91 protein-coding genes (2 of these 91 cut by a window edge) are annotated in these 115,343 nt (G+C 45.3%); 28 read left to right on the top strand and 63 right to left on the bottom strand.

Going from position 1 to position 115,343, the window contains the following annotated elements:
* The 6 genes from GWO68_RS07475 to GWO68_RS07450 form a co-directional block, all read left to right on the top strand.
* Window positions 1-1,380 carry the 3' portion of a TonB-dependent receptor gene (locus GWO68_RS07475; RefSeq protein ID WP_162345802.1) on the top strand. The gene continues 954 nt to the left of window position 1, outside the view, so the window shows 1,380 of its 2,334 coding nt (coding positions 955-2,334); its start codon lies off the left edge, out of view; the stop codon is at window positions 1,378-1,380.
* Between the two features lie 11 nt (window positions 1,381-1,391).
* Window positions 1,392-2,186, top strand: coding sequence for a DUF4249 domain-containing protein (locus GWO68_RS07470; RefSeq protein ID WP_162345801.1), 795 nt, complete (start codon window positions 1,392-1,394; stop codon window positions 2,184-2,186).
* 372 nt (window positions 2,187-2,558) lie between these two features.
* Window positions 2,559-3,377 (top strand): sensor histidine kinase, encoded by an 819-nt coding sequence (locus GWO68_RS07465; protein WP_235941981.1) that lies wholly within the window; start codon window positions 2,559-2,561, stop codon window positions 3,375-3,377.
* Window positions 3,378-3,458: 81 nt separating this feature from the next.
* The gene (locus GWO68_RS07460) at window positions 3,459-4,220 is read left to right on the top strand and encodes a LytR/AlgR family response regulator transcription factor (protein WP_162345799.1); all 762 of its coding nucleotides are present in this window, start codon (window positions 3,459-3,461) and stop codon (window positions 4,218-4,220) included.
* Window positions 4,221-4,492: 272 nt separating this feature from the next.
* On the top strand, window positions 4,493-5,053 hold the full coding sequence (locus GWO68_RS07455) for a hypothetical protein (RefSeq protein ID WP_162345798.1): 561 nt from the start codon (window positions 4,493-4,495) through the stop codon (window positions 5,051-5,053).
* A gap of 9 nt (window positions 5,054-5,062) precedes the next feature.
* On the top strand, window positions 5,063-5,443 hold the full coding sequence (locus GWO68_RS07450; RefSeq protein ID WP_317164498.1) for a DUF4260 domain-containing protein: 381 nt from the start codon (window positions 5,063-5,065) through the stop codon (window positions 5,441-5,443).
* Window positions 5,444-5,586: 143 nt separating this feature from the next.
* Here GWO68_RS07450 and GWO68_RS07445 read toward each other — a convergent pair whose 3' ends face one another.
* The 6 genes from GWO68_RS07445 to GWO68_RS07420 all read right to left on the bottom strand — a co-directional run bounded on the left by GWO68_RS07445 (window position 5,587) and on the right by GWO68_RS07420 (window position 12,557).
* Window positions 5,587-6,744: an acyltransferase family protein gene (locus tag GWO68_RS07445; protein ID WP_162345797.1), complete on the bottom strand. Its 1,158-nt coding sequence runs from the start codon at window positions 6,742-6,744 to the stop codon at window positions 5,587-5,589.
* Between the two features lie 81 nt (window positions 6,745-6,825).
* Window positions 6,826-7,974, bottom strand: coding sequence for a helix-turn-helix domain-containing protein (locus tag GWO68_RS07440; protein ID WP_162345796.1), 1,149 nt, complete (start codon window positions 7,972-7,974; stop codon window positions 6,826-6,828).
* Between the two features lie 447 nt (window positions 7,975-8,421).
* Window positions 8,422-9,429, bottom strand: a complete 1,008-nt coding sequence (locus tag GWO68_RS07435) for an alpha/beta hydrolase family protein (protein WP_162345795.1) — start codon at window positions 9,427-9,429, stop codon at window positions 8,422-8,424.
* 47 nt (window positions 9,430-9,476) lie between these two features.
* Entirely contained in the window at window positions 9,477-10,394 is a 918-nt protein-coding gene (locus GWO68_RS07430) for a class I SAM-dependent methyltransferase (protein WP_162345794.1), read from the bottom strand.
* A 305-nt stretch (window positions 10,395-10,699) separates the two neighbouring features.
* Window positions 10,700-11,422, bottom strand: a complete 723-nt coding sequence (locus tag GWO68_RS07425) for a LytR/AlgR family response regulator transcription factor (protein ID WP_162345793.1) — start codon at window positions 11,420-11,422, stop codon at window positions 10,700-10,702.
* A gap of 97 nt (window positions 11,423-11,519) precedes the next feature.
* On the bottom strand, window positions 11,520-12,557 hold the full coding sequence (locus GWO68_RS07420) for a sensor histidine kinase (RefSeq protein WP_162345792.1): 1,038 nt from the start codon (window positions 12,555-12,557) through the stop codon (window positions 11,520-11,522).
* 342 nt (window positions 12,558-12,899) lie between these two features.
* Between GWO68_RS07420 and GWO68_RS07415 the strand changes: the two genes are divergently transcribed.
* Window positions 12,900-14,342, top strand: coding sequence for an alpha/beta hydrolase family protein (locus tag GWO68_RS07415; protein ID WP_162345791.1), 1,443 nt, complete (start codon window positions 12,900-12,902; stop codon window positions 14,340-14,342).
* Window positions 14,343-14,839: 497 nt separating this feature from the next.
* Here the strand turns inward: GWO68_RS07415 and GWO68_RS07410 are convergent, their stop codons facing one another.
* Both GWO68_RS07410 and GWO68_RS07405 read right to left on the bottom strand, forming a co-directional pair.
* On the bottom strand, window positions 14,840-15,979 hold the full coding sequence (locus tag GWO68_RS07410) for an acyltransferase family protein (protein ID WP_162345790.1): 1,140 nt from the start codon (window positions 15,977-15,979) through the stop codon (window positions 14,840-14,842).
* A gap of 38 nt (window positions 15,980-16,017) precedes the next feature.
* A complete protein-coding gene (locus GWO68_RS07405; protein ID WP_162345789.1) occupies window positions 16,018-17,883 on the bottom strand; it encodes an alpha-amylase family glycosyl hydrolase in 1,866 nt (621 codons plus the stop codon).
* 212 nt (window positions 17,884-18,095) lie between these two features.
* Between GWO68_RS07405 and GWO68_RS07400 the strand changes: the two genes are divergently transcribed.
* Window positions 18,096-19,169, top strand: a complete 1,074-nt coding sequence (locus tag GWO68_RS07400; RefSeq protein ID WP_162345788.1) for a sensor histidine kinase — start codon at window positions 18,096-18,098, stop codon at window positions 19,167-19,169.
* A complete protein-coding gene (locus GWO68_RS07395; protein ID WP_162345787.1) occupies window positions 19,156-19,884 on the top strand; it encodes a LytR/AlgR family response regulator transcription factor in 729 nt (242 codons plus the stop codon). Before GWO68_RS07400 ends, GWO68_RS07395 begins: the two co-directional genes overlap by 14 nt.
* A 541-nt stretch (window positions 19,885-20,425) precedes the next feature.
* Here the strand turns inward: GWO68_RS07395 and GWO68_RS07390 are convergent.
* Window positions 20,426-24,325: a hypothetical protein gene (locus tag GWO68_RS07390; protein ID WP_162345786.1), complete on the bottom strand. Its 3,900-nt coding sequence runs from the start codon at window positions 24,323-24,325 to the stop codon at window positions 20,426-20,428.
* Between the two features lie 140 nt (window positions 24,326-24,465).
* On the opposite strand from GWO68_RS07390, the gene GWO68_RS07385 reads away from it, so the two are divergent.
* On the top strand, window positions 24,466-24,666 hold the full coding sequence (locus tag GWO68_RS07385; RefSeq protein WP_162345785.1) for a hypothetical protein: 201 nt from the start codon (window positions 24,466-24,468) through the stop codon (window positions 24,664-24,666).
* A 118-nt stretch (window positions 24,667-24,784) separates the two neighbouring features.
* On the opposite strand, the gene GWO68_RS07380 is transcribed toward GWO68_RS07385, so the two are convergent.
* Together GWO68_RS07380 and GWO68_RS07375 are read right to left on the bottom strand one after the other, a co-directional pair.
* On the bottom strand, window positions 24,785-25,141 hold the full coding sequence (locus GWO68_RS07380; RefSeq protein WP_162345784.1) for a hypothetical protein: 357 nt from the start codon (window positions 25,139-25,141) through the stop codon (window positions 24,785-24,787).
* 10 nt (window positions 25,142-25,151) lie between these two features.
* Complete coding sequence (locus GWO68_RS07375) at window positions 25,152-25,580, bottom strand: hypothetical protein (RefSeq protein WP_162345783.1); 429 nt, start codon at window positions 25,578-25,580, stop codon at window positions 25,152-25,154.
* A gap of 331 nt (window positions 25,581-25,911) precedes the next feature.
* Here GWO68_RS07375 and GWO68_RS07370 point away from each other — a divergent pair, with 331 nt between their 5' ends.
* Window positions 25,912-26,148 (top strand): hypothetical protein, encoded by a 237-nt coding sequence (locus GWO68_RS07370; RefSeq protein WP_162345782.1) that lies wholly within the window; start codon window positions 25,912-25,914, stop codon window positions 26,146-26,148.
* Window positions 26,149-26,186: 38 nt separating this feature from the next.
* Here the strand turns inward: GWO68_RS07370 and GWO68_RS07365 are convergent, their stop codons facing one another.
* A complete protein-coding gene (locus tag GWO68_RS07365) occupies window positions 26,187-26,453 on the bottom strand; it encodes a hypothetical protein (protein ID WP_235941980.1) in 267 nt (88 codons plus the stop codon).
* Window positions 26,454-26,911: 458 nt separating this feature from the next.
* Here GWO68_RS07365 and GWO68_RS07360 point away from each other — a divergent pair, with 458 nt between their 5' ends.
* The 8 genes from GWO68_RS07360 to GWO68_RS07325 all read left to right on the top strand — a co-directional run bounded on the left by GWO68_RS07360 (window position 26,912) and on the right by GWO68_RS07325 (window position 36,869).
* Window positions 26,912-27,283 carry a hypothetical protein gene (locus tag GWO68_RS07360; RefSeq protein ID WP_162345780.1) on the top strand — a complete coding sequence of 124 codons (372 nt, stop codon included), beginning with the start codon at window positions 26,912-26,914 and terminating at the stop codon, window positions 27,281-27,283.
* A gap of 955 nt (window positions 27,284-28,238) precedes the next feature.
* Window positions 28,239-29,126: a branched-chain amino acid transaminase gene (locus tag GWO68_RS07355; protein WP_162345779.1), complete on the top strand. Its 888-nt coding sequence runs from the start codon at window positions 28,239-28,241 to the stop codon at window positions 29,124-29,126.
* Between the two features lie 67 nt (window positions 29,127-29,193).
* Window positions 29,194-30,873, top strand: a complete 1,680-nt coding sequence (gene ilvD, locus GWO68_RS07350; RefSeq protein ID WP_162345778.1) for a dihydroxy-acid dehydratase — start codon at window positions 29,194-29,196, stop codon at window positions 30,871-30,873.
* Window positions 30,806-32,566 carry a biosynthetic-type acetolactate synthase large subunit gene (ilvB, locus tag GWO68_RS07345; RefSeq protein ID WP_162345777.1) on the top strand — a complete coding sequence of 587 codons (1,761 nt, stop codon included), beginning with the start codon at window positions 30,806-30,808 and terminating at the stop codon, window positions 32,564-32,566. The genes ilvD and ilvB overlap by 68 nt, the downstream gene beginning before the upstream one ends.
* Before the next feature lie 10 nt (window positions 32,567-32,576).
* A complete protein-coding gene (locus GWO68_RS07340; protein ID WP_162345776.1) occupies window positions 32,577-32,819 on the top strand; it encodes an ACT domain-containing protein in 243 nt (80 codons plus the stop codon).
* Window positions 32,820-33,070: 251 nt separating this feature from the next.
* Window positions 33,071-34,114 (top strand): ketol-acid reductoisomerase, encoded by a 1,044-nt coding sequence (gene ilvC, locus GWO68_RS07335; protein WP_162345775.1) that lies wholly within the window; start codon window positions 33,071-33,073, stop codon window positions 34,112-34,114.
* A gap of 63 nt (window positions 34,115-34,177) precedes the next feature.
* Window positions 34,178-35,419 (top strand): threonine ammonia-lyase IlvA, encoded by a 1,242-nt coding sequence (gene ilvA, locus GWO68_RS07330; RefSeq protein WP_162345774.1) that lies wholly within the window; start codon window positions 34,178-34,180, stop codon window positions 35,417-35,419.
* A gap of 541 nt (window positions 35,420-35,960) precedes the next feature.
* On the top strand, window positions 35,961-36,869 hold the full coding sequence (locus GWO68_RS07325; protein ID WP_162345773.1) for a S66 peptidase family protein: 909 nt from the start codon (window positions 35,961-35,963) through the stop codon (window positions 36,867-36,869).
* Between the two features lie 87 nt (window positions 36,870-36,956).
* Here the strand turns inward: GWO68_RS07325 and GWO68_RS07320 are convergent, their stop codons facing one another.
* A complete protein-coding gene (locus GWO68_RS07320) occupies window positions 36,957-37,298 on the bottom strand; it encodes a hypothetical protein (protein WP_162345772.1) in 342 nt (113 codons plus the stop codon).
* A 480-nt stretch (window positions 37,299-37,778) separates the two neighbouring features.
* Here GWO68_RS07320 and GWO68_RS07315 point away from each other — a divergent pair, with 480 nt between their 5' ends.
* The gene (locus GWO68_RS07315) at window positions 37,779-38,081 is read left to right on the top strand and encodes a hypothetical protein (RefSeq protein WP_162345771.1); all 303 of its coding nucleotides are present in this window, start codon (window positions 37,779-37,781) and stop codon (window positions 38,079-38,081) included.
* Between the two features lie 18 nt (window positions 38,082-38,099).
* Here GWO68_RS07315 and GWO68_RS17805 read toward each other — a convergent pair whose 3' ends face one another.
* Window positions 38,100-38,513 (bottom strand): response regulator transcription factor, encoded by a 414-nt coding sequence (locus tag GWO68_RS17805; protein WP_235941979.1) that lies wholly within the window; start codon window positions 38,511-38,513, stop codon window positions 38,100-38,102.
* A 27-nt stretch (window positions 38,514-38,540) separates the two neighbouring features.
* Window positions 38,541-38,774, bottom strand: coding sequence for a response regulator (locus GWO68_RS17800; RefSeq protein ID WP_235941978.1), 234 nt, complete (start codon window positions 38,772-38,774; stop codon window positions 38,541-38,543).
* A gap of 946 nt (window positions 38,775-39,720) precedes the next feature.
* Here GWO68_RS17800 and cphA point away from each other — a divergent pair.
* Entirely contained in the window at window positions 39,721-42,351 is a 2,631-nt protein-coding gene (gene cphA / locus GWO68_RS07305; RefSeq protein WP_162345770.1) for a cyanophycin synthetase, read from the top strand.
* Window positions 42,352-42,921: 570 nt separating this feature from the next.
* Here the strand turns inward: cphA and GWO68_RS07300 are convergent.
* The 13 genes from GWO68_RS07300 to GWO68_RS07240 form a co-directional block, all read right to left on the bottom strand.
* Complete coding sequence (locus GWO68_RS07300; RefSeq protein WP_162345769.1) at window positions 42,922-44,097, bottom strand: OmpA family protein; 1,176 nt, start codon at window positions 44,095-44,097, stop codon at window positions 42,922-42,924.
* Window positions 44,098-44,113: 16 nt separating this feature from the next.
* Window positions 44,114-45,106, bottom strand: a complete 993-nt coding sequence (locus GWO68_RS07295; protein WP_162345768.1) for a PorP/SprF family type IX secretion system membrane protein — start codon at window positions 45,104-45,106, stop codon at window positions 44,114-44,116.
* A gap of 5 nt (window positions 45,107-45,111) precedes the next feature.
* Complete coding sequence (locus GWO68_RS17920) at window positions 45,112-50,013, bottom strand: HYR domain-containing protein (protein WP_162345767.1); 4,902 nt, start codon at window positions 50,011-50,013, stop codon at window positions 45,112-45,114.
* A 788-nt stretch (window positions 50,014-50,801) separates the two neighbouring features.
* Window positions 50,802-51,782, bottom strand: coding sequence for a helix-turn-helix domain-containing protein (locus tag GWO68_RS07285; RefSeq protein WP_162345766.1), 981 nt, complete (start codon window positions 51,780-51,782; stop codon window positions 50,802-50,804).
* Window positions 51,783-52,039: 257 nt separating this feature from the next.
* Entirely contained in the window at window positions 52,040-52,573 is a 534-nt protein-coding gene (locus GWO68_RS07280) for a TetR/AcrR family transcriptional regulator (protein WP_162345765.1), read from the bottom strand.
* A 31-nt stretch (window positions 52,574-52,604) separates the two neighbouring features.
* Window positions 52,605-53,813 carry a 3-oxoadipyl-CoA thiolase gene (gene pcaF / locus GWO68_RS07275; protein ID WP_162345764.1) on the bottom strand — a complete coding sequence of 403 codons (1,209 nt, stop codon included), beginning with the start codon at window positions 53,811-53,813 and terminating at the stop codon, window positions 52,605-52,607.
* A 6-nt stretch (window positions 53,814-53,819) separates the two neighbouring features.
* Window positions 53,820-54,317, bottom strand: a complete 498-nt coding sequence (locus GWO68_RS07270) for an FUSC family protein (protein WP_162345763.1) — start codon at window positions 54,315-54,317, stop codon at window positions 53,820-53,822.
* 83 nt (window positions 54,318-54,400) lie between these two features.
* Window positions 54,401-55,750, bottom strand: coding sequence for a 3-oxoacid CoA-transferase (locus GWO68_RS07265; protein ID WP_162345762.1), 1,350 nt, complete (start codon window positions 55,748-55,750; stop codon window positions 54,401-54,403).
* Between the two features lie 7 nt (window positions 55,751-55,757).
* Window positions 55,758-56,567: a 3-oxoadipate enol-lactonase gene (gene pcaD, locus GWO68_RS07260; RefSeq protein ID WP_162345761.1), complete on the bottom strand. Its 810-nt coding sequence runs from the start codon at window positions 56,565-56,567 to the stop codon at window positions 55,758-55,760.
* Window positions 56,568-56,687: 120 nt separating this feature from the next.
* A complete protein-coding gene (catA, locus tag GWO68_RS07255) occupies window positions 56,688-57,611 on the bottom strand; it encodes a catechol 1,2-dioxygenase (RefSeq protein ID WP_162345760.1) in 924 nt (307 codons plus the stop codon).
* A gap of 48 nt (window positions 57,612-57,659) precedes the next feature.
* Window positions 57,660-57,956 (bottom strand): muconolactone Delta-isomerase, encoded by a 297-nt coding sequence (catC, locus tag GWO68_RS07250; RefSeq protein WP_162345759.1) that lies wholly within the window; start codon window positions 57,954-57,956, stop codon window positions 57,660-57,662.
* 3 nt (window positions 57,957-57,959) lie between these two features.
* Window positions 57,960-59,081, bottom strand: a complete 1,122-nt coding sequence (locus tag GWO68_RS07245) for a muconate/chloromuconate family cycloisomerase (protein WP_162345758.1) — start codon at window positions 59,079-59,081, stop codon at window positions 57,960-57,962.
* A 147-nt stretch (window positions 59,082-59,228) separates the two neighbouring features.
* On the bottom strand, window positions 59,229-60,116 hold the full coding sequence (locus GWO68_RS07240) for an AraC family transcriptional regulator (RefSeq protein ID WP_162345757.1): 888 nt from the start codon (window positions 60,114-60,116) through the stop codon (window positions 59,229-59,231).
* Between the two features lie 183 nt (window positions 60,117-60,299).
* On the opposite strand from GWO68_RS07240, the gene GWO68_RS07235 reads away from it, so the two are divergent.
* Complete coding sequence (locus GWO68_RS07235) at window positions 60,300-61,337, top strand: LLM class flavin-dependent oxidoreductase (RefSeq protein ID WP_162345756.1); 1,038 nt, start codon at window positions 60,300-60,302, stop codon at window positions 61,335-61,337.
* 151 nt (window positions 61,338-61,488) lie between these two features.
* Here GWO68_RS07235 and GWO68_RS07230 read toward each other — a convergent pair whose 3' ends face one another.
* From GWO68_RS07230 to GWO68_RS07185, 10 genes are all read right to left on the bottom strand, one after another.
* Entirely contained in the window at window positions 61,489-62,451 is a 963-nt protein-coding gene (locus GWO68_RS07230) for an adenylate/guanylate cyclase domain-containing protein (protein ID WP_162345755.1), read from the bottom strand.
* Window positions 62,452-62,463: 12 nt separating this feature from the next.
* Entirely contained in the window at window positions 62,464-62,760 is a 297-nt protein-coding gene (locus GWO68_RS07225; RefSeq protein ID WP_162345754.1) for a GNAT family N-acetyltransferase, read from the bottom strand.
* 4 nt (window positions 62,761-62,764) lie between these two features.
* Window positions 62,765-63,400 (bottom strand): alpha/beta hydrolase, encoded by a 636-nt coding sequence (locus GWO68_RS07220; protein WP_162345753.1) that lies wholly within the window; start codon window positions 63,398-63,400, stop codon window positions 62,765-62,767.
* A gap of 36 nt (window positions 63,401-63,436) precedes the next feature.
* Complete coding sequence (locus tag GWO68_RS07215; protein WP_162345752.1) at window positions 63,437-63,796, bottom strand: cupin domain-containing protein; 360 nt, start codon at window positions 63,794-63,796, stop codon at window positions 63,437-63,439.
* 48 nt (window positions 63,797-63,844) lie between these two features.
* Window positions 63,845-64,780, bottom strand: coding sequence for a ring-cleaving dioxygenase (locus GWO68_RS07210; RefSeq protein WP_162345751.1), 936 nt, complete (start codon window positions 64,778-64,780; stop codon window positions 63,845-63,847).
* Between the two features lie 194 nt (window positions 64,781-64,974).
* Entirely contained in the window at window positions 64,975-68,472 is a 3,498-nt protein-coding gene (locus GWO68_RS07205) for an ABC transporter permease/M1 family aminopeptidase (RefSeq protein WP_235941977.1), read from the bottom strand.
* Between the two features lie 95 nt (window positions 68,473-68,567).
* Window positions 68,568-69,467, bottom strand: a complete 900-nt coding sequence (locus GWO68_RS07200; RefSeq protein WP_162345749.1) for an ABC transporter ATP-binding protein — start codon at window positions 69,465-69,467, stop codon at window positions 68,568-68,570.
* Window positions 69,468-69,840: 373 nt separating this feature from the next.
* A complete protein-coding gene (locus GWO68_RS07195) occupies window positions 69,841-72,048 on the bottom strand; it encodes an acylase (protein ID WP_162345748.1) in 2,208 nt (735 codons plus the stop codon).
* Window positions 72,049-72,133: 85 nt separating this feature from the next.
* The gene (gene ggt, locus GWO68_RS07190) at window positions 72,134-73,861 is read right to left on the bottom strand and encodes a gamma-glutamyltransferase (RefSeq protein ID WP_162345747.1); all 1,728 of its coding nucleotides are present in this window, start codon (window positions 73,859-73,861) and stop codon (window positions 72,134-72,136) included.
* A gap of 132 nt (window positions 73,862-73,993) precedes the next feature.
* Complete coding sequence (locus GWO68_RS07185) at window positions 73,994-75,538, bottom strand: DUF3943 domain-containing protein (protein ID WP_162345746.1); 1,545 nt, start codon at window positions 75,536-75,538, stop codon at window positions 73,994-73,996.
* Between the two features lie 238 nt (window positions 75,539-75,776).
* Between GWO68_RS07185 and GWO68_RS07180 the strand changes: the two genes are divergently transcribed.
* The 3 genes from GWO68_RS07180 (at window position 75,777) to GWO68_RS07170 (ending at window position 77,816) form a co-directional block, all read left to right on the top strand.
* Window positions 75,777-76,157 (top strand): DUF1622 domain-containing protein, encoded by a 381-nt coding sequence (locus GWO68_RS07180; protein ID WP_162345745.1) that lies wholly within the window; start codon window positions 75,777-75,779, stop codon window positions 76,155-76,157.
* Between the two features lie 566 nt (window positions 76,158-76,723).
* Window positions 76,724-76,873: a hypothetical protein gene (locus GWO68_RS07175; RefSeq protein ID WP_162345744.1), complete on the top strand. Its 150-nt coding sequence runs from the start codon at window positions 76,724-76,726 to the stop codon at window positions 76,871-76,873.
* Between the two features lie 4 nt (window positions 76,874-76,877).
* Window positions 76,878-77,816 (top strand): DUF808 domain-containing protein, encoded by a 939-nt coding sequence (locus GWO68_RS07170; protein ID WP_162345743.1) that lies wholly within the window; start codon window positions 76,878-76,880, stop codon window positions 77,814-77,816.
* Between the two features lie 141 nt (window positions 77,817-77,957).
* On the opposite strand, the gene GWO68_RS07165 is transcribed toward GWO68_RS07170, so the two are convergent.
* Window positions 77,958-79,073 (bottom strand): hypothetical protein, encoded by a 1,116-nt coding sequence (locus GWO68_RS07165; protein ID WP_162345742.1) that lies wholly within the window; start codon window positions 79,071-79,073, stop codon window positions 77,958-77,960.
* A 237-nt stretch (window positions 79,074-79,310) separates the two neighbouring features.
* The gene (locus tag GWO68_RS07160; protein WP_162345741.1) at window positions 79,311-80,969 is read right to left on the bottom strand and encodes a M1 family metallopeptidase; all 1,659 of its coding nucleotides are present in this window, start codon (window positions 80,967-80,969) and stop codon (window positions 79,311-79,313) included.
* 214 nt (window positions 80,970-81,183) lie between these two features.
* Here GWO68_RS07160 and GWO68_RS07155 point away from each other — a divergent pair, with 214 nt between their 5' ends.
* A complete protein-coding gene (locus GWO68_RS07155) occupies window positions 81,184-83,019 on the top strand; it encodes a M61 family metallopeptidase (RefSeq protein ID WP_162345740.1) in 1,836 nt (611 codons plus the stop codon).
* 7 nt (window positions 83,020-83,026) lie between these two features.
* Here GWO68_RS07155 and GWO68_RS07150 read toward each other — a convergent pair whose 3' ends face one another.
* From GWO68_RS07150 to GWO68_RS07105, 10 genes are all read right to left on the bottom strand, one after another.
* Window positions 83,027-84,247, bottom strand: a complete 1,221-nt coding sequence (locus GWO68_RS07150; RefSeq protein ID WP_162345739.1) for a serine hydrolase domain-containing protein — start codon at window positions 84,245-84,247, stop codon at window positions 83,027-83,029.
* A gap of 206 nt (window positions 84,248-84,453) precedes the next feature.
* Entirely contained in the window at window positions 84,454-85,584 is a 1,131-nt protein-coding gene (locus GWO68_RS07145) for an acyltransferase family protein (protein WP_162345738.1), read from the bottom strand.
* Window positions 85,585-85,732: 148 nt separating this feature from the next.
* Window positions 85,733-87,364: a phospholipid carrier-dependent glycosyltransferase gene (locus GWO68_RS07140; protein ID WP_162345737.1), complete on the bottom strand. Its 1,632-nt coding sequence runs from the start codon at window positions 87,362-87,364 to the stop codon at window positions 85,733-85,735.
* Between the two features lie 9 nt (window positions 87,365-87,373).
* Window positions 87,374-88,024: a lipid-A-disaccharide synthase N-terminal domain-containing protein gene (locus tag GWO68_RS07135; protein WP_202923696.1), complete on the bottom strand. Its 651-nt coding sequence runs from the start codon at window positions 88,022-88,024 to the stop codon at window positions 87,374-87,376.
* Window positions 88,011-88,760, bottom strand: coding sequence for a glycosyltransferase (locus GWO68_RS07130; RefSeq protein ID WP_162345736.1), 750 nt, complete (start codon window positions 88,758-88,760; stop codon window positions 88,011-88,013). The genes GWO68_RS07135 and GWO68_RS07130 overlap by 14 nt, the downstream gene beginning before the upstream one ends.
* A 61-nt stretch (window positions 88,761-88,821) precedes the next feature.
* Window positions 88,822-89,889: an NAD-dependent epimerase/dehydratase family protein gene (locus GWO68_RS07125; protein ID WP_162345735.1), complete on the bottom strand. Its 1,068-nt coding sequence runs from the start codon at window positions 89,887-89,889 to the stop codon at window positions 88,822-88,824.
* A gap of 251 nt (window positions 89,890-90,140) precedes the next feature.
* Complete coding sequence (locus GWO68_RS07120) at window positions 90,141-91,088, bottom strand: NAD-dependent epimerase/dehydratase family protein (protein WP_162345734.1); 948 nt, start codon at window positions 91,086-91,088, stop codon at window positions 90,141-90,143.
* Window positions 91,075-92,409 (bottom strand): DUF4910 domain-containing protein, encoded by a 1,335-nt coding sequence (locus GWO68_RS07115; RefSeq protein ID WP_162345733.1) that lies wholly within the window; start codon window positions 92,407-92,409, stop codon window positions 91,075-91,077. The genes GWO68_RS07120 and GWO68_RS07115 overlap by 14 nt, the downstream gene beginning before the upstream one ends.
* A complete protein-coding gene (locus GWO68_RS07110; protein ID WP_162345732.1) occupies window positions 92,378-93,634 on the bottom strand; it encodes a class I SAM-dependent methyltransferase in 1,257 nt (418 codons plus the stop codon). The genes GWO68_RS07115 and GWO68_RS07110 overlap by 32 nt, the downstream gene beginning before the upstream one ends.
* 631 nt (window positions 93,635-94,265) lie before the next feature.
* Window positions 94,266-95,033 carry an oxygenase MpaB family protein gene (locus GWO68_RS07105; protein WP_162345731.1) on the bottom strand — a complete coding sequence of 256 codons (768 nt, stop codon included), beginning with the start codon at window positions 95,031-95,033 and terminating at the stop codon, window positions 94,266-94,268.
* A 741-nt stretch (window positions 95,034-95,774) separates the two neighbouring features.
* On the opposite strand from GWO68_RS07105, the gene GWO68_RS07100 reads away from it, so the two are divergent.
* Window positions 95,775-96,026, top strand: a complete 252-nt coding sequence (locus GWO68_RS07100) for a hypothetical protein (protein ID WP_162345730.1) — start codon at window positions 95,775-95,777, stop codon at window positions 96,024-96,026.
* 157 nt (window positions 96,027-96,183) lie between these two features.
* Here GWO68_RS07100 and GWO68_RS07095 read toward each other — a convergent pair whose 3' ends face one another.
* A complete protein-coding gene (locus GWO68_RS07095; RefSeq protein WP_162345729.1) occupies window positions 96,184-97,209 on the bottom strand; it encodes an alcohol dehydrogenase catalytic domain-containing protein in 1,026 nt (341 codons plus the stop codon).
* A 144-nt stretch (window positions 97,210-97,353) separates the two neighbouring features.
* Complete coding sequence (locus GWO68_RS07090) at window positions 97,354-98,214, bottom strand: hypothetical protein (protein ID WP_162345728.1); 861 nt, start codon at window positions 98,212-98,214, stop codon at window positions 97,354-97,356.
* A 457-nt stretch (window positions 98,215-98,671) separates the two neighbouring features.
* Here GWO68_RS07090 and GWO68_RS07085 point away from each other — a divergent pair, with 457 nt between their 5' ends.
* Window positions 98,672-99,076, top strand: coding sequence for a hypothetical protein (locus tag GWO68_RS07085; RefSeq protein ID WP_162345727.1), 405 nt, complete (start codon window positions 98,672-98,674; stop codon window positions 99,074-99,076).
* A gap of 43 nt (window positions 99,077-99,119) precedes the next feature.
* Here GWO68_RS07085 and GWO68_RS07080 read toward each other — a convergent pair whose 3' ends face one another.
* From GWO68_RS07080 to GWO68_RS07030, 11 genes are all read right to left on the bottom strand, one after another.
* Window positions 99,120-100,232, bottom strand: coding sequence for a sensor histidine kinase (locus GWO68_RS07080; protein ID WP_162345726.1), 1,113 nt, complete (start codon window positions 100,230-100,232; stop codon window positions 99,120-99,122).
* A gap of 371 nt (window positions 100,233-100,603) precedes the next feature.
* Entirely contained in the window at window positions 100,604-102,007 is a 1,404-nt protein-coding gene (locus GWO68_RS07075; protein ID WP_162345725.1) for an alginate export family protein, read from the bottom strand.
* 37 nt (window positions 102,008-102,044) lie between these two features.
* A complete protein-coding gene (locus GWO68_RS07070; protein WP_162345724.1) occupies window positions 102,045-102,656 on the bottom strand; it encodes an SCO family protein in 612 nt (203 codons plus the stop codon).
* Window positions 102,657-102,701: 45 nt separating this feature from the next.
* Complete coding sequence (locus GWO68_RS07065; RefSeq protein ID WP_235941976.1) at window positions 102,702-103,487, bottom strand: formylglycine-generating enzyme family protein; 786 nt, start codon at window positions 103,485-103,487, stop codon at window positions 102,702-102,704.
* Between the two features lie 15 nt (window positions 103,488-103,502).
* Window positions 103,503-104,975, bottom strand: coding sequence for a copper-containing nitrite reductase (gene nirK, locus GWO68_RS07060; protein WP_162345723.1), 1,473 nt, complete (start codon window positions 104,973-104,975; stop codon window positions 103,503-103,505).
* Window positions 104,976-105,149: 174 nt separating this feature from the next.
* The gene (locus tag GWO68_RS07055) at window positions 105,150-105,452 is read right to left on the bottom strand and encodes a hypothetical protein (RefSeq protein ID WP_162345722.1); all 303 of its coding nucleotides are present in this window, start codon (window positions 105,450-105,452) and stop codon (window positions 105,150-105,152) included.
* A 153-nt stretch (window positions 105,453-105,605) separates the two neighbouring features.
* Window positions 105,606-106,031 carry a response regulator gene (locus tag GWO68_RS07050; protein WP_162345721.1) on the bottom strand — a complete coding sequence of 142 codons (426 nt, stop codon included), beginning with the start codon at window positions 106,029-106,031 and terminating at the stop codon, window positions 105,606-105,608.
* Window positions 106,032-106,082: 51 nt separating this feature from the next.
* On the bottom strand, window positions 106,083-110,177 hold the full coding sequence (locus GWO68_RS07045) for a chemotaxis protein CheB (RefSeq protein WP_162345720.1): 4,095 nt from the start codon (window positions 110,175-110,177) through the stop codon (window positions 106,083-106,085).
* 52 nt (window positions 110,178-110,229) lie between these two features.
* Window positions 110,230-111,783: a GAF domain-containing protein gene (locus GWO68_RS07040; RefSeq protein WP_162345719.1), complete on the bottom strand. Its 1,554-nt coding sequence runs from the start codon at window positions 111,781-111,783 to the stop codon at window positions 110,230-110,232.
* An 863-nt stretch (window positions 111,784-112,646) separates the two neighbouring features.
* On the bottom strand, window positions 112,647-113,279 hold the full coding sequence (locus tag GWO68_RS07035) for a response regulator (protein WP_162345718.1): 633 nt from the start codon (window positions 113,277-113,279) through the stop codon (window positions 112,647-112,649).
* Window positions 113,280-113,305: 26 nt separating this feature from the next.
* A protein-coding gene (locus GWO68_RS07030) for a sensor histidine kinase (protein ID WP_162345717.1) crosses the window boundary here: on the bottom strand, window positions 113,306-115,343 show its 3' portion. Its footprint extends 563 nt past the window's final position; the window shows 2,038 of its 2,601 coding nt (coding positions 564-2,601); its start codon lies off the right edge, out of view; its stop codon occupies window positions 113,306-113,308.

Below are 115,343 nucleotides of genomic sequence, written 5' to 3'. Positions count from 1 at the left end.
GATGTAGCAGCCACCAACGACTTTAAGATGAACTGGGGTAATGCCACTGCCACTGTGCGTTGGAACCACCTGTTTAGTGACAGACTTTTCTCCAACACCACCTTTATCTTCTCCGACTTTGACTATGCTCTTGGCTCAAAAGAAAAAGAATCTGAATTTACCTGGAAGTCACACATCAAAGATTATGGATTAAAGAATGACTACACTCTTTTTCTAAATCCAAGGAACCAGCTGCGGTTTGGCCTGCACCTGACTTACCATAACTTTATGCCTGCTGAAGTTAAGCCGGGCAAATTCTCTTATGTTAACGCGCTTAAACTAAATTCTACGAGTGCGCTGGAGGGAGCGCTATACCTGAGCAATGAGCACCAGATCACGGACCGGTTAACCCTTGATTATGGCTTAAGGTTATCCAGCTTTACGAACATGGGACCGGGCAAAGTGTACCTGTACGATGAAAACTTTGATACGCCGGTAGATACTGTAACCTATAGCCGATTTGAGAAGATAAAAAGCTATGGTGGGTTGGAGCCACGCTTTGCAGCCAAGTATGAACTGAATGATGCAAGCTCTATTAAGGCATCTTACAACCGAACACTGCAATACCTGCACCTGGTGTCAAATTCTACATCCGCAATGCCATTTGATGTATGGATACCAAGCAGCACGTATGTAAAACCACAGAAGGCTGATCAGGTAGCAGCCGGCTACTTCCGCAACTTTCAGGATAACATGTTTGAAGGCTCTGTGGAAGTATACTACAAGTGGATGGACAACCAGATCGACTATAAGGATTACGCAGAGATATTCCTGAACGAGCGCCTGGAGACAGAGTTACTACGGGGCAGCGGCGAAGCCTATGGAGCTGAATTTTACCTGCGCAAGCAGAAGGGGTTACTGACTGGCTGGATAAGCTATACTTTATCTAAAACAGAACGCACAGTACCAGGAATTAATAATAACAAGTCTTACCCGCTGCGCTATGACCGCCGCCACTCCGGAAACCTGGTGCTTAGCTATCAGTTTAGCCCAAGTATAAACCTGGGAACTAACTGGACTTACGCTACAGGTGGGGCTATTACCATGCCGGTCGGCCGTTACGAGTATAATGGCAAAACTTACCCTGTTTACTCTGAGCGTAACGGTTACCGCCTGCCAGATTACCACCGCTTAGACCTTTCCGCTACCTATGAGAAGCCGAGGAATGAGTTTAAGAAATACACCAGTTCCTGGACGCTGAGTATCTACAATGCATATGCACGCAAAAACGCTTTCTCTATCTACTTCCGCGAGAACGAAGATGACAGCAGCAAAACAGAAGCTGTAAAAACGTACCTGTTCGGTATTGTGCCATCTCTTACCTATAACTTCAATTTTTAATCAGACGCAAAATGAAAAAGATACTTTTATACTTGCTGGCTATGCTTATGCTGGCCTTTACCAGCTGCGAAGAAGTGATTGATTACGAACTGGACACAGCTGAGAGCAGATTAGTAGTGGAAGGTTTGTTAACAGATCAGCCGGGCCCGTATAAGGTGCGCTTATCCAATACCAAGGGGTACCTGGATGAAGGACGTACAACAGGCGTTAACGGTGCATTGGTCATTATATCCGACAATCATGGCCATACAGACACACTGAAAGCGGCCGGCGAGGGTCTGTACCAGACAAACACGTTGCAGGGTATCCCTGGCTACACCTATTATTTTAAAGCTGTGGTTAACGGCAAAGAATACACTGCTCAGAGCTATATGCCTGCTGTCTCTCCGCTTGATTCATTAACATTCGAATACAAAGCTGCAGGACATATGGAAGATGAAGGTTATTACCCTATCGTCCATTTCGGAGACCCGGCAGGTAAAGGCAATAACTACCGCTGGAATGTTTATATTAATGGAGTATTAGAGCCCGATGAGTTGGCTGTGCTGAATGATGAGCTTTATGACGGTAATTATGGCCATGCCAATATGCAGTTTGCTGTACAAAAAGGAGACAGATTAAGAGTTGAAGTGTATGGTATCGACAAGCCAGCTTACGACTTCTGGTTTGCTCTTCTAAACCAGCAAAATTCTTCTGGTGGCCCTTTTGAAGGTACACCTGCCAATGCTCCTTCCAACATTAGTAACGGGGCTATAGGCTACTTTGGAGCTTCTGCAGTTTCAATCATAGAAGCAGAAGCACAATAAGCAAATCATCAACTTGCCATCAGATCTAACCCTGCTCCACCTATGAACAGTAGGGTTTGATCTTAAAGCTTTCAAGAAGAGCTTTACCTTTTATTCAGAGTCAACCTGAACAAACATGAATGTATGAAGCTAGCTAGCTTAATCAGAGAGAAAAGTAATAAGGAAACTGTAAAATTAAAACTCGTTTCAGCTGTCTTACTTTCTGTATTGTATACAAGTGCTTTGGCATTTGTTATTTATGGCTCCTTGTTTTACCCGGTAAGCCACCTTGTATTTGATCTAACTTACGCCTTTGTTTATTTCTTGCTTTTATATGAAGGATACCGCTTACTTATAATACAACAGGAAAAGTATCTGTCCTTTTTAAAAGCCTTGTACCTAAAGTATATTGTTGGGCTGCTTGTATTCCAGTTGTTTAGCCTGCTGTTAGTTTTTCTGATAGGTATCGTGCCCTTTGTATTTATACTTCAGATGGAGCCCATAGGTAAGATAGACTTTGAAGTTGAATTACGATTAAACGCAGTCATAAACCTGTTATTCTCGGGAGTTTATTTCTCAGCTCTTACAGGCTTGAATGCACTTAAAAGTTACCATAAAGCAGCTGTTAACGCAGAGATACTTCAAAAAGAAATTGCACAGGCGCAATACGAAGGCTTAAAAAACCAGGTTAATCCCCACTTTCTGTTCAACAGTCTTAATGTATTATCATCGTTGGTGCATGTCGATGCAGATTTATCGGAAAAGTTTATTGATCGGCTTGCAAAAGCTTACCGTTACGTGCTGGAGCAGCGTGATCAGGAGTTAGTACCGCTAAAAACAGAGATTGATTTTATAAACGCTTTCATTTTTCTGCTTAAGATTCGATTTGAAGATAAGCTACAGGTAAATATATCCATTCCTGCAGAAAAGCTGAACCTTTACATCCCACCCCTAACCTTACAACTGCTGATTGAAAACGCTGTTAAACACAATGAGCTATCTAAAAGCAGCCCGCTGGTAGTAGACATAAGAGCGGAAGATGACGATTACCTGGTGGTGCAGAATAATGTACAGTTAAGGAAGCAGGAGTTTGCTTCTACAGGTGTTGGATTAAAAAATATTACAAACCAATATAGTTATTTTACACCAAAAAAAGTAACTTTCCAGCTGTCTGACAGCCTGTATCAGGCGAGGGTTCCGTTACTGACCTAGCCTGCAAAGAGCTGTAAAAATGTAAAGGCTTCTCCTGTTTCAGGGGTTGATACTGTTCTGGTTCTCCTTATTTTTAAGCTCATGAAAGTAGCAATCATTGAAGATGAGTCACTCGCTGCCAAAAGGCTGGAAAGTCTGCTGATTAAATGTGACGACAGCATTACAGTAGAAGCTGTTTTACCGTCTGTAAAAGAGAGTGTAAAGTGGCTAAGCACCCATCCTCAACCTGACCTGCTTTTTATGGACATTCACTTGGACGATGGGCAAAGCTTTGCAATCTTTGATCAGGTGGAGTGTTTTACACCGGTAGTTTTTACTACTGCCTACGACGACTACATGATCAAGGCGTTTAAAGTGAACAGCATCGATTATCTGCTAAAACCAATAAATCCGGAAGAGCTACAGGCCAGTATTGCTAAGTTCAAAAAGCTAAGAACTACTTCAGGTATAAACTCAGGTTTTATTAAGGAACTGCTACATTCTGCGCTGCCCAAAGAACCAGCTTATAAATCTCGCTTTCTAATAACACAGGGCAGTAAAATCAGAACTATAGATATAGCTGATGTTGCTTATTTTTACTCTGAAGAAAAACTGACATTCCTGGTAACAAAGGAAGGACAACGCCTGCCTGTAGATTATACATTAGAAAAGCTATTTAATATTCTCGACCCGAAATACTTCTTTAGAATAAGCCGGCAGTTCATCATTCATCTGGAATCAATCGACACTATACATAAGTATTCCCCTACCCGACTTAAAGTAGAGCTGCGCCCTGCTACTACCAAAGATGCTTTTGTAAGTATAGAAAAGTATACTGCATTCAAAGAATGGCTTGATGCTTAGCCTATGCTATTATTGAACTATAACACATCAGTCTTAATAAGTCGCCTGCTTTTTATAGTTTGTAGTTCACTCTACTTTGCTCTAAAGTCTTCAGTCTCCTATTTCCAAAGCTCATCCTTTTATTTTAAGTGTTCGGGAAAGATAATTTCCCACATCTGATTGGTTGGCAGATATTTGTACTACTTATAGGATTAGCACTAGCCTTAGTCATCTAAAGCTGTTCCTGTACTGGTAAGTTAAGCGCGAATCAATCACGACACACAAAATAAAACATGAAAAAGCTACTCATTACTGCTCTTACACTCCTTCTGTTCACTGCTGCACAAGCTCAGACAGAGAAGCCAACCCAGGCCTGGGAAGTTGAAGTTGATCCAATCGCCTTTTTCCTGAAAGGCTACTCCGCCCATGTAATATACCAGCCCGACAGGGTACGCCTGGATGTTGGCGTTTTTGGTGTACAGCAGCCGGAAAGCTTCCATGGGAACAAAGGGTTTAATTTAATGACGCAAGGCTTCGGTTTGAAAGCAAGCTACCTGCTGCAGGGAACAACTGGATTTTACACTGGCCTTGGAGCAGGCTATACTTTTAATGAAGCAACCCATAAAGAAAGTGGGGTTGAAGAGACAGGCAAAACTATAGGTGTAGGCACACACATTGGTTATCGCTTCTTTTTCCAAAAAGATGAAGATGGAACTCCTAAAGGACTATACATTACGCCTTGGGTAAGCCTGGATTATAACATTCATATAGATAAAATAAAGTTTGAAGGCAATGAATTTAAGCAAGACAAGTTCGGAGTCTTCCCTACTGTACATGTTGGTTACCGATTTTAACTTATGCTAATGATGAAACTACTACTAAAATCAGAAGACCTGGCTAAGCTTGTACTCTCCTATTTGGGTAGCTTATACTTAGGGTATGACTGGTGGCTATACTTTGCACTACTACTTGTTCCAGATATAGGAATGGTCGGATACCTGGTTAGCTCAAGAGTTGGTGCTTTTACCTATAACCTGCTACACCACCAGGGCATTGCCATTGCAGTTGGCATTTCCGGATTCTATCTTGGCCATGAGACGCTACAGTTTGCAGGTCTCTTGCTTTTTGGGCATAGTGCCATGGATAGAGCCTTAGGCTATGGCTTAAAGTTCACGGACAGCTTTAAACACACTCATATAGGATGGATAGGTCCCGAAGCAAAACAGGAGCTACAAAAAGGGTAGCCAAAACTATTAGTAATTATTCGCGCAGGCTGCCAGTCTCAGCATTGAAAGCTTTTGATCAACAAGCTAAGTATGAATTACTGATTAGTACAATAAAAAGGAGCCTAGAGATCATTAGGCTCCTTTTTATTGTACTGGTACTATCACACAGCGGCTACTGTACTAACTGCTGCTTTTCCTTTCCTTTTAACATCTGCTCTAAGGCCAAACAAGAGCCTGCCTAACCAGAACTGCCGGATGAAGTGATATAGGATACTGCAAATCAGGAAAGTACCGCTACTGATCAACAAAAACTGCCATCCTATGCCGATTGGAAGTTGTATAATATAATACCCGATGATAATGATAATGGTCTGATGCAGGATATAATACGGATACACTGCCTGACTGCCATACTTTAAAAACTTGTTAGAGAAAGTCAGGTAAGTGCTGCCAAAGCCATACACTATGAGTAACCACAACCATGTGTTTAAGCTTTGCAGGGCCTGGTATGCAGCGTACCCAAGTATAGTTGCAGGCTCAGTTTCTGGTACCCAATAGAAAGTATAAAGCACCGTGTATAGCGCAACCCCAAAGAACAAGTAGCTCCATTTCGCTTTCTTGATAGCAGCCATGGCCTTTGCATTTGTAGCGATCAGGAACCCGTAGATAAAAACAGGTAAGTAAAAGGCATGATTTGCAAGATCTGTAATAAAATTCTGATAAGAAGGGAAAGCTTTTCTGAGTAGCACTTCACTTACAATGATAGGTAAAGCAAGTAATACTATACCAGAAGAATTTGAGATCAAACGATCAATCCACTTAGGTTGCCCCTTTTTGATCCAGCGCTTAAACAGGGGCAGGCATACTAAGGAGTAAAAAAGTACATATACCAGGTACCACAGGTGGTTCCAGGTAAAGAATTCAAAAAAATAGGCTGATGTATAAAAGTCCCAGAAGCTTTGGGCGTACCCACCCTTCTGAACCTGCTCATAATAAGCTTGCGGCACAACTACTACCAACATACCAAACAGCAATGGTATCAGAATACGAACCAGGCGCTCCTTCACAAACTCACCACTGCTTCGCTTGTGGAGCGAGTACCAAATCACAGCTCCACCTATAAAGAAGATCAGGGGCATCCGCCACTGGTTAACCAGCATCATTGCCCACTCAAAAAACTTGCTGCTTTCGGGGTGCTGTATGTGCCATCCCCAACTGACAAAGATCATACCTGCATGGTATAAGATCAGGAGCATGAAAGCGAGAAGTCTTAACCAATCAAGGTCGTACCGGCGATACATTGTTTGTGTCTGTTCCATAAATTTACCGTTATTTTTTCGGTAAACTTAGGGCAACAAATAGCGGAAGGTAAACCTGATATGAAAGGAAGTAGTCCTTTCTTATAAGGAAGAACGCTGCTGAGCAGGTGTTTTACCCGTTATTTTCTTGAAAGCGTTGTAAAAGGCAGATTTGGAACTATAGCCTACCTCTTCTGCAATCACTTCAATAGGAGTGTTCTGATGCGAAGAACTTTTCAATAACCTGATGGCTTCTTCTACCCTTAACTGCGCAATAAAATCAAAAAAGCTTTTACCCAATCGCTCATTTATTACCTGCGACAAATAATTAGGATGTGTATGTATTCGTGCAGCCAAACCTTGCAGGCTGATGTTTGGGTCAGCATAAAACTTCTCCTTTCCTATAAGCCCGTTCAGCTGGTGCAGGATCTCATCTTTCTGTGCTTCGCTTAAGCCAGACTTGCTATACTTTGGCTCAGGAACCTTTTGCTCGGCTACAATTCCTTTTTCTGACAACAGTTGGGAGCTTTGTAGTAGTATTCCATTCAGAGCGAAGGCAGAAACTGCAAAACTAACAGCAATGATATAATCCCCCAGGTCTGCTCTAAAGCTAAACTTAACAAGAAGGGTAAGGATCAATAAAGCGCTCATCCCCCACACAACAGCCCGCACCAGCTTCTTAGTATACTGATTCAGACTTTTGGTTTCCAGTTTAAGCAACCAAAGGCTGAGTGCCAGATATATACTTATGTGCATCAGGCATAATTCATTAACAAACCGCTTTAAAAAGAGTGGGTCAAGATTTGATGTTTCTTCCAGTTCAGGATTTGCTAAAACCGGCTGGTAGGCCGATAGAAAAGCATCCAGTTTAACAGACTCCGGTTGAAGATAGAATGGAACACAATAAGCCAGGTACAGAACAAAGGGTATAAAGTGCAGGTAATATTTTTTATTGAATGGTTTAGGGTAACAGGCACAAAATACAAAAAAATAGATAAGTGGGCCTAGCACGAAATTGAGCGGCTCGCTGAAATCAACCAAATGAATAGCATATACAATATAGCCGCTATAGCTCAGGAATATTTCGACAGTAATAAGGGTGAGAGAAAGCACCAACAAGCCCAGAAGCTTCAGGAAAAACGGGGCTTTATTTTTAAAGGTGAAAAGGTAGATAAGCAGAACACTTTGGATAATGCCAAACAGCATGACAACAGCAAATAAATCCTGGTGCAGAAACTGCTCTTTGTTCATATTTCATAGTCTGTGATGTACGCATCAAATATAATGTTTTGTGCCTTATTTATAAGGCAGGAAAACTTGAAGTATTTGCTTGTTTGATTTAAATGACATAAGCCTTAGAAGTGTTAATTATTTGATGCATCCTTGAATTAAATAATCAGAGTGGAACTCTGTACTGTAGTTACTTCTCCATGGATTAGCAGTTTTACTTATGAATATTTAGCGCATGGCTGCCTTGCCTAGCAGATACTAAAGGAAAAGAAAGTTCAGAAGCAGTTCAATGGCAAATATGGTGATCAGTGCAAGAAGCATTGGCTTGGGGAAACTCTGTAAAGCATGACTTTCATAATTCTTCACTCAAACACAACAGTACATCATAAACAACATCACATGCTAGCGCACTTCTCACTGTTGAAGCTCCCGTACTCTTTAACACCTAGCTTTTGCTCATGGGCTGCATTAAGACTGTAAAAGAACAGTCCGCACCCAGGCAGCTATTTGCTTCTTGCTCTCTTTTGAATAAGGTAGATGCTTTGTGGGTCCTTTGTGGCAGAAATCAGCAACCTTGAAAGAATGGTTGGCTCCTGCAACTGTCAATACCTTAAAATTAGATGGAGTACCTTGTGGAAAATATTTGTTCAGCGTTTCAATCGCATACTTAGGAGAAACAAGGGCGTCGTTCTCCCCAAACATCAGGAGTATCGGCTTATTGATAAAAGGAAGATACTGGCCCGGGTCAAACTTCCTGATGACTTTCAGCTGCTTCCAGTTTTCCTGGACAGGTAGCAGAGATGCCAGGAAAAAATCGCGCTTTACCATTCTCAGCGCCTTTTCTCTGGCAGCCTGTTCTTTCATCTGCTCCTGACACATCAACACACTTGCATAGTCATTTCTTACCTGTTCCTTTACATCAAAGGTCGGACCGGCAAGTGAAATACCTCCCACAAAGGTGTCAGGATACTTTGCCAGGCATACCTGCGTTATCCAGCCTCCTTGACTATGTCCAGCCACTGCAATCCTACTTTTGTCGATCATTGGGAGTGAAGCTAGATAGTCAGCAGCAGCCTTTGCGTCGGCGGCCCTACCTTCAAAATCTGTGTTGTACCATTTACCTTCAGACTCACCTACCCCTCGCTTATCAAAGTAAAGAAGCGCTATACTATCCAGTGGCAGATGCTGCTCAAAAAGGGAGTCCAAAAGAGAGGCGTAGTTTGCCACAGTGGAACTTCTACTGGAGCCAACGCAGAAAACAATAGCTGGAACTTTAGTTTTAGCTCCCCTGGGGCTTATCAGTATCCCTTTAAGCAAGTTATCTCCGCTTTTAAATGACACTGGAACTTTTTGAAATGTGGTATGACTGGAATCAGGAGCCGCACCAAGGCTTTTGATACAAAGCACCAGGGTACTTACCAGGACGATTATTACACTTCCAGATACTTTTATACAGCTTATACTGCAGAACCTCATACAAATTAGTTTTAATATAATAGTTAAATCATGCGCCTTCCCGTTTCTTAAGAGCCCAATCTTGTTACTTTTATGGCTTTATACTCGGTACCTTCAACAGCAAACCGCTGCAGCAGAAACTCTTCAGGTTTGAGGTAATTCTCTATAAAAGGCAGATCCGGTGCATAATAAAAGGTCCCGCCTATTTTTAGAGCGTGCAGTATTTCTTTATAGCGAATCCCAAAGTTGGCATAATCCCCTCCTACCCGCAAATGGTGATGCAGAAAGTGATTGGAGAAGCCCAGATTACTAATAATTGTTCCCCAGGTTTTGTCGCTTAAGCTGAACTCGAACCAGTCAGCTTTAAAAGTGTGGCTTGAAGGAGATACGCTACGATCTATACCATAAGCTTCCAGCTTTTGATCACGCAGATACCTGACCAGGTGTGCTTGCTGACCGCACCCCAGATCCAGTATTGGCTCCTTCAGGGTAGCAATGTCAATATGTAGCAAGTGAAGCTGTGTAGCGGCAGTATATTCTTCACAAACAACTTCCTGCTCCAGATAGGGCTCCTTATTAGAATAAAGATGTCTGGCAAAGGGGTTAGTCATTCTGAGAAATGACTGCAGAGCAATGAAATGCTTTGTGGCTATTTGTTTATAAGCTTCTTTCTCTTCACTCTCTGGCAAAGCTTTTAGTTTTGAAAGAAGCTTTATATAAAGCTTTTTTAAAGTAGCTTTATCAAGCTCATTAAAATAATAAAACTGGTTGGCCTGGCATAACGACCTAATAGCACCATCAACCAGGTACTTTGTGAGTGAGTTTTCTTCTTCAGAGGTTAGCGTCTTTATTGCCTGATGGTTTTGCCGCAGGTACGCTATAGTTTCGGGTTGAAAACTTAAGACGTTATTACTCAGGTTGCAGAAGATGTTCTTTCTTCTGCTGTACTCGAACTGCCGATCGATCTGTGTCCTTAAATTTTCCAAAACGGGTAACACCAGGTTATAATACTGTCAATCAATCACTTAATAAAACCTTTCCTCAGCTATTGAAGAGGTACAACTAAACATTGCATACTGTACTCTTTAAGCAGTTCTTTTACCATAAGAGTAGCTGTTGCCAAATGATGCAGTAAAACTAAGATACGCAATAGATAATTATGTTATAAGATATTATATATAAATTATATATTTATTAAAATACAGAATATGGCTTAAGTAAGTGCGAAAAATCAACCCAATCAGGCACAAAGTTGGACCCCATAACAAGCACTACCCAACATATTACAAGTCTATTGATTGCCTGCCTTGGCCAAAAACTGCTCGCGGTAAGTAAGACCAATCGGAATGGCTTTGCCTGCAATAGTTACCTGGTGCCGCTCAATTACATCGAGGTGGTTCAGTGACACGATGTAGGATTTGTGCACCCGAACAAACTGGTCTGCAGGCAGCAGGTTCAGCACTTCTTTCATGGTCAGCAGTGAGAGAATCTTTTTGCCCCTGGTGCAGAAAGCCATGTAATTGCCTGCGCCCTCCACGTAAAGTATGTCTTCCAGCTTCAACTTGAAGGTCTGGGTGCCGCTTTTAATGAGCACATTCGATCTGTCCTGGATTGGAGCAGCTCGTTCTGCGGGAGATTGGGCAGTGTTGTCTTTTCTTTTAAGGTTCTGTAGCTCCACTGCCTTGTTCACCGCCTTCAGAAAGCGGGCGTAGTTGATGGGTTTTAGCAGGTAATCCACGGCATCGTAGTTGTAGCTTTCGGCACCGAACTCGGGGTAAGCAGTAGTGAACACTACCATTGGTTTGCGCGGCAAGGCTGCCAGCAACTGCATCCCAGAAAGCTCCGGCATGTTAATGTCCAGAAAAATTAAGTCCACCTCCTGCTCCATCAAAAAAGCTAGCGTCTTTACCGGATTGCTGAACGTGCCAGCCAGCTTCAGAAACGGTGTTCTCCGCACATAATCCGCAGCCAGCTCAAGTGCAAAAGGTTCATCATCTACTACAATACACTTCATGGATGTTAGAGAGTTTGGGAATTAGATAATTAGAAAGTCTCATTGGCAAAATTAAACGTAAACCGAAATAACTAAAGTTGAACAAGATCAACGCACCTCAATCCAGCTTAAGGTTAAGTGATGTACTAAATTTATCATCTTTTCGGGAAATCTGTAATTGGTGTGTGCTGGGGTAAAGCAAGGCTAGTCTTTTTTTTACGTTTTCCAGCCCTACACCGCCGGCTTTTTGCCCCGGCTCTTTGCGTGCCTGTGCGATGCTGTTCTGCACTTCAAAGTATAGCTGCCTGTCGTTCAGTTTAAGCCTGATTAAAATATCGGAAGGCTTGTCGAGCCGAATACCGTGCTTAAAGGCATTCTCCACAAAAGGGATAAGTATGAGCGGTGCGATTTTATACTTGATGTGGTCGCCCTCAACGATGAACTTTACGGTTGTCTGTAGCTCCGGCGACAGGCGCATTTTCTGCAGCTCAATAAAACTACCTATATATTCCAACTCCCGCGACAACTCCACTCTTTGTACGTTGCTTTCATAAAGCATATAGCGCATCAGGTTAGCCAGCTTTTCTACAATGCCTGCCGTACGTTCGTCGCCGTTGCCGGCAGCGCTTGCATAGGCCATGTTCAGCACATTGAACAGGAAATGCGGATTTACCTGGGCCTTCAGAAAGTTTAGCTCCGCCTGCAGCATTTCTTCTTTCAATTGCTGTCGCTGCTTTTCGTTGCGTAGCCAGCTTTTAGTAAAGCCATAGCCAAGCGCCAGTGAGAAAATAATGAAGTTGAACAGCAGGTTTATGAGCAGCTGTCCCCAGAAGCCTTCATCTTCGGTAGAATAATAATTGATGAACAGCAAATAGTCTATACCTGTCTCCAAAGCCGTCAGTCCCACCCACAACGAAAATGAGCTTAACAGGAAAATACCCGCTTTTTTAGTAGCTGAGTAACGCGGTATCAGCACAAGTGAGATGGTGTAAAACAGGCAGATATTGAGCAAGGTGCCAATAGTAACGGGCAGCAGGATCGTTCCGTCGGTGCTCTTGAAGGAGCCTAGCGTGTTTACCCAAAGTATAATTGCCAGGTAACCCGACAGCCAGACAACCGCGTGTATAATGGGTTCTATGTGTTTGCGTTTCAGCATACAGTAAAGTAGAAATGATTTTCTTCTGTTATTGCTTTAATCAGAGTTTATTTACCCCATTCAGGTTCTTCATTAAAAGATGGGAAACAAACCCTGATTCAGACAGGCACCTAAAATTAGTAATCCCGCCTTACCTTCCACACCACGATGGATGAACTGCACGATTTTTTATGTGAACTTGAAAAAGTATGGACGAACGCGGCCTGAAATATAAAATCCAGAATTGGCATAATAAGAGAATGGGTTGGCGGATTTGATTTTCTGTACCGGAGAAGTCGTGGTAGGTTTGGATCATCAAAGCAGGCAGGGTGTCTGATAGTCAATTTAAAACAAAATAAAACGATGAAACTCCTACACAACTCCATTCTCTTCCTGAGTATCTTTCTCCTGAGCCTGTTCCAAACAGCGGCACAGGCCCAGCAAGGCCAGCTTATACAGGGAATCTGGCTTGGAAAGCTGCAGATCAAAAATGATGTGCACATGAACATCGCTTTCGAAATCAGTAACAATGAAAGCCAGCAACTGCAGGCCGTGCTGCACAGCCTCGACCAAAACGTGTACGACATCCCGGTAGATGAAGTGCAGTTCGACGGCAGCCAGCTAATACTTCAGGTAAAGGCGCTGAATGCCACTTACAAAGGCACCCTGTTAAATGCTACTTCAATACAGGGTGGGCTGGCCCAAAACAGCACAGATGCCTTCCCGATGAACATGAAAAAAGTGGGGAAACTTCCGGTAGCAAAGTCACGCAGGCCGCAGGAGCCTACAGAGCCGCTGCCATACTTATCGGAAGAAGTAAGCTACCGCAACGAAACAGCCAACGTAACTCTGTCTGGCACACTCACCATACCTGACACCGCTGGCCTGCACCCTGTAGTGCTGCTCATTTCCGGCTCCGGCCCCAACGACCGCAACCAGACCATATTCGGGCACAAAGTATTCCTGGTGCTGTCTGATATGCTGACACGTGCCGGTTATGCCGTCCTGCGAACCGATGACCGTGGTGTAAACAAATCTACCGGCGATTTTGCCTCGGCAAGTATAGCAGACTTGGCAAGTGATGCCGTGGCTGCTGTTAACTACCTGAAGTCCCGCCCCGAAATCGATAAATCGAGAATTGGTTTGATAGGTCATAGCTTGGGTGCTGAGATAGCCCCTATTGCTGCAAATCGGGCAGCGGATGTGGCTTTTGTGGTGCTCTTGTCGGGGACGGCAGTAGAATCAGTGCATACGGCTTACTACGAGCAGGCCCGTGCGCACTATCAATCTATAGGGGTGAGCCCGACTGGTATTGCTGTGAATGAGAAGGTATTGAAGGCTGTTTTTGAGACCATCCGAAGCGAAAAAGATGATGCCAAAGCCATATCCAAAATAGCTGCCAGGTTTAAAAAGCTGGATTCAGAAGTAGCAAAGCTCAGCCCTGAAGAAAGAAAGCTGCTGGAACTGCCAACTCCGCTCAACCCAAATCAATTTGCAGATTTTCTGACGCCGGCTTATCGCGAAGATCTGTTTTACAATACAGCTTCAGAGATTCAGAAACTAAAGTGCCCTGTGCTAGCCATAAACGGATCCAAAGACCTACAGGTATTATCTGTTAACCTGAAACGCATAGAGAGAGCGCTTCAGGAAGGCGGCAATAAACATTATACAATCAAAGAGTTCGAGAACAAAAACCACCTGTTCCAGACTACCAGCACCGGCCTGATCTCAGAGTATAACAACCTAGAGGAAACCTTTGCCCCTGATGTAGTGGAGTACATGGTAAACTGGATGAACAGCCTTTAAGGCTAATCCTTTACTTCATCCGCTATTCTTTTACGTTTATCTGCAAAAAAGTAAAGACGATATAAAGTTCACGTTTGTATATTACAAACTGATTCCACAAGTATCAAATAGGCAGTATACCATCCGCCGCAAGATAGCAACCGGCAGGGGGAGTTTATTCCTTGCTAACGATAAGCTGCCCCTGCCTCAAACCAAGAGTTGAGGTCTCATCAAAGCATGATTTAATGTTGATCAAGATTCGATACTAAAATGAAATTAACTTAAGTGTAGGCAGTCTAACTTAAACCCCGAAGCTATAGGATCCTAAAAAGTCTCAAGCTACAGATGTAACTCCCCATTAAGTTATCCTACGGACTACTACTATAAAAAGAGTCACTCCACATTAAATGGAGTGGCTTTTTTGGTTCGATAAATTTCCCCTTTGGTTCGTATTTTACAATATCATGCCTGATGATAGTTTAATCTGCAACCAAAAGTATATGCATTGGAATGCAGCACTATCCATTAACTGTACTTTTTTTCCTTTGCAAAAACCTTGTGCTTCTTAAAAACTGTCGAGCCTTAATTTCTATAGAATGGTAAGTATAATGAGCACTAATAATCGTTAAGCCGACAAAGGAAACCCCAAGGCCAAGTTTTACTGGAACGGATAATGAGATGATCTTTAATTCACTTTTCAGATAGGTCAGGGAAAACCAATATACTAAAAACCAGAAGCCATGCATCATGTAAATGGAGTATGAAATATCTCCCAGGTAGCGCAGTGTTTTCCTCTCCAAAACCCTTTTAACCAACCCGTAATTATAAGCAGCACAAAGTAACAGAAGTATAAACAACGGAATCAGGAGTATATCGCTCAGACTAAAATGAAAAGCTATTACAATCAATAGCGCTGTAATTAAAAAGCTGGTGTTTTTTGATAGCCATACTACCCCTACTCGATGCACGAAAACCTGGTAAAGTATAGTTCCAAGCGTGAACTCGGTCAAACACCTTACCCAACCATAATCAAACGTTATATCTAAGTTGCCCCGGATCGAGAACATGCCAATAAGAACTGCACTTGCTACAACCAGGGCTATGCTTTTATAGGTAAGGTTACTCCTGAATACAAACGGAAGTATAAAACAAGCGCAAACATAAACCCACCATTCCGCACCAATAGACCAGGAAACTATATTCCAGGAAAGGTAAACATGTTGATTCATGGCATTGATCAGGAGCAGGTTATCCAGAAGTGCAGGCCAAGCAAGAAATGTCTCCCAGCTGCCGTCTACCACAGCAGGAAATAAAAGCGGTATGATGATGGCGAGTGGGACTAATAACACAAGTATAAAAAGGTGCAGCGGGTAAATTCGCGTAAAACGTGCCCATAAGAAGGTTTTGATCAGCTTTGCTTTGTCTGAAGAACCTGCAAAAGCTGCACCGTACACATGGCTTATGACAAAGCCACTGAGTAAAAAGAAAAAATCAACCCATAGGTATCCTTTTGTTATGATGCCGGTTAGCTCGTGCGGAATTAAAGGTCCAAAATCCCTGTAAAAGAAAATCACTTCCAGGTGAAACAGCATAACCCACAGGGCAGCTATGCCACGCAAAGAAGTTAATGATGTGATGTAGTTTTGTTGCTGATCCATCTGGCTTTGTAAAGTATAAAGTGCTGAAGTTTGTGTACTTATTTTTTTAATTCCAACACCCACATCTGCATTGCCGGGATGATAGCTTTCTCCGATACTTTTAGTTTATCGTTGCTGATGATGTTAGTTGCTTCTGAGAAGGTGCTAGTTCTCTCCGCATATTTCTTAAAATCAAGTTCATGGGCTTTACTATCCGTGTTCATCACGCACATTATAGTTTGATCATCGTCGTAGCGGAAGTATACATAAACACCGTTAACCGGCACATAATGCATCATCTTTCCTGTCTTTATAGCCGAAGAGTTTTTCCTGAAATTGCCCAGCTTTTTTACCAGGTCCTGAACTTCGCGTTCGTCCTTTGTAAGCCCTTTACCCGTAAATGCATTTTTGGAATCGCCTTTCCATCCCCCCGGAAAATCTTTTCTCACCAACCCATCAAAAGGGTTTGTAAATCCTTTCATTAAAACTTCTGACCCATAGTATAATTGCGGAATGCCACGGTAGGTAAGCAGCCACTGGTAGCCAATCTTTTGCTTCTCCACATCTTCGCCTACTACCGAGAAAAATCGTGGCTCATCATGGTTATCCAGTAGCAACACATTTTGCATAGGGTTCTTATTCAGGAAATCATTACTGGCCGTATTGTAAAGCTTATTCACCCCGTTTGTCCAGCTGATAGGTTCTGTTAGTGCTGGTATAATGCCATAGTAAAGACACTGAAAATCCACGGAAGACTGCAGGTTACTTTTATAAGGTAAGTTCAGGTTATTCGCATTAAAATAAGCCTGATTGGCAGTACCGAATACCCTGGTTTCGCCAAACATGGTGATGTTGGGATATTCATCCATAATGGCTTTGTTGCAGCGGTTGGCAAACTCAAGATCACTGTAAGTATAAGTGTCAATCCGGATGCCGTCAATGCCAAACTCCTGTATGTACCAGATCATGTTCTGAATGATAAAATTAGCCATGAACGGGTTGTTCTGGTTAATGTCAGGCATGCCATTATCAAACCAGCCATCACTCATCCTTTTTTTATCGGATGGTGCAGCATATGGGTCAAACAAGGTCTGTTCCCGGTAAGTTGTCTGCGTAAAGCTAGGCCAGCGGTGCATCCAGTCTTTGGCAGGTGGGTCCAGTTCTAAAAAGTGCTGCAAACCTGTATGGTTATATACCGCATCCATGATCAGCTTCATGCCGTTTTTGTGCAGGGCATCACTCAGCTCCTTATACTTGGCAGCTCCACCCAGGCGCGGGTCTATTTTATAATGGTTGGTAATGGCGTAGCCATGTTCTGTTCTGTCGGGGCGATCGTTTTCCAAAACGGGCAGCAGCCACAAAGCCGACACACCCAGGCTTTTGAAGTAATCGATGTGATTGATGATACCCTGAAAATCGCCACCATGTCTGTAGTAAATCGAATCCCTGTTCAAAGACTGGTCGCGCATGCCGGCTACCCGGTCGTTGGAGGGATCGCCGTTGCTGAACCTGTCTGTTATCAATAGGTCGATAAAATCGGATGAAGTAACTCCCTGAGCATACGCAGTACCGTTGCCCTCCCGCTTTTGATCCAGCCGCCACTTTATCTTTTGTGTTTTCCCCTTTCCCTTCAGCTCTATAGTTACAACACCTGGTTTGGCTGTGGGTGCAATGGAAATATCTACTGCTACATACCTGTCATTTTCGAACTGGTGAGTTTTAAGGATGGTAATGCCCGGATGAGAAATGCTTACTTTTTTACTCGCCAGTTCCTCATCTGTACTCCTGATCAGCAACTGAATCTGGTTCATTTTCATGCCTGTCCACCAGTTGGTTGGATATACTTCGGTAGCAGCCTGTGCGCTTACTGAGGATATCCCAAAAACAATTAAAAGAAGCAATAACACTACCTTACCTTTTTTCATATAGGATTGATTTTTAGCACTGAAATTGAGATCAATATAATTTTGATCTTAAAATTTTAAAATTATCCTATACATAAAACAGGTTTCCCGATACAAACAACATGGCAGCCCGTTCAACCAGCTTCTTACTAAAGTAATCTTTGATAAAAAGTGATTTAAATAAGATGAAAGTCATTATTTTGCATAGACATCACTGAACTCACCACCTACCTATGCCCCAGATTAAAACAGAGATTTTCACACCCTCCGGGGCAGGCAAACGCAACTGGTATATACTGTATTGGGCAGGCTACGTATTGCTTTTCAGCCTTGCGCAGGGCTTTGCTGCATGGGACATTTCAACTGCTTTTTACAACGAGTTATTCAGTCTTTTACCAAAGGTAATTTTTGTTCTGCTTGTAGTGGAGTGGCTGATGGAAGCCATGTTCTTTAAAAACAAAATCGGAAGCTTTCTCCTCATTCATACTTGTCTCCTGTTAGTTTTCGCTTTCCTTCAAAGGCTGATTGACAATCATATTATCTTAAGCTATTTCCTGACTTTTTGGGAAAAAGAACCCTTACTAAGTACAGCGCCATACTTGTACAATATTATTAAACTGCAGTTTGTGGTAACAGTGCCTTTTTCCATTAAGCTTTTTTACTATTGGGCCATAGAAAAGAATAAAGCGCAGGCCATTCAGGCAGAAAAAATGGAGGCTGAGTTAAATTCCCTGCGTAACCAGTTTCATCCCCATTTTATGTTCAATGTGCTGAACAGTCTCTATTCCAGAATACTGGCCAAGTCGGATGATGCAGGCGATATGCTACTCCAGATTTCTTCGCTGCTACGCTTTTCGGTGTATGAGGCAAATGACAAAACTATAGCACTTGAAAAAGAGATCCGGTACATCAGCAACTATATTACCCTACAACAGATGCGCTTCGATAACCGGCTTGAACTGAGTTTTACGGTAACAGGTGAAGTTGAAAACAGGATGATAGAGCCTTTTCTGCTACTACCTTTCATAGAAAACAGTTTTAAGCATGGCATGAACGATGAGCGGGAAAGCGGTTGGATCACCATCTATATTACTATAAAAGAGGATTGGCTTACCTTGAAAGTAGAGAACAGTATCCCACAAAAAAAGGCTGATGCCAATGCTCTGGAAGGGCAAAGTGGATTTGGAATTGTGAACGTAAAAAAACGGCTTGCCCTATTATACCCTGAAAATCATTACCTGCATGTCTCAGAACAGGAAGACAGTTATTTTATCTCCTTAAAAATAAAACTATATGCAGACGCATGAAGACATTAACTGCATTATCATAGAAGATGAATCACCGGCAGCAAGCGTACTGCAAATGCACATTGCCCGGTTCCCATTTCTCAAGTTGTTAGGGACTTTCAGCAGCTGTACAAAGGCATTGCCAGTTCTGAATTCGGAAAAGATTGACCTGGTATTTTTAGACATTAATTTACCTGGCGTGCCTGGCATCCAGTTTGCCAGTATAATCAAGACTACCACAGGCATCATCTTCACGACCGCTTATAGCGAATATGCTGTCCAGGGATTTGAGTTAAACGCAGTGGATTATCTCCTGAAACCTATCTCATTTGAACGATTTTCCAAAGCTATAAACCGCTACCTGACCCTTTACCAGCACAATAGCTTTGTTTTACCAACAATAGATAAAGTTGATGCAAGACCATTCGTTTTCGTCAAATGCGACCGCAAAATGGTAAAGATCTTCCTGGATGATATTTTATACCTGGAAGCGCAACGGAACTGTTTATTGATCTATACAGAAAATGAAGTATACCGTTCTTACCAGGCCATTTCAGAAATGGAAGAAAAATTACCTGATACTTTATTTATTCGGGTACACCGATCATTCATCATCGCTTTAGATAAAGTAAAGGCCTATAACAACAGTTATGTAGTAATTCAGGATAAGCAAATCCCTATTGGGAGAATGTATAGCGATGTTATTAATAGTACTCTTAAGGCAAATGTAAAATAAGTTGATGTCTCCCTTATGCTCAATAAACCTTTGCTGTGATGGAGAAGTTATTGATCTACGAATCCAGATAACTCTCCAAAGCCATTAAATCCCTCTGGAAATGGTTCGATAATTCCATCCTTTGGTCTACCAAACAAAAAAGTCGCTCTACGTAAAATAGAGCGACTTTTTTGTTTCCAGAGTACCAAAAAAGGATTTTCAGCGGTATTACTCGCATTTTTTCCTCCTATTTTAAGTCCTGACCGATTAGCACTTTCTTTATAGTCTGTTTGTACAATGTTATTAACTGTAGATCTTGTATTCTTATCCTCTTCTTTAGAAATAAAAGCCTACGGCAAACCAAACTGACATGGCCATAATAAAACGTTGTCTAGCATTTATACTAACCAATTAGATTTCAAGAATGTAGGCTTCAATATTCAGGAGCATTTAATAGGTAGTTTTACACTCCTGAATATGTTTTTCTAACAATTGCTTGAAATCCGAGTTCTTACCAAATTACTATACATACAAAAATACCATCTTTTATCTACGCCAAATTCTATAAGTCAACAAACCTGGAAACTATGCGCTGCACCAGTTTAGTCATCAGACTGGAAGTAACCCCATCGCGCATAGACTGGCTGACGTGGTATGTTACAGACCGTTTTTGGTCACGTCCCTCGTTAACTTTTCCTTCCCGAAATATCCCCCATTTGGACGGATTATTTGACTTAATGATTAACATGTTTACAAGCTTGGAACCTGCTTTTAAAAGTAAGCCGGAGTTATTCGGGTCATGTTTATTAAGGAGCTGTACCTTCAGGTTAGTATAGGGGAAATGCACATGGCCTGTGGCCTCCTTCCCGGTTGCTTCTATCTTAAAAGAAACATTTTGCACCTGCCCTCTATTTATCCGAATAAATACCATGTTCTCTAACAAAGGGTTTACTGCCGTAAAACCCATAGGCTCCAGTGTACCTTCATAAGTATAGCGGTCATCCGGGTGGTCCAACTGAAAACGGAAATGGGCCTGCAAGGTACTGACACCCATAAACAGTGCCGAAGCATTTACAGTTAACATGTTATTCTGCCGGATTATGGCCGTATCGTTTGTGACGTTAAAAGCCTGCATCCGAATATTATCCAACAGAAAAACCGCAGGCTTGATACCATCCATGGCGATAATAGGGTGTTTCAAGTTGTTCTTTTCTACCAGAATTGTATCCAGTTTAATGTAAAACCCTGCCCCACGCAGCGCGCTTTGCAGGGTCGGTGGCCTTAGTTCCGGGTCAATTCCAAGCCTGTTGTCGCGGTAGATCTCTACATCCGGGTTACGGATCAACATTTTATGTGCCACAATCTCCTGATTGTTGAATAGCCTCCGCAGACTAATGTCCTGCACCTCAATACCAGGTACCGTCAAATCAATACGGTCACTGGCATAGCGGAACAGGCTTGCATATTGTTCTTTGCTATAAAGCGGCCGCAGGCGAAGACTATCTACTGATAGCGATCGGTTTTGCATGGAAGCCCTCATCTCTTTTACCTCTAATGCATACAGGCTGTCGCGTGTGTAAAAGGTATATCCCTTTACTAGCATATTGATGTCTTCCACCTCAAAAATTTCCAGCAGGTCGTTTGCTTCCAGTGATACCAGCTCGAGTTGATCTATTCCCAGGGCAACGTGCTCCAGGGTCTGGCTTATGCGGATGGTATCTTCCAGTATATGGAAATCAAATGTGCCATCTGCAACCTCCAGGCGCTCCACCCTGAAAGTTGTTTCCATATCTGGCAGTTGTTGATTAGCAGCGTCGCTTGAGGCTGTTGTATCATGCCTGTCTGTTACTTTAACGACTACCGGAGTCACGTTATGGTCTTGTAAAATATTTACCTTAGGGCCTGTAAGCAGCAGCTTATGCATGTGATACTGCCCTGTAGCGTAGGCATGGATCAGATTAAAACCGGTAATACGGGACCTCTCTGCTGAAATATCGATCAGGTTACGGCTGGCCAGTTCCGGGCTTTCAGCTTTTAAGCGTTCGTTTACTCCCCTATCGGCACTAACCGTAAACGTATGGGCAATAACCTCCTGTAGCCTGCTGCTATAGTATACGCTGTCCAGCCGGATGGTATAAAGGCTATCAGTAGACCAGTAAGTATAATCCTCTGCAAGTAAGGTCATCTCTTCCATCGGGAGCATATTGGCCAGGTTAGCCATACTAGCAGCCGTCAGATTTAAACCGGATACAGTGACAGTGGCGTGCTCAAGCAAATGGGTGCGCATAACTGGTTCCTGCTTCTCGCTGAATGCAAAGGAGCCATCTTCTAGCCTTATATTCTTCACTGAAATAATATTCAAAAGATCAAAAAGTCCCTGCCTTAACTCCTGTTGCCCAGACTTTGATGCTGCCACCTTACGGTCCAGCAGGATAGCCGCATCCGGTTGCCTGAGCAAAACCTGTTCTGCGTGCAGGTGCCCAGTATTAAGAGCCTTAACCAGATCCAAACCTGTTACCCGAAGTGTATTTGCAGAAAGGTCGAAGCGTGTTCGGCTATCTTTACTATATGGCATTTGCCTTTCATTTTCCTTGCTGTTGGAGTTCACTTTTACTGAGTTGGCCAAGAATTCTTTCTGACGGGCAGCGTAGCGCAATCCGGTCAGGGCAAAACTGTAAGAGTTATCGGGCATCCGGTAGCGATAACTTTTGGCCGTTACCACCAGATCCTGCACCGGCAGTTCTCTATTCGGATGATAAATGAAGGCAGAATCTATTACCAGGCCAGTGCCTGTCAGTGAGGTATGATCGAGCTGATGCAATAACTGAATATTCCTGGTCTTACTATGCTGTGTGAGGGAGGCATCTGTTATACTTATCTTTCCTACTTCCAGCCTTGTTATCAAACCGGAAACTTGCTGGTATAACTCCTGTAATCCTGGCCATACTTCCTGCTTAGACACCAACAGGTCAGTGCGTATATCAATTTCAGGTTGCGCTGCAGTTATACTTCCTGCCTTCAGTTCGGATGTACGGAGAGCCTGCAACAGGTCCAGTTCATTTAAATGCAGGGCCAGAAATTTGATGTCGTAAAATGTGTGTTTCGCCTTGCCGAGATTTTTCAGCCTATCATTTTTTTCCCAGTCTCCTTTCAAATGCAAGTTAGCTACCTGTAGGGTCTTGTCGCGGGTAGACAGGTTCATGTTCCCTATCTTGAGGGCATAAGGATTAGTGAGGGGGCTATAAGTATAGTTTTCTGTGGCTAGGGTTATCGCTGCGGCAAAGGCTTTTTCTTTCGGCGTGAAAAGGGTGGCAGAATCGAGCTGTAGCGCCTGCAAGTAAATGTTTGCCTTATCGATGCTATGTATAGTATGGATGCCACTGTTTTTCTGGCGATAGCTGAAGCTGCTGTTGGTCAGGCGTAGTTCCTTTACGCCAATTTCCTTCAGGAAAGGTGACAGGTCGGTGTAAAGTTCGGCCAGCGTTGGAAATGAAGCGGAATCGGGTACGGTAAGGTCTTCGAGAATACGTATGGAGGTGCGCTCCAGCAGTAATCTTTCCAAGTGCATTTGTTTGGTTTTCCAGGCCATTGCCACATCCAGGCCACGGATGTTCAGCAAGGGTATTTTGAGTTGGTAAACGAAATGATGGCCCCGGTCTTTAGGTAGTCCTGCATTTACCCGGATGTCTGGTTGCACCTCTACCTCCAGGGCTTTCAACGCCTGTTGCCTGGAGGAGAAGAAAAACCGCCCAACACGTATGGCATACACACTATCCGGGGAATGATAAGTATAGTTCTGAATCTTGAGATCAACTGCATCTGACTGCAGCATTTCGGGAATATCCTGTCCTGCCCGTAAGTTTAGCCGAAAGTCCTGCGCCTGTAGCGAAAGGTGTGCTATTTTATGTTGCGGCCAGCTTCGCTGCCCCAGTGCCAGCAAACTATAGCTTCCACCCTGTATGTCGAGTTGCCGGATGCGAACAACTTCCAAAGAGCCAGCCTTGCTATACTTTTCATTTTTCTTTACAGACTTATTTAGTAGCTGCGTGATCTCAGGGTGTGCTACAACAACAGTATTTATACTTAACTGATTGTTACAGATCAGGTCAGCAAGGTGGATGTGTTCAATTTTTATACTTGGGGTTTGGATGTCGAAAAGGCTCCGGCTGGCTTGTTCCTTTTCCTTTAGCTGCCTCACAACAGCTGTATCCGGGTAAAAGTGAATCCCATGCAGTGTGATGCTTCTGGAACGCAGTAAAAGCTCCAGTTCATTGAAATCGATCTGGTAAAGCCCTTCCGTCTGGCGGATAACCTGCTTTTTAATGTAACGCTCTACTAGTGGCTCTGCCAGGAAATAAAGTGCTACCAACGCAAACATCAATAACCCAATTATACTTACAAGCACAATACCTGCAGTTTTTAAGGCTTTCGGGCCTAAGCCTGTTATAACTGGCTTCGACATTTGATGTTTGCTTTAAAGGATAAAAGATAAGGGCATGTCTTGATGCCGATAATTTATTTTACGCCTTGTATAAATTTGAGATATTACTGAACTATCAGCTTTGAATTTATCGTATAGACTATAGAGTTAATTCAGTTATCATGGACGAAAACAGGCTAAAAAAATTAGAACATAAGCTCAATATAGCTGCTCAACAATACTGGCAGGAATATATTACAGAGAATGGGGAACAGGAAAATGCTGTGGTATGGATGAAAAATGATATTACCGGAGAAATGCTGTGCCTCACCAAAGGGGACTATACCAACCAACTTTCAAGCTTTATTAATAAGCTCCGGTAAATACTAATAAAGCACCATTTATAAGACCACCCTTTTATCGGTCTTTCAGACCTTTACTCGAAATGAGGGAGTTATAACCACCCCCCCTGTAACGCTACCATACAACAAGTTAACATAATTACAGCGTAGCTTTCTCTATGGCTATGCGATGAGCCTCAACCACTAAATATAAGTCAGGTCCGTCCAGGTGCGTAGCCTTTATCTTGGTGCCATAAACCGATACAGGTACAAAAGCTCTGATTTTGGCTTCTTGCGCTGCAAGCTCCTTTAGGAGTGCCTGCGCTTCTGCAGTATTTCTATCTGCATCTTCTTTGTTTTCAGCAAATACTTTTAGTGCATTAAAATCTACTTGCTGCTCCTCGGCCTGGGCAGATTCTATCGCCTGTGCTCTTCTTCGGACAATGTAGGTTTCCATTATCTTTTCTCTAAGTTCTACAATCCGGTTAAGGCAATAGTAAAATTGTTCTTGTGTCATAGCTTATTTCTTAATCTAAGTTGTAAAAGACAGGACTATAATTAGTCAACAAATCTTCCATGGTTATAAGCTGAACCCCTTGTATCAGCGCTAGTATAGAATTATCCAAGCAAATAGTTTTCACAGCTGCATCTAACATAAGGTATTGCTCCTCTTCAATACCATACGCTTCCAGAAATACCGTATAAAACCGGTGTTCCTCCTGTAGGCTATGCAGCTGAATGTCTCCTCCCTGAACTATTCCATCTGTGACCAGTTTAATACCTGTGCCATTTGTAAAGGTGATATGGTAAATATCGTTTGCTACCTGCCGCTTTGTAATGCGCAGTAAGTTCTGGTTGCGTTCAAAAGCAAATAATTCAAATGCTGCCGGCTCTCTTCCTAGAAGTTCCATTAAATAATCCCGGTAGTCGCCACTGGTTACAATTCTTATTTTCATAATTGATACAATAAGAGCGGGATGGATAGAGAGCAGATTAACGTTTTGAATAACGTAACCAGGCCATCGGGCCGTGATGAGAATGTATAATCTCACAACACTCTATTTACAGATAAAAGTTTATATATCAATAAGTTTCAATTATATTATTCTTAAATTAACATTTAAGCCGTCCGGTTATCAGAAGTTAATCGCTAGAACCATATTATAACAATTTAAAGATAATGTTAACCCTAAGAACTTATTACCTGATGCAGGTGTCGTATAAGTATAGGGTATGAACCGCTGCACAACTAAACAGCTTCAATTATTAACCTAAACGAGGAAAGGGATGGAAGCAGCAGTGTTTAATAATTTGAATATTAGAATAGAAAAAAGAGAAGCATTAGCTTTTTATCATCAGCTTAGGTCCTACATCCAGGTAGAAGACAAAAAAAGCTTCAGTTCCCTTATGGACTTAAACTCTAGTTTGATGAAAGATGAGACATTGATGGCCTCTGTTATCAGTATCATGCAAGGCAAACATCCACTTGCGCTGACGCAGTTCATATGTACCTTGAAGCCGTAAATTGCTATCGAAGCAACCTCTCAAGAAGTAGTTGGTAACTAAGCGTGGCTTGCACTCCTGTTCTGCTGTAAATTATGCTTTTGCTGGTAAACAATAGGGTCATGTTCTATAGCTCCTTCCGGCAGCCACTGCCACCAATAGCCTGAATCTTTTTGGATGATGTTCCTGTAAAGTGCGGGCAATTTCCGAAGTTCCCCTTCAAAGTATTTCCTGAAACCTATATCCTCACCCAGATTATTGCGCACCTGCTTAAAGAAACGCAGGTGGCCATAACCTTCCGGCGAGACAGCCCGCATAAAGTTCATCCATTTTGCTGAACGTACTGACGAAGCTATGAAACGGCGGTAGATCACTTTATTAGAGAAAGTATAAGCTGTCAGTTTAATGATTTGTTATCTGAAACAATCACAAGATTATATTTTATCCAAACAGACGTTTTCCCGGACAAAAGCCATGCTTTAAAATAGAGCATGTACAGGTAGTGGTTGATTAGTTATTAACCTATAGTTATTGTAGTAGTTCTTATAACACCCTAACGTAGTACAAGATCTGTACATCTAATCGCAATTTTTGGGTCAGGAGTGATTTCAAATTTCATAAGAGTAGAAAATTAGCGCAGACGGCTCCGGAAATTATGTACATCAAGCATGTCCCGTAGCACTATTTAAAATATAAACCACTTATATTCAAATACTTCCGGTTAATACTTTGCTAAGCACGTATATATAAACAGGATAATAGAATATACCTTTTCCTAAAAAATATGACTTACAAATTCATTTTACTTCCACTGATAACAGGACTCTTTCTGTTTGCAGCAACACCATCCTTTGCCCAAAATGCCCCTACAAAAGAGGAACAAAAACAAGCACAGGAATTTGATAAAGAAAAAGCAATACGAGACGAACTACGCCTACAAGCAACTAAAGACTTAAAAGCTCAAACAAAAGCAGATGCAAAGCGTGCAGAAGCGAAAGCAAATGAAGCCAAACGCATAGATAAGGAAGCTTCTTATGCGGCTAAACAAGCCAAACGCGCTGCAAGAATGGAAGCTAAAGCCCAACATAACCGCATAGAAGCAGATAAGCAGGCAAATAAAGCAGCTAAGGCAGCAACTAAATCTAACAAAAACTAATCCTCCCACAATGGAAAATAAATATCCCGAAGGGTCAACTGTCTTTGCCAGAACAGATCCTTCACATAATTTGACTGTAAGACGTTATGCCAAACGTATCTATTATTGTACTGATCCGGCAAATCCTCAGGGAAGGGACAGAGTATACTATGAGCGGGAACTAAACCAAGCTGATGCTTCGAAAAGTTAAGTTACAGATTTCCGAAAAAGCTTGCTAAATCACTGTGGAAATGGTTCGATAATTCCATCCTTTGGTCTACACGATAACCCATCAAAGCCCGCTTATTTCAGCAAATAAGCGGGCTTTTTGTGTGCAGAGTAACAGAAAAGTAACATTTTTTTACGTAACCATTCTCTCCTGTAAAACCTGTCTTCAGCATTGTCACCTTTAGACAATAGTAAGAATACCTTCTTCTTGTTGATTATAGTAAGCTATTACACCAAGTACTATTTTAGGTGGCAAGTTGACGTGATAAGCCATAAACAGTTGTAAGGCCAGTATGCTTTTAATTTTATTTTTATTTGCATCTTAAGAAATAATACTTATACCTTTGTGCCATCATGAAAAACACAGCTGCACAAATTATTATTCGCTCTATTATTATCGCGGTGATTATTTCACCAGTGATGGGCGGATATATGTGCATATAATTGGAAGTATAAAACTGAAGATAGCATAGAGGCCGCCCCACTAGGGCGGCCTTTTTTATTTAACCCAACTATAGCAACAACCATAAGCAACCATACCCCGATGAACAGCTTGCACAGCACCATGATCATTATCAGCATTATTATTATCGTGATTATTCCGATCGCGCGGGGGATGTATTGCTGAAACTAAACTATAGAAAACAGCTGAGCGCCATCCCCAACAAGGATGGCGCTTTTGTTTTCAGCCCATTCCAAATCTAAATCCGAAACTCACATTTCCATCATCATTTTAAACGTAAGCACCATGTATTACAACAACAACACAGTAGTTTACCTGAACCGAAAAATGGTAAAGGCCATAGAAGCCAACGGTGACCTTTACAGCCAGACACTGCAATATGGGTACGGTGTTTTTGAGGGTATCCGCTCTTACGCTACCGCAAACGGAACCAGCATATTTAAAGCAAAAGAGCACTACGAACGCCTGAAGAAATCCTGTGACCTGATCCACATCCCGCTTGATTATTCGGTGGAAGAACTGGTGGATGCCTCGTACCAGGTGCTGGCCCAGAACAACCTGCAGGATGCCTACCTGCGCCCGGTGGTATACCTGGAACCCAACATGAGCCTGAGCAAACCGACCGGCGTTAACCTGCTGATCACGGCCTGGGAATGGGGCGCTTACCTGGGTGATAAAATGCTGAACCTGTGTACTTCACCCTACCAGCGCCCTAACCCCAAATCGGTGCATGTGGAAGCTAAAGTAACCGGCCACTACATCAATTCTATACTGGCCACAGTGCATGCCAAAGAAAACGGCTACGACGAAGCGCTGCTGTTGGATGCGGCTGGCTTTGTAGCCGAAGGCCCCGGGGCCAACCTGTTCATGGAAAAAGATGGCAAACTGTTTACGCCTGCCCTGGGCAACATCCTGCCCGGCATCACCCGCGCCACCGTACTGGAAATGTGCGCAGAACTTGGCCTGAGCTGCGAAGAAAAACAGTTTACCCCAGAAGAATTGAAAACAGCCGACAGCGCCTTTTACTGCGGAACGGCAGCCGAGATCATAGGCATCGCGCAGTTAGACAACTATAGATTTCCGCTGGATTGGTCGGAATCGCTTGGTAAAAAACTACAGGAACGCTACTCCAAACTGGTACGGGAACCACAGCCTGAATCTGTAGCAAGATAACAGTAATTATTCTAAAGCGGAGATTAAAAGAACTCTCGTTCTAAGCGATCCAAACAAAAATACCACCATGAACCACTTAAACAAATACAGCGCGACACTTACCCAGGACGATACCCTGCCGGCAGCACAAGCCATGTTGCACGGGGTGGGCCTTACCAAAAGCGACTTCAAAAAACCGCAGGTAGGCATCGCCAGCATGGGTTACGACGGCAACACCTGCAACATGCACCTCAACGGACTGGCCGCTCTGGTAAAAAACGGAGTGAACGCTCAGCAACAGGTAGGGCTAATCTTTAACACCATCGGCATCAGCGATGGCATTACCAACGGAACCGATGGGATGCGCTACTCCCTTGTAAGCCGCGAAGTGATAGCCGACTCGATAGAAGCAGTTTGTGCTGCCCATTACTACGATGGCCTGGTAGCTGTAGCCGGCTGTGACAAAAACATGCCCGGTGCCGTGATGGCCATGGCACGCTTAAACCGCCCTTCCCTGATGATCTATGGTGGTACGATAGCGCCTGGCAACTATAAAGGCAAAGAGCTAAATATTGTTTCGGCATTCGAGGCGCTGGGAGAGAAGCTTTCAGGTAAAATAACCAGGGAAGATTACTGCGGTGTGATCGAAAATGCCTGTCCCGGGCCCGGTGCTTGCGGCGGAATGTACACAGCCAATACCATGGCGGCGGCTATCGAAGCGCTGGGCTTGAGTTTGCCTTACTCCTCTTCCCTACCTGCCCTGAGCGAAGGCAAAAAAGACGAATGCCTGAACGCTGGAAAAGCCATGCTGCACCTGCTCGAACTGAACCTAAGACCGTCCGACATCATCACCCGGAGATCGCTGGAAAATGCCCTGACGGTGGTGGTAGCGCTGGGCGGAAGCACCAACGCTGTGCTGCACTTGCTGGCCATTGCCGCCACCGCCGGAGTGGAACTAACTCAAACCGATGTGCAGCATATCAGTGACAGAACCCCGGTACTGGCTGACTTAAAACCAAGCGGAAAATACCTGATGGAGCATTTGTGCCAGGTAGGTGGTGTGCCAGCTGTAATTAAGTACTTGTTACAGCAAGGCTCTTTGCACGGCGATTGCCTGACGGTGACAGGTAAAACAATAGAACAAAATTTACAGGATGTTTTGGATTTGGATTTTGAAAAACAAAATGTGGTGAGGCCTCTTACCCGCGCTCTTAAAGACACAGGTCACCTGCAGGTATTGTATGGAAACCTGAGTCCGAAAGGTTGTGTGGCCAAGATAAGCGGCAAAGAAGGTTTATACTTTAAAGGAACAGCCCAGGTATTCGACAGCGAAGCCGACCTGATGCACAGCCTTTCCAGCAAAGAGATCATGCCCGGCAGTGTAGTTGTGATCCGATATGTAGGTCCGAAAGGCGGCCCCGGCATGCCCGAAATGCTCAAACCCACATCTGCCATTATGGGCGCCGGCCTGGGCGATAAAGTAGCCCTGATTACCGACGGAAGGTTCAGCGGCGGCACCCATGGTTTTGTGGTGGGGCACATTTCACCTGAAGCCTTTGATGGCGGGCCGCTGGCGTTGGTACAAAATGGTGATACCATCGAGCTCGACATCCTGAACCGGAAAATTAACCTGCTGGTAGATGACCAATCCCTCGAAAACAGAAAACAGAACTGGAATCAGCCACCTTTAAAAGTTAAAAATGGAATCTTATACAAATACGCCAGACAAGTTGGCTGTGCCTCAGAAGGCTGCCTCACCGACCGCTAAAAGTACCTGTACCGGCGCCGAAGCTGTGATGCGCAGCCTGGTAGCCGAGGGCGTAGAAACCATCTTTGGTTATCCGGGCGGGGCGATCATGCCGATCTATGATGCACTTTACGATTTCAACCATAAGGTAAACCACATCCTGGTACGCCACGAGCAGGGAGCTACCCACGCCGCCGAAGGATATGCAAGGGCAAGCGGAAAAGTCGGGGTGGTATTTGCGACCTCCGGCCCCGGCGCTACAAACCTTATAACCGGCTTGGCCGATGCCTTGATGGACAGTGTGCCGATGGTATGTGTGGTAGGCCAGGTAAGTTCGGGGCTGTTAGGAACAGATGCTTTTCAGGAAGCCAACATTATGAGTGTTTGTGCGGCAGTAACCAAATGGAATTACCAGGTAACCGATGCCGATGAAGTGGCCGACGCGATGGCAAAAGCCTTTTATGTAGCCCGAAGCGGCAAACCCGGTCCGGTAGTGATAGAGGTTACTAAAGACGCCCAGTTTGCAGAGCTTAAAAAGCCATTTCGTTATACGCCTGTAACGCAATTGCCCTACTATAGAACTGATTCGGGCTTTACCAGGAAGAACCTGCAGGATGCCGCTACCTTGCTGAACGAAGCGCAGCGCCCGCTGATACTGGCCGGAAACGGAGTAGGCATTGCTGGTGCGGAGACAGCTTTGCTCCAGTTGGCAGAGAAAACAGAAACACCTGTCGCCTGCACTCTGCACGGCTTGTCGTGTATTTCAACCAGCCACACACTTTATGTGGGTATGCTGGGTATGCACGGCAACTATGCGCCCAATCTGCTCACCAACCAGGCCGATGTGCTGCTGGCCGTAGGCATGCGCTTCGACGACCGCGTAACCGGAAACCTGAACTTTTATGCGAAGCAGGCCAAGGTCATCCACATCGAAATAGACCCTTCTGAGTTAAACAAGATTGTTAAAGCGGATGTGCCATTACTTGGTGATGCCTTAGCTATACTTGAGGAACTCACCCCCTTGCTTAACACCAACTCACATCCAATGTGGCTAAATGAGTTTGCGAAACTGGATGCCCAGGAAGAAGAAAAAGTACGCCGGAATGCGCTGTACCCGAACAAAGAAAAACTAACGATGCCAGAGGTGATCCAGGTACTGGGTGAGCAGACGAGCGGCGAAGCAATGGTGATCGCCGATGTTGGCCAGCACCAGATGATGGCAGCGCGCTACTACCCTTTCCGGAAACGCAAAAGTTACTTCACCTCCGGAGGTTTGGGCACCATGGGCTTTGCCCTGCCTGCTGCTTTGGGGGCAAAAACAGGAGCTCCGGACCGCGAGATTGTGGCAGTGATCGGAGACGGCTGTTTCCAGATGACGATACAGGAACTGGCAACTATAGCCCAGTACAAAGTACCTGTGAAAGTGATGGTGCTGAACAACAATTTTTTGGGGATGGTGCGCCAATGGCAGAACATGTTCTTTGATGGTCGCTACTCTTTCGTGAAAATGGAAAACCCGGACTTCACCGAGATTAGCAAAGCATTTGGGATACAGGCGCTACGGGTGGAGAAACGCGAAGACCTGCCCGGAGCCGTGCAGCAAATGCTACAAAGCGAAGGGCCTTTCCTGTTAAATGTGCTAGTGGAGAACGAGGAAAATGTATTTCCGATGATGCCTACCGGCGCGGCAGTAGATGGCATGTTACTCGAATAAATATGAACCTATGCAGACCTTAAAAATTTACACCGAAAACAAGATAGGCGTGCTGGAAAAAGTAACCACGGTATTTACCCGCAACAGGGTAAACATCATGACTTTAAATTTACGTGCAAATGCCCTTCAGGAACTAAGCCTGATCTCTGTGTCAGCAGACATAAGCCAGGAACTGGCGCAAAAAGTTATCCCGCAACTAAAACGGATTATTGAAGTGGCAGATGCGAAGCTGAAGGAAGGTAGCAAACTATAGATCAAGGCATGATAGATCATGGCGCGAGCGTCCACGCTCAAGAATTGCTATAGTTATGGCTTGTTGCCCTCGCTCTCTTATGGCGAGTGTGAGCTACTTACGGACTCAGAGCGCATTAATCGGTGAATGTGAAATACAAGCGGGACACTATAGAGTAACTCACACTCACTAGAGGCAAACGAGGGCGATTTAGAAGCCCACAACGAAAACTTATTTCAATCAATAAATTAACATCAAACACAACTCAAAAAATGGCACAAATAAACTTTGGCGGAGTACTCGAAAACGTAGTTACCCGCGATGAATTCCCGCTTTCGAAAGCGCAGAAGGTATTACAACACGAAACTATAGCTGTACTGGGGTATGGGGTACAGGGCCCCGGTCAGGCATTGAACCTGCGCGATAACGGAATTAATGTGATCGTGGGCCAGCGCAAAGATTCGGCATCGTGGCACAAAGCTCTGAAAGACGGATGGTTAGAAGGAGAAACACTTTTTGAACTGGAAGAAGCCTGCCAGCGCGGAACGATACTGCTGAACCTGCTATCGGATGCTGGGCAAATTGCTGCGTGGCCGGTTGTCTCGAAACACCTGACCGAAGGCAAAGCGCTGTACTTCTCCCACGGATTTGGGGTTACATTTCATGAAAAAACCGGGATCGTTCCGCCTGCTCATGTGGATGTTTTTCTGGTGGCGCCCAAAGGCTCCGGCACTTCGCTTCGCTCGCTTTTCCTGCAGGGCCAGGGACTCAATTCGAGCTATGCCGTGTACCAGAACGCCAGCGGCAGAGCCGAAGAGCGGGCATTGGCACTGGGTATAGCTATCGGGAGCGGGTACCTGTTCGAGACGGAATTTAAAAAAGAAGTATACAGCGACTTAACAGGCGAGCGTGGCGTGTTGATGGGTGCCATAGCCGGCCTATTTGAAGCACAATACAATGTGCTGCGCAAAAATGGACATAGCCCCAGCGAAGCGTTCAACGAAACGGTGGAAGAACTGACCCAAAGCCTGATGCCATTGGTAGCGGAAAATGGGATGGACTGGATGTATGCCAATTGCTCGACTACCGCCCAGCGTGGCGCTTTGGATTGGAAAGGCCGCTTCCAGGAGGCTACCGAACCCTTGTTTACCGAACTATACGACAGCGTCGCCGCCGGAAAAGAAGCCGAGATCGTGATCAGCGCCAACAGCCAGCCAGATTACCGCGAGAAACTGGAAGTTGAACTTGCCGACCTGCGCAACAGCGAACTATGGCAAACGGGAGTTCAGGTGCGCCAGCTCAGACCTAAAAAGTAAAAACCATTGCCAGGCGCTTTATCCGGGATGGAGTGCCTGGCATCCTTTAGTATCGAACGTAACATGCAGCTACAAACAATTTACGAGGCCAGGGAAACACTGAAAGGCGTAGCCCTGCACACGCCCCTCACCAGAAACAACAACCTGAGCGAGGAATTTTCGGCGCAGGTTTACCTGAAAAGAGAAGACCTGCAGCCTGTACGCTCTTACAAACTGCGGGGCGCTTACAACAAAATAGCATCGCTTTCTGACGCAGACCGGAACCGGGGCGTGGTATGTGCCAGTGCCGGGAATCATGCGCAGGGCGTAGCCTACGCCTGCCGGAAATTGAATATCCCGGCCGTTATTTTTATGCCCCAGACTACCCCATCTCAGAAGGTGAAACAGGTAAGATTGTTTGGGAAAGACAAGGTGGAAGTGGTGCTGATAGGTGACACGTTTGATGATGCTTCGGGTATGGCCCGCCAGTATTGCGAAGAAAACCAGATGACCTTTATCCACCCTTTTGATGACGAACTGGTTATTGCCGGCCAGGGCACAGTTGCCCTCGAAATACTGGCTGATGCCAAAGCGCCCATCGATTATTTGTTTGTCCCGATTGGCGGCGGCGGTTTGGCGGCGGGTATATGCACGGTGTTTGGCGAATTGAGCCCGGAAACCAGGATAATTGGTGTGGAGCCCCAGGGTGCGCTTTCGATGCAGACTTCCATCCAAAATGGTGAGAACACTACTTTGCAGGAGATTGATAAGTTTGTAGATGGTGCTGCGGTGAAACGTGTGGGTGATCTTCCTTTTGAGATCTGTAAAAGCAGGCTGCATGAGGTAGTACCGGTGCCCGAGGGTTTGGTATGCAGCACCATGTTACGTTTGTATAACGAAGAAGCGATGGTAGTGGAACCCGCCGGAGCCCTTACGATTGCAGCCCTGGAAGTTTACGCCCCAGCATTAAAAGGCAAAAATGTGGTGTGCGTGGTTAGCGGCAGCAACAACGACATTACCCGGATGGAAGAAATAAAAGAGCGCAGCTTATTGTACGAGGGTCTGAAGCATTACTTTGTGGTGAACTTCCCCCAGCGGGCCGGAGCCTTACGCGAATTTCTGGATAACACCCTGACTCCGACAGACGACATCACTTACTTCCAGTATGTAAAAAAACACAGCCGCGAGACAGGCGCCGTTGTAATTGCCATTGAGGTAAAAGAGAAAGAGCACTTTGAGCTCGTGGAGAAAAAAATGCTGCGTAATGGCTACACCTTCGTTTACCTGAATAACAAGCAAAGCCTGTTTAGCCTGTTAGCGCTATAGTTGCAAATCTTAAATCTTTACAGGTAACGCAGGCAGTTAAAATTCAAAAAAGAAGAGTTCTGCATAACTGGTATACCAATAATTTAAATCGAAATTAGTCCTTCCCAAAAGGGTAAATCCCTGTTGGAACAGTTCTATAGTTTGATGCTTTGGTTTAGATGACTACCAATTAAAACCTGCTTATTTATTGAAAATAAGCAGGTTTTGTTACTAAAGCAACAGAGAAGTAAAAAGAAAATCTTCAAGCACATCAGGGTGTTATCTTATACTATCCAGGCTTGTCACTTGACCACTTTCTCTCACCGCTTCTTTTGTCCGCCCCGGTAATTGTTAAATATTAAAAGATTGAAGTTATCTGTATGTAATTTTTTAGAGCATGTTAACTTCTCAATGTCAGGACTAGAAGCTACAAGAGAATAACTGATATAGAATCATTTTATACACTGAAGTAATGGGATAAATAAAATATCTTGATCTGGTAGGGTTTTCTGGTAAAACACATAATCCAGGCAATTCGTTAATTCCCGAAAGCATAAAGCGTATGGTACTTCCTCCTTTTCTGCAGGCTGGCGATAAAGTTGGTATAGTTAGCACCAGCAACTATACTGTGCAAGCATATATTGATGAGTTTGTCCGGATACTGAAAGATTGGGACTTGAAACCAGTTTTAGGTAAATCGATCGGGCCACGTAAAGGAAGCTTTGCAGGCTCTGATGCGCTACGAAAAAATGACCTGCAGCAAATGCTGGACAATGATGAGATAAAAGCTGTTTTCGAAACGATGGGCGGCTACGGCATCATGAAAGTGCTGGAAAAAGTAAACTTCAATAAATTTAAGTATGCACCTAAATGGATAGTTGGTTACAGCGACACCACGTTTCTGCACACGCACCTGCAAGGCATACTTAGCACGGCTTCTATTCAGGGAACTATGGCTGCTGACCTGGAAGATGGGTATAAAAAAGCGTCGTGGGAAAGCCTGCGCAAAGCATTATTTGGTGAGAAGTTAAGCTACACGGTAAAACCACATCCCTTAAACCGGGTGGGTATAGCCGAAGCCGTTTTAGTTGGCGGAACTATAAGTGTTATCTGCAATGCTAAGGGGACCATGTCTGATGTAAAAACGAACGGCAACATACTGTTTCTGGAAGAAGTAGGTGAGCACCAGTACCGGCTCGACAGTTACCTTACTTCGCTTAAGCTGGCGGGCAAGTTCGAATACCTGAGAGGGCTTATAGTTGGCCAGCTGACTGACATTAAAGAAGATGATCCACCGTTAGGAAAAACTTCCGAACAGATATTTATGGATGTTTTGAAAGACTATGACTTCCCGATCTGTTTTGGCTTTCCGGCCGGGCATGGTAACGTGAACAAAGCACTCATATTCGGGGCTACTGTACAACTAACAGTTACTACAAAAGCTACAACTATAGAATTTAAAACGCAGTAAGCCAGAGCTATAGTTAACTGCTGGCATTCCGATAGCAAAATAAATAGAGTAACTATAGCAGGTAACGGCTAATCAAACTATAGGAAGTTAAGCTACCAACAGGTTCTGCAGTTCAATATTCAGATCAGGTTGCTGTACCCCAAGCTCGGTGTAAAGCTGCCTGGCTTTCAGGTGCAAAGAGAACTTATCGAAGACGTTTTTAAAGATCATAAAATCAGCACCATCTATAATGCCCATACTGCTGATCTGCCAGAGCGCTTTTGCAAGCAGTTCGCAGGTAACTGTAACAGTATGACATACAAGACCGTGCATCAGAAACTGGCATAGCAAAGTCCCGTTAACCTCTTTAAAAATAAGGGTGTTGCTTTCATTTAGTCCAAGCGAAAGTTCTTGCAGTTCTTCTACAAGCCGGGTCTGTGCAGTATTCATTTTTAATTTATTTTCCGGTGTCCTGTAATGACGCCTAAAGTTTACAAGTTGCTCCAGAAATTTCAACTATAGATCGGGGGCCGAAGTAACTAAACTTGTAGCTAAACTATAGTTTCACTTAGGCCCATATCCTGTAACCAATCAACCTGAAATCCCTGGCTGTCCGTTTAAAGTAATAAAACAGTTCAGTTATACGCTGGACCATGCAGCAGGCACACAGAAGTAACAATAAATACCAACTTAAAGCAGCATAATAAGGGTTTTACACCGCCCTGTACGTAATTACTTGCAGCCAACACTACAAACCTGATGCAATACTATACCTGGTTAGAATAAACAAAACTGCGCGCAAAAGTTAAGCACTTATACCACTCCGTTTCAATAATACTACTGATGTAAGACTACCTTCTTAGTTGTATTTTTAAGATAAGCTTACAGAAATATTGCTGCAGGCCAGACTTACTTAAATACAGAAGGCTAATGGTTGAGAAGGTACATGCACTGCTTCAGGAATTTGAAGAGAAACAGACCGAAGGTACAATTGAATCGTTTGTTACCAAGGTTACTGCTACCGGATTACTGGTTGAGGCATTACCTGCAGATACAGGAATATCGAATGCTATTGACCTTTCAGAAGGCCTGCGTCAGACGCTGCAGATTTTCTTTTCTGACATTGCCGGCATCGCTTTTAACACCTACGATTATACTACGCTTAAGAGTTTGCTGAATGCCCATGGTACCCTGGAGCGCATGGCGCAGAAAGCAGATGACCTTAAAAGTTAAACAGAAAAGGTAAACTTGTTACTCTGCGGCCTCTATGTTTATGATCTTATGGCTGATGGCATACTTTATAAGATTGGCTGTATTTTTGGCACCAGTCTTTTCCAGTATATTCTGGCGGTGGGTTTCTATCGTTCGCTTGCTGGTAAAAAGCTTATCTGCAATTTCAGCATTTGTAAAGCCCTCCGCAATTAAAGTCAATACCTCAATTTCGCGCTTCGACAGCCCGGTCTGTTCTACCTTTTCATTTCTCGCCGCCACTGACGACATAGTGTTAGAAAGCATATTTAAGGAAAGCTCGCTACAGATATAGTTGGTACCATTCGCCACTAATTTTATAGCCGAGCGGAGCTCATCTTTGCCAGTTGTTTTTAAAAGGTAACCCGATGCACCATTGTTCATAATCTTTTGCACATAAGGCAGCGCATTCAGCATAGATAATGCAATAACTTTAATTTCCGGTTACTCCTTTACTACACGTTCGGTGGCTTCAAAACCATCCATACCGGGCATGTTAATATCCATCAGCACTACATCGGTGGGTATTTGGGCAAGTATCTCCAGCAACTCCACTCCGTTGCCGGCCTCTCCTACTACTTCTATTTCATCGTCTTCGCTCATCAACATTCTAAGTCCCTGCCGCAATATCATATGATCTTCGGTTATAATAACTCTAACGGGCTTTTGTTCTGACATGTGCGTACTATAGTTTATGGATAACAGAATAATTTGACAGGTATTTTTGGTTGCAAAGCTTATTCAAAAGCCTGGCAATTTATAAGTATTCAGAAGGCTGTTCTTCCAGTTTCTCAAAAAAATGCTTTCTGACTTTAAATGCGTTTTATTTCCTGTGCAGTAAGATCAAATGTAGGCAAAAAGTAGCAGGTCAGCATATAGTTAACCACCTCCTGAAAGTATACGCAAACTATAGAAGGATTACCTTTTCAGTCTACAAACTCTTTTACAAACTATAGCCCAAAAAACGAGAGAAACCAGCCTCAGCACCTATTAGGCCATGGTTTCTCTCTGTTTTCAAGGGTGATCCTACAGCACGTTTCCGGGTTATAGGTTCTTTGAAAGTTTATAGACTAATTTACGACTTACCCTCGTGCTCCGGCTACCTTGCTTCATCTAATTACAGGCTTTATACTCACAAATACAGGTTTATGCCATTGCGTAAGTATTTGTCGCGTTTTTAGGCTGTGCATATACTTTTCTTAACTGTACAGGCCTAGTTCAACTATAAGCCAAGCCTCCGACTTGTTGCATTTAGCTTAACCATAGTATTTCCGTTCAGGCTATCAACAACGCCTGTTGCATGGCTTTTTGTTTAATACCGGATCACGTCAGAAGCAATTAATGGTTCTTCTATTAACAACAGAAAGTCAAAATTCTTAAAACGAGTCCTGTATAAACTCAGCTTACTGTTCAGTGTAGCCTCTATTTATTTCAGTATTTATACTTAGTATATATTACTAGCTACTAAATCTGGAAGCATTATTACGTATTTACCATTTTTTGGCTTGATGCCTGTTGCCGGTGTCCGTATAGTTAAGTAGACCATTTTGCATGTTCCTGCCACAAGATTTACCCTACTATAACTAACAACAGCTGTATATAAAGAGTCAATTTTAAAATCTTTATGAAGATCCTCGAACTGAAAATAATGCGTGGGCCAAACTACTGGTCTATAAAGCATCCTAAAATAATTGTGTTAAAACTGGATATGGAAGAGCTGCAGCACCTGCAGACCAATGAAATTCCTAACCTGTCACAAAAAATACAGAAGTTATTTGCGGGCATGTACAAGCACCGCTCCTCAGCAGGCACCGAAGGTGGCTTTATCAGGTTACTGGAGGAAGGAACAGTATTAGGCAAAGTTGTACAACACATTGCCTTGGAACTACAAACGATGGCCGGCATGAACTGTGGGTATGGCAGACGTTATGCCAACGGTCAGCCAGGTGTAGAAACTATAGTTTTCTCTTACCAGGAGGAACGTGCCGGAACCTATGCCGCTGAAGCTGCAGTACGCATAACGGAAGCGTTAGCCAGAAACGAAAAAGTAAGTATTATTCAGGATGTAGCCAAACTGCACCAGATACGCGAAGATGAATACTTTGGCCCGACTACAGAAGCTATTGTGCAGGAAGCTATAAACCGGAACATCCCCTACATCCAGAACAGGCAAACAAGCCATATACACCTGGGTTACGGTATTTATCAGAAGCGTATACAGGCAGCCATGAGCAATAATACCTCCTTTTTTGCGGTAGAAAATGCAGGTGATAAGAACATGACCAAGGATATTCTAGAAGAAGCCGGCATACCAGTACCACAAGGCAGAACTGTTTATAGTTTACGGGAGCTGGAAGAAGCGATCGACGCCCTGGATTATCCTATCGTTACCAAACCACTGGATGGCAATCAGGGCAAGGGTGCCAGCATTAACATACAAAACTGGAAGGATGCTGCCAAAGGCTTTGCCGAAGCACAACGCTACTCACAGGCTGTAATGGTAGAGCAGTTTATACAGGGCTTTGATTACAGGCTGCTCGTTATAAACGGAAAATTTGTGGCCGCTGCCAAACGTACCCCGGCCATGGTTGTTGGTGATGGCGTTTCAACTATAAGGCAATTAATAAACCAGGTAAATAAAGACCCACGCCGCGGTGTAGGCCACGAAAAAGAACTCACTCACATTAAGGTAGATCGTGTAACGCGCAGTATTTTAAGAGAGAAGGAAATTACCCTGCAAACTATACTTGGTTTCGGGGAAGAACTGCACTTAAAGAAAACGGCAAACCTAAGTACCGGTGGCACCGCTACCGATGTTACAGATATAGTTGACTCCTATAATGTATTAATGGCCGAGCGCATTGCCGGTATTATTGGCTTGGATATCTGCGGCATCGATATCATGACATCCGATATTGCCATACCCTTGCCTGATACAAGAGGAGCTGTAATTGAAGTAAACGCAGCACCTGGTCTGCGCATGCACATCTCCCCTACCGAAGGTTTGCCACGCAACGTAGCTGAGCCGATCATCGATATGCTCTTCCCGCATGGTTGCCCGTCCCGCATCCCGATCATAGCCGTAACCGGTACCAATGGCAAAACCACTACTTCCCGCCTTATATCGCACATCCTTAACTTTAAAGGGCATAAAGTTGGCTTTACCACAACCGACGGTATTTACATACAGGGCAAAAAAATTATAAAAGGCGACACAACCGGCGCCTATAGCAGTGAGTTTGTGTTAAAAGACCCAACTGTAAACTATGCGGTGTTGGAGGTTGCCCGTGGCGGTATGTTGCGCTCGGGCCTGGCCTTCAGGCAGTGCGATATCGGGATTGTGACCAATGTATCTGAAGACCATTTAGGACTTGGCGATATACATACCGTAGAAGACATGGCCAAGGTAAAAGCGGTGGTTCCTAAAACGGTATGCTCAGAAGGCTACGCTATTTTAAATGCAGATGATGACCTTGTGTTTGACATGGCGACCGGGCTGCGTTGCAAAGTCGCTTTCTTTAGTTTAAACGAAAACAATCCACGCATTACAGAACACATATCTAAAGGCGGGCTGGCAGCTGTTTTTGAGGATGGCTACATCTCTATATTCAAGAACACCTATAAAATAAGGGTAGACCGCGTAGCCGATATACCGATTACTTTTGGAGGTAAAGCCCGCTTTAACATTTACAATGTGCTGGCAGCTACCTTAGCAGCTTATATTTCGCACATGGAAATAAGCGAGATCAAAACGGCGCTGCGCACTTTTATTCCTTCGCACGAAACCACTCCTGGCCGCATGAACCTGTTTAAACTGCCGAAAGTAGAAGTGCTGATTGACTATGCCCACAATATGGCCAGCATGGAGGCCATCGGCGATTTTATTAAAAACACAAATGCACACCCCAAAATAGGCATTATTGCAGGAGTTGGCGACAGGCGCGACGAAGACATGCGGCAGGTTGGGAGAATTGCAGCCGAAATTTTCGATGAGATCATCATCAGGCAGGACAAAGACCTGCGTGGCCGCACAGGCGAAGAAATAAACAACCTGCTAAAAGAAGGCATCTTTACAGTAAAACCCGAACTGGAACCTATAGAAATAAAACAGGAGTCGAGCGCACTGGCCTACGCTATCGAGTATGCCCCGCAAAACGCCTTTATCGCCCTCTTCTCCGAAGATATAGGTGAAGCCGTGAAAATGGTGGAGAATTTCAGGGTAATACAGCACCGGGAGCAAAACGCAGAAAAATAAAGTAAACTATGGCATAACCCGAAAAGGACTGATTACTGCGAAAGCTATAGTTAGACATTGGTATATCAAACCAGTACCAGCTAAAAACTGTGAACTATAGTTGCAGGACAGTCCGGTTTACGATAAGTAACGCTATATCATTTCTTTACAGGGAATAAGGCTCCCTCGGGCAAGTTATGGAAATCGCCTGCATTGGCTACCGGCAGCTCCTTGGAAAATGGTTGTAAAAAAGAATGCAAATTATTACTGCAGCTTTCACCCGGTAATGAAAGAAAAACTAACTATAGACTAAGCGGCTAGCCATACTAGCTAAGCATTTTATATAGGGTTAAGCTTGCGTAAATCAATGGATATGATGCCTAAGTTTGTTTCCGGAAAAGTGTATTTACGATGGGGGCGACTTTACAAAAGGGTATGAAAGCCGGCCCAACAGCAAACGGAACCAGGATGCATTGTTGAACAGGCATGGGCAAGTTAGAAATGCGATAGGTTAAGTAAAACTGCCTTTACTACAAATACAAAAAGGCCCTACCAATGGCAGGGCCTTTTCAGAAAAAATTAGATTTGTATTTACTGCATCAGGTATAGTTCGGCTTTACGATTTGCCTGTCCTTTTTCGCTGCGCACTTCGTTTTCAACTTCCAAAGTAAAGTTCTTGGCAGGGAAATACTTTTCGATGTACTGCTGAATTAACCTAGCTCGGCGACGGCTTACGTTCTCTTTTACTTCTGCAGTTCCATACCCATCAGAATATCCTTTTATGACAAAGGCAGTACCTTCAGGCTGCTGGTTTAAGAACCTGGCCAGCGCCGAAACATTCTCCAGGTTCATGTATATACTGTTAAAAGCAAAAGGCAATGTTAGCCCTGGTGTTGCTGCTTTTGTTTTAACAACCGGAGCCGGCAGTGCTTCCTCTACTACTTCTTCAGCAACTATAGTTTCCTCTGCTACAGGCGCAGGCTTCTCTAACAGGTAAGCCGTATGAAAAGGTTTATTGTCGGTAGAGGCTGAGAGCCACATCTGGCGCTCGTTCACTTTTTTGTAGTAGGCATTGTATGTACCAGTTGCATTTACAACCGGCTCCAACTTTGCGGGTGTGCCTGCCTGGCCGTTCGCCGTAAATCCTGCGCTATAGTTGTACGCCTCCGACTCCTCCATTCTTGAAAAGTACAAGGTATCATTGGCCATGTAAGGAGCAAACTCTGCCTGGCGGGTATTTACTGATTTTCCTAAGTTCTTAGGTTTTGTCCAGCGATTGTTTTCCCATTGGCTTACATACAGGTCTTCGTAGCCGCGGCTCTTACCCAGCTCCGCCGATATTACCATGGTATTTTTGTCCTCTGTCAGGAAAAGGCCCAGGTTCTGCGAATGGTTCTTCAGTTTCGGGAGGCTGCGTTCACCTGTTTTATCAAAAGCTCCTTCTTTATAACTATAAAACGAGATTACTTCCTGGTTGCGACCATTTTTCTGGTACACATAGTACTCCCCTGTTGCTACACTGCGGCCTACCAGTGCATTTATAGTTCCTGTGTTTAGCACCAGTTCCTTTTTAGCACTTGTTGCATCGCCGCGCTTTTCCGTATACAGGTATTGGCCGTCGGTTTCTTTGCGGGCATAAAGCAGTACGTCATTTTCCAGCAAAATAAAATCGGCCAGGTCGGTGCCGGTTTCTTTTAAGGGTGTTTGGGCGTGTGCTATAGTTCCGGTTGCCAGTAAAAAGGCGATGGTATAGATTATCTTTTTCATTGTCTTTATTAACAGGTTACCAGATCGTTACTTTTTTGCCATACTTCGGATACTTTACCGGTACCAGGTTATAGGTTACCATGATCTCGTTTGTGGTTTTATCCATGTATTTGGCATCAGCAGTAGGCAATTCGTATACATAGCCCAGGCGCAGCTGGCTTAACCGCACGCCTCCCTGGAAAGAGTAAGCCAGGTCTTTGCGGTAACCGGCACCTACCCACAGCATGTTCTGGTACACAGCCTTCAGCTGGCCTTCCATGCTTTCTTCCAGTTTGTCATCATAGCGGTACAAACCATTGGCAACTATACCAACCTGCTCGGTAAGGGCTGTGCGGTAACCGGCCTGCACCACGTGCTGCTGCGGAAAGCTATTGTTCAGGTAATCGTCTCCGGTGGTCATTTTACCTTTCAGGATGTCCTGCATGGCGTAACCCAGGTAAAAGTTCTCAGCTGTCAGCATCAGGCCCATGTTCAGATCAAACTTGCCTATTTTAGCTGTCTGCCCGTTAAAATTCTCAAACTCCGGATCGCCTTCCTGGTCGGTGGTAAGTTTGCTGGCATCCAGCTGCTGCGAACTATACGTAGCGGCAGCTCCCCAACGTAAACTCAGTTTTTCGGAAAGGCGCACGCGTGTACCGTAGCTCAGGTGCAGTTGTGTTTCTGTAAAAGGTCCGAAGCGGTCGTTTAGCACGGCCAGGCCAAAAGCGTGTTTGGCTTCCAGCTGGCGGTTATAGTTGTCGGCTTCGCTGGTTTTCAGTAACCCGTCTTTCTTCCAGGATGCCAGGTCAGCCATATCCAGCTCTGCTGATGCAAAAATAGTTTTGGGTGCATCTTCAAAACCGGTCCACTGGTTGCGGTAATAGGTCTTTACCATCGAGCCTTCGTAACCGGTAAGGGCCGGGTTAAAATACTGCTGAAACAGCGAGAAGTTGGCCACATGTTTTCTGTTCTGGGCATTGGCGCCCAGAACAGAAGCCACAAGGGCTATGGTTATATATATCTTTTTCATTTTAATTACTTTTTAAGAATGGTAACAACACCTTTTTTCACCAGGTTGATGTCTTTTACCTGCACGATGTAGAAGAAAGCGCCCTTCAGGATCTGTCCGTTTGTGCTGCGTCCGTCCCAGGCCATTTCAGGATTAGTGGTATGGAACAGGCGTACACCAGAGCGGTCAAAAACTTCTACCTCCACGTTGTTGTAGAAGCGCAGTTCCGGTATCGTCCAGGTATCGTTGATGCCGTCACCGTTCGGAGAGAATGCATTCACGATCTTCAGCTTGTCTACCGGCGTAGCGTAAGCCGACTTGGTCAGGGTAAAGGACTTCTCGATAGTGTTCTGGTAAGGGTCTGTGCTACGAACACGGATCGTGTAACTGATCTGGCCGGACAAGCCGTTGTTAGACGTCAGGTATACTTTGTCGCCGATGATCTGGAACAGGTTATTATCTGTATCGCCAGTGCCTGCTACCAGTGCATAAGTAAACTCTGTGTCATCCGGGTCAGTAGTGGTAAGTGTACCGATCACGTCGTTTGGCTGCGCATTAGGTGCAAACGTGGTAGCACTGAATGCCAGCGCGGTAGGCACTTTGTTTGGCTCCACTACCACGGTAATAGCTGCTTTAAGGCCAGTTGTGTTCGTGATGCCATCGGTAAGTACAAGTGTACCAGTTAAGCTATAGTTACCAGCAACCAGTCCGTTATAGTTACCCTGCGCCCAGTTTACACCATGTGTTGCCGTGCTACCATCAGAGTAAGTAACCGCTACATTGGCAGGCAATTGCAACGAAGCATAGGCCGTTCTGATTGGCACATTTATAGTTGCCGAAGGAGTTACGGTTACTATATCGCGGCGCACAGTTACAGTCTGGGTAGCTGTGGTTTTGTTGCCGTATTTGTCCAAAACTGTCCAGATAACTATAGTTGTACCCGTCGGGAACAGGAAGCCAGCAGGTACGTCGTTGTACACATCAGCTACCGAGCAGTTATCAGCTGTAAACGGAGTTCCCAGGTTTACATTAGAAGCAGTTGTTTTACCAGCATCTACATCCAGTACGATATCACCAGGTGCAGTTATAGTTGGTTTGATGTGGTCAACTATAGTTACGGTTGCAGCAGCCATGGCTGTGTTACCAGCTTTATCAGTAACAATCAGGTTTACCGTATTATCACCTACATTACTGCAGTCAAACGCTGTTTTGCTAAGTTCGTAAGAAACAATTTCACAGTTGTCTGTTGAGCCATTCTCAACATCCGAAGCAACTATAGTTGCCTTACCTGTTTCATCCAGTTCTACTGTGATGTTTTTGGTGTTGGCTACCGGAGCTACTTTGTCTTCTACGGTTACTATAGCAGTACCTGAAGCAACGTTTCCGTTCACGTCTTCTACGGTTAGCGTTACCGTAGTCGTACCACCGCACGCAAACTCAGTCTGGTTCAGTTTCATGTTGCCAATGCTGCAATTATCTGCAGAACCATTGTCGATCATGGCAGGAGTTATAATTGCTTTACCTTCTGCATTCAACTGTACGGTGATGTTACGCGTAGCTACCACCGGCGCCAGGTCATCCACAATAGTTACAGTTGCATTTGCAGCAGCAGAGTTTCCGCTACGATCTGTTACAGTAAGTATTACTGTCTTCTCGCCGATGTCAGAGCAATCGAAATTCGTCTTATCAATACCTAACGTTACATCTCCGCAAACATCCGATGAGCCGTTGTTTACATCAGCAGCAACTATAGTTGCCTTGCCGGTGGCATCCAGTTTTACAGTAATGTTTTTGGTAATCGCTATCGGAGCAATCTTGTCTTCTACAGTAACTATAGCCGTTTTGGTAGCAACGTTTCCGTTGTTGTCGGTTACGGTCAGGGTTACGGTATTGGCACCAATGTTAGCGCAATCGAAAGCAGTTTTGCTCAGGCTCACAGATCTAATTCCGCAGGCATCCGTGCTGCCATTGTTTATCTCATCTGCCGTGATGGTAGCATTGCCAGTTGCATCTAACTGAACGGTGATGTTCTGGGTGATAACTACCGGAGCTACTCTGTCTTCTACAGTAACTATAGCTGTAGCATCATGTACGTTGTCGCTGATATCTGTAACCGTTAAAGTAACTGTGTTCTCGCCAACATTGCTGCAATCGAAAGTAGATTTAGAAAGGCCTATAGTTTTGATTCCGCAATTATCAGTTGAACCGTCATTTACATCGGCAGCAACTATAGTGGCGTTACCAGTTGCATCCAGCTGAACCGTGATGTTCTTCGCTTTTGCCAGCGGGGCAACTTTGTCTTCTACAGTTACGGTAGCTGTTGTTGTGCTTTCGTTTCCAACTGCATCTGTTACAGTTAAAGTAACTGTGTTCGTACCAAGATTTGTGCAGTCAAATGTAGTTTTAGAAAGCACTAATGTTACGGCTCCGCATAGGTCTGATGAACCGTTATCTACCATAGTCGGAGCTATAGTTGCCGCACCGTTTGCGTCCAGTTGAACGGTGATATTCTTCGCTTTTGCAAGCGGGGCAGTTACATCTTTAACCGTTACGATAGCTGTTTTGCTTTCTGTGTTACCGGCAGCATCTGTAACCATTAGGGTTACGGTATTATTACCAACGTTCGCGCATGTAAAGCTGGTCTTATCTAAACTATAGCCGTTGGCAGCAATGGCACAGTTATCAGATGAACCATTATTTACATCAGCAGCCGCGATGGTTGCATTACCAGACGCATCCAGGTTAACGGTTATGTTTTTGGTAACAACTGTTGGTTTGGTAATGTCTTTCACGATCACCTTCTGCTGCTGCGTAGCTTTGTTGCCAGCCGCATCGGCATAAGTCCAAGTGATGGTATAAGTACCCTGTGCACTATAAGTTAGCGCATCTGTAGTTGTACCTGTAACATTGCCCGATACATTGTCGGTGGCAGTTGGAGCTGTAGCTGTAGCAGCGCATTCACCGGTTACATCTGGCAGGGTAGCTATAGTTGGTACCGGTGCTTCCTTATCTTCAACTGTAACTATTTGCGTTGCAGTTGCCGTGTTCCCAACTTTGTCTGTTGCGGTCCAGGTTACAGTGGTGTTACCTACCGGGAACGTAGCCGGTGCATTGTTGGTAATAGTGCCAAGTTCGCAGTTATCAGCTGTTACCGGGTTGCCTAACGCTACACCCGATGCCGTGTTTTTACCTGCATCAGTGTTTACTGTTACTGTAGCTGGTGCCGTTATAGTTGGGTTGGTTTTATCAGCTATGATTACATTTTGTGTAGCTGTAGTAATGTTACCATTGCCGTCATCAAACTTCCAGGTAATTACGTGTGTGCCTTGGGTGTTGTACGTTAACGGGTCGGTAGTTGTACCAATAATTGTACCCGCACAATTATCAGTAGCGGTTGGTGCAACTGCCGTAGCTGAGCACTGACCTGTAACGTCTGGAAGCGTTGCAATCTCGTAGTGAATAGTCATGGTACCGCCGTGAAAGTAAGCTACCCAACCCGGCCAAGTGTCAAAATCCATGCGCATATAGTTATTTCCACCATATACATACTGTGGTAATGCCCCCTTGTACTCTATCGTGAAGTTTTGGCTGTTACCAAAAAACTGGCTAGATCCAATGTGCGTCTCCGAAACTATCATTCTGGCCCATGCACCTGTTCCACCCCATCCTTGGTCGTTACCTGAATAAGCAAGTGTTACTCCTGTAACAACTGCACCTGCCGGAAGCGGATCAGTGAAATTATATGTATACATATTCCAGTTAGCTGACTGCCCGGCTGGAACATTAATCACTTTTGTGCCTGTAATTTTAGGAGCTACTGTATCATTTACTTTAATCTCTTTGGTAGCAGTGGTTACTGCACCAAGCGCATCTGTTACCGTTACAGTATAAGTACCGGCAGTTAGGTTACTGGCAACAGCACCTGTACCGCCAGATGGAGACCAACTATAGGTATAAGGAGCAGTGCCACCTGAAACTGTAGCGGTAAGTTCGCCAGTGGCGTCGCCAGCACATGAGATGGATTTGGTTTCTGTAATAGATGCAGAATATAAATTCGTTATAACAACCTTACCATTTCCTGGGTTTGCTCCAACAGAATTAACTTGCTCTGTACCAGAATTATAAGAACCACCTCCGCCGCCGCCAAAGTAATAACATTGTCCTCCCGCGCCTCCTCCAGAGTATCCTCCGCCCCCACCAGCAATGTGTAAGTAGTTACAAGAATTAGGAGAAATACGGCCTGCTCCTCCTCCTCCACCAAATCCTCCATGACCACCATAATTTCCGGCTAATGTACCTGATGGATCTAATTTAACAGAATTCCATCCTTTACCACCAGATGCAGTTAAAGTTGTACCGTCATTTCCGTTTATCCCTCCAGGAGAATCATTGCTAACATCATGGCTTCTACTACCTGTTCCATTGTTAGTAATCACTGCATCTTTACCCAGATAATGGGGCGCGCCATTATTCTGTAGGCTTGATCCACCGCCACCACCAGCTACAATTAGTGGCTGTGCTTCGTTATCGACCCAAACAAAACTACCACCACCACCACCACCAGCTCCATTGTATTGATTACCACTGGTAGCCTTTTGCCCCATTTGGCCAACAACTATTCTTAATACTTGTCCGGGAGTTACTATAAAGTTACCTTTCATATAAGCGCCTTTCCCGCCAGCACCGCTTAATGCAATATTATCACCACCTTGAGCGCCCTTTGCTTCAATTGAGATGTGATTCACACCAGCTGGCACTGTCCACTCAACTATACTCCCAGTATAGTCAAAAGTAAACGTCTGCTGTGCCTGCGCATTGAGCATAGAACACAAGAAAGCAAGGACCAGGAATAGCCCTTTTGGTTTTGCAAATCCACGGGATTGGAGATAACCCCACCAGACAGATAGCTGCATGTAAAATTGTTTCATATAAAAAGATTGGTTGTTGATTACTTATTAGAAGGAAGATATAGTAGTTTGCTCCTTTTTAAGGCGACATAAACTACTGTTGCAAATGGGTTATGCCTTACTGCAAAGGATAGCAGTTTCTTAAATGACAGCTGTAATATGGTAACAGCTTTCGCACAGACCCACTCTGCAGAGAGGGCAGCAAATCGTTTCATAAAGAGGGTGTAAAGGTTTGGCTATAAATTGAAATCTGGTATTGAACTCAAAAAGCTTCAACTATAAGCAGAAGCAGGCTTAATTTCATTGTTTTCGGTAGTTATAATGGAAGCTGATAAGCGGGAAGTGCTATAGTTCTAACACTTTAAAAAGTCAAGAATCCTGATACTAATAAGATATATTTCAACCTGTTAGCTTAACAAATACCAACCTATAGTTCGGCTTCAGCAAAAGCTATATACTTTAATTATACCTTGGTATTAGCGCATCAAAATCATTGTGCAAGTTACAGGTTAAGATAGCGTCAATCCAATACAGAATTGTACTGATTTGTCTCGGATTAAAAACGGACACAAATATTTCTTGAAGAAATGTAACTCTTTATACAGCAGAAAATAGTGAGGACCAGATGTTTAAATGCAATAAATAAACATAAAATTACAGATTGATATTGCTGTTGTATTGCTGTAAGGATTGTGTATATAGTTTGAGATCTACCTGATTACAGACTCTATAGTTCTGTTTTTAGCTAACCTACCTTTTAAAGTAAGTTATTACAACAGACTTACAAAAGCCGACGCGCAAGGGTCTTCTTAAACTATAGCTTTTGACGCAGCAAGAAATTCTTTAGGACTGATTCCTTCTGTTTTCTTAAATGCCTTGTAAAAGCCGCTTCTCGAGGCGAAGCCAGCTTGTAGAGCCAATGCTTCTATTGTATAGTTCTGCAGAATACCGACTTTCTCTAATTGCGATTTCAGGTGAGCTATGCGGTAGTTATTTACAAAGTCGTTGAAGCTGGTTTGAGCAAATGTGTTTAGCGCTTGCGATAGTTTATAAGCAGGAATATCCAATCGTATGGCAAGGTCATTCACTTTCAAAGTTTTCTCTTTAAAACACTCCGATGCCTCTATAAACTGTGTTACCCGTTGCAGCAAAGTTTCTGCTTCCTGAGTTGGCCTGCTGACCTGTTCCTGCTTTTTTATCCGTAAAAGTGTTTCAGGTTTCATATCCAGGAAAGAGGCGATACAGTCCAGCGGAAGGCGATCGATGTAGCCTGGCTTTGATTTCACAAAATACAGGTAGCGTTCGGTAGCATCACCTACTCGTACTACGTGCGTTCGTTCCTGGGCATCGCGGTAATAGTTTTCATACACTTGCCGGATAACATAATTGAGATCGAAAAACCGCTGATACCAGCCTTGCAAAATATCGGTGTGCACGCCTAAAACCAACGTTGGCTCTATGGCAACTATAGCTTCGCGGGAGGGTTGTTCGCCATAAAGCCCCGACAAGGAACTCACAAATTCATTTTCTACGGAAATATAAGTGGTTATCTTTTTTTGCTTGTGCATAGAGTAAGCCATCAGCGCACCTTCCCGTATAAAATACATGTAATTGCACCTGTCTCCCTGGTAAAGCAGGTGCTGGCCTATATTTAGTTGCACTGCAATGGCATGTTTATAAAACTCATCCTGCAACTCCCCGCTTATAGTATGATGCATCGATAACAGGCCAAGTATATAAGCAATATCATCCGGATTTACTGGTATGTGTTGTATCGGTTTGCGGGGCATCAGTTGAGCTAGGTTAGAACAGTAGTGAACTATAAAACCAACTATGGCTTACATCTATCTTTTGTAAATATAAGTCATATTTCAGGTTAGTCAACCAACTATAGTATAGTTAGTTAATTTATTATGCTGTACTGCACTTTTCTGTATCAACCATAAAAGTAAGAAGCATCATTAAAATTAATTCTTACCAAAGGCGAAATGATGTTTAGAGCGTTTCTGGTTAGGTATATTTTTCGTAACAGAACAGCTACCTATAGTTACAGGTTATACTTTTGCTTTAATAGCTGCACAAAGGCTTTTTCTTTTGCCTCGCCCGGCTGGTGTGCGGCAAAATATTTCCAGATACCGTCAATGTGAACTAGCAACAATTCTGCTTCCAGATCGGGGTTGCTATAGTTCAGGTCTTTAAAACATGTGGTGAGCCGGAGCAGGCAGGGCGCCATAAAATTTTCGTGGTACCGTGATGCGATGGGGTTTAGCGCTATAATTTTGTACTGCATGCGCCAGAAGTCCGGGTTGGAGTGTATGAGCTGTATCGGCAGTTCGATCATTTTGCTGATATAACCACTCGATGACAGTCCCTTCAGGTAATGGTTGGTTTCGAGCGCAGCGGTTTGGTAAGCTTTCTTAACAATCGTTTCGAGTAGCTGGTCTTTTGTGCCGTAATGTTTAAAGATAAGTGCCTCGGAAGTATTGGCTTCCATTGCTATAGATTTGGTGGAAGTTGCCCGAACCCCATTCTCCGTAAACAACGTTAAAGCAGCATCTAATATCGCTTCCTTTCTGTTCATGCCACTCACTCACAATACCTGAAAACTATAATTAAACTCTCTCCAGGATGACAGCATACCCCTGCCCTACGCCTACGCACATGGTAGCCAGCGCATAACGCTTCTGTTGCCTTTTAAGCGAAAGCGCAGCCGCATATACTATGCGCGTACCCGACATGCCCAGCGGGTGGCCCAGTGCAATGGCGCCCCCATTCACGTTCACACGGGGGTCGTCGTCTGCCAAACCTAAAGCACGGGTACAGGCAAGGCTTTGGGCAGCAAAAGCTTCGTTCAGTTCAATAATGTCCATATCTTCCAGTTGCAAGCCAGCTTTTTCCAATGCTTTTTTTGTAGCCGGCACAGGGCCAATTCCCATAATGCGGGGCTCCACACCAACCACTGCCGAACTAACAATTTGGGCCATCGGTGTAAGGTTATACTTTTGCACCGCATCTTCCGAAACCACATAGGTAGCTGCCGCCCCATCATTCAAACCCGAAGAATTTCCGGCCGTTACAGTTCCATCAGTTTTAAAAGCAGGCTTTAGTTTGGCAAGGGTTTCTATAGTTGTGTTGGGCCTTACAAATTCATCTTTAGTTACTATAACCGGCTCCCCTTTTCGTTGCGGTATCGTTACAGGCATGATCTCTTCAGCTAAGGTGCCGTTTTGCTGTGCTTTTGCAGCTTTCATTTGAGAATGGTAAGAGAACTTATCCTGGTCTTCGCGAGATATCTGGTACATCTCGGCAAGGTTCTCGGCAGTCATGCCCATCGGATCAACGCCGTACATTTCCTTCATTTTAGGGTTTACAAAGCGCCAGCCAAAAGTAGAATCGTACATCTGCGAGTCGTTGCCGAAAGCTTTGCTTGGTTTTGAAATTACCAGTGGTCCGCGCGTCATATGCTCTACGCCCCCGGCAATAAACACATCACCATCACCTGCCTTTATTGCCCGGGCCGCATTAATTATAGCCGACATACCCGAAGAGCATAAGCGGTTTACGGTTTCGCCGGGTACAGTTACCGGCAGGCCGGCAAGCAGCAACGCCATACGTGCCACGTTCCGGTTGTCTTCGCCGGCCTGGTTGTGGCAACCAAGTATCACGTCATCTACTGCTTCTTTTGGGATGTTTGGGTTACGCTTCACCAACTCCTGAATGACTATTGCCGCCAGGTCGTCTGTGCGCACCAGCGACAGCACCCCGCCCAGGTTGCCGATCGGGGTTCTGATTCCATCTATGATATAGGCTTGTTTGCTCATGGTTTATTACGGGTTTGTTTTCTTGATTAGTTTAGCAGATAAAAAGGAGGTAGCCATGGAAATACCAAGCCCGATAAGGCAACCCAGCGTTACCGATAAAAAGCGCTCTACCGCTACCCAATAGGTCATGGTTTCCTGCTCATGGATCACAACTATTATAAGCGCCACCACAGCTGTACGGGCCACATTCATCAGGTTAAATAAATGGCATACAAAAATGGCGAAGACTATACCTAACACCATCATTACTAGTTCGGGCACTGGCAACACAAAACAAAAAAGGCCAACACTGGAGCCGATCAGGTTAGATTTTACACGCTCAACGGTAAGCTTAGGCGAATCCTTTAATTCCGGAGACAGCACAAGTAGGATCGAAAGTATTGTCCAGTATAGTTCATACTGCGGAAAAGCCTGGTATAGTGTATAGCCAACCAGGAAACCTATGGTACACCGTACAATGTACAGGATCATGTCAGCATCTATACTATACTTTCTGGCTGCCATTTGTTGGGTTATGTGTTATAGTTCGCCTAGCTATAGTTTCTTATCAATTCCTCTCCGTTTCATTTACAGCGCTCGTTTTAGTTTTATACCGAAAGTGCTTCTTTAAATTTTGCGGATGTCTTTGACCGAACTTCTTCTAAAGTTGCGCCCGGCATCAGTTCAGTTAGGGTTAGCTGGCCATCAATAAACTTAAATACAGCCAGGTCCGTGATGATCATGTCTACCGCTTTGAGGGCAGTTAAGGGTAAGTTACAGACCGGTACGATTTTAGGTGAGCCATCTTTGTTTGTATGGGTCATGGTGATGATGAGGGTTTTAGCGCCCGAAGCCAGGTCCATGGCACCACCCACGCCCAGCAAGGGCTGGCCAGGCACAGCCCAGTTGGCCAGGTTAGCTTTTTCGTCAACTTCCAGTCCGCCCATTACGGCAATGTCCACATGTCGTCCGCGTATCATGGCAAACGAATCAGCACTATCAAAATAGCTCGCACCGGGCAGGGCTGTAACCGGAATTTTGCCGGCATTAACCGGGTAATCCATTGCGCCACCACCGTCGGTCGGCACCGGACCAACGCCCAGCATGCCGTTCTCGGTGTGCATTACAATACCACCTTCAGGCGTGATCAGGTCGGCCACCAAGGTCGGTATACCAATGCCCAGGTTAACCACATCGCCTTTCTTCAGTTCCTTTAAAGCTCGCTTAGCCATGTTCATGCGTCTTTCGCTTACTTTCCGGGAAGAGTCCACAGAGGCGGAGGAACCTAAGTCCTCCGGCGTTAGGGTGGCCTGCACCAAGTAGTTTACATAAGAACCCGGCGTATGCACATGCTCCGGAGCAATCTCACCAACAGGCACAATTTCCTCTACCTCTGCTATCACAATATCTGCAGCGGTGGCCATGGCGCGGTTAAAGTTTTGCTCTGTCATGCGGTAGGTCAGGTTGCCGGCGGTATCAGCTTTCCAGGCACGCACAAACGCTACGTTACCCCGTATGCCTTCCACAAAAACCTGCTCTACTCCCCTGATCACTTTCGTTTCGCGACCTTTTGCCAGTTCTGTTCCGGCTGATGTGGGCGTAAAGAAACCACCAATACCAGCGCCGCCTGCGCGTATGGCTTCGGCCAGGGTGCCTTGTGGCAACAGTTCGTATTCTACCTTGCCCTCCTGAGCCGCTTTTACCGCTTCCGGGTTACTGGTAAAAAATGAACCGATCATCTTTTTGATCTGCCCGTTGCGCAGCAACTTGCCGCCGCCAATGCCTGCTTCGCCAACGTTGTTCCCGATAAAAGTCAGGTTTTTTGTGTTGGTCTCCGCAAGGGCATGCATCAGGTGCACGGGGTTGCCCGTCATCCCGAAACCACCCTGAAGCAATATATCGCCATCCTTTACCAAAGCAACCGCTTCTTCCAGGCTTATTTGTGGTACCGCTTTCATGTCTATATCAATTGTAAATTTTCAAATAAAAGTCACCCTCGTTTTTAGTAGCGTACAGTACATTTTTGGCAAACTCAGCAGGCAATTCTACACTGGATAGGTGGTTGGCTTGTAATTGCACGTGCCGGGTTCGGGGTATGCGGGCAGCCATAAATTCGCCGTCAGCTGGTGTGGTTACTTCGTCGAGGGTGCCGCTGATGATAAGGGTAGGTACGCGCAGGTTTGGAAGTTCCTCCCTGAAGTCTGCATCGCGCACGGCAGCGCAATTAGCAATGTATCCTTGCAACGATGTCTGCTCGAATTTCTCCAGCACGGCATCAACTATAGCTTTATGCGTCTCCCTGAATTCAGGGGTAAACCAGCGCTGTGCCGTTCCATCTAAAATACTTTGCAAGCCATGTTCTTTTACCTGATCTATACGTGCGTTCCAGCCGTTTTCTGTTCCGATCCTGGCTGCAGTGTTGGCGATAATGATCTTTTTAAAGCGCTCCGGGTAATGAATGCCCAGCCATTGCCCGATCAGTCCGCCCATAGACAAGCCGCAGAAGTAAACTTTGCCTAACTTTAAATGGTCCAGCAGGGCAATTACATCCTGGCCCAGCTCAGCTATAGTTACCTTGTCAGAGTGTATAGAACTTTGCCCGTGCCCACGTGTATCATAGCGCAACACATTCAGGTGCGGGCTTATATATTCCACTACTTTATCCCACATGCTCTGGTCAGTGCCCAGCGAATTTGAGAACACAATGGTATCGTCATGCCCCTCCTCCTGAAAGGTATAAAAGCACTCGTTATCAGCTATTTTTATAGTTGGCATAGGTTATTTTAATTCTACTTTAGAACTATACTTTTTACGGGCGCACTGCCGGTGTTCTTTAGTTTTGCAGGTAAGTAAAGGAGATGAATCTGTAAACTATAAATTCATCTCCCTTTAGCCTTAAGCCTGTGCTACCCCATGTGTGCGATGAATATCTGCTGAAAAGACCCCTTCCTTCTCTTTGTGTATCTCAAAATCAAAATCTATAGAAGCAAACGGCTCGTCTATGTTGAATTTCTCTTTGGCTTCGGCAGCAGTGTAGCGGGTAATGTGCGGCACCAGTTCTTCGCGGGAGGCAAAGGCAAAATCATCCCAGATAAGCGGGTCGCCTTCAATGTTGATCTGCGTGGTGAGTTTGCGGTAACCATTAGCCGTTACAAAAAAGTGAATATGGGCCGGACGGCTGCCGTGGCGGCCAATAGCTTTCAGTAGCTGGTCGGTAGCGCCACCCGGAGGACAACTATAGCCAACCGGTAAAATACTCTTGAACCTGTACCTGCCATTTTCATCGGTTATGATGGCCCGGCGGAGGTTAAATGGCGGCTGAGACGAATCGAAAATTGAATACATACCTTTGAGGTTGCAATGCCATACTTCCACTTTCGCGTTTGGTACCGGTTTTCCATCTTCGTCGCGCACCTGCCCCTGCATGTACAGTCGTTCACCACCTACTTCCGGTTCTGTTTCTAGCTCGGCGTAACCAAACGATTCCGGTGCACCCGGTACGTAAAGCGGCCCTTCTATCGTTCTTGGCGTTCCGCCTGTTATACCAGCTTTGGCTTCTGCTTCGTCCATGCGCAGGTCCAGGAAATGCTCCAGCCCTATGCCGGCTACTACCAGTCCCCATTCGTTGTTTTTACCGGTTAAGGTAAGCCAGTCTACAGCTTTCCATATCTCTTCCGGCTGAATGTCCAGGTCCTCGATGGCATAGAACAGATCGCGGGTAAGGCGGTTCACAATTTCTTTGATGCGCTCAGAGCCATGGCCCTGCACCTCAGTGGATTTAATTCGTTCGATAACGGCGTCTATCTGACTTCTTTCCATGGTCGTAAAGTTTGAGAGTTATAGTTTAGATTGTTTTAAGGTGCTTGGTTAGTGAGCTTCTTCTTCGTTTTTGATGGAAGAATAATGCTGGCAAAGTGCGGTAACTTCTACCTGCATAAAAGGGTAAAGCGGGAGCGACATAAGGATGTCGTGCAGTTCGCCGGCGCTGGCTACGTTAAATATGCTAATGTTGGCATACTTACCGGCAATGCGCCAGATGTGCGTCCATTTGCCCTGCCGCTGCAGGTCCTGCGAGAGTGCTTTTTCCTTTGCTTTCAGGTCATCCACATAGGTCTTATCCAGATCTAGGGGGATGTTCACGGTCATGTGTACATGAAATATCATAGCTTATTTTCTTTTATACTTTTCTACCTGCTGCATATCCAGCTCAATACCTAAGCCCGGCCCCTGCGGAATTTCCATCACGCCGTTGCTATAGTTTAGCCTGGTTTTCACGATATCGTCGGTGAGCAATAGCGGCCCGAAGAGCTCGGTGCCCCAATCCAACTTCGGTAGGGTGCTGAAAACATGTGCCGAAGCTACAGAACCAACAGTGCCTTCCAGCATGGTGCCACCATACAGACTAATGCCCGCTGCCTGTGCTATCGCTGCCTGCTTCTGGATGTTGATCAGCCCGCCTGCTTTGGCTATTTTTAAAGCAAACACACTGCCCGCCGCCAGTTTTGCAAGCTTAAAGGCGTCCGACACAGTTCCGGCAGCTTCATCAGCCATAATGGGCACTGTAAAGTATTGGGTCAGCCGGGCGAGGCCGTCGAAATTGGTTTTAAGGATAGGTTGTTCTATCAGGTCGATGCCGGCTTCCTGTAAGCGGGCAATGCCTTGTTTGGCTATACTTTCGGCCCAGGCCTGGTTCACATCAACAGTTACCATTACATCCGGACCAACCGCTTTTTTAATGGCAGCCACATGGGCTACATCGGTTTTCCAGTCGTTACGGCCTATTTTGAGTTTAAAAGCTTTGTGCCTGCCACTTTGCAGTAGGGTCTGTGCTTCCTGAATATCTTTCTCCGTGTCGCCGCTTGCCAGGGTCCAGAGCACAGGTAGGGTTTTGGTTACAGCGCCACCCAGTAAGGTAGCTACCGAAACACCCAGTCGTTTACCCTGTGCATCTAAAAGTGCTGTTTCGATGGCAGACTTTACAAAGTTGTTGCCCTTGATATGATAGTCCAGCAGAGCCATTATAGCGTTTATGCTCAGTGCAGATTTGCCTTGTAACAAGGGGGCAATGTAGGTATCGATGGTCAGCTTCATTCCTTCCGGCGATTCCTCTCCGTAGCTCAATCCACCTATAGTTGTTGCTTCACCAATTCCTTCAATGCCATCGCTGCAAAACAACTGCACAATTACCATCGTCTGGTTACGCATCACAGCCATCGACAAATGGTGCGGGCGTATCGTAGGCAGGTCTACAATAACAGCCTCAATCCGTTCTATCTTTATGTCTTCCATGTAATTAGCTGTACGAGTATACATCCAAAGTGAGCGTTCACTTACTTAGGAAAGTAACCACTCACTTAGTATTACAAATGTATTCGTACACAAGCCCCGGAAGTAGGACTATTGCGCTATTACCAAGACAAATCGAACATAAAAGATTTAAGTGCTCTTTACACCTATCTTTTTGCGGAATTCCTGTGGGGTTTGGCCGGTTCTTTTCTTAAAAAGGCGGGCGAAGTAAGCGGGGTCGTCAAAGCCGAGTTTGTAGGATACAGTTGCAATGTTGCTCTCCACATCCGATAGTGCTAACTGGGCTTTGGTAATAAAATAATCGATCAGGATATCTTTTGGCGATTTGCCAGCTATGCTTCTGCAAATGCGGCTAAGGTGTCCGGTGGAAATGAACAGGTCGCGGGCATATTCTTCCACACTTCTTTTATAAGATTCCTGTGCCCTGATGAGTTGCTGAAACCTGCGGAAATATACCTTACTGATGTTGGAAGACTCGTGAAAAGCATTTCTGCCGCCCAGCGACATGCGGTATAGTTGCACTAATAACTGGCCAACCAAATATTGCAGCATCAGAAGCCTGCCCGGAAACTGGCCGTTGTACTCATCCACACATTGTTGCATGGTTTTATATACTTCTGTGGTAACAGAATCTTCGGCATTGACGGCAACTATATGAACTTCTTCCATCCCAAAAATAACGTCGGCTTCGCGCTGCAGCATGTGTTCCAGTACCGTGTCTGCCAGGTTAATGATCCAACCGGTAACCTGTGTCAGATGTTTAAAGCCATGTTCCAGGTTGTTTGGCACAACTATAAAGGCCGGGCTTTCTATAGTTACTTTCGCTGTGCCATAATAAAATTCCGTCTGGCCGCTTTGTACCACAAAAATCTGCAGGAAATTATTGTGTGCATGTAGTTTTACCTGCCCCTGATGCTGCATGCCAATCTCCCCGAACGGATACACATGGATCAGCCCTTTCGCAAATTCGATGGTGTTGGTACCGTAAAGTCCTTTATAAAACCGTTTTTCCTGCATGTCTTAAAATGCAATATTTTACTGCAACATCCAAGCTTATACGTTGTTTGCAAGGTGTTTTTAAATGCGTAGCTTGGTTAACGGAAACAAAATAGTAGTGGCTAAAGCTGAGACGTAACCTACAAATTATGCCTGGCCCACCTAACTTACGTAAGTTATACTTTGCCTGAATTAAGACTGACTATGGAAATCGGAATTACCACCTTTGTTGAGAATACCCCGGACCCTGCCACCGGCAAACTGCTTAGCGCTTACGAACGGATGCAAAACCTGATGGAGGAAATAGCATTGGCAGACCAGGTAGGGTTGGATGTTTTTGCTATCGGAGAACACCACCGTCCTGATTTTATAGTTTCTTCGCCGGCTGTTGTATTGGCAGCTGCGGCTGTAAAAACTAATACTATAAAGCTGTCGAGTGCTGTTACGGTCTTAAGTTCCGATGACCCGGTTCGTGTTTTCCAGGATTTTGCCCATGTTGATCTTTTGTCGAAGGGCAGAGCGGAGATAATTGCCGGCCGAGGTTCTTTTATAGAGTCTTTCCCGCTTTTCGGCAACGATCTGAAAGACTATGACACCCTATTTTCTGAGAAACTGGAACTACTGCTGGCCCTGAATAAAAGTGAAAAAATAACCTGGGAAGGCAAACACCGGCCAGCTATAGATAACCGGGGCGTATACCCAAGACCTTACCAGCCGGAAATACCTATTTGGGTAGCCGTGGGTGGTACGCCGCAATCGGTGGTGCGTGCTGCAACGCTCGGGTTGCCTATGGCCCTGGCAATAATTGGCGGCGAGCCGGAGCGCTTTGTACCGTTCACTAACTTATACAAAGAAACTTACAAAAATGCCGGTCACGATCCTGCCAAACTACAGCTGGCTATCAATTCGCATGGGTTTGTGGCCGACGATGCCGAAAAAGCTGCAGCTATTTATTATGAGCCGTATGCGTATATGATGAGCAAACTTGGCCGCGAAAGAGGCTGGTCGCCGATGAACAAAGCACACTATGAAACGATGCGCGCACCTACAGGTTCTTTACTGGTTGGCGATCCGCAACAGGTAATTGATAAGATATTGTATGAACACGAGTTGTTCGGGAATACGCGTTTTCTGCTGCACATGAGCGTAGGCACACTGCCACATGCCAGCGTTATGCGCGCCATTGAGTTACTCGGAACTATAGTTGCACCTGCCGTTAAAAAGGCTGTTACAAAAGCATAATAGTTACAGCTCTTCTGTTCTCAGGCTGAGTTAGTTGCAACTATAGTTTTAATTGTGCATAAAACTCAAAACATATTGTATATACCAGCTGATCAACCTTTAATTGGCTTTCCAGATCAATTTTGAAAGTACGCTTTTAAGGCATCCTTAACTAGGATAAGCGGGTGTCAGGTAAAGGTTTTTCAGCGTTATTTTCGTACGGTTTCCCGATCAGCATTACTTCGTAGGCATTGCTAACGCCTTTCAGGTTAAGATAGCTGCAACTCACCGCATAGGGAGGGTTCCGGAGCAAGCGGTAAGCTATAGCTGAGATCACAAAGCTGTTATTTAGCTCTTTGGTGCATGCCTGCAGCCTAGCTGCTATGTTCACCGGAAAGCCCATCACGGTCAGGTTATTGCTAAGACCTATGCCCACATTCCCCACAATCACTTTCCCGACGTGCACGCCTATGCCCACTTCAAACGTATGGTTAAAGTAGGGCCGCATGTACGTATTGTTAAAAATCCTAAGGTCTGCCAGTATTTTCAGACCGGTAAGTACGGCCGCCTCAGTTGCCTTTTTAATGCTGCTGTTCAGCCCGTAAACGGCATATAATCCATCGCCGGCAGTGTCTATAATTTCACCACCGTACTGCGTGATCGCATTTTGGAAAAGAGCAAATATCCGGCGCATGATGTGGATGACATCGAACGGAAGATTTGATTCTATAAAGGGCGTAAAACTACGGATATCAATAAAAAAAAGAGCCAGTTTGCGCCGCTCCCCCATCACGGTTTTGGTGCTTTCTTCGTTGCTGTCGATAAAAATATAACGGTCCGTTTCGTCGCGTATCAGCCGTCGTACCTCCACTCCTTCGCCCTGCACAAAAGACTGACACGCCAGCCGCACGTTATCCGGAAACTTCTTTACATTTTTGATAGCGCGCTCGTAACTGGTAGGTGGGGTTAACTGCTCCTGCCCTTGCAGCACCAATACCCGGCAGGTAGTGCACTCTCCTTTGCCTCCACAGGCGTGGTAGTGAGGTATGCCGGCAGCCAGCGATGCCTGCAGTATCGTTTGCTTCTCGTCTATCGGTACTACTTTTTCACCATTAAAATGTACATGGTAGGGCATTGACTGTTGTAGTTATAGTTTGTTAACCGCTTTGTCTTTTACGAGGTGCTGATACTCCGGGTGTTTTTTCAGGTACGAGCGCATGTAAGGGCAAAGCGGAACTAACTGCAGCTTATTTTCTTCGATGTATTCAAGTACATATTTCGTCATAGCTGCCGCTATGCCACAGCCTTCCAGTTCTTTGGGCACTTCAGTATGCAGGATCGTTATTTCGCCGGGCTTACGTTTATAATCTATAAAAGCAGTATAGCCTTCTATAGTTGTCTCAAACCGGTGCTTTTCCGCATTATCTTCTACGCTTAAATCCATAGCTTTATCCGTTTTCAGGTGATGCTATCAGTTGGCTGGCCAGGTCCAGTTCTTCCTGCAGTATGGTATGCGGCCGGCCCGGGTAGATCTTTTTGGTAATTATAGCACCCAGTTTTTCCATCACGTTTACGGTCTCTTCCACCCTGCTTACGGGTACGTGTGGGTCAGGGTCTCCGGTGGTGATCAGGACAGGCGTACCGGCAAAGTCGCCTTTATACCTGGTCGGATCAACTTTCTCCCCGATCAGGCCGCCTGTAAAGATCAGAATACCGCCATACTTCCGGGCATGGCGGGAAGTATACTCTGAAGTAAGGCAAGCCCCCTGCGAGAAGCCACCAAAGTATAGATCTTCACTTTTAACGCCCTGCCCTAGTATACTTTTCACCAGTTCGTCCAGTTGCTCCAGCGCTGAGTCGAGGGCTGGTTGGTTCTGTGCTTCCGGGGCCATGAAACTATAGGGGTACCAGCTGTTATTTGTAGCCTGTGGAGCGTAAAGGGTGAAGTCCTGCACGGGCAGGTAGTTTGCCAGGTCCAGTATACTTTGGGCAGTAGCACCGCGCCCATGGATCAGTATCAGCGCCTTTCCTGTTTCCGACAAGGGCTTACCCTTCGTTATCACATCTTTTTTATGTGTATACATGATACATTTCAGTTTATAAAGTATGGGTGCTTCCGCCTACTTCAGGGTTACGAAAACGGAGCTGCGAACTGCCGGCTCCAGGTTGCGTGTTTTGTGTCCTTTGCCGGTAGTATCTTCCAGTAGCAAAACCTCCCCTGTTTCAAAGCGCCGTTTTTCACCCAGCGACGTTTCTATTTCAATGCCGCCATCCAGGAGAAATAAGTATTGCCTTGCCGGTGCATTATGAAAATCGTAATCATACGTTGATACCACCTTTCGGAAGATAATATCTACCACAGCTTCCGGGTCCGACAAGAAACCGATCTCGCCTTCTGAATTCAGGGGCCTTGAGAAATCCTCAAATCGGCTGTCACCATTTTCATCGGCATACACCCTTGTAATTGCAAAAGCATCCATACTATACTTTTTAACTTTTATAAAATGGCTGTGGCTCTAAACTATAGTTTAGTCAAGCTTTGGTAAAGATGCTGCAATCTCGGCTCTGCGTGCCTCGTACTGCGGCGGTAACAGCAAACCTGTTCCCAGTTTATCCCACGGCTCGTCGATGCCAAAACCAGGGTTGTCGGTCGCTATTTCGAACAATACACCACCTGGCTCACGGAAGTATAGCGAGTAAAAATAGTTCCGGTCTATCTTGTTGGTGATGTTGTAACCAAGCCCCGCAATCTTGTCATGGAAATGCATCAGCTCATCTTCGTTCTTTACCCGGAAGGCAATGTGGTGGTTGGTACCGGCTCCGCCAATGCCACGCGCTTCGTTTGGCAATTCTACCAGGTCTATGATGTTCGCTGTTTCGACGGCATCGGTGATGTAACGGTAACGGTTGCCGCTTTGCTCCTTCAAACTATAGCCAAAAATATCGGTCAATATTTTCGCTGTCTTTTCTTTGTTCTGTAGTGTGAGCGTAACGCCATGGAAGCCTTTTGTAGCCACTTCAGCTTTCACTTCATCGGTTTCCCAGGGTTTGCGGTTATCGCCTTTTTTCGGAATCACCAGTTCCAGCTTCAGGCCGTCGGGGTCCAGAAAGGTCAGGTATTTTTCTCCAAATTTTTCGGATGGTTTGTTATAGATCACATTGTACTTTTCGAAACGGTCGATCCAAAAATCAAAGCTGCCATCGGGCACAGAGTAGGCAATGTTGGTGGCCATACCGGTACCAGCGCTTCCACGTCGGGCACCTTCATAGGGGAAAAAGGTAAGTATAGTTCCCGCGCTACCTTTCTCATCCCCGAAATAGAAATGGTAGGTTCCAGGGTCATCGAAGTTTACCGTCTTTTTAAGAAAACGAAGCCCCAATACTTTGGTATAAAAATCTAAATTCTGTTTGGCCATACCTGCAATTGCCGTAATGTGGTGCAGGCCTAAAATTCTGTTTTCCATAGTTCTGTCATTAAATCAGCAAGTGCATCTTATCTACTGACTTGTAGTAGCTTACGCATAAAAACACAAGTGGTGCTTTAAAATTTATTTCGGAAACCACTTGCAGCTATAATTGTAAAATGCGGTCACAACTATAGCTGCACAACTATTAAAGTAAACCTGCTGCTGAAGACTATAGCTGGGAGCTATGCTTCTTACTCACCCAGTTGCAGTATATTATCATCCAGTCTCAGGTCTAGCATCAGATGGTTAGGGTCTATTCCGGCGCTTGCAGGTTTTTGTGGTACAGTTACTTTTATAGTTTGCTCCCCAGACCGGATGCGGTGCATTTTAAGATAAAGGGGTTGGTTTAAAGCTTTGCCCTCTTCATAAATACCCACTTCCAGCCAGTCATGCATCGGCACATCCTTTTCCTGACCCGTACTGTCAACTACAACCTTATGCGCCTGCACAGTAAGGGTTACCAACCAGTTGCCGGTCTTTGTTTGTTCTGCTGCAAATTGTTTTGTTTTAAGGCGCCAGTAGGTGTTCTCTTTAAACAGGTCGTGTAACAGGTACTGTAAGGAGTCCGGGGTAACGTTTTGTAGTTGCCGGTAAAGGTCGAGGGTAGTTGGCAATGGTAACTGTCCAGATACACGCTTTTGAAGAAACCCCCGAAGCGCATTATTTACTTTTTCTTTCCCGATGTACTTACCCAAGGCGTGCATGGCGAGTCCCGCTTTCCGGTAGTATAAAAATTCTTCATTGGCCTGCAGCAGAGATGGTGTTGCCAGGGAGCGCGGCATTTCGTAGGAGGAATGCAGATAGTTTACATATTGCTGCAAATGCCCATCGCCATAGTTCTTCTCCAGCACCTGCATCCCCGAATATACTGCCAGCCCTTCGATCAGCACGCCTGCTCCTTCTACACGGGCTGGAGTTAAACGGGCCAATCCCCACCACTGATGTGCCACTTCGTGCGCCATAATATAGTAGGGCAGGTCAAAACCATCCGGACTGTCATCGGGGTTCATCAGGGCATACTTTTCTCCGTAATATATAATGCCTGCATCAGCCGTTGCGCGCCCCCCGGATCCAGCACGCTCTACTACCGTGAAATGCTTAAAAGGGTAAGAACCAAATTGCTCAGTAAAATACCCTAGTGAAGCTTTTACACTCCGGAGTATCCGGTCTACATTTCGGTCATGGCCCGGGTGGTAGTAGATCCTGATTGCAACATCCTTCCACTTGCTTTGCCGCACAGCATACTTCCCGGATAAAATGGCGTACTCTCCCCCGATGGGCACATCTGTTTTGTAATGAAAGTAGTGGCGACCGTCTTTTGTCCAGGATTTCTGTAAAGCTCCCGGTGCCACAGCAACTTCATCTTTTACGGTACCAATTACCGCTTCAAAGGTACTCTGGTCTCTGCTGAAGGGCTTTTTTCGCGCCTGGGCATCATAAAGTGAAGGCAGTTCGGGCCGTGCGGGCAGTTTATATTTTTCACGAATGACGGCATCACTGATTTCGCGGTACTGTTGGTAGCCTATAGTTGGGAGCAGGTCATAATTTGTAAAGTAAGTACCATTTTTGATTATAAATTCGCCCGCGTTGCTATTCCGGAAACCCTGCTGTTTATAGTTTACCACAAAGTTTAACTGTAATGAATCTCCGGGCTGCAGGGCTTGCTTTAGCGCATAAATGTAATAGCTGAGTTCATCGTCTATCAACACACCGGCAACAGGCTGATCGAACTTAACCTGGGCAGGAACTATACCCGGAACGCCCCCCAAATGGATGGAATCTATAGCTACGGTATCGTTATTCACTAAAGTATACTTGGCCCGAATAGTTGCCCGTTGCTGGTCAGGGTATAACTCGATGTTTAGTTTTGTTGCCGTGAGCTGGGGCTGCGGCGTATTTCTATAGTTGCTATAGTGTTTTTCATATTCCGCCTTTCGTGCATTTATAGCAGTGCTTGTCAGGTACTCGTTCAGCACATGAGTATTGTAAAAGATGAAGCCGCCCAGGGTAAGTATAAGCCCCACACTAACTATAGCTGCCCATATTGTAGCATGCCTAAAACGGTGTTGGGCTATCTTCAGACGGTTTTTAAAACCTTGTTCACTACCACGTACCCAAAGCAAACGCGCCGCAACAGCCAGCAGCAATGCCCAGGCTGCCCAGTATACTTTAAACCATAGCCACGGCCCCAAAGTGTACCCGAACCCACGCATATCGGTGTACTGCCACCCCGGGTCTGCCCCAAAAATTAGCATGTTATGTTCTACCCCAAATGTGCCAGGAAAAGCCATAAAACTTAAAACCAACAACATGACCAGGTAACCGATGTATTTCTGATTTACGACTATATGTACTGTAAAAGCAAGCAGGGCAAAAAGCAGGTAGTTTATAAGCTGAAGACCGAAGAGAACCTGTAAGTAAAGGCCTATCTCCAGTTTACCATAACCCGATACCAGTTGCATCCCGATCCCTGTTACCAACAGCAGCAGCAGCCAGACAAAAACAAGCAGTGCTAACCCCAGAAACTTCCCTGCAAAGAGCACCCATTCAGGCACCGGCGTGGCATCCATCAAATCACCCAGGTTTGCATTCCGTTCACGCCAGATAAGCTCGCCACTGAAGTAAAGTATAAGGAGCGGAATAACCACCCAAGGTGTATTGACCTGGCTTACAGGTGCAACCAGGTACTCTAACACAAGCGGCGTGGTTGGCAACAGCGGAATATCAAATTGCGCCAGTATTTTATCACTGAATACCACGGAAACCAGGCTAATACCAGTAAGCAATGTGAGCCCGACAGGGTTAGCAGCAATTTTTCGGAATGATGCCCATGCAATCGTGATCGTTTGGTGTACATAAGTAGCAAAACGAAAATGTAATTGTACCTGCGGAACAGAAAGGGTATTGGCGCTAACTATAGATTTTGAATCTGCAGAGCTGTTTGCCTGTTGCAGCTTAGAGCGACGCTTAAAACGATTCCACCAGCTGCTTGTAACAGGATGAGCAAAACTGAAGCGGTAATAAGTAGTGCACAACACCCCGATAGCAACGCCCAGCCACAACACACGATTCCACAAAAATGTACCTTCCAGCATTACCAGGCGTGTATTCTTCTCAGCTGGCGTCCATGTTTGCAGTTCGTTTCCTATAATACCGGTAATACCAACAGGGTCCAGCAACTTTACCAGATCCCAGTTACCGAAGAGCTTTGCCACTGCCACTGCCATAATTTGTGCAACCAGCGCTAACAGCAGGCTGGCCACATAGCTGGTCATCACCTGGCGGCTAAGAGCTGCAAAAGAGAACTGTAATGCTGTGGCTACAAAAGCAGCGGGCAAAGCAATCAGAAAGTAGACATTTAAATATGCCAATGGCCTGAATGGTAATAATTCCTCCGGAGCTAAACCAGGCAGGTAAAAAGATAGCAGCACCCCAACCGGTAAGGCAAGTACAAGCAGGGCATTTACGGCAAAGGCAGCCAGAAACCGACCACCCAGGTATTGTAGTCTCGTGACCGGAGCCGTATAGGTCAGGGGATGAATCTGCAACTGTACGTCCCGGGCCGCTGCTTCTCCGGCTATGGCAGCAGCCATCACTAACCAGATAAGGCCACCAATAACTGTAATTGCGGTAATGTGGAAAGTATTGTTCGGATAAACACCATCTCCGGTGGTGACAACCAGGTTCATAAGAAGTGTGAACCCCAGCAAAACAGCCAGATACAACCAGATTGAAAGGTGCTTTACCTGGCAGCTGAGCTCAAACCGAAAAATTGTCCAGAGCTTCATCGTGCTAGCTCGGATTTATAGTTTCCGATGTGCCCGGCCATAGTCGTAAAGTAAACGTCTTCCAGGTCAGGGGCTACCAGTTCAAAACCATTGCCGGGGTTTTCTTCGGAGTAAATATGGATAACTGTTCGCCCACTCAGCAATTTGGTAGAGATAATGTTATACTCCTGCACCAGCCCGGGTAACTCATCTTTCCGGATAACGCGTCGCCAGATCATCCCATGTAGTTGTTCAACCGCTTTTAAGGGTTCTGCTTCCTGTAATATTTGCCCTTTGTTGATGATTGCCATACGGGTACAAAGTTCGCTTACATCTTCCACGATATGCGTCGATAAGATAACTACACTGTTCTCGCCCAACGCGCTTAACAGGTTAAGAAAGCGCACGCGTTCAGCCGGGTCCAGCCCCGCCGTTGGCTCATCCACGATCAATAGTTTCGGGTTGCCCAGCAGCGCCACAGCTACCCCAAACCGCTGTTTCATTCCACCGGAAAAGCTCCCCAATTTCTGCCTGCGCTTCTCCCAAAGGTTGGTCTGTTTCAATAAGGCTTCCACTACTTCTTTCCTGGCGGCCCGTGTTGTAATACCTTTAAGCACGGCAAAGTAATCCAGCAGGTCTTCGGCTTTCGCATTTGGATAAAGGCCAAACTCCTGTGGCAGGTAGCCCAGCGTCTGTCGTACTTCCTGTTGTTGGGTCAACACATTAATTTCATCCAGGTAAATACTTCCTGTATCCGGTTGCTGCAGGGTTGCAAGTGTGCGCATTAAAGTAGACTTGCCCGCCCCGTTCGGCCCCAGCAGGCCATACATACCATTCGGAATGGTGAGTGTTACATTTTTCAGAGCCTCTACTCCATTCGGGTAGGTTTTAGAAACGTTGGTAATCTGTAGTGTCATAGGTTTATTTTGTAACTATAGTTCTGATTTATGCTACCAGCCAAAAAAGCACCTTAGCCGAGCAAGCCATGGAAGCAGGTCAATCTGTATATAACTGCAAGCAACGCACTTACCAGCAGCAGAATAAAAGCCAGAAAGCCAACACTAATATATTACATGGTACTATGTTTTGCAAGCTACTGTAAAAATTATACGACACTTCTTATTTTTTGATCTGAATTCTTAGCTAATTATCTCTTGTAAAGATGTTTAATCTCTAAAACTATAACTTACACAAACAGCAAAGGCTCCCCGCATCAGGGAGCCTTTGTAGGTCAGTTTTAGAGTGGCAATGCCGTAGAACCGACAGCTGCGCCTTTACAGCTTGATTTTGTTATTTACTTCCTTCGCCGGGGTGGTAGGTTGCCTGGGCTCGTTTTTCTACATCTTCGCGGTAGTAGGCTACGTCTTTAAACTTCACATCGGCATACCGTTGGGCCTGGTCGTCGAAATGTGGGGAATTGGGGTCTCCGCTCTGGCCACCTGCCAGTAACGTTTTAGCTTTTACTTTATCGCCAAACTCTACCACGGCTACAAAGCTGTTACCCGATGTTCCGTAAAGCCGTTTTGTATTGTAAGACGTTGCACCGAACGAGGCCAGCGCCCCCCAGTTGCCGGAAGCCATCCCGATCGGTAAGCTTGGCAGGTTATCGTTAAAAGGCTGTTTTATAGCACCATTAATGCGCTGAAACCGGTTAATCTCGCCCCAGGGCGTATTCCACTTTCCAAAGTCGTTTTCCAGTTGGGCTATCGTTTGGCTAAAGATCTCCAGGCGCTCTTTTTCAGGGGCCACGTTGGTATAATATTCAAACCGTTGTATCAGGTTCAGGTCTTTGGGTGCACTGCCGTTCTTTGTTAAATTAGTGGCGTAAAAATGGGCCAGTGACATCGCCACCGATTCTTTGGAAACCGCATAATCCCAGTTACGCATCACTTCTATAGCAGCTTTTAACTTTGGGTCCGATGGTTTTTGCTTGTCATAGGCTTTTACAAGGCCTGGTATCAGCAATTCAAAGCCAGGAAGGTACGGATCGTAGGCAAGTTCAATTAACTTATCCAGCGTTAAATTTTCGGCTTTTTTAAGCAAACGTACCGCATGTATCCCCCTGAAATTTTCGGGAGCAGGTGCCATGTAGGCCGGGTAATCTTCTTTTTTAGGGCTATACTCGCCGGCACTGGTAAACGGGGTTGAGTTGCAGTTCTGGATCCAGCCATTTGGGGGGTTAATCACGCGTATTGTTTCTTCCAGTGGGTGCAGGCCGTTCCAGTCTGTTTTCGGGTTACTGCCATCCACCGGTTTGGAGTAATCAAAAGAGGTATCGCGTTTGGGGTAAAAGTTACCGTGGTAATAGGCAATGTTTCCGTCGGCATCAGCGTAAACGGTAGCATTAGAAGAATTGGTACGCATCTTCATCATCTCATTAAACTCCTTCAGGTTGGTTTGTTTGGTCCGGATGTAAGATTGCGTCAGGGCCTCTACTGGTTTCCACATGAGGGCTGTTGCCACCCATTTATCGCCGTTCTGGTGTGTGATGGGGCCGTGGTGCGTGCGGTATGTGGTAAAAGTTTTCTGCTTTACTTCTCCCCCATCTTTGTAAGCCAGTGTTATTTCAGAAGATATAACCGGCCGCAGTTCGGAACCATATTTATAGTATAGTTTGCCGTTTTCTTCCACTATAGTTTCTTCAAATTCATCGATCACATCGGCGTAGGCAGAAGTATGCATCCACCCCAGCTTATCGTTAAAACCTTGGTACACAAAAAACTGCCCCCAGGTAACGGCGCCATAGGCATTCAACCCTTCCTCGCTAACGGCATGCACTTCGCCCCTGAAAAAGAAAGAAGTATGCGGATTGATGAGCAGCATGGCATTGCCGGATGCGGTATGTTTCCCGGAAATCGTAAACCCGTTAGAGCCCTTTGGTTCTTCGAGGATAGCAGGGTGCACCAGGCCTGTTCCATAGTTGTTATAGCCTAATGATTTCCTGTTTTCGTAAAAGGCCTTTATCCTTTCAGTTGAAACACTTTCGATATCGCCACCAATAGAGCCTTCGGTAAAGTACATGGGCATCCAGGGTTCGAAACGGGTTAGGAGCTTAGGTTTTACCTCGGGGTGCGTGTGCAGGTAATAATTAATACCATCGGCATAGGCGTTGCAAAGCGCTTTCAGCCATTCGGGACTTTTGTTATAGTTCTGGATGGCTTCCTCTTTGGTCATGTATAGTTTTGCGCGAAGGTCGCTGTACAGCATTTCCTTTCCTTCTACTTCAGCCAGCCTGCCTATGGCCCACAGGTAGTTACGCTCTACCCGGTTAAAATCATCTTCGCATTGAGCATACAAAAGCCCGAAAACAGCATCCGCATCTGATTTGCCGTACACATGGGGCACCCCAAAATCATCCCGGATGATGGTAACACGCGCTGCCTGCTCCTCCCACTTCTTAACCTCGGTAGTTGAAACAGCCTGCTCGTTTGCAGCACACGAAAACAGGAACGCAATAAACAGGAAAACCGGCAATGTACGCTTTCTGAAGTAGTTCATAGGGTAATTAATGTAGGTGATTACAGGCCTTAAGTTACTTAGTTTTGATGTATTAACTATAGTTATAGTTGTACAGGACTATCGTTTAAAAACCGGCTGCCGCATCGTCGCCGCGCGGGTCTGCGCCTGCCTCCAGTTTGCCATTTGGTAATACCAGTATGGCATCGATGCGGCCGTAAGGTCCGCGTTGTTCGGGTTTATAACCTTTGCCAGTAAGTATAGCACGCACTTCTGCCGAAATAGCATCGGGTTCGTGTTGTATTACATCGGGTAGCCACTGGTGATGGAAACGCGGAGCGGCCACCGCCTGCTGCATGGTCATGTCGTGCTCCAGCACATGCACTATAGCCTGAAAAACTGAGGTAATGATAGTAGAACCGCCTGGCGTGCCCACTACCATAAACAGCTTGCCATCTTTTTCGAGTATAGTTGGCGTCATAGAACTTAACATGCGTTTACCCGGCGCTATGGCATTGGCTTTGCCACCTACTAAGCCATACATATTCGGTTCGCCCGACTTCACGCTAAAATCATCCATTTCGTTATTCAACAGAAAGCCTGCTCCCTCAACCACCACTTTAGAGCCATAGGCACCATTCAGGGTAGTTGTTGTGGAAACAGCGTTGCCTGCCGGGTCTACGATGCTGAAATGGGTGGTTTGCTCTGACTCGTAGCCTGGTAACTGCCCCGCATTTATTTCGGAAGACGGCGTTGCTTTGTCGGGCTGCATGGTGCTCATCCGTTCATTCAGGTAGTGTTCATCCAGTAACTGGGTTTGAGGCACTTTTACAAAGCTCGGGTCGCCCAGGTATTTAGCGCGGTCGGCATACACACGGCGCTCGGCTTCGGTTATTACCTGAATTTCTTTGGCGCTCTGCCAGCCATAGGTACGCAAATCGTAAGGCTCTACCATTTTAAGCAACTGCAGCAAGGCTATTCCTCCGCTGGATGGTGGCGGCATCGAAATTACTTTATAGCCTTTATAGTTTCCTTCTATCGGTTTTCGCCACACGGCACTATAGTTTGCCAAGTCCTGCTTCGAGATGATACCTCCGCCCCGCTGCATTTCTTTAACCAGCAGGTCAGCGGTTTGGCCGGCATAAAAACCTTCACGGCCTTTATCGCGGATACGCTCCAGGGTACGGGCCAGGTCTTCGTGTTTAAGGGTATCCCCTTTTTGCCAGGTTTGCTTTTGTACCAGGTACGGGATGTGTTTATTATTTTTCAGGAAAGCCTCTTTGGAGCTGTTAAGGCCTGCGGCTTCTTTCTGGGTTAGCACCACTCCGTTGCGGGCCAAGTCTATGGCAGGCTGTACTACTTCTGCCCAGGGCAAAACACCCAATTTCTGATGCAGTTTTACCATGCCATCTACTGTGCCCGGAACGCCCGCGGCCAGGTGACCGTCTGTACTTAAGCCAGCAATTACATTGGCGTTGTTGTCCTGGTACATGGTTTCGGTAGCAGCGCCGGGTGCGGTTTCGCGGTAATCTAAGGTGCCTGTTTCGCCGGAGGCAGTTCTGTAAACCGTAAAGCCACCCCCGCCAATGTTACCCGCTACAGGCAAACAAACAGCAAGCGCAAACTGGGTAGCCACGGTCGCGTCGTAAGCATTGCCGCCCTTTTTCATAATTCCCATACCAATGCGCGAGGCATCGAGATGCGCCGAAACCACCATGGCTTTATCCGCTATGTAGCCCCGGTCGGCAATACTGCTTTGGGTAACACGCTGGTTGGTACAGTTAAAAAGTACAGCCGCAACTATAAGTAATAGCGAATGCCGGAGTAAGACTGTTTTATGAACGAGAAAGTGCATCTGGTGAGAAGTTATTTTAACGTTACAGGTTACACAAAAACAGCCGCATCTGCAAAAGTTTAGCTTACTTTAGCCAAGGTATGGTTTTAACTATAGTTTAAGCAGCGAAGCTATAGTTAAGTAATACAGCTGCTAATTGTACCTGCCTCTGCGCTCCGGGGCTTCCCAGAAAAACTGCAGAAATACTTTCTGTTCGGTAACAACAGAGTGCTGATCGGGGAATGCATCCAGTTTCCGGTTTGTGGTGTAGCCAAAGTGCTCGTACCCGATGCTTGTGTTTTTAAATACCCGGAAAGTAACCCTGGGCCTGAAGATACCGATGGAATTAGTGCCCTCCAATCCATCAAAGGTATTCAGCCAGAAGTGATAATACACCAGCGCCAGGGTAGCATAATCGCTGAGGGCAAGCGTACTTTCTATTTTACCCTGCAGGCCGGTGGCATAAATATAATCACGCAATCCCAGCGAATCGGGAGCTGAACGGGTGCTGTTACCGGCCAACGGAATAACGCCCAGGTGCGCATTGGTATAGATGTTTGTTCTTTTACCGACCTCGTATTTAGAGAAAATACCACCGCCGAAGCCAAGCGCACCCAGCTCAAAATTGCGTGTATTCCAGAAATCGTAATACTGAAAAGCCCCTGTGAGTAATGCCAGTTTACCTACGTTAAGGTTATGGCCTGCCAGTATGCCATAGCCTGTTACGTTATTTATACTGCTGCCAATGGTATCTGCTTTGCCAATGCTAAACTCGGTGCGGAGCCTGAAAAAATCAAAGGGCTGACGTTTTTTCTCTTCAAACGGTCTTCCATAGTCTAGCTGCAAACTGAGCATGCCATTGTTGCCGCCATCCCCGAACACTTCATTTTCATGTGCATTAAAACGGTGCACACCGGCAAACAGCGTTAAGTTTACGGGCTCTTCCTCGTATAGCTGTTCGGTGGTTACAGCAAATGTTCTTCCCTGTAGCAGCCTGTTAAACCCACGAACCGGGTTTATGACACCCGCTGCAATTTCGCGCAGGGCACGCTCCTTGCCAGTTGTGCGGTCGTCTAACACTTTTGTGCTGATGCGGTACAAAATCTCACCAAGGGCAGCCCCGTTTAACGGCGTATAGATCATGTCGTTATAAGAAGGAAGTGTATTCTCCCCGAAATATTCCCAGGTAAGGCTACCACCCACCGCAAAGGGCAGCGACTGCCAGTAACTATAGCCCTGGGTGCGGGCAGCATTAAAGTATAGCGTGCCCTGGTACGGGTGCCCTATAAAGTTAATGCCAAAGAAGTCTGTATCCCATTCCGGCCTGGTAGTGAGGTTGCGTTTCCAGGTATCGGTGGTTACATAGCCGTACTCAGCTTTCGCCACATAGCGGTTAAAACCCATAAACAGCACATTAAGCGCCGCTACTTCTGCCACAGGTTTCCAGAGGGGTGCGCGCTGGCTTTGGTCCGGATTGGCTTTCAGCGAAAACGAACTATAGTTTTTGGCTGTTTCCGGGAGTGCGCTTATCTGGTTTTGGCTGGCTGGCAGCTTATGGAAATAAGACACTACCTGTTTTTTACTGCTGAGGTCCGGGTTAAATGTGTCGGGTGTAAATGAGATGCTGTCTGGTAGAGTGCCGGCATGTACGGCAGGTAAGGTAAGCATCAAAAAGATAAACGTATAAAGCAATTTCATAAGGGTCGTGTTGATAGCAGGCAATTTTTGCGTATCGTTTGCTTGCCATTTTAGTGTAAAGTAACGGGTTAAGAACCACGGCTCTCATACGCAAACAGCGCTTATAGGTGACACCTATCAACGTACAAACCTGTAAGGCAACCTATTTACTGCTGATGCGGCAATTTGCTGTGCGGTAACTCCCGGCCCCTGCCTGCCGTTTTAGGGTAACAGAACAGGAACCTACAGCAGTGCAGGAATGGAAAACATAAGAATATACATTGAGCCGGTCGCACGATTTATGGAAGCTACCGGAGTAGCCATTATTGCCTTGGGTATTGCTGGTGCGCTTTTCCGTTTTTTGGTAACCGTATTCCAGGCTAAAAATCAGAAAACATACCGGCAGTTGCGGCACGACCTGGGCAAGGTTATTTTGCTGGGGCTGGAGGTGTTAGTGGCTGCCGATATTATAGCAACTGTTGTTACTGAGCCTACCCTGGAAAAAGTGCTGACCCTTGGCTTGATCGTGCTAATCCGGACGCTGCTGAGTTTGTCGTTACAGGTAGAACTGGAGGGCAGGTTTCCGTGGCAAGCCCAAAAAGTTACCCCACAAACTGATCCTACAACAGCCTCCTCCTGATATTGCCTGAACTATGGCTTTGGATAATTAACAAAATCATTTGGGGCTTCAACCAACCTCTATTCACGCTGAGGAGCAGGTGCGTTTCATGCTAGAAAATAGAGTTATAAATTTTTTGTCATCCTGTAAAGAAACTTGGTAAAAGGTTAGGTTAAGCCTATGCTATTGACCCGCAAGATCCTTACAGGATAACAAGAAAGAGGATGAATAGCCTCCTCAGAGGATGGGTATTTGCACCCATTATTTCTTTTGCCATGTCGCATGCGTCTTCGCTCGTGACAAACTATAGTTTGAGCAGAATTATACTCTATATCTAAGCGGTCAGATTCCGTAGGTAATGCAGACGCGCGGGACGTGAGCGAGGGCAACCTATTGGCAAAAACCTGAAATGAACCCATCACGCTTTCAGACAAGGATATCTGAAACAGCAAATGCAACCGCATAGCAACTATGGCTTCGAGAGAATTTCTGCAACTATAGCCTGGCAATAAAAGCTACCTGAACTGTAAACTAAATTGGGCTGCTATTGCAAAACGGCTTCTTTGGCTTAACTTTAGGCTATTATCATGCAAAATAAGGTTACTTGCAGTTTTGGTTTAGCGGGTAAAACCCAGGCATATTTTGCCCTGAACTATAAAATTCCGGAACTGTGCTGGAAAGTAACCGTTCAGTATCAGCATAAATCCGACAGAACTAAATTCTTTAACTTAAAATAACATAATGGCGACAGGACTACTCGCTCTTTTAGATGATGTGGCTGCTCTGGTGAAAGTCAGTGCGGCAAGCTTAGATGACGTACCTACCCAGGTGGCAAAAACGTCTACTAAAGTTTCGGGTATTGTGATTGATGACACGGCTGTAACGCCAAAGTATGTAGTGGGCCTTGACCCTAAACGCGAACTCTCCATCATATACCAGATCGCCAAAAAATCGCTTATCAATAAAATTGTTTTTTTAGGCCCTGCCGTATTGGTTATCGGCTATTTTTTCCCGTGGGTCATCGATCCGCTGTTAATGTTGGGTGGCGCATTTTTATGTTTTGAAGGATACGAGAAAGTGCATTCCATGTTTAGTAAGCATGATGAAGCCCATAGCAAAGCAGAATCAGAAATACCACAGATAACGCCGGAAGAACTGGAAAAGGAGCGTGTAACCAGCGCCGTTCGCACAGACTTTATACTCTCAGCCGAAATAATTGCGATTACCTACTACACCGTAGAAGATAAGCCCCTGCTGAACCAGATTATTGTGATGCTGGCGGTAGCAATTTTTATTACCATTGCCGTGTATGGCTTTGTTGGGCTAATTGTAAAGGCTGATGATATTGGGCTGCACATGGCAAAGGAAAAATTCAGCGCTCCCACCCGTAAATTCGGCCGGGGCCTTGTAAAGTTCATGCCTACTTTTTTAACTATACTTGGCTATGTTGGTACGGCTGCCATGTTGTGGGTGGGTGCCGAAATTATAGCGCACCGAATTCCATTTTTAGGCCACCCACTGGAAGCTTTGGAACATTCGCTTGCCAGCGTGCCGGCACTGGCCTGGCTGGCTAAAGTTATAGTTTCAGCTATAGGCGGTTTAATTCTCGGTTTTTTTATTGAAAAGGTAGTAGTATTAGGCCGAAAACTCTTTAAAGGTGTGCGTAAAAACAACGCGTAAAACAGCCACAAAACTTGTATAAACCCCGCTTGATTGTACAATTAAGCGGGGTTTTATTTTACAGCCTCAACCTAAAATACAGGCTGGGTTATTTTTTATCTAAACCTATAGTTAGTAGCAATTTACAGCCAGTTTAGCAAACTATAGTTTATACTTTATAATAGCCGAAAGTACAGGCTGCCTGATGAGCTGCATGGTTTTGGCGTTCATCAGTTCCAGTTTGCCGGCTTTGCGCAGATGCTCTATGGCAGTAAGGTAATTTTCCTTGCTGTAGTTGGTGTTAACGGCGTCGAGTTCATACACCGATTCGATGGACTTATACTTATATAAGCCGGCATTTTCCAACAGGCGTTCCTGTAGCTTTTCAATCGTAAATTCGAGGTCATGCTCAAATAATAGCAACTGGGGCTTCGGAAAAGAATTGGCACTAAATTCAGCTACACCATCTGCCTGGCAGGTGCTATAGTTCAGTAAGGTTTCTTTAAAAATCCGGTACGCCTGGCTGTCCCTTGACGAGAATAAAAGGTAACAACTTGGCAGCTCTGTTTGCGGTGGGTTTACTTTAAACAAGGATGTAAAATGGCCGTGGGCCTGCAACACCGCTGAAAACTGGCTCAGCATAAAATCCTGCTGGCGGGCTTTGTCTTTTTCCTTTCTGCAATACGCCCTGATCTTCTCTAACCTGTCGCCAAAAAGGTCTAGTAACGGCTGGCTGGTTTTTTTTCCTGAAAGTGCTTTGGCTACGTTTTCGGGGAGGAGCTGCATGTACAGGTCGGTGCCACAGGTGGTAACTGCCTGCTGCAAAAACTGCTGTGTAAACTTATTCTGGAAAGGGTCTAAAATTGCCAAAGACTTGCCCGATGCAACTATATTTTCTGCCATCAAAGCTTTCGCTTCAGCGTTGTGCAAGAGGCAAGGCGGATGTACAAAATCCGGATAGTACGGCTGTGCTTCCAATTGTTCTTTCAGCGCTTCCTGGTGAGCGCTGTAGGCAGTGTAACTATAGTTGTGCAGTTTCTGGTTAAGGAGCGGCCTTTTAATAATGCTTTTGTGCAGTGGAATAGCATCATCTACCAACACGCCCGGATCGGTAACAGCCAGCAGGTCAATAAATACAAACTCCTGTTCGCCACACTCCCTGGCCCTGCGCAAAATTGTTTCACCCCAGGCATCAAAGTATCTGCCAAACACCTCCTTTTTTACTTCTGTAAAGCTGCGCCTTTCTTTAAAAAAATTGTTAGTAACCGGTACAGACATACTTTAAAAAGGAGTGGCTCCCTGTCAGCCACCAATTAACTTCCGTTTTATACTCTTACTTAGCTATAGTTTGTGTTAGCTGCCCGTTAAAGTCTAGCCAGACACAAACGCTAAATTAAATAGTATAAGCACAGGTTTAACTAACTAAATTAGCTTTTATTTATTAACAACAGCTTTGCACTATATTTAGTGCTACTATTATCTATCGTAACAACTTATAAATCAGCTAACTATAGATTACCTGGCTGCTACTTCCGCCGAAGACTCGATATAAAAGTTAGGATCTGTTTTAACGGTTGCATTCTTTTTAATGCCTTTCAGTTCTTTCCAGGTGGTGGTTGGTTCCAGCCATGTTGCTTTGCCATTTACATACACTTTTACAGGCATATTAAAATCCGGCACCGTGTTGCTCCATCTATACTTCAGCTTTTTGCCCTCCACCTGGTACTCCAGTTTCGGGATGCGGACATCGCGCAGATACTGATCAAAAATCGGGGAAAGGTCGCGGCCAATATGCTGGCTCAGGTAATCCTCAATTTGTTGTGTGGTTACGGTCTGGTGATAAAAATCTTTATTGAGACCGCGAAGTATGCTGCGCCATTTTTCATCGTTATTCACGATCTGGCGCAGGGTGTGCAGCATGTTGGCACCTTTCGGGTACATGTCGCCGGAGCCGCTTTCGTTTACATTATACACCCCGATGATCGGTTTATCGTTGCGGATATTCTTGCGCGTACCAATTACGTAGGCGTTTGCGGCCTCAGTGCCATAGTGGTAATCCAGGAATAGGCTCTCGGAGTAGTTTGTGAAGCTTTCGTGCACCCACATATCTGCAATGTCTTTGTAGGTAATGTTGTTGGCAAACCACTCGTGCCCAGATTCGTGAATGATGATGAAATCGAATTTGAGCCCCCAGCCGGTTCCGCTCAGGTCTGTGCCCCGGTAACCATTTTTGTAGCCATTACCATACGTTACAGCGCTCTGGTGCTCCATGCCCAAATACGGAACTTCTACCAGTTTGTAGCCATCTTCATAAAACGGATACGGGCCAAACCAATGCTCAAAAGCCTGCAACATGCGGGGCACATCCTTAAACTGGGCCTTGGCTTTATCTAGGTTATCGCGCAGCACATAATAGTCGCAATCCAGCTGCCCTTTCTCGCCTTTATACTTTTCCGAAAAATGCACGTAATCCCCAACACTCAGGTTCACACCGTAGTTGTTGATCGGGTTGGCCACAAACCAGTGGTAGGTCTTTGTTTTATCCGGATGTTGCTCTACCCGGCGCAGCCTGCCATTCGATACATCCATCAGGTTTTCGGGTACGCGCACACTTATCTGCATGCTGTCGGGCTCGTCGTACATATGATCTTTGCAGGGCCACCACATGCTGGCGCCATCGCCCTGGTTCGAGTTGGCTATAAACGGGTTACCATTGGCATCTTTTTTCCAGGTGATGCCTCCACTCCAGGGTGGGTTTGTGCTTACAGTTGGTTTGCCGCTATAGTACACTTCCAGTTTATGTGTAGTTCCGGTTTGCTGGGCATCAGGCAGTTGTACAAAGTATACATTTCCGTCTCTTTTGTAGGTAAGGTTTTTCCCGTTCTGCACCATTTTATCTACCTGCATGGGTTGCTGCAGATCTATCTGCATTACCTGCGCCGGTTTCAGTACTTTGTAGTGGATGGCATTCATGCCCTTCAGCGTACTGTCCGTGGGGTTTACCTGCACCGATAAATGGTAATAGGTCAGGTCCCACCAGGCTCGCTCCGGGGTTATTGAGCCGCGCAAGGTGTCCTGTCTGGTAAAAGTCTTGGTTTGTGCCAGCACCTGCGGCGTACTAGCAAACCAAAGCAGTACAGCCATTACCGGAAAAATTGCATGTATTCGGTTCATAGTTAACGGATTAGTAGATAGGTATAAAACTGCAGCAAATTTTAAAACTATAGATAAAAGGCAAAACCTGTTCATCGCTAAGTAATTTTAATCATTTACAGGAGCAATTCAAAGTGTAGCTATACTTTACGCTGCTTTATAAAGTAAATCAGGTTTAATTTTACTACCTTACTCTGCCGCTACGTTTAGTATCAACACTATAAATCAGCATAAAATGTATAAAACTATAGTTACTCCCCTGCTCCAAAAACATGGCTACACTTTTGTGCTATGCCTGCTGTTTTGCCTTGCAACTACAGCTACGGCTTTGGCGCAGAACGGAAAAAGTAACATGCACTACACGGTTTCGATGGATGATCCGGCTTCACAAACGTTCCAGGTACAGCTGCACTACAAAAAAGCAAAAGCCGATTCGGTAGATTTTAAAATGCCTGCCTGGACGCCGGGTTATTACCAACTGCTTAATTATGCCGACAACGTGGATAATTTTAGTGCCAGCGGCAAAGATGGCAAAACGCTGAAATGGAAAAAAGTAAATGCCAATACCTGGCGGGTTTATAAAAACAGAAAATCTGAAATTGCCTTACGCTACGATGTAAAAGCCCCTACCCCGTTTGTAGCTAAAAATTACCTCGATACAACGCGTGCCTACATTTCGCCGGCGGGTATGTTTATGCATGTTGCCGGCATACTAAACCAACCCGTTACCGTAACTATAGCGCCCTACAAAAACTGGAAAGATGTAGCCACCGGACTTGACATTGTACCGGGCAAACCTTACCAGTTTTTTGCTTCAGACTTCGACCAACTATACGACAGCCCTATACTTGTAAGTAACCTGGAGCGCCTGCCCGAATTTACCGTAAACGGCCTGCCGCACCAGTTTATCGGGTACCAGCTGGGCGACTTTGACAGGCAACAGTTTATGGCCGACATAAAAAAGATAGTGGAAAGCGCCAGCAGCCTTATCGGGGATATTCCTTACAGACATTACACCTTTATTGCCATTGGACCCGGCCGAGGCGGCATCGAACACCTGAACTCAACCACCATCAGTTTTGAAGGATCGGAATATAACAACCCCCAGGGCCGCAAGCGCCTGTTAAGTTTTATCGCCCACGAATACTACCACCACTACAACGCTAAACGCATCCGCCCCATAGAGCTGGGACCTTTTGATTACGACAAGGAGAACCGGACAAACATGCTATGGGTAGCAGAAGGCGCCACCTCTTACTATGAAAACTTAGTGCTTAGACAAGCCGGACTGATAACCCCGGAAGATGTGCTGGATGCCCTGCGCAAACACATGATGGCTTACGAGAACAAATCCGGGAGGCTGTTTCAGTCGGCTACGCAGGCAAGCTACAACACCTGGTCTGACGGGCCTTTTGGCAGCACTACCGATGAATTTAATAAAACCATCTCGGTATACGACAAAGGGCCGGTGCTCAACATGTTGCTTGATTTTAAGATACGCCACGAATCCGGAAACCAGAAATCGCTGGACGATGTGATGCGCTACCTGTACCAGGAATACTACCAGAAAAAAGGACGTGGCTACACCGAAGCAGAATATTGGGAAGCAAGCGAAAAAATGGCAGGCACACCGTTAACAGAACTAAAAGAATATACCGCCACTACCAAGCCTATAAACTACCCGAAATACTTTGCTTACGCAGGCCTGGCTATAGACACCACCGCAACAGAACAGCCGGGCGCCTACCTGGGCATTACAACCAGAATGCAGGACGATACTTTAGTGGTAGCTGACATAGACTGGAAATCTCCGGCCTGGAATGCGGGACTGAGAAAAAGCGACAAATTGCTGAAAATTAACGGCTCTAAGGCTGATGCAGAGACTTATAAAAAACTGATGAACATGGCAAAACCTGGCGATCTGGTAAACTTACAGGTAGCTGGTAAAGGCCCGGAACTAGAACTAAAAGCCACTATAGGCAAACAGAAACTTAAAAACTTTGAGACTAAACCACTCGCTAACCCAACAGCCCTGCAACAGCAAATCCTGAAATCATGGTTAAGGGAGTAACTATAGTTTAATTTTTGTGGGCCAGCGTTGCCGTATTTTGCTTAGCCGGGTACAGGAAACGACGCAGTTCTTCCAGGTAATTTAAGCTGCCATTGGGCACGTTGCTCAGGATGATGAGGGCGCTATGGTCTTTAGGATTACGGAGCAGATAAGACGTGTAGCCGTGCCATAAACCCGCATGGTATACCACGGTATCGCCGCTATCCTCGAGCTGCTTTATGCGCCAGCCAAAACCATAGTCTTCTTTCTTCTTTGCTTCTGGCCGGGATCCGGTAAATGCTTCCTGCAGGGTTTCTTTTTTAACCAGCTTCTGGGTGTAAAGCGCCTGCTCCCATTTATACAGATCATCTACCGTAGAGTAAACGCCTTTGTCGCCCAGCACGGTGTCCAGGTAATCGGGGTATCGTTCGCGACGGCCACCGGTGTGCCCGGTTGCTACTTTGCCAGCTATAGTTGCCAAATCCTTACTGTAAGTAAAGGTATGGTCCATTTTCAGGGGTTTAAAAATATACTTCTGCACAAAAACGGCAAATGGCATTCCGGAGGCTTTTGTAACAATAGAGGCCAGCAGCGCATAGCCGGTATTGCTGTAATCGAAGTGTGTGTTGGGCTGGTAATATACTTTTGGCTGGTGCTTGGCCATCATATCTACCACATCGGTATTGGAAATGGGTTTGTTACGGTCGGGCCATAGTTCATCGCTGAAATAGGTATAGTTGGCCAGCCCGGAGCGGTGATTGAGCAGTTGGCGTATGGTGATGCCTTTGTACGGAAAAGTTGGTAAATATTGCTGTACGCTGTCGTCATAGTTCAGCCTGCCCTGCTCTTTCAGCATCATTACAGCCATAGCCGTAAACTGCTTTGAAACCGAAGCCAGCTGAAAAGAGGTTTCGGTGCTAAGCGTATCTTTCGGGCGAAAATCAGCATAGCCAAACGCGCCTTTGTACATCACCTGGTCGTATTTGGTAACCAGCACGGTGCCGTTAAACCCTTTCTTTTTATGCAGGTAATGAAAAATAGAATCGAGCTGGTGGTTGAGCTTTTTGGCACTTGCGGCGGTAAACGAAGCCGGCACTTCAATGGTCTCCCGGGTTTCGTCTTCGTGCTGCGCAGTAAGCTGTTCGTGCAGCTTTTCCTCTTCCGAACCCTGGCACGAAACAAGTAGCAAACCAAAAACAAGTGCTGTAACCCAGCGAAACAATGAAAACTGTACTCTAAGAATGGTCATAAGAAACGACGCTAAAAACAGCTCTGAATATAAGCTATCTTCAGGAAATATTAAAAAAGTTTAACTACCAGCCTGCTGCTATTTTGCTATTCTGAACGAACAACCCTGCACAATATTTTGCGGCGCTGTCAGCCTTTGGTGAGACCAACTATAGCGGAAACCTATAAAATGAATTGCGGCTGTTAAGTTCCATCACTCCACCACTTTCAGGCAATAACTGCTTTCTTTTGCTGCTTTAGTACATACGGAAAGCAGCTCTTATACTTGTTCAATTTGCGCTCGAAAAAGAACCAGGAAGCAGCACTAAGCCCTAGCAAAACCAAACTATAGACAACAAGCAACGCACCCGAACCCAGCGATTTACCAACTACTATGTTATTGTTCTGAAAATGTTTGGTGATAAAATAGGGTACAAAATTATGCAGCAAGTATAGCCCATAACTGATCTGACCGATAAAGACCATTGGTTTGGAAGCCAGCAATTTACCTCCTAAACCATCAAACCCATAGGCAGCACCCATAGTCATGCTCAGAAATAAACAGATCAGGGCAAATTCGCGGAGAATAACTATAGCAGCGTTAAAGGTTAACACCTGCGGGTAAAACTGGCATAAGGTAAAGAACGTGAGCCCAACTATACCGGCCACTTTAACCGTAACAGCCAGCTTTTTACGCCAGCCGGCATCCTGTTTAAACCGCTCGCTTTTCCCGAGTTTAGCCAGCAACGCACCGGCCCCTAAGTAATGAAACGAACTTATAGGCAATACTCCCAGACGTGCCCCACCTATATCAAAATAAGCGCAGGTAAGTTTAAAAACGGGGGCAAGCAGTATAAACCCAACTATAGTTGCAGTTAAGTAGCGCCTGGGCGTGAAAAGGATAACAAAAGGCCAGAACAGGTAAAATTGCTCTTCCACGGCAAGCGACCACAGATGTGAGGCCTCTCCTATCCAGAACCCTTCCCGGAAAATAGCAAAATTGGTAAGATAGCCCAGGTGCCACCCCAGGTAGTGCAGCACATTGTAAGAACCCAGCAGTGCAGCCACCCCTATAACCAGGTAATATAGCGGGAAGATTCGAAGGAAACGACGGGCATAAAAACTTTTAACGATCTGTGCTTTACTGGCTCCTAAATGTTCCGCTTTTGTGCGGGCATCCAGCAATATGCCCGTTATCAGGTAGCCACTCAGTACAAAAAACAGCTGCACTCCCAGGCCACCCAGCCCGGTCTCTTTCACCTCAGGCGTCCAATGGAAAAGGATAACTATAGCTACGGCAATGGCTCTGAGGCCATCTAACTGAACCATGTACCCCGGTTCTGTATGCTTCAAATTCATAAAAAGGCTTTCCTTAAACTGCTCCCGCCACAATGCTTTCAGAAAGCAGGCTGTAAAATTACAAAAAGGAACAGAATAAGATTCAGGATAAACTATAGCTTAGCTGTAAACTATAGGAAACAGAAGTGTAAAACTGCCTGTAGGGTACTTAATAATGCAACACCCATTTGCCTATTTTTTGCTTATAGCTGCAGTTCTGGGTAAGCCATTTTCTATTTGGGGGTAGCTCTCCTTTAACTATAAGCACAATATTTTGCTGCAGCAGGTTAACCAGGGCAATAGAGTCTTGTGCGCGGGCGGGGTTTAGCAGGTTTTGCCGCCAGTTTTCGTTGGTCTCGAACTGGGTCTCGCGGTTCAGGTGGCGGTTCTTGTCCTGTATGGTTACAAAATTACGGTTCAATTCAAAAGCCAGCGAAGGCAGCAACTGATCGTAAACTATAACACGGCGTTGCGCCAGTTCCGGCTTTTGCAGGGCTGCAGCCACCTGCGAAGTGCTGTTGACCTGTTCTTGGTTATTGCCTAACAGGTGCGTAGAAAAAGGAAGCAACAATACTGTAAATACCAAAGCGCCTGCCAATAGTTTTGATAAATCATTCGAATCACTACGCCAGATAAAGTATAAACCTGCCAGCATCAGCCCCGGAAAAATATAGCACCAAATGGGTACCTGTATCTCAGCTAGTATAAGCGGGGCGACTATAAATGCCAAAGCCAGTATGCCATAATAAACAAGCGCAGCTGTTACGCTTCTGCGCAGCTTATTTTCTAATAACTCCTGCAGCAGCCAGGCTGTTAACAGGGCCAACCCGGCAAACAACGGCAGAATATACAGGATCAGTTTTGAGCCCGAGAGCGAAAAAAAGACAAGCGGCACCAGCAGCCAGAGTATAAAAAGGCGCTTATCCTTTGCAGGTAGAGCTCTGATTTTTTTTAAATTGAGCAGCAACATAGCCGACCAGGGCAGGCTAAGTAAAGGGGCAAGCACGAGGTAAAACCACCAGGGCTTTGAGCGACTGAACGCTTCCGGATTTGCATACCGCTCTACGGTATGTTTCATTAAAAAGTAATCTACAAACTGCGGGTTTTGCAGCATTAAATATACGTACCACGACGCGCTCAGCCCCAGAAACACCATAAACCCAACTATATAATGCATGGTGTGGTGCTTGGTTGCCGCCGACCTATAGTTAGCCATCGCCAGTACCACCAGCACCGGAAAAATAAGCCCCACGGGTCCTTTGGTAAGAAATGCCACCGCCAGCAAACTATAGAACAAGTATAGCCATGCCGCTTTACTTTTATATTTATACTTCACCCATGCCCAGATCGCCAACAGCTCGAAGGTTGTTAGAAAGGAATCGGTGGTGAGGTTGCGGGCTGAGATAAGTACGGCTGGCATGGTGACATACACTACCAGCGCAACTATAGCTATTCCTTTATCTCTGAAAAGAAGCCACCCCAGTTGGTATACCAGCAAGGCCTGCAGCAAAAAAGACAATTGCAGAAAAAACCTGACGCCAAACCCGTTAACTCCTAAAAGCGCCATACCAGCAGCAGAAATAACATAGGTTACCGGCGGCTTATGGTAGTGGCCTATACCCAGCAGTTGCGGATGCAGCCAGTCGCGGGAGGCAAGCATTTCCCTACTGATCTCGGCGTAACGCGCTTCGCTTGTTTCCAGCACGCCCCAGCCACCCAGGTTATAAAGCAGGGCAGCCAATAAAATCAGTAAGATAAACCAGTAACTGCGGCCCCGGAATAGCCCATGTTGTAACGGCATATAATTGTGTCAGCTCGTAACCGTTTGCGATGTTTTTTGATTGCGCAGCCCGATGTACAGGTTACGGCTATAAGCTACCACACCAAAAATCTGCCCTATAAACAAAACCGGATCAAGACGGAACACAGCGTAGGACATGATCATCAGGCTACCGATCAAGCTTATCACCCAGAAACCATTTGGCAAAATAGACTCCTGCGCTTTTTCGGAGTAATACCACTGGTACACGAACCGTAAGGTAAAAATCACCTGCCCTGCTCCTCCCCATATCACCAGCGAATCGGCGATGTGGCTATGCTTCCAGATATACTGCAAACTATAGACATCTCCGAAAATTAGCCAAAGCAGGGCGGCCATCGGAAAAAGTATAGAAGGCCACCTTACCCAGCCAGGCAACTCCTGCCACACGTTCTTGAACCTCAGATTGCGCATGTAAATAAAATAAGAGATCACCTGCCCACCAATGATAACCAGGTCGTTGCGCAGTACGCCGTACACCATCAGTAAAAAAGAGGCCAGCAAACTAAAGGTCCAGAAAGAGGTAGGCGAAAGAACTTCCCCGGCTTTTTCAGAGCGAATCCATTGCACCAGTATCCTGGAGGAAAAAAGCAGTTGCGCCAGTAAGCCTAAGCCATATACCCCTATCTCAGACCTGCTCATGCTTTATAAGCGGTTGGTGAATTTCCTGTTCGGCTATCCTATAGTTAATGTAGCGATTCCGCATCCACCGGAAAGCAAACGTGTCGTTTAACGGACCCCACAAGCGGTTTAAAAGGTGGTACTTGGCTGTGCCTGCGTAGCGCTCAAAATGCTGCACCGGCAGTTGCTTTACCTTACCGCCCTGCAATTGTATCAGCGCCGGCAGGAACCGGTGCATGCCATCAAAAAAAGGGACCCGTTTGGCGTAGGTTGCATCCATAATTTTTAGCGGGCAGCAGGTGTCCTGTATGTTATCGTTTATCATCAGGCGCCGGAAGTTATTCGCAATTTTAGACGACATTTTTTTTATGACCGTGTCCTTGCGTTTTGCCCTGATGCCGTTCACCATCTGGTACGCTGGCAGGTACTCGAAATAGAGCAGAAAATCTAGCGGAGAAGTCTGCAGGTCTGAATCGATGTAGCCAATGTAGGTGCTTTCCGCTTTATCAATTCCGGCTTTGATGGCAGTGCTTAAGCCATAGTTGCGGTCAAAAGAAAGGTAGCTATAGTTGGGGTTGCGGTTACATATTTCCCGTATCTGTTGCAGGCTGCCGTCTGTTGAGCCGTCGTTTATAAACAAAACCTGCGTAGGCATGGGGGCCTGCTCCAGAAACGCATCCATCGATTCGCAGAAACGCGGCAGGCATTCTGTCTCGTTATAAACAGGCACAAGTATGGTTAAGGTTTCGGGCTTCATACAGGTCAGGTGCTTATCGTTAACTTTTGATTATCAGATAAATCTATCGGTTGCAGGCGCCTTACAAGTGCTCCAGGGTATTCTCTTTTGCAGGCACGTACTGTTGTTTGTACCAATCCACAAAGCGGGTCAGGCCTTGTTCCAGGGTGGTGGTTGGCTTATAGTTTATAGTTTGCATCAGGTCGTCTACATCGGCATAAGTGCAATACACATCGCCGGGCTGCATCGGCTTCAGGTCTAAAATGGCTTTTTTGCCCAGCAGGCGCTCCAGTATGGCTATCAGTTCCAGTAAATGTTCGGGTTTGTTGTTACCAATGTTGTAAATTTTAAAAGGTACAACAGGGTTAGGTTCAGCAGTAGTGGCCGGAGAAAGCGGCATCAGTTTTAGGATGCTGTTTACCACGTCATCCACATACGTAAAGTCGCGGTACATGTCGCCGTTGTTAAAAACACTGATCGGGTTGCCTTCCAGTATCGCTTTCGTGAAACTATAGTAGGCCATATCGGGCCTGCCCCAGGGGCCATACACCGTAAAAAACCTGAGCCCGGTAGTTGGTATGTTGTAAAGGTGCGCGTAACTATAGGCCAGCACTTCGTTGGCTTTTTTGGTAGCGGCATATAACGATACAGGCTGGTCGGTGCGCTGATCAGGATGAAAAGGTTTCTCGGCAGAATTACCATAAACCGAGCTGGAGGAGGCAAACAGCAGGTGTTTTACCGGAAAATGGCGGCAGCACTCCAGCAGGTTTACAAAGCCTACAATGTTGCTGTCTATATAAGACCGGGGGCACTCCAAACTATACCTCACGCCGGCCTGCGCTGCCAGGTTAATCACCACATCAAACCGTTGCTCTTCAAACAGCGTTTTCATTCCCTGCTCATCGGTCAGGTCGAGCTGCACAAAGGCATTGTTCGGGAAATACTTGCTTCGGATAACCTTGTTATAGCTGATCTCTTCTCTTTCAAAGCCCTGCGCGGCCAGCCGGCTATACTTTAATTCAGGGTCATAAAAAGCGTTTATTGAATCGAGGCCTACAACGGCATAACCTGCCTGCTGTAGTTTAGCGAACAGATGATGCCCGATAAACCCGGCACTCCCGGTTACCAATATGGTAGGCGCTCTCTCCATTCGCTCAATAAAGATTAGATACCAGTGCTGCCATCTTTCTGTAGTAGCTATTTACTTTCCCTAAAACCACCTGTTGGTGTTATACTATAGCTAAGCTTATAGCTTAGTATTTTACAGCATTCAAATTAATATGTTTCAATTTTATAATTATAAATAGCATCTCAAACACAAACCTGTGTTGGCTATAGTAAAGCTATAGTTGCTGTATGGGTGCTTCCATAAGAAGTGTGGCTAAAATGGTAGCGTTAAGGCTATTCAGATAAAATAGAATGCGCTAAGTTTTTGCTTGCTAGTTGCTGATACCAGTTAGCCGTTTTTATCAAGCCTTCTTTTAAACGCACCTGTGCCTGCCACTGCAAAAGCTCACGGGCTGGCGCTACATCAGCTACTCGCACGTACACTTCCTTCCGGTCAGGCAGGCTGCCAAATTGTGGGGTTAGCGGGGAGTGCAGGATAGCCTTCAGGAGCAGCGCGATGTCTTTTACAGAAGCAGTTTCGCCGGAGGCAAGGTCTATAGTTTTACCTTCTATATCTGGGGCAGTTGCTGCCGCCAGTAAACCGCTTACCAGGTCATCGATATAGATCCAGTCGGTAGTAAAGCTGCCAGTGGTAAGTTGGGGAGACTTGCCTTGCAGATAAGTTGCTATAGTTGCAGGAATTACCTTGTTGGCAGGTTGCCCTGGGCCATAGCCCATAAATAGCCGGAGTATAACTACAGGCGTCTGGTAAAGATGATGAAACATGCGCGCATACCCCGAACTCATCCATTTGGCAGCACTATACGGCGAAGAAGGTATTGCATCGGCATCGCCAACAGGTTCGTTCAGGGAGCCGGTAAGTAGCAGCCGGCAGTTTTTCTTTACTGTAACGGCCTCCAGCAGAAATAAGGTGCTTTGCAGCAAACTGGTAAATGTCGGCTGCACCCATTCTATTTCCTGTGAAGCGCTGACTGCACCAGCCAAGTGATAGATAACATCTGGACGCGTAGCATCCAACAATTGCTCTACTTCTGTTTTTGTCTCTAACTTACTTTGCCACCAGGTTATAGCTTCTTCCGGTGTATGTTCGCTGCGAGACACAGCATGAACTATAGCGCCCTGGCTAAGCAGCTGCCGGCACAGGTGTTTTCCGATAAAGCCGGTGGCGCCGGTTACCAACACCCTAACCCCCGAAAGCGACATTTTACTATTCAGCAGCATTATATACAGCAGGTATCAGCAAGCCATGTGAAATAAGCACGCCGGCTACTACTTTTATAATTTTAAATGGGATGCCAGATCGTTTAGCGATAGCCAGTAAACTATAGCGCCCATCCGATAAGTTCAGGATCCAGAACATAGCCATCTCCCTCGATTTTTTATCTGATTTACCGACCAGGGAATCGTATAAGCCGCGCCTACCCAGTTGGGGTTCGCACTTGGGGTTGGTATTCAGGTAAGTCGCATCGTTTTCCAGCACATCCAGTACCTCCTCCAGAAATATAAGCGATTCCTCTAACTGAGCAGGCTTCACAAAAGCAAGGTCATCGGCAGAGGTGTGGTATTCCGGGAACTGGCCATGCTGCGAGCGCATCAGGCAACCCACCGGCATGTTAAAGGCAGGCGAGCAATACTGGCGCTCATCGTACCCATACGGGAAAAAGTCGATCACCTGGTATTTTTTGCCGCTTTCGGCCAGCAAATGCTCCACCACGGTATCAATTTTATAGTTGCCTTCGCGCGAGCGTTTATAGGTAAAGCCAGCCTCATCTCCGAGCAAGGTAAGCACCAGGCCATGTTTTATAGCCGGTATCTTTTCCTCGTTCTGGCTAAGCCAGGTAATAGAGCCAATGGTGCCGGGCACAAACAAAAAACGGTAAGTAAACTTGTTATGCTGTTGCTGCAGGGCCTTTGCCAAATACGTAGCCACCACTATTCCCGATAAGTTATCGTTACACAACGACGGATGGCACACATGGCAGGATAGCAACACTTCATCGGTGCTTTCGCCGGGTATTACGTATTCGCCGTAGGTAAGCGAGCCGTCTTCTAAACTGGCATCTATACAAACTTCATACATGCCGTCTTCCAGGGCAAGGTATTGCTCGTGCGTCAGGCAAAAACCCCAATCTGGTTTATAGTACGATGTTTTGTAAGGAATAAGCCCCGGCTGGTCCGGTAAGGTATGCAGGTGTTTCTTCAGTTCCGCCAGTGGCAAATAGGTTTCTACCGGGGTGCTATAGTTTACAACATGCAGATTGTGTTCAGCAAAATCGACAACCTTCTCTCCTCGTTCATTTTTAATGTAGGCATCCCGTATGTTCCACTCTTTTGGCACCACCCAGTCGAAGGCGGGTGTACCCGTAGGCACTTCCTTTATTTCCAACGGAATATGCTGCTGCAGTATACGTAATGTCTGCCGAACGCCATCGCCGGTAATGCTCCTGCAGATCGGGTATAGTTCCTGAACCAAGTCATGCATCTGCGCTCCCTTGCTCTCAGAAACAGGCTTACACTGTGGCGCTTTCAGGTTTATAGTCATGTATCTGGGTAGTTGGTATACAGGTTACAAATCGGCAGCCCCAGGCGCTCACATACGACAGCTGTGCCATAACTTCTTCTTTCAGGTTCCAGGGCAGTATCAGGATGTAGTCGGGCTGGTATTCCCAGATCTTGCTTTCGTCGTAAACCGGTATGTGGCTGCCTGGCAGGTATTTACCTTGCTTGGATGGTGCTGCATCCAGTACAAAATGTATCAGGTCGTTGCCTTTTATGCCAGCATAGTTCAGCATGGTATTGCCTTTAGCTGCCGCCCCATACCCGATCACTTTTTTACCCAGTAGTTTCTGTTCTATCAAAAAGTTAAGCAGGCCATACTTTATCGTATCAACACGTTCCTGGAAGTTTCGGTAAAAATCCGGGGTGGTTAAGCCGGCAGCTTCTTCTTTATCTAACAGGGCCTGTACGTTATCCGAAATGGGTTTAGACTTGTCTTTTTTGTGCTTGGCAAATATGCGCAGCGAGCCGCCGTGTGTTGGCAGTTCCTGCACGTCAAACATCTCCAGGGCGTGGGCTTCAAATATTTTTTTTACGGTTGTAAACGAGAGATAAGAAAAGTGCTCGTGATAGATGGTATCAAACTGGCACTCCTCCACTAACCGGAGCAAATGCGGAAACTCTAAGGTAATAACACCATACCTGCGCAACGCTACTTTCAGGCCTTCCACAAAATCGTCAATATCCGGTACGTGGGCCAGCACGTTATTGCCTATCAACAGGTTGCCCTTCTTTTTTTGCCTGCTTAGTTTCCGGGCAAACTCAGACCCAAAGTATTCTGTAATGGTAGGTATACCTTTTAATATGGCTGCGTTGGCTGTATTTTTAGTTGGCTCTATACCTAACACTGGCACATGGTGCGCTTTAAAGTGCTGCAACAGATAGCCGTCGTTAGAGGCTATTTCTATCACATAGGAGTTTTCGTCAAACCCGAACCGGTCAATCATTTCCTCTACATACCGCCTGGCATGATCTACCCAGCTTTTAGAGTAAGACGAAAAATATACATAGTCGCTGTTAAAGATTTCTTCCGCTTTTTTATATTCATCTACCTGCACCAGGTAACAGTTGGTGCATGCATAAATGGTAAGCGGAAAGTAGGGTTCTGGTTCGTTCAGCTGCTCCGAGGTAAGGAAAGAGTTGGATGGCGGCGAGCTTACCAGGTCCACAAATTTGTTGTGGAGCGGGTGTTTGCAGAAGCGGCAGTTCATAGCAGTTGGGTTTAAGGTGAGACGTAAGATTCAAACTCCGGTTCGCGCATAGCACACAACTTTCAGCCTATTGGCCTTGCTAAAATACCTCTACCCATTTTTAGCATGCCAGCAAATGCCTGCTTTACCAGTTAAATTATACCTGAGGGCCGCGTTGCTTTACCCTATTGTGCATTTTTCTGCGCTTCCAGTTTTTTACGAAGAGCATCATATATAGTCTAATTAAATTTAAATTTTTTGAATAATATTTTTTATTAATCGAAGTAGGCATTGAAATAGCACTATATCTGCGTTTAAAGTATATTCTGGGTATAATTGGGGGCTTAAAGTGCGCTATAATTTTAGTTTTTGTTGAGGAAGATTATGTGATGCTGCCAGCCAACCTATAGTTCGGATGCTTTTACCAGATCATAAAATGAACCTTAAAGCAAATACTCTCAGGATTTTAGGTTAGAACCTGTTTAGTGTTTCACAGAAAATCGTTTTTGCTGCCCTTGCTGCGTGTTTTCACCAGCAAGCACCAATGGGTTAAAGTATAGTTGTCGGTGAAAACACCAACAACGGCAGGTTTATGCATTACAATTGAAAACACTAAACAGCTTCTTACTAAAATCAGGCAGTGCTAAATTATTTAGGAATTCGGAACAGCATCTAAGGCACTTATTTCGGATTTGTAGGCCGGAGGCATTAGGAGCGCTTTAAAAAGTTTATCTGCGTGCACGTACCGGCTGAGTTTATATAACCCTAGCATTGGCCATAACCACGACCTGCCACGGAAACCTAAAAGGTGACGCACCTGTGCTGGCACTACAAGGGTTTGGGCTTCGCGTAAGATAGCGTACCGGATAAGGCCCAGGTGTTTTTTGTATTGGCTGAACAGGTCGTGAGTATAGTTACTTTTCTGCAGGTTTTCCTGTAAATGTTTATCACGGTCAGGTAGCCATAGTTCGTAAGTGGTCGGCAGGTCTTTTACGCCCATGCGGTGGCCCACCCTGTAAAAAACGTTGAACACTTCTCTCTTTTCTGCACTGGTCAGCTTTCTTTCCAACACTTCGTAAGCGCGAATAGAGTAATCTATCAGCATGTAAAGTACATCACGGTACGCCCAGTCAGGAATGCTATAGCCCCGCTTTGCTTCAACTGTAGCATGTATGGCAGCCATGGCATCTATAGCCCGGTGTGCTGCACCCTTTTCAGAGAAAACAATTTTGCGGGCGTAGGTTACGGTCGTAAACAGACGCCCCAGCGGGTCAGACGGAAGCCTGCCGGTATAGTATAGCCAGTCTACGGCTTTGTTTAAAGCAAACTCGGCGGCGGCACCTGCAAAAATAAAAAGTATCGTATCGCTTTTGCCCCAGATCTGCCTTACAACCGAACCCTTATCTACAAAATAATCCATACCTCCATAACGTGCAAAAGCAGGCAATTGTGCCTTTAACTTTCGCAGTGGTGTGGCTAATAATTTAACCTTATTACTTGCAAAACCTACCTAAAAGCTATGGACCTGGCTGATGCCTGAAAAATAATTTATGTTTAAAAACCCTGATTCTAGACGTTAAGCGCACTTTTTTAAATAAGACTTAAATTATTTTCACAACAGCAGTAACCTTACGTGGAGAGTGGCCGTAAATACACATGGCTAAAAGTTGAAAAGTTTTTTATAAACTTATCATAACAAAAAAGGCTCCCAGACGGGGAGCCTTTTTTGTTTTATATACTTTGTGGTTCTACATACCCTCCTCTCAAACTCATTAGCTATTAACTAAATTAAGTTCCGGCTGTCATTGCAAATTATGTCCAGAGTGTTGCTTACATGTTACAATAGTTACTGCTCATTTCCCTTGTTATAATGAACTATAGTTGCAAATATCTTCACAGCTCAAATACTCAATTTATAAATTGTTGAGTTTAGACGATAGCTTAGCCTTTGCTGTTAACATTACTCTAGTTTTATAGTGGGAGACCTTTGTAACCCGGTAACTTAAGTGGGCAGGTGCCTACGTTGTACTATAAAAAAGGTTAAGCACTGAAACAATAAAAATTCAGGAAGTGAGGTTAATACATCAAACTACATAATACAATTCCTTCATACAATGTATTTTGTATTCAGTTTATTCTTTTAGCCTAACCCTTTACTGCCATGATCATTGAATTTTTACTTACCTCCATCGCAGCTTTTGGTACATTAACTATAATAGCTTACCTAAAACAGTTTGAAGACGGGATTGCAGAACTGCATCAACAACATAACCTGTTGTATTGCCCGGCCTGCCATTTTACCCACCAATCCGAGACTGAATGCAGAAACCCAGAAAGTAAGTTAACCAAACTAAAGAAATACTACACCCGAAAAAGAAGAGCCACTTTCGGGTATACCAAGCGATCGAAATAGACTTTAACCTATAGTTACCCCGGAAATGCTTTTAATCTAACAGAAACTATATCAGCTAAAACCATCTGCTATAGTTTTATTATATCCAGATCAATACGAAGCAGCTTATAACTATAGTTATATTTTATCAAACCATACCTTGTTAAACTATTGCAAGCTAATCCAGGGTTACCACAACTTTACCAACGGTTTTGCCCTGCTGAAAAAGGTGTATAGCTTCGTGCATCTGCGAAAAAGGAAAGGTGTGGCCAATGTGTTGCGGCTTCAGGTCCAGTGCCTGTAGTTCGTGTAACAACCCAAGCATTCTGTCTGTTTGTTCGTAGAGGTAAATCAGGTTAAAGCCCATCAGCGATTTATTTTCGGTGGGCAAACGCAAGGGGTCTATTTTGGGCCGCCACAGGTATTTCCAGATCAGGCTCAGGTAGTTTGGTTTTGCAGTATGGCTGGTAAAACTGGCATTTCCATATACTACCATCCTCCCCATCGGTGCCAGCGCCTTCCAGCCCTGGGCTAATACCTTACCTCCTATGCATTCCAGTATCAGGTTAAGGGGCTTGTTACCGAGGGTAGCTTTCAGTTGATCATAAAAAGCATTGTCCCTGACTATAACTGCATCATATTTTTCATCCTTCAGCAGGAAATCAACTTTACTTATGCTGCCAACAGTGCCAATGGTATAGGCCCCAAGTTTTTTACAGATCCGGTTTGCCAGTATGCCTACGCCGCCGGCAGCGCTGTGTATCAACACCGACATACCTGGTTGCAGGTTACCCAGGGTGGTGAGCGCATAATAAGCTGTTAAGCCTTGCACCAGAAAGCCCGCTCCTTCTTCGTAAGTCCAGCTATCCGAAAGCGCAATAACATACCTATGGTTTAAGTTGATGTGCGATACGTAGCCGCCAAACTTTGTAACGACCATTACACGCGTGCCTGGTTTAATATCGGTTACAGCTTCGCCAACCACTATCACTTCTCCCGAAAATTCAAGGCCCGGAATAAAAGAACCTGACGGTGTAGCACTATATAACCCCTGCATGGCAAAAATATCGGCAAAATTAAGCCCAATGGCTTTTACCTTCACACAAACCTCGTCGGCTGCGGGCTTATCCATGCTTTCGGTCTTAAGTGTCAGATCGCTGATAGAGCCGGCTTTGGGCATGCGGTATACCTGGCGTTGGGGCATAAGTTATAGTTTAGCGTTAAAGGTGCAATTTAAATTATATTGCACGTAAATAAGCAGTACACCTTACGGCAAAGGTGCATCAACATCAAAGCCACGCTATAGTTACCTAGCGTGGCTTTAGAATTTTTTATCCTGATGTATGCACTAATGCATCTTGTAGAAGTTCAGGTTCACTTCGTCTTTATAGGCTTTCTCACTTAGGGTGTAGTACCCTTTTGCATCCACCGAGAAAGTAACTGCTTCGCCTTGGGGCTCCAGGTTATAAGGCAAAATGCTATAGTTGCCGCGCAGCGTTTTATCTATACTTTGGTTAGGTGTTCGTGAATAGTAAAAAAGGCTGTTATATGTTTTTATGATTATGCCTTTGCCATTTGCTGCCAGCGCCGCGCTAACCACACCTTTGTATGGCAGGTTGCCTACCAGTTCAGCGGTAAGTATACCCGCACGGGTGTATGGGTAATTGAGCTTGTAAATTCGGGAGGAATTGTCTCGTTTCGTGATGATAAAGATGGCTTTGCTTTGCGGGTCGACCAGGAATGCTTCGGCATCGTGAGCACCATCCGGGTATTTAAAATCTATCTTTTCGTAACTATAAACGGTATCTGTAGTAGCACTTGGCTCCGGAAATTTATAGATGGTATTATGCTCGTGCCTGCCTTCATTATCCCCTATGTCGGCTATGTACAGATCGTTATCAGCCAGCACCATATCTTCCCAATCGCGGTTGGCAGCACCTTTAAGGAAAACCGTTTTCACTGTAGCGCCGTTGTGTTGCAGCAGGTATAGTTGCGCCGGATTACCGCCATCTTCATGCACCCACAAATTGCCCGGGTTTCTTTTACTATCGGCAATCCCCGAAACTTCTGTCAGCTGCCGGGTAACAGATTCAACTATCGGTACTTGCACAAAATCAGGAATTACTTCCGGAGCCGGGGCTTCGTTACTTTTGCAACTAACTAACCCGACAACTAAACAAATTGCTGCAAACTTCGCTAACCTTACCAAAGCACTTCTGTTAAACTATAGAAATTATTACAAATATCCACTACACACACCAACCACTAGCAGGAGTAAAATTAACAGAAATTTACTATTCCCGTATACAGCTGCCACAACTCTTTTTCTGCGACAAAATACTGGCTACAAAAGTTCTAAAAAACAAAAAACAGAGCTTAAACTATAGTTCATGTGCTTACAGCAACAATACTGGCACACCAAATACCAAAGCACAAACTATAGATTTCAGAATGAATGATTTCATTCGTTAGAAGAGTGACAACAATTTTTATATTAACATACACAAAGCAAAACCCTCATACATCGGCTCAAATTACTATTTAAACTATAGGTAACGATAGATACACGAGGTAAACAGTTTGAAAAACCAGGGTATAAATTTCCAGCTACTATAGTTGCAATTATAGTAAAATGCGTATCTTATCAATTGTAATTTACCTTTGTTATGATACTACACGAAGATGGTTTTCTGAAGCTGGAATATGATGCCAATACAGATGTGCTCAGTGTTCCGTGCCCCGATATTCAGGAGTTTGAACTACTTCATATACATAAGGCCTTGTCGATAGTGGTAGATGTGCTGACCAGTTATGACATTAAAAGATTTTTGTTTGATTCGAGCAAGAGCCGCATAGACGTGAATGGCGCAGCTTTTAACCAGTTGCTACACCAGTTAACGTTGGGACTGGTAAATTCCAGGCTTCAGAAGCTGGCGCGGGTGGTATCGGCGGATGCAGAACGGGAACAAAGTATAGCGCAGTTTCTGATACAGGCAAAAGGCCAGTTACCTTACGAGGTGCAAAACTTTAGTAACAAAGCTGTTGCCCTTCACTGGCTTACCAGTAAATAAGCCATCTAGCTTCAGAAAATCAACGCCTACATACAAAGTTAGATCAGTCCTTAAAATACACTCTGAACTCCGTTCCCTCCCCTTCATCGGAATTTATTTCAATGGAGCCACCGGCATTATCTATGATGCGTTTGGTGATGTACAGCCCGATGCCGCTGCCATCGACATGCGAATGAAAGCGTTTGAACATTGTGTATAGTTGCGCCTGGTTTTGTTTGCTTATGCCCAGTCCATTATCTTTTACCTTCAACACCATGCCCTGTTCACTGCGCATGGTTCGCACCGATATTTTGCATGCGTGTGTATTAGACCTGTATTTTATGGCGTTACTTACCAGGTTGTAAAGTATGCTCCGGAAGTTTGCGCGCGAGAAGTTAAGCTCGGTTACTTCAAATTTGGTGTCTATCCGGCAGGGTATCTGAAATTTATCGAACAGGTAGGTCATATCAGCCAGCACACTGTCAAAAACCTCCTGCACGTTTATCAGCTCGCTGTTTTTGTTATCGTCTAAGCTGCGCTGCAGGCGGTTTATAGTTGTTAAGTCTTCTACAGTATCTTTAAACCGGTGCACCGATGCCTGAATATGGTCAAAAAGCTTTATAGCGTCCTCTTCCCGTAGAATGCATTTATTTTCAAATCCTTCACGCAAATAGTTTACCAGTGCCTCAATGTTAAGGATCGGAGCTTTCAGGTCGTGCGAGGCAATGTAAATGAAATGATCCAGGTCTTTGTTTACTTTAGACAGCTCTTCGTTTTTCTTCGTCAAAGTATCTTCATGTATTTTCCTGTCAGTAAGGTCTTTGGTAACCTTTGTAAACCCAACCAGCTCATTATTGTTGTTATAAATGGCGTTTAACGATACATTGGCCCAAAAGGCAGAGCCGTCCTTTTTTCTTCTCCACCATTCATCTTCGTGTTTCCCGTTTAGTTTTGTAAGCTCCAGCTCTTCTTCAGGTTTACCTCTTGCTTGGTCTTCTTCACAAAATAACATGCCATAGTATTTCCCCACAGCTTCTTCCTCGGTATAGCCTTTAATTCGTTCGGCGCCCAGGTTCCAGGTGGTTATCACGCCCTTTGTATCCATGGCAAAAATGGCGTATTCTTTTACCTGGCTTATAAAATGATTCGACAATACGTGATAATAATTTGGATCCATAAACCAGGTAAAAACTTAAAAAAACGAAATCTGGCTGAGCAGTTTTACATACTATAGTACTTTTGGTTACAGTTAGATGCCAAATAACCTATAGTTTTATACTTATAGATAATGCCGTAACCTGGTTTGGTTGGTTTGAGGAACGATAGGTTTTGCTAATTTTTTAGCGGATAGCAGGCATCCGTTGGTAGGAAAACTGCTAGAACATGAACTTTACTTGCGGCCAGAAAAGGAGTAAGTCAAACGCATCAAAGTATAGTTCTTTACAGCAACCCTTTACACATTCTTACCCAACTAATAGCATGGGCTTTAACACAGAAAAAGCCGCCCACATACGTGAAGCGGCTCTTTGTTAAAACGATAGTTGCTTACTATCTAGCCAGAAAATCGGGTGTAAAATTCAGCATCAGGTAAGCCCACTGGCCTCGCTCCTGCTTGGTGGTGGCCGGCGCTTTCAGCAGGTTCAGGTTATCGGTGGCAAACAACGTAGCGTAGCCAGCTTCAATAGCCACGTTCTTAAAAATGCTATAGTTAGCTACCACATCTAGCTCGGTGCCAAGTCGGCGGGTGGTGGCTGCTTTGCCGGTTGGGCTCAGCTCACTGTCTGCTATTTTGTTGGCCGCATAAAACTCGTGCAGATCCAGGGTAAACTGTAGCTTATCGCTGGCTTTATACCTGTTCCGGATAAAATAATCTACCAACCCCGGAGAGCGACCAGCGTTGCCATCAACCCCAAATGGGTCTGCTACATAAAAATAATCCATGTATCCCCAGAACTTATGCGGTGTGCCATACAGCGGGTCGAAGCGGTGGTTAACCGTGCCCTGCTTAGTTGTGTTGTTGCCGGAAAGAAAATCGAAACCCGGGTTAATTGTTAGCTTGTTGTAACTGTAGGCGGCATCTGCTGTCAGGTTGTAGGCATCCAGTGTATTTCCGAACCTGTCGTTGTTGCCCTGGTAGTAAGCTGCGGCATTCAGTTTAAGAGCGTCGGTTATAGTTGCAAACAAAGCACCACCAACAGTTATGCGGCTGTTTACGCCTTCTGCCGGCGTGGTAACCCCTGCTATAGTTTGCGTTTTCTGGAAATCGTCTTTAAACAACAGCGCATTTACTTTACCAAACTTGGTGGTCCTGGCCAGGTACAGGTACTGCATTGATTTGTACATCATACCAATGCCGTTTGTGCCCGGCACTACAGGTGCAGGTGGCGTGCCATTATATACATTGCCGTTTTTACCGGGCGTATCTTTTCCGTGGTTCTGGTTAAAGGCAAAACCCGCATCGGCAGCCCAGCCTTTGTTACTGAATTTTAACACGATCGCATCGTGCCTGCGTGCCTGCTGCAGCCAGTCCAGGTTGCCAAGTAGCCGCGCGTCATCATATACTATTTCCTGGCGTCCCGCTTTTACCGAGAGGTTATCCACGTTTATAGTTGTTGAGTCGCTCAGGATCATCTCGCCCCAGGCCTGGTGCATAAAAAGCTTGCTCCCCTCCAGGTTGCTTATAGTTGACTGATCGGCACCCCAAACGCGCACATCCTGCACCGATACCAAAAACCGGTAACGGCTTGTGTTATAGCCCAGGTTCAGGCGGGTGCGCTGGTTAGTAAACACACTTGCTTTGGCATCCTCGGCCGGTAAGCTTCCCTGTCCGTCACGCAGTTCGGTGCGGGTGCGTAGCTGGCCTGTTACCGATAGCTGTGCGCTGGCCGTGTGCTGCAGAAGTATAAAACTGGCTCCTGACAGGAAAAGGGTGGTTAGTAGATTTCTTTTCATAAGGTTGGCATTTGGAATTATACTTCGGGGCAGCAGTTTATAGTTGTTTCAGCAGCCCTTCTATACTTTTCACGGTTTCGTCGGGATCTTTGCCCAGGCCTTCCTGCTGGTGCATAATCTCACCGGCCGGGTTAAGCACTGTTATGATATTGGAGTGTGCTATTTCGCCGTTACCACTGTTTTTATACTTCATGCTAAGCAGCACGGCAAGTTCCTGTATGTTGCCTTCATCGCTTGTAAGCAGGGTCCAGCGGCCGGCATCCAGTTTGTTTTCTTCGGCAAAAGCCTTTAGTTTTTCCGGGGTGTCACGCTCCGGGTCCATCGTTACCAGCACAATCCCTACTTCGTCGTTTTTATACTTTTCAATAGAGGCCTCTATGCGTTTCAGGTCGGCTACAATACGCGGGCAGGCATAGGTGCAACTGGTATATACCATAGCTACCAACTGTACTTTACCCTGTAGTTGCGGCAATTTCACCGGTTCGTTTTCCTGGTTCATCCACTCCGACTCCAGGTTGTACAACGACATTTCTGAAAGCGCTGCCTGTTCAGTTGGGGCATCTGTATCGTGTGCATCTGTCGTTTCGATCTGGTTACAGCTGCCCAGGCCCAGGCAAAGTATAAAGCTGCAGTATAGTAAACCTTTCATGGCAGATAATTTATAGTTGGGTAAGGAGAATGTATCAGTTTGTTTTTAAATGCTTTTGGCGCAACGGAACCCAAGGTTAGCCACCGTATAGTTTGATTTAAGGCTGGAACGGAAAGCGTAGCGCATAAAAGCGACATAGTTCTTCACATCTTTGGCACCGTTAGAGCCAGACCCGCAGAATAATTGCCTGTCCATGGTTACATCAGCTCTCGATTCACCAACCACCATAGCCGAATTAAAATTCTGAGTCCATTCCCACACCAACCCGATCATGCCATATACACCATAGTAGTTCCGGAAACTTTTTTGCACCGGCGGCAGGTAAGTAGGGTTTGGCTGGCTGTACCATTCTATACTTCGCTGGTAAAATTTGGCGTCGTTGGCGGCATTAGCTTTGGTTTCGCTGGCAAGTGCGGCAAATTCCCACTCTTCTACTTTGGCCAGTCGTTTACCCTGGCAGTCGCAATAAGCCTTGGCAGCAAACCACGATACATTTACCACCGGGCTGTTGTTAATTTTGGTAGCATTGGCACCTAAACTCAGGTCTGAGGCCCAACCACGCAGGTAATTCTCGTCGGCAAATATTTTCTTTACCGCTGATTTTCGCCACTTCGGGTATTTGCTAACAAAGGCCAGGTATTCAGAGTTGGTAACCGGGTATACATCCAGCAGAAAGCTTTGCACCTTTACCGGGGTTGAGTCGCTTCCGTAAAGGGGCACAAAAGTACCACCCTTTACATGTACCATGTTTTTGGGGAGTGACTTTTGTGCCTGCACCTTACAGCAGACTCCGATCAACAGCATCAATAGCAACAATCTCTGGAGTATCATCTTGGGTATAGTATATTAGTGCTTGTAAGAAGCTTTTGCTTTTTTAACCTGTGCCGGTGTTACTTCGCCACCTTTGTTGCCCCAGTTGTTCACCACGTAGGTCAGCACGTTGGCAATTTCTTCGTCAGATAACTTCAGCTTAGGCATAGTACTGTTGTATAGTTCGCCGTTTACTTTTATCTGACCTTCCAGGCCGTGCGCTACTATACCAATGGCTCGGTTAAGGTCAGCATTCAGGTAATCAGATTTGGCAAGTGGCGGGAAAGCACCTTTTATACCTTGTCCTTCGGCCTGGTGGCAGGCCTGGCAATTCTGGGCGAACAGGGTTTTACCAAGTTCCATGCGGCTGTTTTTGTTTAAGGCAACGGCGGCAGCAGGGGCTTTAGACTGAGGCATTTCCTGTACAGTAGAGCCTTCCGGCTGGTAAATCTTATCTACTATCTGGCCAGAGTACATGCGTTTGTTCTCGTCGCCTTCTACTTTAAGCATACCCAGCGCACCTTTGTTAAACGCTCTGAAGATAGAGTGATCAACCAACACATAGTTGCCAGGTACATCTGCTTTAAATTCGGTTATAGCTGAGCCACCGGCTGGTACAAGTGTCGTCTGCACGTTATTCTGTGTTTTGGTACCGCCTTCGGTGTACACGTTATCAAAAATTTCGCCGATGACGTGGAAAGAAGAAATAAGGTTTGGACCACCGTTACCAACAAACAGACGTACTTTTTCGCCTACTTTGGCTGTAAGGGCATTGTCACCGGTAAGGGCGCCTACAGAACCGTTAAACACCACATAAGATGGGTTCTCATCCAGTGCTTTTTCCATGTCGAAAGGCTGTAGACCAGGTGTTCCGAACTCGCCTTTGGTATAGAAGTCGCCCTGCATAACGTAGTATTCTTTGTCTACTTTAGGCAGTCCTTCTTCAGGCTCAACCAATATAAGGCCGTACATACCGTTGGCAATGTGCATACCTACCGGTGCTGTAGCGCAGTGGTACACATACAAACCAGGGTTAAGCGCCTTAAAGTTGAAAACCGTTTCGTGGCCCGGAGCTGTAAATGTAGAAGCTGCGCCACCGCCCGGTCCGGTTACGGCGTGCAGGTCAATGTTGTGGGGGTTTTTGCTGTCCGGGTGGTTCATCAGGTGAAACTCCACCTCGTCGTTCTGACGGATACGGATAAATTTACCTGGCACTGAACCACCAAATGTCCAGAAAGTATAGTCAACGCCGTCGGCCAGTTTTTTCACTACTTCTTTCACTTCCAGCTTTACTACCACTTTGGCAGCATGCTTTCTGGTAATAGGCGCAGGCACCAGCGGGGCGTCTGTTAACTCAGCCATTATAGTTGGCATCTTATCAGGAGCAACCTCTGTGGTCTGGGCTGCTTCGGCCTGAGTGGTTTGTGTGCTGCAAGAGCTTAATATGCCTGCGCTATAAATGCCCAGCGCCAGCAGTTGTACCGTTTTACTGATTGTAGAGGTTCTCATGATAAAATCATTTAGTGGATTTCTGCAACAAAGTAACTGCACAAAATCCGCAGCGGTTATGACGCCGGTCATAAAGCAAAATGATTTACATCACTAAAATCCTATACGTAACTATGGAAGTACAAACTTACTGGCAGTTAACCCCTAGCTATAGCTGGTTTAAAGATCGACAAGTTATTCAAATGCAATTTCGGCTTCGTAGGGGCTGTTTGCCGGTTCTGTAACCAAATGCACCGCTATATGGTCGTAAAACACAAACTTCTCGTTCAGGTCAACTATAGTTTCGCCTTCAGTACCAGGTAGGGTAAGGTGTTTGCTGTAGATAGGTACATCCTTTTCGTCGGTTACGGTAAGGGTTAAAGTGCCGCTGGCTGGCCACTTTGTTACAACTATAGTTTTTAAAAATAAGCTTCTGGTAGCCTCGTTGCCGTGCAGCAGCAGCATTGTGTTATAGTTGTTTAATGTAATTGTTTTCATAGCTATAGTTTATGTATAGGTTGGTTTACGGTAAGGCAGCTTAAATGTAAAGCTGGAGCGTAAACTTAAGTGGGGCAGGCATAGTTTTACAATGGCCAACTATAGCCATAAAAAAGCCTCCCGTTGCGGAGAGGCATTTTGTGAAATCAGTACCTATAGCGTAACGTCAAAGTGCCTGTCTATCAGTTTCTCCAAACTCTCTTTTGTGAGGGGCTTGCTGATAAATTCGGTTACTCCCAGATTTTTCACCTTCGCTATATCGCGCGCATCCAAAGAGGTTGTCAGTACCGCAACTACTACCGCATCTTTATCAAAACCTTCCACAGACTGCAATGCATCCAAAAACATAAAACCATCCATCACCGGCATATTAATGTCCAGCAGTACAAGCTGTGGCACTTTGTTAACTCCTGTACTGGTTGCTTCCTGGCATCGTTCGTTTAACAGCTCAATGGCTTCCCTCCCGTTCATGGCAATCAAGAGCTCATCAGTCAGGCCAGCCCTGGTAATAATCAGTTTGCTGATATAGTTTGTGGTCTCATCATCATCAACCAAAAGTATAGATGCAATCTTTTTCATTCGTTTAATTACAATAGGTCATTCTCAGCAATGGATCAGGGACGAGTAGCCCTATGCTTTAAAGTATAGCTCAAAAGTTGTTCCTTTGCCTTCCTCACTTTTTACATTTATAAATCCGTTGGCGTTATCTACCAGTCGCTTAACAATATAAAGCCCCATACCTGTACCATCTACATGCGAATGGAAACGTTTAAACAGGGTAAATAACTTTTTGATGTTAGCTTTACTGATTCCGAGGCCATTGTCAGAAACTGTTAAGAGCACATAGCCGTCAACACGTCGGGTATTCAGCACCACTTTCGGATGTCTTTTCTTTGCCTTATACTTTATTGCATTGCTTAGCAGGTTGTATAACACGCTGTGCAGGTTTTTCTTAGAGAACTGGATCAGCGGCGCTTTCGTAAAATCGACTTCAATTTCAGCCTTCTCACTATTCAGCAGTTCGCGCATATTGTCGCGCACTTCGTCAAAAACTTCCTTCACATCCACCTGCTCCACCTCACCGTCTACATCGCGCTGCACCTTGGCTATATCTGTCAGGTCTTTGATCACATTCTTAAACCTGCTGATCGCGCCTTTCATCATGTCAAATACAGGTTCCATTGGTTCGCCCGGTATTGGTCCTGCGCTTGCTATCTGGTCTTCCAGTAAGAGCATCAGCCCTTCTATGTTACCAATCGGCGATTTCAGGTCGTGCGAGGCGGTGTATACAAACGTATCCAGGTCTTCGATAACACGCAGTAAATGTTCGTTGGTCTGCTGCAGTTTTTGCTGCGTAGCTTTCAGGTCTGTAAGATCAATAAAAGAGCCCAGCACGCGGTATGGCATCTGGTACTCGTTGTGCATAATATAAGCCCTATTGGCTACATACGCATAGGTACCATCTTTCTTCTGCAGCCTGTACTCATCAGACCATTGGTCTTTACCTGTGTTAATGGCGTTATTTATACCTTTCTCTACAGCTTCACGGTCGTCGGGGTGTACCAGTTTTAGCCATCCTTCCATGCCTTGCCCCATGTCCTCCTCCTTGTAGCCAAGCAGGGTAAGCAGGTTATCGCTCCACCATATCTCGTTGTTAATCAGGTTCCAGTCCCAGACAACATCATTCGTAGCCATCGATACCATCCTGAAACGCTCTTCGCTGGCAGCCAGGGCACGGGTTCTGTCGCTTACTCTTTTCTCCAGTTCGTTATTCAGCCTAATCAGGTTTTCTTCTGCTATTTTCAGCTCTTCATAAGCCATCAGCACCTTATCTTCGCTGTTTTTCTTCTCGGTGATGTCGGCCATAGTAAGTGTTATGCCATCACCCATTTTAACAGCGGCAATTTCGTACCAAGCCTTTACTTCTTTAATCTCCAGCTGTTGCTCAATATGGATGGCCTTGCCTTCTTCCACTACCTTTACAAACTTCCGGAACAAGCCGTTTTTCTTAAGGTATGGTAGTTGTTGCAGCACACTGGTATTCAGCAGGTCGCTTTGCGAATAGCCGAGCATGGTCTCTGTCTTTTTATTTAGCAGCGTCCAGTTAAAATCAATAATTTCCTGCTTGCTATTACGTTCAGCCTTGAAGGCCATAATGCTGTTAAGCGAACTGTTAAGTACCCCTTGTACTACATTGCTCAGTGTTTTAAGGGTAGTGACATCAACAAAACTAAGCACTACACCATCTTTATTGCCATCATGTTTCAGGTATGGTATAATGCGCATCAGGTAATATTTGCCATCCTTAGTTTCTACTTCCTGCTCAACCTCAACCGATGTGTTGTTTACCTGCTGAATGTCATCTATCAGGTGCGTATATTTAAGATTATGCGACAAATGATGGATTGGCCGGCCAAGGTCGCTATCTATAATGTTTATCAGTCCGTCTATAGATGGTGTAAACTTGCGGATTACCAGGAAATGGTCTACAAACAGCTGCCCCACATTGGAGCTCCTGATATAGTTGTCCAGGTCTTCGTTCAGTTCCTGTAGTTCTTTTATTTTAAGCTGATGCTCTGAGTTAACCGTGTGCAGTTCTTCGTTAAGCGATTGCATCTCTTCGTTGGAGCTTTGCAGCTCCTCGTTTGATGACATCAGCTCTTCGTTGGTAGACTGCAGTTCTTCGTTAGCTGTGCTCAGGTCCTGTACCGTTAAGTTCAAACTTTCGCGGGCGTCCTTCAGCTCCGACTCAAGGTTAGTAAGCTGCTGGTAATAATCAGAGTCAGACACAAAGCTCAGATCCGAAACTTTAGGCAACGGCATCACCTCACCCATTTCCTGAAGCAATATCAGAATAACTCTGGGCTGGTCTTTGTCCATACTTATGGGCCTGATGGAAACATGCACCATCTGTTCCTTTTTGCCCATTTTAACGGCCACCTGCCGGGCCACTACTTTCCGGTCCTGCTTCAGGGCTTTGCGTATGCCTACACTCAGGGTAACGGCCAGTTCCTCGGGCACCATCTTTATCAGGTTAAAGTGCAGGCGCTTGTCCGGAAACTTGAGAAAACGGTTGATATCGCCAATGCCGTGCAGCAGCTGATAATGTTCATCTACATAAAGGCCGGTAACCTTAAAGTCTTCAGCCACAGCATCCATAAAGCCATCGTTATACTGCACCGTAGGCGAGCTTTTGTATTTAGATCCCTGGCTGTGGTGGCCTATGTTATAGTTATAGTCTGTAATGCCGTAACTTTGTTTTATACCTCTGCTTTCTTTTATTTTCCTGAATATCTTCCATTTACGGTTCTCCTCATTAAAGAAAGACTTCATTTCTCCAATATGCTCGCTTGGTCCTAAAAACAGGTAACCGCCCAGGTTTAACGCATACGTGAACAGCGATAACACTTTATTCTGAAGCTCAGCGTTCAGGTAAATAAGCATGTTACGGCACGTAATCAGATCAATCCTGCTGTAAGGCGGATCTTTCTGAAGGTCGTGCTGCGCGAAAATAACCAGTTTACGGATATCTTCATTGATGATATACCTGTTGGCTTTGCGGTAGAAAAAGCGCTCCAGACGCTCTGCCGAAACATTTTTAGAGATGCTGAGCGGATAACTTCCTTTTGAGGCTTGTGTAATGGCCTGCTGGTCAATGTCGGTGGCAAACAGCTTAATGTTCGGTTCGCGGCCGGCTTTCTCAAATGCTTCACTGAAAAGTATAGCAAGCGAATAAACTTCTTCGCCGGTGCTGCAGGCAGCCACCCATACTTTTACTGCTTCTTCTGGCTTTTTCTCGGCTATAATGTTAGGGATGATGTCGCTTTCAAGTATAGCAAATGCTTCAGGGTCCCGGAAAAAAGAGGTTACGTTGATAAAGAATTCCTGGCAAAGTTTTTTGATCTCGGCAGGGTTCTCGTGCAGGTAATCCAGGTACGCTTTCATGTTTTTCACTTTCAGGTGATCCATGCGTTTGCGTATCCGGCGGTTTATAGTTGCCTCTTTATAGTTTGTGAAGTCTGTTTGGGTATGTGTGCATACAAGGTCCAGTATCTCTTTAAATATAGCCTCGTCTTCTCCTTCTAAATCCTGTTCTATTAAGCTCTTTACCAGTGGTATTTTGCGAGTGTATTCTATTATCTCCTCTGGCATTTGTTCCGGGGGCAGCACATAATCTACAATGCCTGCATCAATGGCACTGCGGGGCATACCGTCGAACTTTGCAGTTGCCGGGTCCTGCACTACCACAATTCCGCCTGCCTTTTTAATCGCCTTAGCACCTTTAGTACCATCGGTACCCGTACCAGATAATACTACACCAATTGCCAGTTTGCCCCTGTTCTTGGCCATAGACTCAAAAAAGAGATCGATTGCAAAGTTTGGCTCACGGCTCCGTGTTTTATCTGTAAGGCGCAGGCGCCCGTGTTCTATAGTTAGCTGTTTACCACTTGGCAACACATACACACAGTTAGGTCGGGTAAACATGTTATCCTCGGCCTCCTGCACCTGCATGCTTGTATGCTTGCTCAGCAGCTCTGCCATCAGGCTTTTATGGTCCGGCGAAAGGTGCTGTATAATTACAAACGAAAAGCTGGAGTTATTCGGAAAATGATCAAACAACTGATGGATAGCCTCCAAGCCACCCGCAGATGCACCTATACCAACCAGGTAATGGTCGGCTGTTTTGGTATCTTTTATTTTATGGGATGCTTTCGTTTTATCCATTCTCAATTCTGATCAATCCTTTTTGCTGTCTCTGCCTGTTCTGCCTGTTGGGTTAATAACGTTCCTTTATCAGCTTCTCCAGTATTGCATTTCGCAGGGTATCGGAAGCGGCCAGTTCTTCCGGTAGCCATGTAGCCGATGTATTCTTTACTGTTTCCTTATAAATCTCAAACGAATTTCGCGGATGATACGACTTTCCGTCCGCCTCCATCTGTATGGCATTGTTAGGGTTGCCACCCCAGTTCACGGTCTGTATCAGTTCTGGCCTGAAACCAAGTATAAAATCGCCTTGCTCTGCATTAATTGGTAACGCTATCAGGCCGCTGGCCACGTCTTTATAATCTTTGCTGTGGGGGTAATCTACCGGAAGCGAAGATGTGGCAAAAACACCGCTTGTTTTAGTGCGGCGAAGCCAGGAAAGCAGATCTTTCACTTCCTGCTTATCCGGGGTTGTTCCGATGGTCCAGGTATTGCCTTCGTAAGCTACCACTGCCCCAGAAAGCGATAACAGGTCAACTATAGTTGTGTTGCCTTCCAGTATACCTTCCGCAAAATTGGCAGATGTATATAGTTGCTCCATCAGCTTCACATGGATGCTTCTCAGGTGTACCCGCAGGCTCATATCCTCTACGCGCTGTTTCACTTCTATCTGTGCCGACAGTATACCGGCTAACAACTCCATAGCAGAGCGTAACTCATACCCGGGATATTTGGCTGTTTTATGATGACAGGAAATAAGCCCCCATAGTTTATCTTCGATAATAATTGGCAACGACATAGATGCCGTAATTTTCATGTTAGCCAGGTACTCCAGGTGCACGTTGGCTACGCTGCGCAGGTTGCTTTCCGAAAGGTCAGTAAAGCGTTGTGTAACCGGGTTAATTACAGGTACAAGTTTTACGGGAGTATACTCGCGTGTTGGAATAAGGCGGTACGGATTACGGAAATACAGATCACGCGCTTGCCTCGGAACATCTGATGCCGGAAAACGCAGGCCCATGTAATCGTCCATATCGTCTTCTTCGGCCTGGCCAATTACAATACCGTTCCACTGCGGATCGAACTGATACACCATTACCTTATCAAAGCCGGTAAGCTTTTTAAATTCTTCGGTAAAACGCTGCGCCAGTTCTTCTATAGTTTCAGCCTGCTTCAGTAAGGTAGTTACGTACTTTATCTGCTGGTATAAGCCTATAAAATATTCTGCGGGCGCATTTACACTTTCTTCCATTTCCACCAGAATGTAGTCTTCCTGCGGAAGTATAACTGATGTAAAAACCTTCTGTTCGCCGTGCGTGCTGAAACTTAATGTAAAAGGTATTTTATCCTGTGAGGCTTGCGTTTTGATTTTGGCGAGGATCTCCCCCTTTTTATCTTCAGAAAGGAAATCTGATAGGGTTTTACCTAAAATCTCGTCGGGGGCGATTGGTAAAAACGAGGAGATATTCTCGCTTACCTGTAATACGCGCAGGTCTTTTTTATCTAGTACAAGCAATACTCCATGTGGCTGTACCAGGTTTACCAAATGCAACGGTATACTGCCGCACATTTCTGAATCGTAATTTGTATTGAGGGTTACCTGATAGGGTGCTGCCGAATTTGTCATAGTTCGTATTAAGCGTGATCGCCTGTTAAAGCGTAGTAAAAATGGTACTGACCAATGTTTTCAAACTATAAGAAAACCAGTTGCTCAGAAAAGTGTTTCGGACTTTTTACGCATGCTTTCTGGCATCTGCATCAGCCCCGACTTAAATATATTAATAAAACAGAAAATAATCAGTTGGTTTCAAGCCAATTTATAGCTTCCTCTCTTAAACTGAACTTGTAAAATTGCACATCATCTGCCAGTATCTTTTGCAACTGCACTCCAATTCTGTCTCCAAAACTGTCCTGTTTTGCAATATGCACAAATCTCTGAAGGCCGTGCCTGATCATTTTTTGCACCCATATACGAGTAAACCATTCAATGGTATCGAACCAGACCGACTGAATATATGTACAGTCATTGACCAGGGTAATACACGGATGCTGAATGCACCACTGATCTATCCAATTGGTGACCGCCTCTACCTGGTTTTTTGTTGAATAGCCATACCACTCTAAAACGATTGCCTGGTTGTTAACCAGGTGCAACATTTTACAGTAGACTTTGCCAAATTCATTTTTAAACTCGTGCACCGTAACAGGCACTTTAGCTGGCAGCTTTATTTGATCTTGTGGTAAGGTCAGCGTTTTGTGGATTTGAAATTTCTTAACAGCAATATACTGTCAGGTAACCTTATTGGCAGCTTTCATAATTCTTAATTTAAATAGAAAAGGAAAGAATTAACCCGGTTTAACGGGTTTAAGAAAGCAACCAGATACAAAGATACTTTTTAACAAGCCAGATAAAGGAAACTAGTGTTGCTAAAGCTATGTAGGCAATCAAACTATAGTTGTGTCGTATTTTTTATGACACAACTATAGTTGTCAGGCCAGCTCGTTTTCTAAGCAATACCGGATCAGGTCAGTGTTAGACGTAAACTTCATTTTTTCGAAAATACGGGCACGATACGTGTTTACTGTGCTTAAGGTAATGCTTAGGTTTTCGGCAATTGTTTTAAGCGAAGCGCCTTCTGCTATTTTACAGAGTATCTGAAATTCGCGATCAGACAATACTTCATGGGCAATTTCGGGCTTACCATTGTTTACCACTGTTTCAGCAAGCAGTTCAGCCAGCGAGTCAGAAATATACTTACCGCCATTCCATATTTTCTGGATAGCAGTTACCAGTTCCTCACCCGCACTGTCTTTGGATAGGTACCCCGCTGCTCCCGCTTTCAGAGAACGCAGGGCATATGTTTTTTCAGGGTACATGCTCAGTATAAGAACCGGTATAGTTGTGTATAGCCGCTTCATATCCAGCAACACATCCAGGCCGCTTCTAACAGGCATGTTAATGTCAAGCACTACAAAATTTGCCTGGCTTTTTTTCAGTTTATTTAATACCTCGGCTCCATTCTCGGCTTCGGCAACTACAGTTATTTCTGCTTCATCTTTCAGAACTTTCTTCAGTCCTTCCCTGATCAGCACGTAGTCATCTGCGATCAACAATTTAATCATTCTCTTTACTGTTCTGTTTTCTACATTTATAAGTTGGAAAGTGGTGTAATGGGCACTTTTAGTACAATTCTGGCACCTTTCTTTGCCATCGTGTCAAAAGTCAGGCTGGCTCCTATCCGGTCGGCTCTTTCCTGCATGCCAAGAAGCCCAAACGTTCTTAATTGCGTTAAGTTGCCGGCCTCTATCCCTTTTCCGTTATCGGTTACTATAAACCGGAAATGGTTCCGTGATTTATCTATTGTTATAGTTGCTTCATCTGCCCATGAGTGGCGTGCAATATTTGTTAAGGACTCCTGTATGATCCGGTATACCTCAATAGCTGCCTCCTGCCCTAACGGGATATACTTAAGTGACGTGTTTAGTTGCAGGGATATGGCAGTGCGTTTCTGAAACTCCTGTGCCTGCGATTCTATCTCGGAGAGCAAACCAAAATTATCGAGCACAGTAGGGCGCAGGGTAGCTACAATTTCGCGCACTGCTGTTATCGAAGTGTTTATAGTTTTCATCATGGATTGCAGTTCCGCATAAAACAGCTCTTTTTCCATTTTCCCGGCGGCCAGTTTTTTCATTATCAGGGTCAGGTCTATTTTTAGCGCCGTAAATGCCTGCCCCAGTTCGTCGTGCAATTCGCGGGCAATGTATTTTCGCTCGTCTTCGCGCATTACCTGCAAGTGCCTGGTCAGGGCCTGCAATTTTGTGTGCGACTCCGACAGTGATTGTTCGGCCTTTTTATTTTCTGTGATCTGTTTTTGCAGCAGTTTATTTGAATTCTGCAGTTCTGATGTTCGCTGCTCAACCCTGATTTCCAATTCATAGTTATACTTGCCCAGCGCATCGTTTGCTAACTTCAGTTCCTGGTTGGTAACGGCCAGCATGGCAGCTATCGCTTTTGATTTTTGCTCACTGTCTTTCAGGGCCTGACGTACCTGCACATCATCGGTAATGTCAGTTATCAGGGTATAAAATCCATGCACCACGCCATGTTGTATATCGGGCACATAACAGCAATGGATATGTTTTACAAAGTCCTGGCGGTATGGCATCCGTGCTTCAAAAACAACTGCTTTTCCAGCAAGCCCTTCCTTTACATATTCTTTTATATTCTGATACGGAATCTCTCCGATCACATCTTTAAGCTTCTTCCCGATCAGATCCTCGGACTTGTGCGGGAACCACTTTTCATAAGCTTTATTGGCAAAACGATACCTTTCTTCTCGGTCTAAGTAACCAATAAGTACCGGAAGTGAGTTGGTTACTAACCGCAATTGCTTTACGCTTGCTTCTTCAGACTTGCGGGCTTTAACCTGTTCGGTAACTTCCAGCGCAAAAACTACCACTCCGTCAACCTGTTCCTGCTCGTTGTAGCGGGGCTGTTGTATAAACCGGAAATACCTATCCTCCATCTCGCTGACTTCAGCACGTACAAAAGGTATCAGCAATTCTTTCTCTTCGTGGGTAGTGCCTGTTTCATAAACCTCCCGAAAGGTCTGGTATACTTTATTATCCTTTATTTCGGGAAGAGCATCTAAAATAGGTTTACCTAAAAGCTGGCGTCCCGGAAAAAGTGAAGCATAAGTAGGGTTTACAAACTCATACACCAGGTCTGGGCCATTGAGTATGCAGATGGCAGCTGGTGCCTGCATAAACAGGCTGTTCAACCGGTTACTCTGTCGTTCGGCTTCACGTTGTGCCAGCTTAAGTTCCATGGTTCGCTGTTCAACCCGGCCTTCTAACTCACGACTTAGTTTCTGTAACGATGCAGCACTTTTCTCAACTTGCTGTCGGGCTTTTACAAACTCAGTTACATCTAACGAAAAGATCAGAATACCACTTACCTTCCCCTGGGCATCAAAAAGAGCCTGGTAAATAAAATTCCAGTACATATCTACTGCAGGCTGGCCATGATGGCGAACCATGGGCACCATTGCCTCCTTTCCTTCGTAAGTCTCTGCTGAGTTATAAACGTGCTGGATGATATCATATACAGGCTGATCTTTTAACTCTGGCAATGCTTCAATCAGGGGCCTTCCTAACATTTCGCGCTCTGGAAAAAGCTGCTTGTAT

The organism is Pontibacter fetidus, from assembly GCF_010119545.1.
Lineage (GTDB): Bacteria > Bacteroidota > Bacteroidia > Cytophagales > Hymenobacteraceae > Pontibacter > Pontibacter fetidus.
This window is presented reverse-complemented; position numbering and strand designations above follow the sequence as displayed.

Coding starts and splice junctions, on each gene's coding strand:
- ilvA (WP_162345774.1), top strand. CDS start 34,178: ATGCAGCTACAAACAATTTACGAGGCCAGGGAAACACTGAAAGGCGTA.
- GWO68_RS07435 (WP_162345795.1), bottom strand. CDS start 9,429: ATGAGGTTCTGCAGTATAAGCTGTATAAAAGTATCTGGAAGTGTAATA.
- GWO68_RS07230 (WP_162345755.1), bottom strand. CDS start 62,451: ATGCCCTACCATGTACATTTTAATGGTGAAAAAGTAGTACCGATAGAC.
- catA (WP_162345760.1), bottom strand. CDS start 57,611: ATGGAAAGAAGTCAGATAGACGCCGTTATCGAACGAATTAAATCCACT.
- GWO68_RS07045 (WP_162345720.1), bottom strand. CDS start 110,177: ATGGATAAAACGAAAGCATCCCATAAAATAAAAGATACCAAAACAGCC.
- GWO68_RS07400 (WP_162345788.1), top strand. CDS start 18,096: ATGCCCCAGATTAAAACAGAGATTTTCACACCCTCCGGGGCAGGCAAA.
- GWO68_RS17800 (WP_235941978.1), bottom strand. CDS start 38,774: ATGTCAGAACAAAAGCCCGTTAGAGTTATTATAACCGAAGATCATATG.
- GWO68_RS07035 (WP_162345718.1), bottom strand. CDS start 113,279: ATGATTAAATTGTTGATCGCAGATGACTACGTGCTGATCAGGGAAGGA.
- GWO68_RS07220 (WP_162345753.1), bottom strand. CDS start 63,400: ATGTATACACATAAAAAAGATGTGATAACGAAGGGTAAGCCCTTGTCG.
- GWO68_RS07470 (WP_162345801.1), top strand. CDS start 1,392: ATGAAAAAGATACTTTTATACTTGCTGGCTATGCTTATGCTGGCCTTT.
- GWO68_RS07080 (WP_162345726.1), bottom strand. CDS start 100,232: ATGGATCCAAATTATTATCACGTATTGTCGAATCATTTTATAAGCCAG.
- GWO68_RS07240 (WP_162345757.1), bottom strand. CDS start 60,116: ATGCAGGAAAAACGGTTTTATAAAGGACTTTACGGTACCAACACCATC.
- GWO68_RS07170 (WP_162345743.1), top strand. CDS start 76,878: ATGGCGACAGGACTACTCGCTCTTTTAGATGATGTGGCTGCTCTGGTG.
- GWO68_RS07425 (WP_162345793.1), bottom strand. CDS start 11,422: ATGAAGTGTATTGTAGTAGATGATGAACCTTTTGCACTTGAGCTGGCT.
- GWO68_RS07210 (WP_162345751.1), bottom strand. CDS start 64,780: ATGGAAAACAGAATTTTAGGCCTGCACCACATTACGGCAATTGCAGGT.
- GWO68_RS07150 (WP_162345739.1), bottom strand. CDS start 84,247: ATGACCATTCTTAGAGTACAGTTTTCATTGTTTCGCTGGGTTACAGCA.
- GWO68_RS07325 (WP_162345773.1), top strand. CDS start 35,961: ATGGTACTTCCTCCTTTTCTGCAGGCTGGCGATAAAGTTGGTATAGTT.
- GWO68_RS07075 (WP_162345725.1), bottom strand. CDS start 102,007: ATGAAAAGAAATCTACTAACCACCCTTTTCCTGTCAGGAGCCAGTTTT.
- ilvC (WP_162345775.1), top strand. CDS start 33,071: ATGGCACAAATAAACTTTGGCGGAGTACTCGAAAACGTAGTTACCCGC.
- GWO68_RS07390 (WP_162345786.1), bottom strand. CDS start 24,325: ATGTCGAAGCCAGTTATAACAGGCTTAGGCCCGAAAGCCTTAAAAACT.
- GWO68_RS07295 (WP_162345768.1), bottom strand. CDS start 45,106: ATGAAAAAGATATATATAACCATAGCCCTTGTGGCTTCTGTTCTGGGC.
- GWO68_RS07450 (WP_317164498.1), top strand. CDS start 5,063: ATGATGAAACTACTACTAAAATCAGAAGACCTGGCTAAGCTTGTACTC.
- GWO68_RS07380 (WP_162345784.1), bottom strand. CDS start 25,141: ATGACACAAGAACAATTTTACTATTGCCTTAACCGGATTGTAGAACTT.
- GWO68_RS07395 (WP_162345787.1), top strand. CDS start 19,156: ATGCAGACGCATGAAGACATTAACTGCATTATCATAGAAGATGAATCA.
- ggt (WP_162345747.1), bottom strand. CDS start 73,861: ATGCACTTTCTCGTTCATAAAACAGTCTTACTCCGGCATTCGCTATTA.
- GWO68_RS07185 (WP_162345746.1), bottom strand. CDS start 75,538: ATGAAATTGCTTTATACGTTTATCTTTTTGATGCTTACCTTACCTGCC.
- GWO68_RS07115 (WP_162345733.1), bottom strand. CDS start 92,409: ATGACTATAAACCTGAAAGCGCCACAGTGTAAGCCTGTTTCTGAGAGC.
- GWO68_RS07235 (WP_162345756.1), top strand. CDS start 60,300: ATGGAAATCGGAATTACCACCTTTGTTGAGAATACCCCGGACCCTGCC.
- GWO68_RS07225 (WP_162345754.1), bottom strand. CDS start 62,760: ATGGATTTAAGCGTAGAAGATAATGCGGAAAAGCACCGGTTTGAGACA.
- GWO68_RS07065 (WP_235941976.1), bottom strand. CDS start 103,487: ATGATACTCCAGAGATTGTTGCTATTGATGCTGTTGATCGGAGTCTGC.
- GWO68_RS07415 (WP_162345791.1), top strand. CDS start 12,900: ATGAAACTCCTACACAACTCCATTCTCTTCCTGAGTATCTTTCTCCTG.
- GWO68_RS07420 (WP_162345792.1), bottom strand. CDS start 12,557: ATGCTGAAACGCAAACACATAGAACCCATTATACACGCGGTTGTCTGG.
- GWO68_RS07340 (WP_162345776.1), top strand. CDS start 32,577: ATGCAGACCTTAAAAATTTACACCGAAAACAAGATAGGCGTGCTGGAA.
- GWO68_RS07460 (WP_162345799.1), top strand. CDS start 3,459: ATGAAAGTAGCAATCATTGAAGATGAGTCACTCGCTGCCAAAAGGCTG.
- GWO68_RS07365 (WP_235941980.1), bottom strand. CDS start 26,453: ATGAACTTTATGCGGGCTGTCTCGCCGGAAGGTTATGGCCACCTGCGT.
- GWO68_RS07095 (WP_162345729.1), bottom strand. CDS start 97,209: ATGCCCCAACGCCAGGTATACCGCATGCCCAAAGCCGGCTCTATCAGC.
- nirK (WP_162345723.1), bottom strand. CDS start 104,975: ATGAGAACCTCTACAATCAGTAAAACGGTACAACTGCTGGCGCTGGGC.
- GWO68_RS07320 (WP_162345772.1), bottom strand. CDS start 37,298: ATGAATACTGCACAGACCCGGCTTGTAGAAGAACTGCAAGAACTTTCG.
- GWO68_RS07205 (WP_235941977.1), bottom strand. CDS start 68,472: ATGAACCTGGTTGTCACCACCGGAGATGGTGTTTATCCGAACAATACT.
- GWO68_RS07140 (WP_162345737.1), bottom strand. CDS start 87,364: ATGCCGTTACAACATGGGCTATTCCGGGGCCGCAGTTACTGGTTTATC.
- GWO68_RS07100 (WP_162345730.1), top strand. CDS start 95,775: ATGATCATTGAATTTTTACTTACCTCCATCGCAGCTTTTGGTACATTA.
- GWO68_RS07110 (WP_162345732.1), bottom strand. CDS start 93,634: ATGAACTGCCGCTTCTGCAAACACCCGCTCCACAACAAATTTGTGGAC.
- GWO68_RS07440 (WP_162345796.1), bottom strand. CDS start 7,974: ATGAACAAAGAGCAGTTTCTGCACCAGGATTTATTTGCTGTTGTCATG.
- GWO68_RS07300 (WP_162345769.1), bottom strand. CDS start 44,097: ATGAAAAAGATAATCTATACCATCGCCTTTTTACTGGCAACCGGAACT.
- GWO68_RS07200 (WP_162345749.1), bottom strand. CDS start 69,467: ATGACACTACAGATTACCAACGTTTCTAAAACCTACCCGAATGGAGTA.
- GWO68_RS17920 (WP_162345767.1), bottom strand. CDS start 50,013: ATGAAACAATTTTACATGCAGCTATCTGTCTGGTGGGGTTATCTCCAA.
- GWO68_RS07270 (WP_162345763.1), bottom strand. CDS start 54,317: ATGGCAGCCAGAAAGTATAGTATAGATGCTGACATGATCCTGTACATT.
- GWO68_RS07245 (WP_162345758.1), bottom strand. CDS start 59,081: ATGGAAGACATAAAGATAGAACGGATTGAGGCTGTTATTGTAGACCTG.
- GWO68_RS07315 (WP_162345771.1), top strand. CDS start 37,779: ATGGTTGAGAAGGTACATGCACTGCTTCAGGAATTTGAAGAGAAACAG.
- catC (WP_162345759.1), bottom strand. CDS start 57,956: ATGATATTTCATGTACACATGACCGTGAACATCCCCCTAGATCTGGAT.
- GWO68_RS07375 (WP_162345783.1), bottom strand. CDS start 25,580: ATGAAAATAAGAATTGTAACCAGTGGCGACTACCGGGATTATTTAATG.
- GWO68_RS07280 (WP_162345765.1), bottom strand. CDS start 52,573: ATGAACAGAAAGGAAGCGATATTAGATGCTGCTTTAACGTTGTTTACG.
- GWO68_RS17805 (WP_235941979.1), bottom strand. CDS start 38,513: ATGCTGAATGCGCTGCCTTATGTGCAAAAGATTATGAACAATGGTGCA.
- GWO68_RS07120 (WP_162345734.1), bottom strand. CDS start 91,088: ATGCTGCTGAATAGTAAAATGTCGCTTTCGGGGGTTAGGGTGTTGGTA.
- GWO68_RS07265 (WP_162345762.1), bottom strand. CDS start 55,750: ATGAAAGCGGTACCACAAATAAGCCTGGAAGAAGCGGTTGCTTTGGTA.
- GWO68_RS07155 (WP_162345740.1), top strand. CDS start 81,184: ATGTATAAAACTATAGTTACTCCCCTGCTCCAAAAACATGGCTACACT.
- ilvB (WP_162345777.1), top strand. CDS start 30,806: ATGGAATCTTATACAAATACGCCAGACAAGTTGGCTGTGCCTCAGAAG.
- GWO68_RS07355 (WP_162345779.1), top strand. CDS start 28,239: ATGTATTACAACAACAACACAGTAGTTTACCTGAACCGAAAAATGGTA.
- pcaD (WP_162345761.1), bottom strand. CDS start 56,567: ATGCCAACTATAAAAATAGCTGATAACGAGTGCTTTTATACCTTTCAG.
- pcaF (WP_162345764.1), bottom strand. CDS start 53,813: ATGAGCAAACAAGCCTATATCATAGATGGAATCAGAACCCCGATCGGC.
- GWO68_RS07445 (WP_162345797.1), bottom strand. CDS start 6,744: ATGGAACAGACACAAACAATGTATCGCCGGTACGACCTTGATTGGTTA.
- cphA (WP_162345770.1), top strand. CDS start 39,721: ATGAAGATCCTCGAACTGAAAATAATGCGTGGGCCAAACTACTGGTCT.
- GWO68_RS07285 (WP_162345766.1), bottom strand. CDS start 51,782: ATGCCCCGCAAACCGATACAACACATACCAGTAAATCCGGATGATATT.
- GWO68_RS07405 (WP_162345789.1), bottom strand. CDS start 17,883: ATGAAAAAAGGTAAGGTAGTGTTATTGCTTCTTTTAATTGTTTTTGGG.
- GWO68_RS07175 (WP_162345744.1), top strand. CDS start 76,724: ATGCAAAATAAGGTTACTTGCAGTTTTGGTTTAGCGGGTAAAACCCAG.
- GWO68_RS07385 (WP_162345785.1), top strand. CDS start 24,466: ATGGACGAAAACAGGCTAAAAAAATTAGAACATAAGCTCAATATAGCT.
- GWO68_RS07040 (WP_162345719.1), bottom strand. CDS start 111,783: ATGACAAATTCGGCAGCACCCTATCAGGTAACCCTCAATACAAATTAC.
- GWO68_RS07055 (WP_162345722.1), bottom strand. CDS start 105,452: ATGAAAACAATTACATTAAACAACTATAACACAATGCTGCTGCTGCAC.
- GWO68_RS07125 (WP_162345735.1), bottom strand. CDS start 89,889: ATGGAGAGAGCGCCTACCATATTGGTAACCGGGAGTGCCGGGTTTATC.
- GWO68_RS07085 (WP_162345727.1), top strand. CDS start 98,672: ATGATACTACACGAAGATGGTTTTCTGAAGCTGGAATATGATGCCAAT.
- GWO68_RS07180 (WP_162345745.1), top strand. CDS start 75,777: ATGGAAAACATAAGAATATACATTGAGCCGGTCGCACGATTTATGGAA.
- GWO68_RS07165 (WP_162345742.1), bottom strand. CDS start 79,073: ATGTCTGTACCGGTTACTAACAATTTTTTTAAAGAAAGGCGCAGCTTT.
- GWO68_RS07160 (WP_162345741.1), bottom strand. CDS start 80,969: ATGAACCGAATACATGCAATTTTTCCGGTAATGGCTGTACTGCTTTGG.
- GWO68_RS07215 (WP_162345752.1), bottom strand. CDS start 63,796: ATGGATGCTTTTGCAATTACAAGGGTGTATGCCGATGAAAATGGTGAC.
- GWO68_RS07370 (WP_162345782.1), top strand. CDS start 25,912: ATGGAAGCAGCAGTGTTTAATAATTTGAATATTAGAATAGAAAAAAGA.
- GWO68_RS07145 (WP_162345738.1), bottom strand. CDS start 85,584: ATGAATTTGAAGCATACAGAACCGGGGTACATGGTTCAGTTAGATGGC.
- GWO68_RS07135 (WP_202923696.1), bottom strand. CDS start 88,024: ATGAGCAGGTCTGAGATAGGGGTATATGGCTTAGGCTTACTGGCGCAA.
- GWO68_RS07130 (WP_162345736.1), bottom strand. CDS start 88,760: ATGAAGCCCGAAACCTTAACCATACTTGTGCCTGTTTATAACGAGACA.
- GWO68_RS07360 (WP_162345780.1), top strand. CDS start 26,912: ATGACTTACAAATTCATTTTACTTCCACTGATAACAGGACTCTTTCTG.
- GWO68_RS07070 (WP_162345724.1), bottom strand. CDS start 102,656: ATGAAAGGTTTACTATACTGCAGCTTTATACTTTGCCTGGGCCTGGGC.
- GWO68_RS07410 (WP_162345790.1), bottom strand. CDS start 15,979: ATGGATCAGCAACAAAACTACATCACATCATTAACTTCTTTGCGTGGC.
- GWO68_RS07195 (WP_162345748.1), bottom strand. CDS start 72,048: ATGAACTACTTCAGAAAGCGTACATTGCCGGTTTTCCTGTTTATTGCG.
- GWO68_RS07105 (WP_162345731.1), bottom strand. CDS start 95,033: ATGGATTATTTTGTAGATAAGGGTTCGGTTGTAAGGCAGATCTGGGGC.
- GWO68_RS07455 (WP_162345798.1), top strand. CDS start 4,493: ATGAAAAAGCTACTCATTACTGCTCTTACACTCCTTCTGTTCACTGCT.
- ilvD (WP_162345778.1), top strand. CDS start 29,194: ATGAACCACTTAAACAAATACAGCGCGACACTTACCCAGGACGATACC.
- GWO68_RS07050 (WP_162345721.1), bottom strand. CDS start 106,031: ATGAAAAAGATTGCATCTATACTTTTGGTTGATGATGATGAGACCACA.